The sequence below is a fragment of the Altererythrobacter sp. MTPC7 genome, assembly GCF_042851395.1.
In the GTDB taxonomy this organism is placed as follows: Bacteria; Pseudomonadota; Alphaproteobacteria; order Sphingomonadales; family Sphingomonadaceae; genus CAJXSN01.
Map to the genome: position 1 here is coordinate 112,125 of NZ_BTGS01000004.1, position 108,709 is coordinate 220,833.

Below are 108,709 nucleotides of genomic sequence, written 5' to 3' on the forward strand. Positions count from 1 at the left end.
CTTGCTGAGCGTCAGCCAGGCGCAGGCGGTGGTCGAGACGGCGATCGAGGAATGCGACCGCTTCTACCCGGCTTTCCAGTTCGTCCTGTGGGGGGACAAGGAGCCCGGCGATGCCCTGCGGGCGGCGATGGTCGACGCGGCGGGCGAGGCCTGAACGCGAATGTTCGGCAGCATCCTGATCTGCGGCTACGGCACCATGACTGGGGCAATGGTGGAGGGATGGCTTCGCGCCGGCATTCCGCCCGCCACATTCACGGTTTACCATCCCCGCGGGAAGGACGTGCCGGAAGGCATGGGCATGATGACTCAATGGCCGTCCACGCCCTTCGGCGCCGTATTGCTGGGGGTGAAGCCGGATGCGCTTGGCGTGGTGGCGCCGCATGTTCGGAAGGTGGCAGGCAGGGATACCGCCGTGCTGTCCGTGCTGGGCGGGGTCGATCTTGCCACGCTGAGGGCTGCGTTCCCGGCAGCCGGCAGTGTCGTTCGGTTCATGCCCAATCTCGCCTGCGCGATCAACAAATCGCCCAACGCCCTGATCGCGGAAGGGCTGGACGGGGCCGGTCGGGACAATGTCACGGCGCTCGCCGCCGCGCTTGGCACTGCGGAGTGGCTGGAGGACGAGGCGCAGTTCGACCTGGTCACGGCGCTCGCCGGATCGGGCCCGGGCTTCGCCTACCGCTTCATCGATGCGCTGGCGAAGGCCGGTCACCGTCTCGGCCTGGATGCAGGACAGGCGGAGCGGCTGGCGACCGCGATGGTGGAGGGCGCAGCCGCCCTTGCGGCAGGCTCGGACCGGTCGCCGGGGGAATTGGCACGGCGGGTCGCCAGTCCGGGCGGCATGACGCAGCGTGGTCTCGACGTACTGGACGAGGGGGACGCGCTCGTCCGCCTGCTGGAAAAGACGCTGGGCGCGACGCGCGACCGGGGCGCGGAACTGGCAGAGCAGGCGCGGGAAAAGGGTTAACGAGGCACCCTGGGAAATGGTCCGATTTCCCTTGAAACCCACTGGTTTTGTAACGATATTACCTGTGAACCGGCGGCTATCGTGCCTGCCCGGTGCAAGAGGAGCTTGAATAGCAATGGCAAATTGGAACGACCCCCGGCAGTCGCAGCAGGGCTTCGGCTCGGTGCCGCGCGCAGGAGGCGACGTTGCTTCGCGCACGACCTTCGACGCAGGCCTGCGCAGCTACATGCTGAAAATCTACAACTACATGGTGTCCGGCGTCCTGCTGACCGGCGTCGTCGCTCTGCTGACGGCGCAGTCCGGCCTCGCCTACTCCTTCGCCAGCGGTCCGCTGATGTGGATCGTGGCGCTGTCCCCGCTGGCCATCGTCTTCGCGATGAGCTTCGGCGCGAACAAGTTCTCGCGCACGACGCTGCAGGCGATGTTCTGGGGCTTCGCCTTCCTGATGGGCCTGTCCCTGTCGACAATCTTCCTCGTCTATACCGGCGGTTCCATCGCGGCGACGTTCTTCGCAACGGCCGGTGCCTTCGCCGGTCTCAGCCTGTTCGGCTACACCACGAAGAAAGACCTGTCTGGCTTCGGCACGTTCCTGATCATGGGCGTGGTCGGTCTAATCATCGCCAGCGTCATCAATATCTTCCTGGGCTCGAGCACGCTCGAACTGGCCATCAGCTTCCTCGGCGTGCTGATCTTCGCAGGCCTCACCGCCTACGATACGCAGCGGCTGAAGAACGACTACCAGCGCCTGCGCGGCACGGCATGGGAAGGAAAGTCGGTGATCCTGGGCGCGCTGAGCCTGTATCTCGACTTCATCAACATGTTCCTGTTCCTGCTGCGCTTCATGGGCGCAGCCCGCGAATAAACGAACTCGGCCCGTCGCTCGGGCGACTCGATCCATCGTGCCCGGGGTGCAATCCGCATCCCGGGCATTTTCTTTGCAGCCATAGCGGTTTATGGCTGTTCGCCCCGCAGCAAGGTTGTATCCTGCACCCTTGGCTAACGGAAACTCCTCAAAGGGCGCATTCATGGCAGGCACTACATTCGGTCCCATTCGCATTACGGCATCGGCAGCCATGCTGTCGGCGCTGGCAGCATGCGCGACGCCTCCGCCACCGCCGCCTCCGCCACCGCCGCCACCGGTGGTCGAATCCGTGCCCTATCGGCCGGTTCCGCCCAGCGGCGCGAGCTACGTGATGGATATCCCGCGCGTCGATCCGCTGACCGGCGTTCGCCAGTCGGTGAATGCGAACCTGACGGAAGACGAAACGGTGTGGCACGTGCGCTCCGGCTGGAACGTCGCCGCGCTCAATTGCACCGCCCCGCAATACCAGCCGATCCTCGATTCCTACGCCCGCTACATCAAGGATAGCGGCCCCGCGCTCAAACGCGTGAACGACCGGCTGGAGAAGGTCTATCGCGACCGCGCCGGCGACCGCCGCGGCGGTATAATGATGCGCGAATCGCAGATGACCTCGGTCTATAACTACTTCGCGCTGCCGCCCGTGCGCAGCCAGTTCTGCCGCACCATGCTGCAGATCGCGGAAGAAACGCAGGCCATGCCGGTGCAGGACGTCGCCGTCTTCTCGGCCGGCGCATTGCCCCGCATGGAAACCGCGTTCGAGAATTTCTTCCGCGAATACGAAGCCTATGAACAGGCATCGTCTGCCTGGGACGAGCAGTATGGTGCCCGTTACGGGGCATCGCAGCCGGGCTATGTCGCCGTGCAGCGGGCCCGCATGACCATGATCCCCGATGTGACGAGCGGCGTTTCGACGCTGGCCGTTCCGCCGTCCTCGGCAGGATCGGTTCCCGATCCCGACACCGGTGCCGACATTCCCGTGATCCGCGTCGACGAGGGGTTCACCTCCACCCCGGTGGTGGAACCGGTCCCGGGCGACGAGGGCTAAGCTTTCCCGCACGCGGTCGCTTCGGGCGCTAGGTTCGGCCCGGCGCCTGCATTGCGGCGCTGGCGCTCGGGCGCATAAGTCCCTATCTGCCAGCGCATGCATTTCCTCGACCAGGCCAAGATCCATCTCAAGTCCGGCGCGGGCGGCCCCGGGGCCGTCAGCTTCCGGCGCGAGAAATACGTCGAATTCGGCGGACCCGACGGCGGCAATGGCGGCAAGGGCGGCGATGTCGTGTTCGAAGCGGTGCAGGGCCTCAACACCCTGATCGACTTCCGCTATTCGCAGCATTTCAAGGCCCAGCGCGGCGGACACGGCATGGGCCGCGACCGGTATGGCAAGGGTGCGGACGACCTGGTGATCAAGGTGCCCGTGGGCACGCAGGTCCTGTCGGAAGACAAGGAAGAGATCCTCGCCGATTTCACCGAAGTCGGGCAGCGCGTCGTGATGCTGGAAGGCGGCATGGGCGGCCGCGGCAATGCCAGTTACAAGACCAGTACCAATCGCGCCCCGCGCCAGCACCAGCCCGGTGAGCCGAGCCAGGAAATGTCGGTCTGGCTGCGGCTGAAACTGCTGGCCGATGTGGGCCTGCTGGGCCTGCCCAATGCGGGCAAGTCGACCTTCATCAACGCCATCACCAATGCCAAGGCGAAGGTCGGCCACTACGCCTTCACTACGCTCGTCCCAAAGCTGGGCGTCGTCCATCACAAGGGCCGCGAATTCGTGCTGGCGGACATTCCCGGCCTGATCGAAGGTGCGGCCGACGGGGCCGGTATCGGCGACCGTTTCCTGGGCCATATCGAGCGGTGCCGCGTCCTCATCCACCTGATCGACATTGCCGGCGACGATCCTGCGCTGGCGATGAAGACGGTGCAGGAAGAACTCGCCGCCTATGGCGAGGGACTGACCGACAAGCCGCAGCTGATCGCGCTGAACAAGCTGGACCTGGCCGATGCCGAACTGGCGGAAGGCTTCGCGGCGGAACTGCTGGACGCTGGCGCGGACGAGGTTTTCGCCGTCTCCGGCGCGACGGGCGCGGGGATAGAGCCATTGCTGGACGCGGTGCTCGGCTACCTGCCGGACCGGACCTCCACCGAAACCAACGCTGCCGAGGTCGAAGATGACGAACAGTCGGCGGACTGGTCCCCGATCTAGGCGCGTGCCGATTGGTGCGAAACCGGACCCGAAACCGATGACCATCTCGTCCCTGCCAGACCTCGGAAACCCTGCGCTGTGCCCCGTTCTGGTGGTGAAGCTGGGTTCGGCCCTGCTTGTCGGAGAGGACGGCACGCTGCGGCGTGAATGGCTGTCCGGTCTGGCGGAAGAGCTGGCCGCATTGCAGCGCGGCGGGCAGAAAATCATCATCGTCAGTTCCGGCGCCATCGCGCTGGGCGCAGCACGGCTGGGCCTGGGCGGGCGAGGCCGGGCCAGCCTGTCGGGTGCGCAGGCCGCAGCGTCCGTCGGGCAGGTGGAACTGGCGGGTCTCTATGCCCAGGTCCTTGGGACGCAGGGACTGGTCGCGGCGCAGATGTTGCTGACGCTGGACGATTTGGAAGACCGCAAACGCTACCTCAACGCGTCCGCTACGTTCGATCGCCTGCTCGATCTTGGCGCCATTCCGGTCGTGAACGAGAATGACAGCGTCGCGACGGAGGAAATCCGATTTGGCGACAATGACCGGCTGGCCGCGCGCGTGGCGCAGGCAGCACGGGCGGATGCGGTGCTGCTGTTTTCCGATGTCGATGGCCTGTACGACCGGCCTCCGCAGGAAGAGGGCGCGCGGCTGGTCCGCAGAGTCGACACCATAGACGATGGCTTACGCGCCTCTGCCGGTCCTCCGCAAAGCGGTGTCGGAACGGGCGGCATGGCATCGAAGCTGGCCGCCGCCGAAATCGCCACCCGTGCAGGCATCGCGCTCGCTATCGCCAACGGCACGCATGACCGGCCGCTGGCGCGCGCACTGGATCGTGACATCGGCACGATCTTCACCGCGCAGGACGGTCCCGGTGCGCGCAAGGGATGGCTCGGCGGGCGCCTGGCGAAGTCGGGCGTGATCGAGGTCGATGCCGGCTGTGTAGAGGCGCTGCGGACAGGGGCCAGCGTCCTCGCCGCAGGGATTACGCAGGTGACCGGGGATTTCGCGCGCGGTGATTTCATTGCGGTGGCCGGTCCGGACGGGTCTGAAATCGCATTGGGCCTGAGCGAATATGACGCCGCGACCTGCCGGGCACTGGCCGGCAAGCGCGCGGAAGAGCAGGAGGATGTCCTCGGCCATGCACCGCGCAGCGCCGTCGTCCACCGCGATCACATGGTGATGCTGTGACGATAGCCATCACGGGCGGAACAGGCTTTGTCGGGCAGGCGCTGATCGACCTTGCGGAGCGGCGGAAGGTTGCGCTGCGTTCGCTCGCCCGGTCCGTGCCGAAGGACCGGCGCGGCGTCGACTGGGTCGAAGGCGATCTGGGCAACCGCGATGCACTGCGCCGGCTGCTGGCGCAGGCGGAAGCGGTGATCCACATTGCCGGGCAGGTTCGCGCCACCGATCCGGCCGAGTTCGAACAGGCGAATGTGGCGGGCACGCTCAACGTGGTCGAGGCGGCGATCGATGCCGGTGTCTCGCGGTTCGTCTTCGTGTCTTCGCTGGCTGCGCGCGAGCCGCAATTGTCGGCCTATGGCGCGTCCAAACTGCGGGCGGAACGGATCGTCAAGGCAAGCGGTCTCGACTGGACCATCGTGCGCCCTCCGGCCATTTACGGACCGCGCGATCGCGAGATGCTCGACCTGTTCGAGATGGCACGCTTGCGCGTCGTGCCGATGCCCAAGCGGGGAAGCGCGTCCATCGTCCACGTAGGCGATCTCGTCCGCTTGCTGCTGGAATTGCACGAGGGCGGGGAAGGCGTGACATCGCAGATGTTCGAACCCGACGATGGCCGGCCCGGCGGGTGGGAACACCGCGCGCTCGCCAAAGCCATCGGCGCTGCCGTCGGTACCAATCCGCTGGTCCCCCGCCTGCCAGCGCCGGTCATGCGATTGGCCGCCTGGATGGACAGCCTGCTGCGGCGCGGCGATGCCAAGCTGACACCCGACCGCGTGGGTTACATGATGCATCCCGACTGGGTTTCGGATCCCGCACGCCGTCCGCCCGAGGCCCTGTGGCGTCCGGTCATTCCGACGCCGGAGGGACTGGCCGCTACAGCCCTGTGGTATCGCCGTAACGAGTGGCTCTAGGCGCTTCGCGGTGAGCGCTGAACGCCGGGGTCAGAACGCGGGGTCGTAGCCCGGCGGCAGATCGTCCGGCGTTTCGTCGCTGCCGGGCAGGTGGATACCGCATTCGGTCTTGTCCCACCCCTTCCAGCGGCCCGAGCGCGGGTCCTCGCCGGCGGCGACCTTGTGCGTGCAGGGGGAACACCCGATCGAGGGATAGCCCTGAGCGACCAACGGATGACGGGGCAGGTCGTGTTCCTCGAACCAGCCGTCGATATCGTCCTGCGTCCAGTCGATCAGCGGATTGATCTTGAGCCGTCCGGCAGCGTCGCTGCTGTCGATCTCGAACCGGGGAAGCTCGGCCCGGGCGCTGTTCTGGAACGCCTTGCGGCCCGTAAAACTGGCGTCGTAGGCCTGCATGGCGGCGGCCAGCGGCTGCACCTTGCGCAGGTCGCAGCAGCCGTCGGGATCGTAGGACCAGCGAAGGCCGTTCTCGTCCTTCTTCGCCAGCGCATCGGCATCGGGTGTGAGGTTCACGAGATTGGTCAGGCCCAGCCGCTCCACCAGCGCGTCGCGGTAGGCAAGCGTTTCGGGGAAGTGCTTGCCCGTTTCCAGGAAGAGGACCGGGATATCGGGCCGGACCTGCGCGATCAGGTGCAGCAGCACGGCGCTCTCCGCGCCGAAACTGGACACGGCGGCGACTTCGCCCGCCAGATCACCGTCCAGTACCCCGGCCAGCATTTCCTGCGTGTCCGATCCGCGGAACATCCGGTTCAGGCGAATGGCGTCGGCATCGGTGAAGCGGGGGCCGGTGTCGATGCGGTCTATGGAGCGCACTTCATTCATGGCGCGGCGCGTTCGAGTGGCGGATCTGCGCAATGGTGCGCTGCGTGTCGGCGGCCGCCTGGTAGTGATGCGGCCAGCGCTCGAACGCGGCCTTGGCGTCCGCCTCGTCCAGCCGCGTATCGGGTGCGAAGCTGTCGAAGCCGCAGCGGCGCATATTGGAAAGCTGGTCGACCAGCACATCGCCCACGGCGCGGATTTCGCCCGTGTAGCCGGCTTCGCGAAGGGTGCGCGCAGCGGAATAGCCGCGCCCGTCGCCGAAGCTGGGGAAGTTCACCTCGACCAGCGCAATTCGCTCCAGATGCGGGAGGAGTTCCAGGACATCGTCACCCGGCTCGATCCGGACGGCGGCGGAATTGGACTGCTCCAGGAAAGCATCCACCGTCACCTGCGCGTGATCGACCGGCTCGTCGTCGCGGAAACGGAACTGGACGCCGTCGGGTCCGGTGCCGAGCGCATTCTGGCCGCCACCTTCGGCGGGAACCTGCGGATCAGCCATAAAGCGCCTCCTTGAAAGGGGCCATGCCGATACGGCGATAGGTATCGAGGAAGCGTTCCCCGTCCGCCTTCTCGCGCAAATAGACATCGGCTGCGGTTTCGACCGCGTCGACAATGCCGGCTTCGTCGAAACCGGGGCCGGTAATCTTGGCGAGGCTGACATCCTCCGCCTCGCTGCCGCCGAGCAGAAGCTGGTAATTCTCGACGCCTTTCTTGTCGACGCCGAGGATGCCGATATGGCCCGCATGGTGATGGCCGCAGGCATTGATGCAGCCCGAAATCTTCAGCTTCAGTTCGCCCAGCGCATCGCGTTTCCCGTTGGCGACGAAGCGTTCGGAAATCTTCTGCGCGATGGGGATCGAGCGGGCATTGGCGAGGCTGCAATAATCGAGGCCGGGGCAGGCGATAATATCGTCCACCTGGTCGAGATTGGGCTCGCCTAGGCCGGCTTCGTTCAGCTCGCTCCACAGGGCATGGAGGTCCGCGATCCTGACATGCGGCAGGACCACGTTCTGCGTGTGCATGACACGGCATTCGTCGAAGGAATAGCGCGTGGCGAGATCGGCCATCAGGTGCATCTGCGCTGCCGTGGCATCGCCCGGAATGCCGCCCACCGGCTTCAGGCTGATGACCGCGCTGACATAGCTGTCATGCTTGTGACGCACCGTGTTGCGTTCCACCCACAGGGCGAAGTCGGGGTCGGAGCGGTCGACGCTCTTGGGACCGTCCTCGAAAGCGGGATCGGCAAAGAAACCCCGGATCCGCTCCAGTTCGGCGAAAGGCGGTTCGACGCCGCTGTCCAGCAGGCGCGCGAATTCTTCCTCGACCTGGCGGGTATATTCCTCCGCGCCCAGTTCGTGGACGAGGATCTTGATCCGCGCCTTGTACTTGTTGTCGCGCCGGCCATGGCGGTTGTAGACGCGAAGGCACGCCTCGGCATAGGTGACGAGCTGGTCTAGCGGCACGAAGTCGCGGATGCATGGCGCGATCATCGGCGTGCGGCCCATGCCGCCACCGACATAGAAGGCCGCGCCAAGATTCCCGTCCTGCTCCACGATGTTGATCCCGATATCGTGCAGGCGCATCGCGGCACGGTCGGTGTCGCTGGCAATCACCGCGATCTTGAACTTGCGCGGCAGGTACATGAATTCCGGGTGGAAGCTCGACCATTGCCGCAGCAATTCGGCGTAAGGCCTTGGATCGACACGTTCGTCCGCCGCGGCTCCGGCGAAATGGTCGGAGCTGATATTGCGGATGCAATTGCCGCTCGTCTGGATGGCATGCATCTCGACCTTGGCCAGATCGGCCAGGATGTCGCCTGCATCTTCCAGCTTGATCCAGTTGTACTGGATGTTCTGGCGCGTGGTGAAATGGCCATAGCCGCGATCGTACCTGTCAGCGATATCGGCCAGCGCGTGCATCTGCGCGCCCGACAGCGTGCCGTAGGGAATGGCGACGCGCAGCATATAGGCGTGAAGCTGGAGATAGAGGCCGTTCATCAGCCGCAGCGGCTTGAACTGGTCTTCGCTCAGCTTGCCCGACAGGCGGCGTTCGCACTGGTCGCGGAACTCCGCGACGCGGGCATCGACCATTTGCTGGTCGTATTGGTCGTACTTGTACATCAGATCACCCAGTCGATGGCTTGGGGGTCGGCGGGTTTGAGAGTCAGGTCCGGGCGCACGGTCGGACCCAGCGCGCGCACGCGGTCCTTGATATGCGCGGGGCGGGGGGTGCCGTCTTCCAGCTCTGCCGCGATGGCATAGGGCACGTTGACGCGGCGGGCCGCTTCCTCGCGGGCGAGGATGGTTTCCGCCTCCTCCCCCGCATCGACCGCATTCTCGATATGGCGGGACCAGTCGCTGCCGTCCCACCAGACGACATCGCCGGTCTTCAAATCGTTTCCGGTCAGTATCTTCATGATGCCGCCTCCAGAGCATTCAGGGAAAGATGGGCGTCGCTGCGGGCGGTCACTTCGCCAATGACGATAAGCGCGGGGCTGACCACGCGCTCGCTCTCGACGAGATCGGGCAGGCCCGCCAGCAATCCGCGCAGGACACGCATTTCGGGGCGGGCACCGTTCTCGATCACCGCGACCGGCATGTCGGGGGCAAGGCCGTCTTCCATCAGCTTTTCAGCGATTTGCGGCGCGGTCTTCACACCCATATAGATGACCAGCGTGCGGCCCGACCCGGCGAGACCGACCCAGTCCTGGTCCTTCAGCCCCTTGCACTGGCCGGCAACGAAGCTGACGATGCTGGAGGCGTCGCGGTGGGTCAGCGCGATCTGCGCCGCAGCGGCCGCGCCGTTCGCGGCGCTGATGCCGGGGACGATTTCCACCGGCACGCCGCAGGCGCGCGCTGCCTCGGCTTCTTCCCCGCCGCGCCCGAAGACCAGCGGATCGCCGCCCTTCAACCGCACGACGTCGCGCCCCGCCTTGGCCTCGCGCACCAGCAGGGCGTTGATGTCGTCCTGCGGCAGGGTGTGCTTGCTGCGCTGTTTCGCGACGGAAACCAGCGTCGCATCTGCGCGGGCAAGGGCAAGGATCGAGCGATCCACCAGACCGTCATGCACGATCAGCGAAGCGCCCTCGATCAGGCGCGCTGCGCGCAGGGTCAGGAGATCGGGGTCGCCCGGGCCCGCGCCCACGAGATAGATAGTTCCGGTTTCTGCCATGGGGCGGGAGATGCGCCCGACAGGCCGTAGCCGCCAGCGAGAAACCGTGGCAGCGCAGGTAGCAGAAATTTTGAAAGCGGCTGTTTTAGCCGCGCAAGCTAGTCTTCGCCCGCCGCGCTCTGCCCGTTCTTTTCCGGCACTTTCCCGTCCTGTCCCACGCGCTGGGCCACAGCGGCGATCAACTGGTCGAACTGGTCGTTGCCGCGCAGGTTCAGGTCGCGCTGCGGGAAGGGGATCTCGATGTCGTGTTCCTGGAACAGGTCCCACAGGTTCTTCAGGACTTCGGATTTCACATTCCCGATGCCGTCTTCGGGATCGTTGATCCAGCAATGGATGATGAAATCGACGCTGCTGTCGCCATAGCCGTCGAGCCAGACGGTCGGCGGAGGGGTCTGCTGCACGCGCTTGCACGCCTTTGCCGCCTGCAGCATCAGTTCCTCGGCATGGTGGATGTCGGCTGCGTAGGAGATGCCGACGGGCACCTGCATCCGCACGTTCTTGCTGGAATAGGACCAGTTTTCGACCTGGTTGACCATCAGGTTCTCGTTCGGGATCAGGTATTCCTTCTGGTCCCGCGTGGTGATGGACACGGCGCGGATGCCTATCTTGCGGATCTGGCCGAAAGTGGATGCGCCCGCTTGGTCGGCCACGGCGATCACGTCGCCCGGCTTGATCGACTTGTCCATCAGCAAGATGATCCCGGCGATGAGGTTGCCGAAGGTCTTCTGCAGGCCGAAACCGATGGCGAGCCCGAACGCGCCGGAGAAAACGGCGAACGCGGTCAGGTCGATGCCCAGCAGGTCGATCCCGATCAGGATGGCGAGCGACCAGACCAGCAAGTTGATCAGCTTTTCCGCCAGCAGGCGGCGCGTCATGTCGAGATTGGAGAACCGGGACAGGAGGCTGTGCGCCCCCTTGCTCAAAATCCACGCGAAGATCGCGACGGCGCCCAGCGTCAGGATCACGATCAGGACGTCCCACAGCGAGATGCGCATATCCGCCACGCTGAGCGCGATGGAATCGAGCGTTTCCACGACTGAGCCGATGGTTTCGCTGCGCTGGGACACGGCTTCGGCGACTTCCTGCGACGCGGCAACCGCTTCGGCCGGTTCCGCTTCTGGCAAGGGAACGTCTTCCGGGACCGCTTCCGCGCTCAGCGGCTCGCCCGTCTCGGGATCGAGCAGGGTTTCGCCCGTTTCAGGGTCGACGAATTCCAGCGGCTGCTCCTTCGGCACGCCGGTCAGCTGCTCACCCGTTTCGGGATCGAGCAGCCGTTCGCCCGTTTCCGGATCGACCAGCGGAACCGCCGAGGGCGATGCATCGGGGGAGGGGATCGGATTGGGCGCGGAAGGGGTGGCGGTCATTCTTTGTCCATCGCGGCAAAGGCCTGATCGCAATCGGCAATCAGGTCGTCTGCATCTTCGAGACCGATGGATAGGCGAACGCCCAGCCACTCGCCAGCCCCCCATTCGGCCGGCGGCCATGTGCTGGATGTCCGGATGCTGGCCGGGTCGAAGGGCAGGGCAAGGCTTTCGTACCCGCCCCAGCTATAGCCGATGCCGAAATGTTCGAGACTGTCGACGAAGGCGGCGCGCTGACGCGCGGTGCGGTCTTTCAGGATGAAGCTGAACAGGCCGCACGCGCCGGTGAAGTCGCGCGCCCAGACCTCGTGCCCCGGCGACCCTTCGAGCGGCGGACAAAGGACGTGCGCTACCTCCGGCCTCCGGCGCAGCCAGGCAGCCAGTTCCAGCGCGGTCTTCGTGCTTTGCTTCAGCCGGACTTTCATCGTCCTGAGGCCACGCAGCGCGAGCGCGGCGTCGTCGGGCGAGACGACCTGGCCCATCGTCTGGGCACGGTGCTTGAGCTTGGGATAGAGCGCAGCCCCGGCGCTGGCCGATCCCATCAGCAGGTCGGAATGGCCGCCCACATGTTTCGTCAGGGACATGATCGAAATGTCGCATCCCCGCTCCAGCGCGGGAAAGCCCAGGGGGGAGGCCCAGGTATTGTCGATCACGGTGACGAGGCCCTGCTCGTGCGCGATGTCGGCGAGCGCGGGGACATCGCAGACTTCCATCGTCAGGCTGCCGGGGCATTCGAACAGGACCGCCTTCGTCCGTTCGCAGATGTGCTGCGCGAAACCATCGACGTCGAGCGGATCGAAGAACCGGTGTTCGATCCCGAAATCGGCCAGCAGTCCCGTCGCCATGGCGCGGCTGGGATCGTAGGCATTGTCCGTCACCAGCAGCACGTCGCCCGGGCGCAGGACGGCCAGCAGCGCTCCGGCAATGGCAGCGACGCCGCTGGGGTAGAGGACGGTGCCCGCCGCGCCCGGCTCGATTTCGGTCAGCGCCTCCGACAATGCCCACTGCGTCGGCGATCCATGGCGGCCGTAGAAGAACTGGCCGTCGCCGATGCGTCCACCGGCGAGTTTTCGCGCGCGGTCGTTTTCGAACAGGTGGGTGGAGCCGCGCCAGACGGGCGGGTTCACGACCGGCTTCGTCCATTCGGGGCGCCGCCCGCCTTCGACAAGCCGAGTCGCCACGGCTTTCCCGCCGCGCCTGCCGGTGCCGGTTTCGTCGCTGCTGGATTTGTCGTTGCTCAGTGTCCGAGTCCCTGTTCCTTGGGTGTGGCAGGATCCGCGCCCCATTCGGACCAGCTCCCGTCATACAATCCCGCCTGCCGCGCACCGATCAGGGCCAGCGCAAACATCAGGACCGATGCCGTAACGCCGCTGCCGCAGGTCGTCACCACCCGGCGGTCCGGGTCGATCTCGGCCTCGCGGAAGCGCTGCGCCAGCTCTGGCACGGGAAGAAAGGTTCCGTCGCCCCGGAAAAGCTGCGTGAAGGGTAGGTTCTTCGCGCCGGGAATATGTCCGCCGGGCAGGCCGTGGACCGTATCCGCGTTTTCCCCCCTGAACCGTGCCGCATCGCGCGCGTCGACGACCTGCTCTTCATGGAGGGCGAGGTTGTCCAGCATCTCCGCCTTGCTACGAATGCGCGCGCGATCGGGTGCCAGCGGGGGCGGCGTGCCCGGCGATGGTAGCGGCTGTGCCCCTTCTTCCAGAGGGCGTCCTTCCGCACGCCATTTCGCCAACCCCCCGTCGAGGACACAGGCGCCTCGAAGGCCGTGCAGGGTCAGCAGGTACCATGCGCGGCAGGCCGAATGGAGATCGCTGTCGTCATACAGCACGACCTGCATTTGCGGCCCTACGCCCAGCAGGGCCAGCCGTTCGCGCAGCTTCGGGGCATCGGGAATCTTGCCGGGAAGGCTGGATTGCGGATCGTGCAGCCCTGCAAGGTCCAGGAAACGCGCGCAGGGAATGTGGCCTTGCGCAAATTCTTGCCCTGCGTCGCGCCCTGCACCGGGTAGGTGGAGCGACGCATCGAGGATGGCGATGTCCGGGGCCGCGTCGCCTGCGCCATTCCGGCCAAGGGCCTGTGCCAGCCAGGGGGTCGTCACCAGCATATTCATGCCGTTGTTGCTAGCTGGCAGGACGCGCCGCGTCGAGATGCGCCGGGTCCGCGTGTCGGCAAAAGGGGGCGTAAGGTCAGCCCAGCGCGCGGCCCACGACATTGTCGTAAATCTGCGGCGCGGCCTGCGCAGGGAAGGGCGTGGGCTTGCCCCCGTGCTGCGCCGGCGGATGGCCGACCATGACGGTGGATGCCAGCGGCTTCGTCCCGTCGCCGGAGAAACGCAGCCGCAGCAGCGGGACATAGACGACCGAACCGCCCTGCCGGATGCCCTTCAGCGAATTGAGGTCGATGCGGACATTCGCCGCCACTTCGCGCCGTTCGCCCGGTTCGATCGTTCCCAGTGTCTCGATCTCGTCCAGTTCCGCCGCCGCGCTGGCGAGCTGCTGGCCAAGCGGCTCGCCATTGTTGGCGCCGATGAGATCGCCCTGCAGGACCGCATTGGTGATTGCCTTGCTGCCCCGGTTGGTCACGGCGACCCGGGCCGTCACGGTCAGGCCCATCATGCTGCGCTGCATGCGCACGACATGGGTTTCCAGCCCGAGCGGAGCGACCGAATTTCCCGCGCCGACAGGCGGCGCCACGGGGGCAGGGGTTGCGGTCCGCGCGGAAGCGGGCGGCGATGCGGTTTCGGGTCCTGCCATTTCGGCTGGCGGCGCTTCGGCAGAGGCCGTTTCGGGATTGGGCCGGGGTGTGGCCGCCTTCATCAGGCCGGGGGACGCCGTGCCGGCACCGCCCGCGATGGCGACCGGCTGCCGCCGCTTGTAGAATGCAAATCCGGCGACCGCTGCGATTGCCGCAACCAGGGCTGCGAGTACCCACCACCAATAGGCACCGCCGGTCGCAGCCTGCGCCGAAATCTCGCTCGATCCGGTGGGCGCAGGGGACAGGCCCGGTATGGCAGCGTCCGTATCGCTTTGCGAAGGCGGTGTTTCGCCCGAGGACGGGATCGGATCGGTCGCGGACTGTCCACTCGGCACCGGCTCGCTGGCTTGCGGTATCGGGGACGCTGTAGCCGGTTCGGTGCGGGAAGCAGTCGCGGTCGTGGCCTGCTCGCCTGCCTGCGAGGGCTGCGCTGCCTGGCGGGGCGCTGCCTGCCGGGGCTGGGTAGCAGAAGGGGCCTGCTGGCGCGGCGCGGGCGAGGGCGCTGCGGTCGCGGCCGTGCTCGGAACCGGGCGCGGAACGGGCGTAGCGGTGGCGGTCGGTGTGGGCGAGGGGCCGATGCGGCGCGGGCCGACCGGCACGATCCCGCTATCGTCGACCGGGCCCTGCACCTGCACGCCGGTCGTCGCGCTGGGCCGGGGAGTCGTCGTCTCCAGATCGAATTCGTTCGCCTGCTGGGCAAGCAGGGGGCTCGCGGCGAAAAACGCGATCAGGGGCAGGAGGCGGCGAACTGATATCATGGACTATGGCGGTCTGTTTTTATGAGAGCGGAACGAGGCCCCAAGCGGGGCGGCGCTGAATAGGCGCTGAAAGCGGCTGGTCCAACCGCCGTCTTGTTTCAGACGCGCGATAAGGGCACAGGCGCGGCATGAGCGACACACATTCGTCTTCGTCCGGCGCGCCGCAAGTAAAGCACCTGGGCCAGCAGAGCGCGCTGCCTGCCTCGCCCGAGGAAGCGCAACTCGACTATCCCGCCAATCCGCGCCCCGGCACGCTGTATCTCGTCCGGTTTGCCGCGCCGGAGTTCACGTCGCTGTGCCCGGTGACAGGCGCGCCCGATTTCGCGCACCTGGTCATCGATTATGCGCCCGGCGACACCATCGTCGAGAGCAAGAGCCTGAAGCTGTTTCTCGGCTCGTTCCGCAACCATAACGGCTTTCACGAGGACGTGACGGTCGGCATCGGCCAGCGGCTGGCGGACGAGATGAAGCCGAAATGGCTGCGCATCGGCGGATACTGGTATCCGCGTGGAGGCATCCCGATCGACGTCTTCTGGCAGACCGGCGCTCCGCCCGAAGGCCTGTGGGTCCCCGACCAGGGTGTGCAAGGCTATCGCGGACGGGGTTAAAAGGACGGGCGCCGGCATTTCCAGAACGGGCCGCAGGCCCGCAAGGCCACGCGGCCGCCCCGCAGTTGCTCGATGCGCAGTATCGAAACAGCACCGAGAACGAAGCCGCGGAGGCGGCTTCGCGAAAAAAAGAAAGAATGGTGCCGGCTAGAGGATTCGAACCCCTGGCCCCCTGATTACAAATCAGGTGCTCTACCAACTGAGCTAAGCCGGCCTATCCGTCTGTTCGCGCCTTTGCGTCAGATTACGCCGAAGGTCCAGCCTTCTGTTCGCGCCACCTCACGTGTCAGGCCCCCGGGCGTCCAGCGGGATGGATCGCCTGCAACCTTGCGCAGCCATGCCGCCGTCAGCAGCGCATCGCTGCTGTGGTCGTCGATGGCACCGCTCTGTCCCAGCCCCGGCGAACCGAGCATACCCAGGGCATCGTCCAACCCGGCATGGTCGCGGATCTTGGATCGGCTGGCGCTGCGTCCCGCCTCCATCGCGGCGAGGCTGGTGTAGATTTCGCAAATGACGGAGCCTGCTTGCCGGAGCGGGTCGATCGGCCAGACCGGGACCGTGCCTTGCAATCGGTGCAGCAAGCGCATGCCCGTCAGGCTGGACTTGCCGACCTGCGCCGCGCCGACGAGGTTGAAGTTGGAATAGGGCTTCAGTCCCATCGCTGCCTGCCGCTGCTCCGTGACCCGGAAGCGTCCGCGACCATGCGCCGCTCCGTCACAGCGGAACCGCGCGCCTTCCCGCCCGCCGTGCCGGCGGAAATAGGGCGCGAGATCGGCGTGGTCGGTGAAGGAACCGGCGGCGAGATGCGGCTCGTCCCCGCACAGCGTATCGATCATCGCCCAGAGCGATCGGGCATCCTGCGGGCTTGCGCCGTGCCCCGGAAAATAGGCCCCGCAATCGGCGAAGGGCAGTGCAATGCCGAGGTCCATGCCCACCAGCGTATCGGCGGGCAGGTCACGCAGGATGCCGAGCACCTCTGCCCGCGACCATTTCCGGCCCCGCTCCACCAGTACCGGCGCGCCGCCCGTCGCATCGGCAATTGCCAGCGCGATGCCTGCATGGCGCTCGCCCGCAGCGCCCGACCAGTCGATGGCGAGGAACTGGCGGAAACGGCTCAAGCCCGGTCGGCCCGCAGTCTGTCCCAATAGGCGATGCGCTCGGCAATCTTGCGCTCGAACCCGCGTTCCACCGGCGCGTAGTAGGTTTGCGGCTCCATCTCGTCCGGCCAGTAATTGTCGCCCGAAAACCCTTCCGCCGCATCGTGGTCGTAGGTGTACCCCTTGCCGTAGCCGACGTCCTTCATCAGCTTGGTCGGTGCGTTGACGATGTTCATCGGCGGCATCAGGCTGCCCGTCTCCTTGGCAGAGCGGAACGCGGCCTTCTGCGCCTTGTAGACGGCATTCGATTTGGGCGCGGTGGCGAGATAGAGGCAGGCCTGCACCAGCGCCAGCTCGCCCTCGGGACTGCCGAGAAACTCGTAAGCCTCGCGCGCCGCATTGCACTGGACCAGCGCATTGGGGTCGGCGAGGCCGATATCCTCCACTGCCATCCGGACCAGCCGCCGCGCGAGATACAGCGGCTCTTCGCCCGCCGTCAGCATCCGGGCGAGGTAATACAGCGCCGCCTGCGGATCGGACCCGCGCACCGCCTTGTGAAGCGCGGAAATCAGGTTGTAGTGCCCTTCGCGGTCCTTGTCGTAAACGGCGACGCGGCGCTGCAGGAAATTGCCCAGTTCGCCGGGGCCGAGCGGCTCCTCGATCTTCGCATTGTACAGCGTTTCCGCCTGGTTGAGCAGGAAGCGGCCGTCGCCGTCGGCGCTGGCGACCAGCGCCGCGCGGGCCTCTGCCGTTAGGGGCAGGGGGCCTTCCAGCTCTTCCGCCCGGCCCAGCAGCTTGCCCAGCGCCTCTGCATCCAGCCGGTGCAGGATCAGCACCTGTGCGCGGGACAGGAGCGCGGCGTTGAGTTCGAAGCTGGGATTTTCCGTCGTCGCCCCGACCAGCGTGACCGTGCCGCGCTCTACAAAGGGGAGGAAGCCGTCCTGCTGGGCCCGGTTGAAGCGGTGGATCTCGTCCACGAACAGCAGCGTGCGCTGGCCGGCCTCGGCCGCCTTGTCAGCGGCGGCGAAGGCTTTCTTCAGGTCGGCGACGCCGGTGAAGACCGCGCTGACCGCCTCGTATCGCATGCCGACGCTATCGGCGAGCAGGCGCGCGATACTGGTCTTGCCTGTGCCGGGCGGGCCCCACAGGACCAGGCTGGACAGGCGCCCGGCAGCGACCATCCGCCCGATCGCGCCCTCCGGACCTGTCACGTGTTCCTGCCCGATCACCTCGTCCAGCGCGCGCGGGCGCAGCCGGTCGGCAAGGGGTGCATCCTCGCGCAGGGTTTCGGGCGGTGAAGAGGGCGGGGCGTCGTCCCCGAACAGGTCGGCCATGACGGGCGATGTAGGGACTGCGCGCGCGATTTGCCAATTCCTGCCCGAAGGCGCATTCTCGCCTCAGGGTCCGACGGGTCGCGCAAGGGAAGGCCAATCATGACGACAAACGAAAACCAGAAAACTCCGTGGCACCTGTGGGTGATCGGGGTCGTGGCGCTCCTGTGGAACGCGGGCGGGGCGTTCGACTACGTGATGACGCAGACCCGCAACATGGAATATCTGTCCGGCGGGGCGGCCAATATCGGCGTGCCGGTGGACGTCATGGTCGGCTATTACACCTCGTTCCCGTCATGGGCGGATGCCTGCTGGGCCTTCGGCGTGTGGGGCGCCGTTGCCGGATCGCTGCTCCTGCTGCTGAGAAGCCGTTTCGCCTTCCACGCGTTCGTCGTGGCGCTGCTGGGCCTGATCGGAACGACGATCTACACCGTCTCCAGCGACGTTCCCGAAGGGCTGAGCAGCCCGTTCGCGTGGATCTTCACGGCCATCATCTTCACGGTGACCATCCTGCTGATTGTCTATGCGCGCCGAATGACCGCGAAGGGCGTGCTGCGCTGACAGGTCAGCTGCGCGCCTCTTCGGCAAGCCGCAGATAGGTGTCGGCCACCACCGAATTGATCGCATCCCAGCTGTAGTCCCGGGCGCGCAGTTCGCCTGCGTCGCCATGGGCGCGGCGAAGTGCATCGTCGGTGCAATAGGGGGCGAGGGCATCGGCATAGGCCGCAATGTCGCGCGGGCTGACGAGATGTCCCGAGACCCCGTCCTCAACCAGGCTGGATGCGCCGGTAGCGCGCGCGGCGACGACGGGAAGGCCGCTCGCCATCGCCTCCAGCGTGACATTGCCGAAGGTTTCGGTGATGGAGGGATTGAGGAAGATGTCGGCGCTCGCCAGTGCGCGGCCAAGGTCGCCGCCCGTCTGGAACCCTGCGAATATGCCGCCGGGCAGCGCTTTTTCGAACCATTCGCGGGCCGGGCCGTCGCCGATCACCAGCACCTTGTGCGGGACCTGGCGCTTGCGCAGTTCGATGATGGCATCGGCAAAGACGTCGAGCCCCTTTTCCATCACCAGCCGGCCGAGGAAGGCGATGGCGATATCGTCATCCTTCAGCCCCAGCGAACGGCGCCATTCGGGATCGCGGCGCGAAGGGTCGAAGACGGTCCGGTCCACCCCGCGCGTCCACAGGCCGATATCGTCGCCCATGCCCTGTTCGCCCAACTCGTCGATCATGCTCTGCGAAGGCGCGACCAGCGCGTCGCACCGGTTGTAGAACCGCCTGAGCATCGCGGTGATGGCGGGTTCCAGGAAGCCGACGCCGTAATATTGCGGATAGGTCTCGAACCGAGTGTGGACCGAGGCGAGGACCGGCACGCCGCGCTTGCGCGCCCAGCGCACGGCCGCATGGCCCGCCGGATCGGGGGACGAGACATGGATGATATTGGGCCGGAACGCGTCGAGATCCGCCTCCGCCTTCGCGCCGAGGCCGAGCGGCAGGCGGTATTCGCCGCGCCCCTTGACCGGCATCCGGACATTGGGAACGCCGACGAGATCGCCGGTTGCGGGGAAGTCCGGGTCCTTCACTTTGGGCGAATAGACCCGCAGCATCGCGCCCTGCCGCAGCAGGTATTCCGCCAGCCGGTTCAATGCCTGGTTCGCCCCGTCGCGGGTATAGTTGTAGTTCCCGCTGAACAGGGCGATGCGAAGGTCGGACACATCCATAGCGGCCCGCCATAGGGTCGCAGCCTCGGTTTGGCGAGAGGGTGCGGCATATCGTCATTGCCCGCCGGATTATCTCGGAACCCATCCCCCGTTTCGTCCGCTAGTCGATTGACACGATGTTGCACCGCACTATTGCGAGCAGCGGGCCACGCGGTCCCAACGCCGCGCGTGCTCTCTGCAAGGAGAGAATACATGACTGATACGAATACCGGGGCAGGCGCTCAGCCGGCCCTGAAGCCTGAACGTCCGCACTTTTCCTCCGGTCCCACGGTAAAATTCCCGGGCTGGTCCCTCGACAAGCTGAAAACCGAATCGCTCGGCCGCTCGCATCGCAGCGCCGTGGGCAAGGCGCGGCTGAAATATGCCATCGACCTGACCCGCGAATTGCTCGGCGTGCCCGACGACTATCTCGTCGGCATCATGCCGGCCTCCGATACCGGCGCGCTGGAATGCGCGATGTGGACCATGCTGGGCGCACGGCCCGCGACGGTCGCTGCGTGGGAAAGCTTCGGCAATGTCTGGATCCAGGATGCGGTCAAGCAGCTCAAGCTGCCGGACCTGCAGGTGCTGGACGCCGATTACGGCGAAATTCCCGACCTGACGCAGATCCCGCAGGGCAACGATGTCGTCTTCACCTGGAACGGCACGACCAGCGGCGCGAAAATCGCGAACACCGACTGGCTGGAGCCGGGCCGTGAAGGCATCACGATCAACGATGCCACCAGTGCCGTTTTCGCGCAGGAAATGGACTGGGCAAAGCTCGATGCAACGACGTTCTCGTGGCAGAAGGTCATGGGCAGCGAAGCGCAGCACGGGATGCTGATCCTCAGCCCCAAGGCGGTGGAGCGGATCGAAAGCTACGATCCTGCATGGCCGCTGCCCAAGCTGTTCCGCCTGAAGAAGGGCGACAAGATCAACCGCGCGATTTTCGAAGGCGCGACGATCAACACGCCCAGCCTGCTGGCGACGGAAGATTACATCGCGGCGCTGGAATGGGCGAAGTCCATCGGCGGGCGGCAGGCCATGTTCGACCGCGCCGACGCCAACGCGAAGATCGTCACCGACTGGATCGAGGCGACGCCCTGGCTGCGCAACATGGTGGACGACCCGGCAAAGCGGACCAACACCGGCGTCTGTTTCGTCTTCCAGGGCGACTGGTACGATGGTCTGTCGGACGAGGACAAGGCCGGCGTGGCCAAGAAGATCGCCGCCATGCTGGACGAACGCGATGTCGGTTACGACTTCAACGGATACCGCGACGCCCCGCCGTCCCTTCGCATCTGGTGCGGCGGCACGGTCGAGCAGGAGGACCTGAAGCGGCTCCTCCCGTGGATCGAGTGGGCTTACGAGAGCCTCGAGAACGGCTGACACGGCGGGCGGCCCTGCCAAGAGCAGGTGGGGCCGCCGCCTTCCCCCATTCCCGCCCCGGACCACGGTGTCCGGGCTGACGGAAGGAATATTCCCATGAGCAAACCTAAAGTCCTCATCTCCGACAAGATGGATCCCAATGCCGCGCGTATCTTCGAGGAACGCGGCTGCGACGTCGATGTCATCACCGGCGAAAGCCCGGAAGAACTCAAAGCCCGCATCGGCGAATATCACGGCCTCGCCATCCGGTCCTCGACCACGGTGACGCCGGAAATCCTCGATGCGGCGACCAATCTCAAGGTCATCGGCCGCGCAGGGATCGGGGTCGACAATGTCGATATTCCCTATGCCAGCGGCAAAGGCGTGGTCGTGATGAACACGCCGTTCGGCAACTCCATCACCACCGCGGAGCACGCCATTGCCATGATCATGGCGCTGGCACGGCAAATCCCGCAGGCCAACGAACGCACGCAGAAGGGCGAATGGCCAAAGAGCGCGTTCATGGGCGTGGAAGTCACCGGCAAGACGCTGGGCCTGATCGGGGCCGGTAATATCGGCTCCATCGTCGCGGCACGCGCCCAGGGCCTGAGGATGAAGGTCATTGCTTTCGATCCGTTCCTGACGGCTGAGCGCGCGGTCGAAATCGGCGTCGAGAAAGTCGATCTCGACACGCTGCTGGCGCGCGCCGATTTCATCACGCTGCACACGCCCCTGACCGACGAGACCCGCAATATCCTGTCGGCGGAAAACCTTGCGAAGACGAAGCAGGGCGTGCGGATCGTCAACTGCGCCCGCGGCGGCCTGATCGACGAAGCGGCATTGGCTGAAAAGCTGGAAAGCGGCCATGTCGCAGGCGCCGCGCTCGACGTGTTCGCGACCGAACCGGCGAAGGAAAGCCCCCTGTTCGGGATGGAGAATTTCATCTGCACCCCGCATCTGGGCGCCTCCACCACCGAAGCGCAGGTCAATGTCGCGCTGCAGGTGGCGGAGCAGATGGCCGATTACCTGGTCAATGGCGGCGTCACGAATGCGCTCAACATGCCCAGCCTCAGCGCAGAGGAAGCGCCCAAGCTGAAGCCTTACATGAAGCTTGCCGAAAATCTCGGCAGTCTTGTCGGGCAACTGGCGCATGGCAATCTGACCACGATCAGCATCGAGCGCGAAGGCGCAGCGGCGGAACTGTCGGGCAAGCCGATCGAAGGCGCTGTCCTTGCCGGCCTGATGCGGCAGTATTCCGACACGGTGAACATGGTCAACGCGCCCTATCTGGCGAAGGAGCGCGGGCTGGACGTGCGCTCCATCCGCCACCAGAAGGAAGGCGCCTACAACACGCTGATCCGCGTCACGGTGGCGACGGAGCAGGGCGACCGTTCGGTGGCCGGGACGTTGTTCGGCAGCATGGACAGCGGCGGCGCGCCGCGCCTGGTGGAAATGTTCGGCATCGGGATCGAGGCGGAACTGAGCGGCAATATGCTCTACATCGTGAACGACGACGCGCCCGGTTTCATCGGTCGCATCGGTACCCTGCTGGGCGAGAACGGCATCAATATCGGCACGTTCAATCTCGGCCGGCGCGAGGCGGGCGGCGAGGCCGTCCTTTTGCTGAGCGTCGACCAGCCGATCACGCAGGACGTGGTCAAGCAGGCCTGCGCCGTGGAAGGCGTGCGCCTGGTGAAGCCGCTGGCCTTCTGATCCGTCATCAGCACCTTTCCAGCGCCATTTTCACCGTTTGAGCGGGATGGCGCTGGAAACCGGAACGGGCTAGGGGCCTCGCCATGACGAAGACCGACGACCTGTTGCCCATCGGGCTGGAAGACCGCCTGCCTGCCGAAGCGCGGAGCCTGATAGAGGCTATGCGCTGCGCATTGGAGGCGATGGACAGTCACGGATACGACCGGGTCAGCCCGCCGCTGGTGGAATTCGAGCAGTCGCTCGCCGGGCGGATGGACGGACTGGGCACGCGCCGCCAGTTCCGCTTCGTCGATCCTGCCAGCCTGCGCACGCTGGCGCTGCGGTCGGACATCACGCCGCAGATCGGGCGCATTGCATCGACCGGCCTTGCCTCTGCCCCGCGGCCCCTGCGCCTGTGCTATGGCGGCGATGTCGCGACGATGGTGGCGGATCAGCTCGCCCCGGCTCGCCAGCGCACCCAGATGGGAGCGGAACTGATCGGCGCGGACACGATTGCTGCCGCCAGCGAAATCGTCTTGCTGGCGCTGGACGCTGTCGAGGCGACCGGGGCCACAGGGCTGTCGGTCGATTTCACGCTGCCCGACCTCGTGGATACGCTGAGCAAGGACGTCTTTCCGCTGGAGGCAGGCCGCGTCGATGCCGTCCGGCGGGAGCTCGATACCAAGGACGCAGGCGGCCTCGTCAGTGCAGGCGGCGGGGCCTACCTGCCGCTGATCCACGCGGCGGGCCCCTTCGCGGATGCCATCGACAAACTGAAGAACACCGATGCCGGCGGCGCGCTTGCCAGCCGTATCGAGGGGCTGGAAGCCATTGCTGCTTCTGTCGGGGACCGGGCCCGGATCACGCTGGACCCGACCGAGCGCCACGGGTTCGAATACCAGAGCTGGTTCGGCTTCACGCTCTATGCCGAGGGATCGCGCAAGGCGCTCGGCCGCGGCGGGACCTATCGCATCGGCGGAACGGGCGAGGCGGCCACCGGCTTCTCGCTCTATCTCGACGCACTGTTGTCCGCGCTGCCCGCTGCCGAGACGCGGCCGCTCGTCTTCCTCCCTGTGGACCACGACCGCGACGCGGCGCGCAAGGTTCGCAGCGAGGGTTGGCGAACCGTCGCGGCCCTGTCGGACGGCGACAATCCGCAAAAGCTCGGCTGCACCCACCGCCTGTCGGGCGATGAAGTGCAGCCGCTTTGAGGCTGGCCTTCTCGGGCCTTAGCTGAACTCGGCCGGGTCGGGACCCATACGGCCGTCGGCATCGTCGAGATCGTCGATCGCCTTCATCTGCGCATCGGTCAGTTCGAAATCGAGCGCCTTGAAATTGGCCTTGATGTGATCGGGCTGCGTCGATTTCGGGATCGGCACATTGCCGCATTGCAGGTGCCAGGCGATGACCACCGCGCTGACCGGCTGGCCGATGTCGTCCGCGATATCCTTGATCGGGCCGCGCTCCAGCGCTTCGCCCTGGCCGAGCGGCGACCAGCACTGGGTGATGATGCCCATGTCGTTATGAAGCTGGCGCAGTTCGCGCTGCTGGAAATTGGGGTGCACCTCGATCTGGTTGAGCGCCGGCGTGACGCCCGTTTCATCGACGATACGCTCCAGGTCTTCTTCCCGGAAGTTGGAAACGCCGATCGATTTCGCGCGGCCTTCGTCACGCAGTTCGATGAACGCTTTCCAGGTTTCGACGAACAGGTCCTTGTCTGGGCAGGGCCAGTGGATCAGCAGCATGTCGACATGATCGCGGTCCAGGCGCTGCAGGCATTTGTCGAATGCCTTCTTCGTCCGGTCGTAGCCCTGGCTGTCGTTCCAGATCTTGGTCTGCAGGAAGATGTCGGACCAGTCGCCGATGCCCTTGCCGACGCCCTTCTCGTTTCCGTATACGGCGGCGGTGTCGATCAGCCAGTACCCGGTCTCGATCGCGGTCTTCACCGCGTCCGGCGCATCCTCGTCCTCGATCTTGTAGGTCCCGAAGCCGAGCTGCGGGATTTGCCGGTCGTCGTTCATTGTCAGGGTGGGATAGTCTGTCATGTGGGTCTCCTTCATATGGCCTACCAACAGACGGGCCGCGCAAAATGTCCTGACTTTTGCGCGAAACGTCCGTTTCCTGTTGGCCTTCGCCGTGCCATAGGGCGCGGCATATCCGGGCAGACCTGCTGCCAGCACATTCGAAGGGTGATACGACTTGGCAAACGTAACCGTGATCGGCGCGCAGTGGGGCGACGAGGGCAAGGGCAAGATCGTCGACTGGTTGGCCAGCCGGGCCGACGCCGTCGTACGGTTCCAGGGCGGGCACAATGCCGGCCACACGCTGGTGGTGGGCGACACCACCTACAAGCTGTCCCTGCTGCCCAGCGGCATCGTCACGGGCACGCTGTCGATGATCGGCAATGGCGTGGTGCTGGACCCGTGGGCGCTGAAGGCGGAGGTCGAGAAGCTGGAAGGGCAGGGCGTCACCATCAACGACGACAATTTCGCCATCGCCGACAATTGCCCGCTCATCCTGCCGCTGCACCGCGACCTCGACGGCCTGCGCGAAGCGGCGGCGGGCAAGGGGAAGATCGGGACCACCGGCCGCGGCATCGGTCCGGCTTATGAAGACAAGGTCGGCCGCCGTGCGATCCGCGTGTGCGACTTGGCCCATCTGGACCAGCTCGACCCGCAACTCGACCGCCTCTGCGCGCATCACGATGCCCTGCGCGCCGGGTTCGACCAGCCGCCGGTCGACCGGGAGGCACTGAAGAAGGAACTGGCCGAAATCGCGCCCTTCGTCCTGCAATATGCGCAGCCGGTCTGGAAACGCCTGAAGAAGGTCCGCAAGGCAGGCGCCCGCGTCCTGTTCGAAGGCGCGCAGGGCGTGCTGCTGGATGTCGATCACGGGACCTATCCCTTCGTCACCAGCTCCAACACGGTCAGCGGCAGCGCGGCGGCCGGCAGCGGACTGGGGCCAAATGCCACCGGCTTCGTGCTGGGCATCGTGAAGGCCTATACCACGCGCGTCGGCAGCGGCCCGTTCCCGACCGAACTGGAGGACGCCATCGGCCAGACTTTGGGCGAACGGGGCCATGAATTTGGCACCGTCACCGGCCGCCAGCGCCGGGTCGGCTGGTTCGATGCCGTACTGGTGCGCCAGACCTGCGCTATCAGCGGCGTGACCGGCATCGCGCTGACCAAGATCGACGTGCTCGACGGGTTCGAGACGGTGAAGATATGCACCGGCTATCGCCTCAACAACACGATCATGGACTACCTGCCCAGCCATGCGGCAAGCCAGGAAGCGATCGAGCCGATCTACGAGGAAATGCCCGGCTGGCAGGAAAGCACGGCAGGCGCACGCAGCTGGGCGGACCTGCCCGCCAATGCGGTGAAATACGTCCAGCGTATCCAGGAACTGATCGAAACGCCGGTCGCGCTGGTATCGACCAGCCCGGAACGCGACGACACGATCCTGGTGCGCGATCCGTTCGAGGATTGATGCGCCGGCCGGGCGCCTCCACCCTCCTTCTTGCAGCGCTGCTGCCGGTCGGCGCCTGTGCGCCTGCGCCCGCACCGGCACCGCCTCTTGTGCCGGCGGCCGCACCGGCGGTGGAATATCTCCTCGTCGACAAGTCGGAGCGCACGCTGTGGGCCTATTCCCGCGGAAAAGTCGTGCGGACTTATACGGGTTTGCAATTCGGCGACGCGATGTTCGGGCACAAGCAGTTCGAGGGCGACGAGCGCACTCCGGAGGGGCGCTATGTCATCGATACGCGCAATCCGGACAGCCGCTATCACCTGTCGCTGCGTATCAGCTATCCGAACCCGCAGGACCGCGCCTATGCGGCATCGCTTGGGCGGGACCCGGGCGGTGACATATTCCTGCATGGCCAGCCCAACGGACTGGCTTCGGGTCGGATGCAGGGCGACTGGACCGATGGCTGCATCGCGTTGGCCAATCACGAGATTGCCGAACTTTACGAACTGGTCGAAGACGGGACCGTGATCGACATCCGCCCCTGAATTCTTGACATGAACTCTTTTTGTTCCTTAACTGTTCCTTCTATTCCGTAGGAGCCCTTATTCATGGCGCAGGCCGATTTTTCCTATGAACCGGCGGGTGATGTCTCCCGCCTGCCGCTTGCCACGACGATCCTGTGCGACCGCGACAGCAGGCGCGAGGCATGGTGCGATGATGCAGAGGCGGCGGGCCTTTCCGTCACGCGGCTGGGCGCCATCGTGGATTTCGCGGAAGGGGATATGCGGCCGTTCGGGGATGTGGTGCTGGCCGACTGCCCTCAGGCGAATGCACGAACCCTCGCGGCGCTGGCCCGGATCGACGAACGGGTTGCTGAAAGCGGTGCGGCCTTGCTGGTTTGCGTATCGCAGGGCTCGCTGGAGCCTGTCTTTGCGTGCCTGGCATCGTCACGCCCGCAGATCCTTGTCGATCCTTCGCATGGCGACCGGCTGCTGGCACTGGGGCGTGTGAAGATGGACGGGGCGGACAGCAGGGTGCGCGACCTGTCGGATGACGACCGCATCAACCTGCTGCGCCTGACCGAGCAGGTCAGCGAGATCGCGGAAAAGCTGGAACGGCTGGGCCAGCCGGGCCTGTCCGGTTCGGGCGGCGCATTCCGGTTCGAATCCCCTGCCGACGGCTATCGCGGCGAAGGCGATGCGGAGGCGTCACTGGTCCGCAAAGGGCGGCCGGCGCTCCCCGATCCGCGGCTGGTGCGCCAGATCATCCGCCAGCGGCAGGCGCGCGCCAAATTCTTCGACGGGGACCTGTTCGCCGACCCTGCGTGGGACATGCTGCTGGACCTGACCGCCGCCCGGGCGGAGCACACGCGCGTCGCTGTCACCTCGCTCTGCATCGCCAGCGGTGTGCCTGCGACCACGGCGCTGCGCTGGATCAGCCAGATGGTGGAGGGCGGCCTGCTCGAACGGGTGCACGACGATGCCGACAGGCGCCGCGCCTTCATTGCGCTGACCGACACGGCGGCAGAAGCGATGGCCCGTTACTTTTCGGAAGTCGGAGAGCTCGGCCGAGGTCTCTGACGACGCTTTGCCAGTTTGCGCCTCTCCCACCATTCCATGACGAAGAGATACGGAAAGATGACGAGCAGTGCGCCGCCGAGGAGGATCGGCACGGCGATCCAGCCGGGCCACACCGCGGCGCCCACGGCGACGTTTTCGTCAGGGTCACCGGGCAGGTACCGTATGAGTATGCGCGTGCCTTTCGAGGCTTCACCAGCCAGCGGACATCCACCTGGCCCGCCCTCGTAACTCTGGCCGTCGATCACGAATTCGTAGTCGAAAAGGCACTTCCCGACGCCGCCGGAAGACCGCGTAACTGTTGCTTCGGCGCTTTCACCTCGTGCCAATATATCTGCGCGCCGGTCGCGTTCTTTCATTCCGGCAATCACAATCGCCGAAAGCGGCACGCTTAGCAGGAGGAAGATCAAGCCAAGTGCGCTGGCACAGCCCCGCATCAGCGGTTGCCTGTCAGCCGCACGACGAGCATCGATCTATCGCTTTTCGGTACGATGGAGCCTTCGACGCGCTTGGCATCGGCGCGCGCGCGGGCTAGTATCGCTTGCGGCACGTCCGGGTCGTGCACCAGCAAATCGCAGGTTCCCAGAAGGCGGGCCTCGCGCAGAGTAAGGTCTTCGGGATCGTCGCTACGCAGGGCGATGTCGACTGTCCCGCCACGTGTCCCGGTCGCCGGATCGGCCAGCCACTCATCGACACGCCCGGCGCTGTCCGGGTCGAACGGGTCCAGCACGCCACCTTCGCCCAGCGCGCGGTCCACGGCCGTGCGGCGCGCATCGCCGTCGGCCCATGTTGCACGCATCGCATCGCGGGCATCGCGCAGGGCGGCGGCCAGCGGGCCGAGCGACTGGGGCAGCAATCGTTCCAGGCGCAGGCGCAGATGCTTGGCAAGGCCTGCCGATGCGCCCGACGTACTGACCGCAACCAGCACGGGTTCGCGGTCCAGGATGCTCGGCGTGGTGAAATCGCACAGTTCGGGACGGTCGGCGACATTCACCAGCAGCCCCTTGCGCTTCAGCCGCAATGCGGCGGCTTCCGCCTCGTGTTCGTCGTCCAGCGCGACGAAGGCGAGATGCGCGTGATGCGCTTCGGCCTCGCTGCAGGGGATGCCGCCGGCGCGTTCGACCAGCCGGGTCTTCGCCTCTCCCATCACGCCCTCGCTCAACACCACGACGCGCCTTCCGCGCACCCGGTGGAAGAGGGGGAGGGAGCCTATTCCAGCCATTCGGGAACCCGCTCCGCATCCATGATGGCGCCTGCGTCGATACGGTCGGCCACGACCGCATGACGATCGCCGTCGACCAGCACTTCGGCCACGAACCCGCGCGAGTTGTAGCTGCTGGCCATGGTCGCGCCATAGGCTCCGGCTGTGCGGAACACGGCCAGGTCGCCTGCCGACAGCGCGTCGCAATCGCGGCCCATGGCGAAGGTGTCGCCCGTCTCGCAGATCGGGCCGACGATGTTGGCCGTCATCTGCGAACCATCGGGAGTGACGGATGAAAATCCGTGATAGGCCCCATAGAGTGCGGGGCGGGCAAGGTCGTTCATCGCCGCATCCACGATGACGAACGGGTCGCGCACTCCGCGCTTCACCCGCACCACGCGGGTCAGCAGGACGCCGGCATTCCCGGCAATGACGCGGCCGGGTTCGAAGGTCAGGATGACGTCCCAGTCGGCGGTCACCCTCTTCACCATCTCGCCATAGGCGGCGGGGGAAGGCGGGTTTTCGCCCTCGCGGTAGGGGACGCCCAGGCCGCCGCCCAGGTCCACATGGGTAATCGTGTGCCCGGCCCCGCGCAGGTCCGCGACCAGTTGGCCGACCTTGGCGAAAGCCGTTTCCAGCGGGGTCAGGTCGAGCAACTGGCTGCCGATATGCAGGGCAACGCCCCGCAGGTTCAGGCCGTCCAGCGCCGACAATTCGTCGAAAGCCTCGCGTGCGCGGACCAGGGGGATGCCGAACTTGTTGTCCGCCTTGCCGGTCGAGATCTTGTCGTGGGTCCCGGCATCGACGTCGGGATTGATCCGCAACGCGGCCTGCGCGGTCAGGCCCATTCCACGCGCTACCTCTGCCAGCTCGCGGCCTTCTTCCAGCGATTCGATGTTGAACTGGCCGATCCGGCTGGTGAGGCCAAGCTGCAGTTCCGCCCGTGTCTTGCCCACGCCGGAGAACACGATCTTTTCCGGAGCCATTCCTGCCGCCAGCGCGCGGCGCAGTTCCCCGCCGGAGACGACATCCGCCCCGAACCCCTGCTGCTGCAGTACCTTCAGCACGGCGAGATTGGGGTTCGATTTCACGGCAAAGGCAATCAGCGGTTCGCCCTTGCCTGCGCCCGCCACGCTCTCCGAAAAGACCCGCGCGTGGCGTTCCAGCGTGGCGCGCGAATAGACGTAGACGGGCGTGCCGACATCCTCCGCAATGCGCGGCAAGGGTACGTTTTCGGCGTGCAGGACGCCGTCCTTCAGGGCAAAATGATCCACGGGAACTGGTCCTATTCGGGGGGCAGGTCGAAAGGATCGTCTTCGCGTTCCTCCGACCGGCGTCTGAGTTCGATGCTGCGTTCGGGTGCCGCCAGCGTATCGAGTTCGAGAAGGTCGTCCGCTTCGGGCTGCGCGCTGGCGCCATAGGGTGCGGGCGGCAGGTCCGCGGGCGGCACCGGCTCGAGCGCGGTTTTCTGTCCGCAGCCGGCCAGCAGCATGGCGGCCAGGGCGACGGGGTAAAGGCTGCGCAGACGCATCATTCCTCCATTCCCAGCGCCTGCCTGGCGCGGGCTACCTGGAGACGTACCTGTTCCGGCGCGGTTCCGCCATAGGATGCCCGCGCCGCGACCGAGGCATCGACCGACAGCGCATCGAACACCCGCTCGTCGATCCGCGCATCGATCGCCTTGAGCTGCTCCAGCGACAGCGCGTCGAGCGCCACGCCTTCCGATTCCGCCAGTTTCACCGCGGCGCCGGTGATGTGATGTGCCTCGCGGAACGGGATGTCGGCCTGCGTCACCAGCCAGTCGGCAAGGTCGGTCGCGGTGGCATAGCCCAGCTCTGCCGCGGCGCGCATCCGTTCGGCGGAGAACGCCGCGTCCGCCACCATGCCGGTCATCGCGGCAATCGACAGGTCGAGCAGGCCTGCCGCCTCGAACACCGGCGGTTTGTCGTCCTGCATGTCCTTGGAATAGGCGAGCGGCAGGCCTTTCATCGTGACCATCAGCGCGGTCGCGCAGCCGACAATGCGCCCGGCATGACCGCGCACCAGTTCGGCGGCGTCGGGGTTCTTCTTCTGCGGCATGATGCTGCTGCCGGTGCTGAGCGCATCGGGCAGGCGGACGAAGCCGAAGGGCTGGCTGGCCCAGATGACGAATTCCTCTGCCAGCCGCGACAGATGGAGCGAGCACTGTGCCGCCGCCATCAGGTAATCCAACGCGAAGTCGCGGTCGGACACGGCATCGAGACTGTTGGCCGTCGGATGGTCGAAGCCGAGCGCCGCCGCCGTCGCTTCGCGGTCGATGGGGAAACCCGTACCGGCCAGCGCGGCGCTGCCCAGCGGGCTTTCGTTCATCCGCGCCCGCGCATCGGCCAGCCGCGAACGGTCGCGCCGAACCATCTCGTAATAGGCCATCAGGTGATGGCCCAGGGTCACTGGCTGCGCGGTCTGCAAATGGGTGAAGCCGGGCATGATGCTGTCCGCATGTTCGCCCGCCCGCGTGACGAGTGCGCGCTGCAAGGCCTCGAGCCCTGCATCTGCGCGTTCCAGCGCCTCGCGGGTCCAGAGGCGGAAGTCGGTCGCGACCTGGTCGTTGCGGCTACGCGCGGTGTGGAGGCGCCCGGCAGCCGGTCCGACAAGCTCGGTCAGGCGGGCCTCCACCGTCATGTGGATGTCCTCCAGGTCCCAGTCCTCGGGCACGCCGTCGCGCTCGTACTCGGCTGCGACGTCGTCCAGCCCGCCGGAGATCGTGCGCGCATCGGCCTCGGTAACGATACCCTGCGCCGCCAGCATGGCGACGTGGGCTTTCGACGCTGCGATATCCTGCCGCCACAGGGCCTTGTCGAACGGGATCGAGGCATTGATTTCGCGCATGACCGCACTAGGTCCGCCAGCGAACCTGCCGCCCCACATCTGGTTGGAGCCTTCCGTGTCCCGGTTACCCATTACGCTTGTCGCCTGTGCCATTCTGCTGAGCGGGTGCGATAGGTCGCCCGCCACGCCGGTGCAAGGCGATGACGCGTTGGCGGCTGGCAAGGAGAGCTTGGATGGCGCGACCTCCTCCGCTGCGGGAGAGATCGACCGGTCCCGCGCGGGCGAGCCGGTGCCGGACATCACCCTGTCGGACCCGGCCGGCGAATCCCTCTCGCTGGGCGGCGGCACGGGCACGCCTATGCTGGTCAATCTGTGGGCGACCTGGTGCGCGCCGTGCATCAAGGAAATGCCGCTGCTGGACGAGCTTGCCGCCGACCTGGATGGCGAGGTTCAGGTCCTGACCATCAGCCAGGACCTGAACGGGGCGCAGGCGGTCGAGCCGTTCTTCGCACGGAACGACCTGCCCAACCTGCCGAAATGGCTCGACCCAGAAACCGGGTTCGCCTTCGCCATCGGTGCGGGCGGCCTGCCTGTCACTGTGCTGTACGATGCGGGCGGGCGCGAGGTGTGGCGGATCGCGGGCGATTACGACTGGTCTTCGGCAGAGGCACGCGGCGCCATCGACGAAGCGCTCTGAGCGGCGAACGCGTAGCGCATCCTCAACACCGTATTAACCTGTCGCGGCTAATGCTAACCCATGGAAATACTGCACGGAAAAGCCATCGAAGGCGGTCGCCCCCTCACCGAAGCCGAACTGGAAACGCTGGCGCGCGACCAGCTCGAGATTTTGCGCCAGAGCTTCTCTGCAAAACCGGCGCTGGCCAAGACGGACGACGTGCTGAGCCTGCGGCTGGCGGAGGAATTGCGGCTGGTCTCCCGGATGCTGGAGATGCTGGAAGGCCGCGTCTCGCCAGAAGCGGCAAAGCAGATCGACACCGCCGAGGATGCCATCGACGACATCGCCGACATCGTCGAGGCGGACGATCCGTGCGATGCGATGGCCACCGTGGACAGCGACCTTGCGCGCCGGATCACCCGCCGCTCGCTCGACGGTAGCGGGGGCCCATGCGATAATCGCCGCCCGTCGATCCTGAAAAAGCCGGACTGACTCCGGACTACCCCCGGACGCACCATCGAAGAAGAGGAAAATGGTGGGCGATGACAGGCTCGAACTGCCGACCCTCTCGGTGTAAACGAGATGCTCTACCAACTGAGCTAATCGCCCGCTCCGTTTCAGAAGCGCTGGCCCGTTGCCGGGGCAGACGCGCTATCTAGCGCCTTGGCGGACAGATTCAATTGCGAAGTTGGGCCTTTCGTCGCTAGGCGCGATTTTCATGGCCCATGCACGTCTTACAGTTCTCGCCACGGGGGGCACGATCGCCGGCATTGCCGGGTCCGCCCTAGCCCACGATTATCGCCCCGGGCAGATCGACATCGCCGAATATCTCTCGCGCGTGAAGGGGTTGGGTCTGGAGGCGGAGTTTTCCGGCCGGCAGATCGCCAATATCGGGTCGGAGGATATCGGACCGGCCGTCTGGACCCCGCTGCATTCCGCGATCCAAGACGCACTGGCCGATCCCGGCTGCACCGGCGTCATCGTGACGCACGGGACCGATACGCTGGAGGAGACCGCATTCCTTCTCGACCTGACGCTGCCCTGTGCCAAGCCGGTCGTGCTGGTAGGCGCGATGCGTCCGGCCGATGCGGTGGGGTATGACGGTCTCAGGAATTTCGCCAATGCGGCGCGCGTGGCCAGCGATCCGGATGCGTCGGGGCGCGGCGTCCTGGTGGTGATGGGCGACCGTGTCTTTGCCGCGCGCGACGTGCGCAAGGTCCGCACGCGCAGCACCGATGCCTTTCGCGGCTATCCGCGCGGATCTATCGGGCTGGTCACGCCCAGCGCGCTGGACTGGTTCGGTGCACCGTGGAGAGCGGGCGATGCGGCCCGGTTCGACTATGCAAGCGACCTGCCGCCAGTGGTGATCCTCTACGCCCATGCGGACATGGACCCGGACCTTGCCCGCCGTATCGTGGGGGACGACCAGCGCGGCATCGTCGTGGCGGGCGTGGGCGAGGGGAATCTGCCGGATACCGTGCGCAGCGTGCTGGTCGAACGGCGTCGGCAGGGCGTGGCCGTGGTGCGGGCAAGCCGGGTGGACGAGGGGCTGGTGGACCGGGAGCCGGAGGACGAACCCAACGGCTTCGTCGCGTCCCGCGCTCTCAATCCGCAAAAGGCGCGGATTCTGCTGCAATTGCTGCTCGCCAGCGGGGTAAGCGATCCTGCTGAAATGCAGGCTGCCTTCGACGAAAGATAAGGCGGTTGGCGCGCCCGCCGATGCGAGCGCGCCCCCGAAATCAGGAATTCGGCGTGACGAGGTATTTCTCGCCCGTCTTCATCTGCTTGTAGTCGAGGATGGCGTCCTTCGTCAGCATGCCTTCCAGGTCCACCTTCTCCTTGTAGCTGCTGGCAAAGGTGGTCGTCAGGTTGTCGAGTACGCGTTTGCGCATCCGGCCGACCGTTTCCATGCCGGCCGACTGAAGGAACGGCGTCAGCAGCCAGCCCGACAGCGTCCAGCCGAACCCATAGGACGGCGTCAGCGTCGTCGGCCCGAAATCGAGACGGCCATAGATGAACATCCGCTTCTGCTGGTTGGAACCGTAGCGCGAATATTCGGTCATCTTGCCGACGGCGACCTGCTCCATCGCCTTGAAGCAGTGATCGACCATCTTGCCGCCGCCGATGGGATCGAAGCCATAGAAGGCATCCGTATCGTCGATGGCGGATTTCAGCTGGTCCATGAAATCGTCGTCGGACGAGTTTACCACATGGGTCGCGCCCTGCGATTTCAGCAGCTCTGCCTGGTCGGCCTTGCGCACGATATTGACGAGGCCCATGCCGTCTTCGAGGCAGATGCGGTTCAGCATCTGGCCCAGGTTCGATGCGCCGACCGTGTGCAGGATCGCCTTTGCGCCGTCCATCTTCGCATTCTCGACGAAGCCCAGCGCGGTCATCGGGTTCACGAAGCTGGAGGCGCCGTCCTCTGCGCTGTGATCGCCCAGCGGCAGGCACATATTGGCATCGGCGATGGCGTACTGGCTGAAAGCCGTGCCCGGGACGCAGGCGACCCGCTGGCCCATCAGTGCCTTCGCCGCGTCGCTGTCGCCAGTGGCGACAACGGTGCCTGCGCCTTCGTTACCCGCGGGCAGGCGCTGGCCGTGGCGCGATTTCTGGCCCGAATTGAACGGTTCCGGCATCGTCGCGACAACCTTTCCCGGCGAATATTCGGCGTTCTCGAAATCGGCCGCGCCGGTCAGGATGGCAAGGTCGCTGGGATTGATCGGCGCCGCTTCCATTTTCACCAGGACCTGGTTGCCGGTGGGATCGGCGAATTCGCTCTGCGCGATTTCGAGCGTCAGCTTGCCGTCTTCGGTCAGCGTCGTGAAAAGCTGTTTGCCGGTGGTCGTCATTCGGGGGGTTCCTCTCTTCATGGATAAGTTGCACGCACGAAATACAGCCCGTGCGCAGGGGCATTCAAGCCAAGCTCCTGACGGTCGCGCGCTTCCAGTGCAAGCGCGACCTGCTCTTCCCGCCAGCGTCCCATGCCGACCAGTGCCAGGCATCCGACGATCGACCGGACCTGGTGGTGGAGGAAGCTGCGTGCCTCGACCTCGGTTACGACGTGGGACCCTTCGCGCCGGACGCTAATCCGGTCGATCGAACGCACGGGGCTGTCGGCCTGGCAATGGGCGGAGCGGAAAGTGGTGAAGTCGTGCACGCCGACGAGCGCCTGCGCGCTGCGATGCATCGCCTCGGCATCAAGCTGCGGCGCGACCTGCCATGCCCGGTCCTTCTCCAGCGTCAGCGGCGCGCGGCGATTGGCGATGCGGTATTCATAGGCCCGGCCCGAGCAGGAAAAGCGTGCATGCCAGTCTTCCGGCACGATCTCGCAGGCGGTGACGGCCACGGGATCGGGCCGAAGATGCGCGTTCAGCGCCTCCATCAGGCGGAACGGCGTCATGTCCTTGTCGATGTCGGCATGGCTGCGCATGGCGAGCGCATGGACGCCTGCATCGGTGCGGCCTGCGCTGAACAGCAGCGCCGTCTCTCCGGTGATGCGAAAGAGCGCGTCCTCGACCGCCTGCTGGACCGTGGGCGCGTCCTTCTGCCGCTGCAGCCCGGCAAAGGGCGTGCCGTCGAATTCGATGGTGAAGGCGAACCGGGTCAAGCGAGCACTTCGCCTGCGGCCACCGCGTTTCCGCGCAGGAATTCGTCCAGCGGCATGGCCGGTTTCCCGGCCCGTTGCAGGCGGACGGGGCGTAGCGCTCCCGTTTCGCAGGCGATGGCGAGCCGGTCGTCCAGCACTTCGCCGGCCTGTCCGCTACCCTCGGCCAGTTCGGCGCGCAGGACCTTGACCCGCTCGCCGTCCAGTTCGAACCACGCGCCGGGGAAGGGGGAGAGGCCGTGCACGTGCCGCACCAGTTCCTCCGCCGGGCGCGACCAGTCGATCCGCGCTTCCGCCTTGTCGATCTTGGGCGCGTAGGTCGCCTCGTCCTCGTCCTGCACCAGCGGGCGGTGATTGGCGAGTTCGCGCAAGGTTCCGACCATCAACTGCCCGCCCAGCTCCGCCAGTTCCTCGGTCAGTTCGCCGGTCGTCTTGTCCTCTATCGGCGTGCGGACCGTTGCCAGCATCGGTCCTGTATCCAGCCCCGCTTCCATCTGCATGATCGTGATGCCGGTCACCGGATCGCCCGCCATGATCGCGCGGTGGATCGGCGCCGCCCCGCGCCAGCGCGGCAGGATCGAGGCATGGACGTTGAGACAGCCATGCGCAGGCGCATCCAGGATCGCGCGGGGCAGGATCAGGCCATAGGCGGCGACCACCGCGACATCGGCCTCCAGCGCGGCAAAGCGTTCTTGCTCCTCCGCCAATTTGAGCGATGTGGGCGAGCGCACCTCGATGCCCAGCACCTCCGCTTCTTTCTGCACGGGCGAGGGCTGCAGCTTCTTGCCCCTGCCGGCAGGGCGTGGCGGCTGGGTGTAGACGCACACGATCTCGTGCGCGGCATGATGCAGGGCGCGCAGTGTCGGCACCGCGAAATCGGGCGTTCCCATGAAGACGATTTTCATATGCGGCGCATAATCCCGGGCCAGACCTTCCTGTTGCGAAGCCACGCCCCTATCTGTCACCCCATGGCATCGCAAGAGATCGAAACCCTCAGCAGCGCGCTGGCCCGTCTGCCCGGCCTCGGCCCGCGCAGTGCGCGCCGCGCCGTCCTGTGGCTGGTGAAGAACCGGGACAAGGCGCTGCCCCAATTGCAGGACGCGCTGGCTGCAGTGCGCGAAACACTGGTCGAATGCCCGGTCTGCGGCAATGTCGACACGCAGGCCCCGTGCGGCATCTGCGCCGATCCGCGCCGCGATGCGAAGGCGATCTGCGTGGTGGAGGACGTGTCCGACCTGTGGGCGCTGGACCGCGCGCGGCTGTTCACCGGGACCTATCACGTGCTGGGCGGCAAGCTGTCGGCGCTGGACGGGGTGCGGCCCGAAGATCTCGCCATCGACACGCTGATGGCGCGGGTGGAGGCGGGCGGGGTGGACGAGATCGTGCTCGCCATGAACGCCACGCTGGAAGGGCAGACGACGGCGCATTACCTGGCCGAGCGGCTGGAGGATTTCCCCGTCCGCGTGACGCAGCTTGCCCACGGCCTGCCGGTCGGCGGGGAACTCGATTATCTCGACGAGGGCACGCTGGCCCAGGCCTTGCGAGCAAGGCGCCCGGTCTGACCCTGAAATCAGGCTGACGCGCTGTCAGTCCGTGTGAATGATACGCGACGTCGCCGCGCCCTGCCGCAGCGGCTTGATCGCCTGGTATTCCGGCGAATTCCAGAAGGCATTGCGCGCTTCCACAGACGGGAATTCCAGAACGGCGAAATTGCCCTCGAGCGCGCGTCCCTCGATTACGCGTGCGGGAGAGAAGGGGCTCACGAGCACCCGTCCGCCATGGGTTTCCATCAGGGGCAGCACCTGCCGCAAATAGGCGGTGTAGCGCTCCGTATCGTGAGGCGCGATCTCGGAGACGACATAGGCCTTTGCCGGCTCGTCCCCGCTATCCTGCGCGGCTTCCCCGCCCTGCGCCTGCCCCTCGCTCGCCGCCGAAAATGCAAGGGCGAGGGCAAGCGCTGCTTGAAGAATCCATATGCGCATCGTATTTCCCGTCCATGGCTATCCGTGAAATTCTCGAAGTTCCCGACCCGCGGCTCAAGACCGTCTCTACCAATGTCGAACCGGACGAGTTCAACGACGAGCTCAAAACGCTGGTCGATGACATGTTCGAAACGATGTACGATGCGCCCGGAATCGGCCTCGCCGCCATCCAGGTGGGCGTGCCCAAGCGCGTGTTGGTGATCGACCTGCAGGAACCCGACATGGATGCAGAGCCGGAGGAATGCGGCCACGACCATGGTGACGGGCAGGGCGCGCACAAGCATTACCCGGTCAAGAAGGACCCGCGGGTCTTCGTGAACCCGGTCATCCTCGATCCCGACGAGGAACTGGGCACCTATCAGGAAGGCTGCCTCTCGGTCCCCGAAATCTATGCCGATGTCGACCGGCCCAAGACCTGCACCGTCCGGTACCAGGATTTGGAGGGCAAGGAGCATACCGAGAAACTCGACGGCCTGCTCGCCACCTGCATCCAGCACGAGATGGACCACCTCGAGGGTATCCTGTTCATCGACCACCTCAGCCGCCTCAAACGGCAGATGGCGCTCAAGAAACTGGACAAGCTGCGCAAGGCGGCGTGATTGTCTTGCGCTCGCGCCTCCGCGCGAGCGTCCTCGGTGCGGTTTCGACCCGTTCCGGATCGAGCACCTGCGGGCGGGCAGTCGCCCTTGCGGTCGACTAGTCGCCGACCGAACTTTGCGCCGAGTTTGAAGGCAGTCCGTAGCCCGGAACGAAAAAGCCCCGCTCACCGGCGGGGCTTTTTGTTTGTAGCCTGAGAACAGCCTCAGCTGTCGGAGCTATCCATTTCCTTGAGCGCCTTCTGCACGTCGGCGATCACTTCTTCGCACATTGTCGTGCAGCGCTTGCAATGCGCGTCGTCGTGCATCTTGCAGAGCTCGTGACACTGTTCGACCGCAACGATGGTGGCTGCGCCCTGCGCCTTGATCGCCTTCACGTTCCCGCCGGTGCGGCGGCTGCCCATGCGATAGAACGCGGTGCACGCATCCGACGCGTCGAGGCAGCGGCGGATGCATTCCGCGCGTTCGGACGCATTGTCTTCTGCGAGGCAGGCGTCGGCGCAGGAGTTCATGATGGCCGCGCCATACATGGCATGCTTCACCGCTTCGCCCAGCGCCTCGGTATAGTCTGCGCCTACGGCGGGATGGTCCTGGATCATTTCCTTGATCGACATTCGTTTATCTCCTTTGCAAGCTTGAGCGAACGGGGCCGGGGAATGTTCCGCGAATGCGCTTGGCGGTCGTATCCGTTCCAGCTATGTTCCAGCGCATGGAAACGACTGCAATCCTCATCGCCTTTACCGCGCTTGCCCTTGGCGGGCTGCTCGGCTGGATTTTCGGTTCGCGCCCAGTGAAGGACTGGCAGGCCCGGCATGCCGAGCGGGATGCGGAAGCGAAGGACCTGTCGGGCAAGCTGTCGGTGATGGCGCCCGAACTCGCCACCATGAGCGACCGCGCGGCGCGGGCCGATGCGCTGGCGGAGCAGCTCGACACGGCGCGCAGCGAGCGCGAGGAGCTGCGTTCGGAACTCGCGACGCTGAAGGCAAATGCTGCCAATTTCGACGAGCAGATGAAGTTGATGCGCGAGGCGCGCGAGGACATGCTCAAGGAATTCCAGAACACCGGCAATGCGGTGCTGGGCAAGGCGCAGGAAGCCTTCCTCGAACGCGCAGCCGAACGGCTGGGTCATTCGGAGAAATCGTCCGAGGAGAAGATCAAGGCGCTTCTCGAACCAGTGGGCGAGCGGTTGAAGAAATACGAGGAGCATGTCGGGTCGCTGGAGAAACAGCGGATCGATGCGTTCGGTTCGCTGCGCAGCCAGATCGAGCAGATGCGGCTGGGGCAGGAGGAGGTCCGGCGCGAGGCGCAGCGGCTGGGCAATTCGCTGACCAACGCGCCCAAGGCCCGCGGACGCTGGGGAGAGCAGCAATTGAAGAATCTGCTCGAACAGGTCGGGCTCGCGCAGCATACCGATTTCGAGCTGGAGCATTCGCTGGACACGGAGGAAGGCCGCCTGCGGCCCGACGCCATCGTCCGCATTCCCGGCGGCAAGGTGCTGGTAATCGACGCCAAGGTCTCGCTCAACGCCTACCAGCAGGCCTTCGAGGCGGATGACGATGCGGCGCGCGATGCCGCATTAGCCGACCATGTCCGCTCGATGAAGAACCACGTCCAGCAACTGGGTGCGAAAAGCTACCAGTCGCAATTCGACGAGGCCCCCGATTATGTCGTGATGTTCGTGCCGGGCGAGCATTTCGTGGCCGCTGCTCTGGAGCAAGATCCGACGCTTTGGGACTTCGCCTTCGAACGCCGCGTGCTGCTGGCAACGCCGACCAACCTCGTCGCCATCGCGCGCACCGTCGCGCAGGTCTGGCGGCAGGACACGATTGCGCGCGAAGCGATCGAAATCGGCAAGGCCGGGGCCGAGCTTTACGACCGCCTTGCCGTCGCCGCCGAGCACTTGAAACGCGTGGGCGGCGGGTTGGAAACCGCCGTTAACAATTACAACAAATTCGTCGGCAGCTTCGAACGCAACGTGCTCTCGTCAGGGCGTCGGCTTGCGGACAAGGGGATTGAGATCGGTAAGCGCGAGATAGAGGAAGTGCCAAAGGTAGAAGCCGCGCCGCGTTACACGGGCGAGGACCTGCTGGTCGACGATGGCAAGGAAACCGCGGAGTAGCGGACTGGAGTGGTATCCGGCTCTGGGGTAACGCTCCACTATGGAAAATAGCCAAACCTCGCACTGGATTGACGGTCGGTTCCCTTCGCCGCCTCCAAAGATTGCTGCTGCTATATTCCTTGGCTTTTTCGGTTTGGTCCTCGCGATCGTTTTTTTCCAGGGTTCGGAGTTGGGTGACCGCATCCCTTGGCCTTTGACGATCCTAAGTGCTGTAGTTGGATATTTGGTTGGTTTCTGGTGTGCTGCGGGAATGATTAGCGAGACCGATGAGGCTATCGGCGTGCGCAAAAGTCTCGGATTCTTCGTCCTGCCCGTATTATCTATCTTCTGCGGGACGTTGCTTATGCGGACGGTAATCCTCGGAACGGCTTCCATCGGGGTCGAGACGCCGACCAAAATGACCAAGTCGGTCGTGGTGGGCGTCCATTATACCCGATGGGCTTGGCTGCCGGATTATCTCGAGGCGGAATTGAGCAAGGACAGTCGTGAGTTTCAAGTGCCAGCCTCACCTCAACTGATGGGGATCGCTGGCGTTAGCCCCGGCAGTCCAAGGCTATGCGTATTGCTCCCCGTACAAACCGGTCGATGGGGGTATCGGCGTATTGTCGGTCCAAATGCGTTCGATGAGCCAGTTGGCATGAGCGCAGTCATCGATTGCGATTGAAAAGACGGCCGGCGCCAGTGGCTCCACTTGGTCAAAAACAATTTAGGGTTGAAGTTCTGCTTCAAGGATCGGGGGGGGGGGGGGCGGCGGGACAAACTATCGCGCGGCTTCCATCCTTCGCCTTGCGGTAAAGCCCTCGGACCAAACAGCAGCGGATCCTCCCCGCCGCACAGCATCTTTGCTGGTCGACAGTGCAAACGGGTTTGATTTGGGTCCGGCATGGGTCGGCGACGTGTGGCGGCCGGTGCTGCGTGGGCACCGTGGGTCTCTGCGAAACGGAACCGCCGAATAAGTCGTTCGTGGTTCAAGGGCCGATTTCGGTGTCCTACAGGACGCGCGATCGATAGGGCGGATGGCCTGCTCTTTCTCATCGCCAGCCTGCAGGACCGCGACTTTTCTTTTGTCCGCGCAGGAAGTGTCAACTTCGCAAACGGGACTAACTGTCCAAGATATAATGATTTTTCAGGAATATCGTCGCCGCGGCCCTGTCAACTTCGTCAACTTCATCCGCGTTCCAGCGAGTCCAGCACCTCGTATCCCAGCACGGCCGCCGCGACCGCTGCATTCAGGCTGTCTGCGCGGCCTTTCATCGGCATCGTCACCCGCAGGTCGCATTCCGCCTCGTAAGGCTCCGGCAGGCCCTGCGATTCGTTGCCGACCATGACGAAGCACGGCGACGCATAGGGGGCCCCGCGATAGGGCACGGCATCGCGCAGGGATGCCGCGACCAGCTGGCCTTCGCCCGCACGCAACCAGGGAAGGAAATCTTCCCACCGCGCCTGCACCAGTCCCTGAGTGAACACCGCGCCCATGCTGGCGCGCACGGCCTCCACGCTGAAGGGATCGGCGCAGTCGTCGATCAGGATCAGTCCGCCTGCGCCGATGGCATCGCCCGTCCGCAGCATGGTGCCGAGATTGCCCGGGTCGCGCAGCGCCTGCGCCACCAGCCAGATATCGGCGGAGGTGCGGTCAATCGCGTTCAGCGACGTATCCCACTCGGCCAGCACGCCCGCGACGCCTTGCGGATTGGACTTGCCGGTAATCTTGGACAGGATGTCGGGCGTGGTCTCGATCACCTCGCCGCCTGCCGCCGCGACAGACGCTTCGAGGTCCGCCAGCAGGGGATGCGGATCGCGCTGGGTGGAAAGGACCAGCATTTCCGGAACGTGACCCGCCTCGCGCGCATCGGTCAGCAGCCGCAGCCCCTCGGCCAGCAGCTTGCCCTCGCGCCTTCGATGCTTCTTCTCGCGCAGCGACCGGATGAATTTTACGGTGGGGTTCGAGAAGCCGGTGATCTGGCGGCGCTCGGCAGGGGCGGGCACGGACTATTCCTCGCCGAAGCCGTCTTCGACCAGCAGGCACACCTGCTCCAGCACGGTCTCGGCACTATCGCCCGCGACGACGACTTCGATCGTGTCGCCCTTCGCCGCGCCCAGCATCATCAGGCCGAGTATCGAGCCGCCCGATGCCTCGTTCCCGTCCTTGGCCACGCGGACATCGACGCCGTCCGGCAGCTCTGCCACCACGCCGACCAGCTTCGCACTTGCGCGCGCATGAAGGCCGCGCTGGTTGACGATGACGACCTGCCGCCGGAGGGGAGCATTCGCTTCGCTCATGACGCTTTCTTGGAAGGCGGAGCCTCGTCGTGGCCGAGAAATTCGCTCGCCACCGTGATGTAATTGCGGCCAGCCTCCTGCGCCGCGACGCAGGCCTCCTTCACGGTCATCGCCTTGCGCGCACCGGCAAGGCGGATCAGCATGGGCAGGTTGATGCCCGCGATCACTTCCACGCGGCCCGTGTCGAGCAGCGAAATGGCAAGGTTCGACGGTGTGCCGCCGAACAGGTCGGTCAGCACGATCGCGCCGCTGCCGGTATCGACCCGGCCGATGGCGTCGGCGATTTCCTGCCGCCGCTGCTCCACATCGTCGTCGGGACCGATGCAGATCGTCTCCACCGCGTCCTGCGGACCTACGACGTGTTCCATCGCTTCCACGAACTGCTCGGCCAAGTGGCCATGGGTTACCAGGATAAGTCCGATCATGGGGACGTGCGATTCACTCGTATTGCGGCCGGTCTGCAACGGAAGATGCGATGCTGTCAGCCCGGCGCCTGTTCCACCTGATCCGCGGCGCGCGACTGCATGTTCCGGTGGATGACCGTGGGCGAAAAACCCGCCTCGCGCAAGACCTGCGCCATCGTCTGGGCGGTATAGACACTGCGATGCCGCCCGCCGGTGCAGCCGAAGGCAATGTGCAGATAGGCGCGCCCTTGCGCCTCGTATCGCGGCAACAGGTCCAGCACGAGGTCGCTTATGCGGGCGAAACTTTCCGCGAAGGCAGGCTGCGCGGCGATGTAATCCGCCACCGGCCGGTCGAGACCCGTCTGTTCGCGCAGGTCCGCTTCCCAATGCGGATTGTCGAGGAACCGCATGTCGAAGACCAGGTCTGCAAGGGGCGGCATCCCCTTGGAAAATCCGAAGCTGCTGACCGTTACATGGAGCGATTGCGGGGTCGAACCTTCGAAGCGTTCGCGCACGGTCTGCTGCAGTTCGTTGGTCGCAAGATCGGTCGTGTCGATCAGGACGTCGGCCCAGCGCCTGAGCGGGGCGAGCAGTTCGCGTTCCGACAGGATGCCGTCGCGCGCGGAACGCCCCTGCGCCATGGGATGCCGACGACGCGTCTCGTTATAGCGGCGCTCCAGCTCGCCGCTTGCGCAATCGATGAACAGGGTCGCGATATCGAGATCGCTGCGTTCGGCCAGGCGTTTGACCTGCGCGATGATGTCGGCAGGCACGAAGCCGCGCGTTCGCGAATCGAACCCGATGGCGAGCGGGGGATGGTCGGCCCCGTCGTCCGCCTCGCTCACCAACCGGTCGAGCAGGCGGACGGGAAAGTTGTCGATGGCTTCCCAGCCGAGATCTTCCAGCACGTTGAGTGCCGTGGTCTTCCCGGCTCCGGACATGCCGGTGACCAGCAGGACGCGCTGCGGTCCTTGCGCGGGGAAAGAGGGCGACTCGTCTGCCATCAGGTCTGGGGCGTTCGCGTATTTGCGGGCCGAGGGGAAGGGGCAATCGACCAGCGCCCCCGTTCGACCACTGGCATACGGAACCGCCTATGCAAGTCCGTGCATCGCGAGCGCCTGCTCGATCCGCAAGGCCGACGTCCAGTCGGTTTGCCCAAGCTGCATGACCGGGATGGCTACGCCCAGCATCTCCCGCCGGGGCAATGTCTCGGGGTGCCGTTCGCCTTCCGTGCCCAGTTCCACCAGCAGGGAGACCGGGGCCTGTGTGACGGGAAAGGTAAGCAGGCCCACTCCGCGCAACTCCAGCAAGCCCTCGATATTGGGCGGGGGAGAAGCAAGCAGTGCATCCGCTTCGAGGCGCAGCGCTACACCATCGTCGCCGATCAATGTTGCGCCGCGGTCGATCAGGGCGAAGGCGAGCGAGGATTTTCCGCTGCCCGGTTTCCCCGTGATCACGACCGCACGCTGCCCGATGGCCACGGCGCTTGCCTGCATTAGCAAGGGATGCACCCCTGCATTATCGTCTCGCGTCGCCGGTTGGCGCTTCGGGGAGGAAGATGGTCAGGCATGCGCCCTGCTGACCATCCTCACGGTCGCTCACCTCCAGCGAACCGCCATGGGCCTCTGTAATGGTGCGTCCGATCGCCAGGCCAAGACCGCTGTGATTCCCGAAATCCTCTTCGTCCGGCCGCACGGAGTGGAAGCGCCGGAACACCTTCTCGCGCTCGGTGGCAGGGATACCGGGGCCCTGGTCGGCCACGGTCAAGGCGATGCAATCGTCCACGTGGGAGAGTGTAACCTCGATCACTCCGCCGGGAGGGGAGAAAGACACCGCGTTGTCGAGCAGGTTTTCCACGACGCGTTCCATCCGGATCGGAACCCCGCGAACGAAGCTGGGGCTGGCCGGCTTGGTCAGGATGATCTCGTGGCCGCGATTGAGTTCGCGGTCCTCGCGGGTGACTATGATGTTCTCTGCCAGTTCGGCCAAATCGAAGGTTTCGAACACGGCGCGCGAGATCTCGGCATCGACGCGGCTGGCGTCGGAAATTTCCGTCACCAGGCGATCTATGCGGCGAACATCGTGGCTCGCAATGTCGAGAAGCTGGCCCCGCAATTCCGCATCCTGCACCGTGGTCAGCGAATCGACCGCGCTGCGCAGGGAAGCGAGGGGGTTCTTGATCTCGTGCGCCACATCGGCGGCGAAATGCTCGGTCGCGTCGATACGCTGGCGAAGCGCCTCGGTCATATCGGAAACGGAGCGGGCAAGCAGGCCGATCTCGTCGCGCCGCTCTGGCAGGCGCGGGACTTCCACGTCGCGCTCGCGCCCGAGGCGGACCCTGCTGGCCGCGCGCGACAAAGTCTGGAGCGGCTTCACGATGGTCCGGGCAAGGAACAGCGACAGCAGGATCGAGGCCAGCAGGGTGAGGGCAACCCCGATGCCGAGCGTGGAGCGGGCGGCGCGCACCGATTCGGTGATGTCGATGGCATTGCGGGTCGTCAGCAGGGTCGCTCCGTTCAGGCCAAGGGGAGCCGCGGCGGTGATGACCGGCGTTCCGTCCGGCGCGTCGCGCAGCACGATCTGGCTGACACCCTGTTCCCGGGCGCGAACGAGCTCGGGCCAGGGTTCCGCCGTTGTGGCTTCGGGCTCGATATAGTCGGGGACCGGCTCCGCGCTGACCACGGTGTCCACCATCCGGTCGAGCCAGCGGGCGAAGCGCAGTCCGAATTCGTCGTCCGCCGGATCGTCCAGCGTGAAGCGCGGTTCGTCCAGCTCGAAACTGTCGGCCCACAGCAAGCCTTCCGAATCGAACATTCGCAGGCGCATGTCCTGTTCCTTGCCGATCTGGATCAGCAGCGCTTCCTGCCTTTCCCGCGTGGCGCCCGCCAGGGCCTCTGCGGTGATCTGCGCCTCTATTCGCGCCAGCTTGTACCGTTCGTCCAACAGCTGGGCGCGATACGAATCGAGATAGAAGATTCCCCCGCCCAGCAGGGCAAGCGGCAGGATGTTGACCGCCAGGATTCGCGCGGTCAGCGACACGCGGTCGAACAGGCTCATCCGGTCGAGGGCGCGGGACGGATCGACCGGGAGCCGCGATTTCAAGGAAGACTGAACGGGCGCCGTCTCAGCCATGGACGAGGCTACCCATCGGCGAAGCTGTAGCCTGCGCCGTAAAGCGTTTCGATCGCGGAGAATTCCGCATCGACCTTGCGGAATTTGCGCCGCATCCGCTTGATGTGGCTGTCCACCGTCCGGTCGTCGACGAAGATGTCGTCCGGATAGGCGGCATCCATCAACTGGTTGCGGCTCTTTATGACGCCGGGCCGCACGGCCAGCGCCATAAGGATCAGGAACTCGGTCACGGTCAGGGAAACGGGCTGGCCGTCCCATGTCACGTGATGGCGCGCCGGATCCATCGTCAGGCGGCCGCGCTGTATCGTCTCGCGCGTCTGCGGGGTTTCTTCCGGCGTGTCTGCCAGCGGACCGTCGGTCGCCCCGCTCCGGCGCAGGATGACGCGGATACGGGCAAGCAGGAGGCGCAGGCTGAACGGCTTTGCGATGTAATCGTCCGCGCCCATTTGCAGGCCCGCTTCCTCGTCCCGCTCGTCGTCCTTGCTGGTCAGGAAGATGACTGGCAGGCGCGAATGTTCGCGCAGGCGGCGCAGCAATTCCATCCCGTCCATGCGCGGCATCTTGATATCGAACACGGCGAGGTCTGGCGGGTTCTCGAGCAGGGCCTTGAGCGCGTTTTCTCCGTCGGAATAGACGCGGGTCGCGTAGCCTTCCGATTGCAGGGCGATAGACACGGTGGTCAGGATATTGCGATCATCGTCGACCAGCGCGATGACGCGGCCGCCGGCCGGCCCCCTCGTTTCCGGACCCGTCGGTTCCGCGCCGGTCATGCCGTTCGCACCGTTCGAATGTCCGCCGATGGTTTCGGGGAGGTCCTGCTCGTTTGCCATGATCAAGGAAGTAGCGACTGGCCGCCGCCAAGACAACGCATCACCGCATCTTCCCGGCGCGAAGTTTGCGCGCCGCGTTTGACCTCGCAGCTTCCTGTCCCTATGCGCTTTCCAAAGCGCCCGCGCATACCTATGCACACCGGCAGGCGCAGCCATGGTCCGGGCGTCAATCCGGCCACCTTCAGGTTCAGGAGACTTCGAGCGTGAGCGTGCCGCTTTCCCATTCACTCGCCGACCAGGGCATCGCGACCGATGCCACCATCCATGCCAACCTGACGTCGGAAGAACTGACGCAGGCCGCACTCGACAATGGCGAGGGCAAGCGTGCGAAGAACGGCCCGCTGGTCGTCGAAACGGGCAAGCACACCGGCCGCAGCGCGAAGGACAAGTTCATCGTCCGCAACGGCGAGACGGAAGACACGGTGTGGTGGGACAACAACGCCTCCATGCAGCCCGAGCATTTTGCCGCGCTGAAGGCCGATTTCATGGACGCCGTGGCGAAGCGCGACACGCTCTATGTCGCCGACCTGTTCGGCGGTTCGCAGCCGGAACACCGGGTGAAGGTGCGGGTGATCAACCAGTTCGCTTGGCACAACCAGTTCATCCGCACGCTGCTTTGCCGCCCGACCGAGGCGGAGCTGGACGGCTTCGTGCCGGAATACACGATCATCGACCTGCCCGATTTCAAGGCCGATCCGGAGCGTCACGGGACGCGCAGCGAAACGGTGATCGCGGTCAACCTGGAAGAGAAGCTCGTCCTGATCGGCGGCACGCAATATGCCGGCGAAATGAAGAAGAGCGTCTTCGGCATCCTCAACTACCTGCTGCCGCCCAAGGGCGTGATGCCGATGCATTGTTCGGCCAATATCGGACCCGACGGCAAGACGGCCGTGTTCTTCGGCCTTTCCGGTACCGGCAAGACGACCCTGTCGGCGGATGCCAGCCGCACGCTGATCGGCGATGACGAGCATGGCTGGTCCGACACCGCTGTCTTCAATTTCGAAGGCGGCTGCTACGCCAAGATGATCCGCCTCGATCCCGAGGCCGAGCCGGAAATCTACGCCACCACGCAGATGGAGGGCACGGTGCTCGAAAATGTGGTGATGGACGAAAACGGCGAGATCGACCTCGACGACAACTCGCTGGCCGAAAACACGCGCGGCGCCTATCCGCTCAGCAGCATCCCCAATACCAGCGAAGACAATATGGGCCCGCCGCCCAGCAACGTCATCATGCTGACGGCCGATGCGTTCGGCGTGCTGCCCCCGATCGCGCGGCTGACGCCCGACCAGGCAATGTACCACTTCCTGTCGGGCTACACCGCGAAGGTCGCCGGGACCGAAATCGGCGTGACCGAGCCGGAGGCGACGTTCAGCACCTGCTTCGGCGCACCCTTCATGCCGCGTCACCCGAGCGTCTACGGCAACCTCCTGAAGAAGCGCATCGCCGATGGCGGCGCGCAGTGCTGGCTGGTCAATACCGGCTGGACGGGCGGCAAGTACGGCACCGGCAACCGCATGCCGATCAAGGCGACCCGTGCGCTGCTGAACGCCGCGCTCGACGGCAGCCTGAACGATGCCGAGTTCCGCAAGGACCCCAATTTCGGCTTCGACGTGCCGGTCAGCGTGGAAGGCGTCGATGACGGCATCCTCGACCCGCGTTCGACCTGGTCCGATCCGGAAGAATACGACCGCACCGCGCAGAAGCTGGTGCAACTGTTCGTGGACAATTTCGAACCCTTCGCCGCTCATGTCGACGAAGGCGTTCGCAAGGCTGCGCCTGCCGCCGCCTGACACCGGCTTTACAGTTGGAGAGGGAAGGCCCCGCCGGTGTTCGAGCACCGGCGGGGCCTTTTTCTTGTGCAATCGGCCGTCGGCTCTAGATTGCGGACCGGGTCGCTTGAACCGAAGGAGGATAAGGTGGGAATTTTCGATACGATCATGGGTCAGATGGGCCAGCATGCCGACGTCGCCAACATGGCCGAAAAACTGGGCATCGACCCCGCCATGGCGGAAAAGGCCATCGCTGCGCTCGGGCAGGCGCATGGCGAGGAAGGCGACACGGTCGAAGGCGCCGCGGCCAAGACCGGCCTCGACCAGGACACGCTCAGCAATATCGTGGAGCAGATCGGCGGCGAGGGATCGCTCGGCCAGTATGCCGACACTTTGAAAGACAACCCCGCTGCCAGCGGCATCCTCGGGATGCTGGACCGGGATGGCGACGGCAATCCGCTCAATGACATCGCTGGGATGGCCGGCAAGTTCTTCGGAAAGAAATAGGCATCCGCCCGTTTCCAACCCCGACATTCACTTTTCGGGGAGAGACGGCATGAGCCTTGCACAGATCCTTCAGCAATCGGGCGTCATCGACAGCATGGCGGGCGAACTGGGTATCGATGAACAGACCGCGCGAGTCGGCGCAGGTGCGCTTCTTCCGGCCATCGTGGCCGGTATGGGGCGAACCTCCGCCGGGTCGTCCGGTCTTGGCGGGTTGGCAGGCGCCATCCTCGGCGGCGGCGGAGGCGGTATGCTGGACGCTGTTCTCGGCAAGGAGCCGACGCCGACGCGGAACGGCAACGACATCCTCGGCACGATCTTCGGCAACAAGGATGTGAGCCGTTCGGTCGCCGGCGAAGTCGCCAGCATGACCGGGATCGACGAAGGGGTCCTGAAAAAGATGCTGCCGATCCTCGCAATGGCCGTGGGCGGTTACATGGCAAAGCAGGCTACCGGTGCAACCGGCACCGGCGGTGTCGGCGGTAGCCTCGGCGGCGGAGCCGGTGGCGGGGCGCTCGGCGGAATACTCGGTTCGATTATCGGGAATCTTGCACGCCGCTAGGCAGCGCTTTTTTCCGGCGGGGGCGGGTTCGCCTCGGCCTCTTCCTGCTCGCGCCGCGCGAGATAGTTCCAGATTTCCGAAATCACGACCGACCCTTCGCCAACGGCACTGGCGACCCGCTTGACGGACCCCGCGCGCACGTCGCCAACGGCATAGATACCGTCGCAGGACGTCTCATACTGCGAAGAACGCCCGGCATTTTCGCCGGTCTGGACGAAACCGCGCTCGTCTACCTCGGCCAGCTCGCTCAGCCACTGTGTGTTGGGTGCCGCCCCGATCATGATGAAAAGAGCGGACGTCTCCATGTCCCGGTCTCCATCGGGCCCGCTGAGAGTGACGCCTTCCAGCCAGTCGTCGCCGCGCAAGGCGGTGACTTCGGTATTGTAATGAATCGTGATCCTGGGGTCCGCCTCCAGCCGCTGGCTGAGATAGCTCGACATCGACGCGGCAAGGGAGTCGCCGCGCACGACGATGTGCAAGTGCTTGGCCGTACGGCTGAGATGCATCGCTGCTTGCCCCGCCGAATTGCCGCCCCCGACCACCACGGCTTCCGTATTGCGGCAGAACCGGGCCTCCATCTCGGTCGCGGCATAGAAGACGCCGCCACCTTCCAGTTCCTCGAGCCTGTCCAGGGGCAGCCGGCGGTACTGGACGCCGGTGCTGACCAGCACGGCCTTCGCGCAGACGATGTCCCCATCGTCGAGGGACGCGCAGAACGTGCCGTCCGCCCGGCGCTCGAGCCCCTCGACCCGGCGCGGCATGGCAAAGCGCGTGCCGAATTTCAGCGCCTGTATCTGTCCGCGATAGACGAGGTCCGTGCCGCTGATCCCGGTGGGAAAGCCCATGAAGTTCTCGATCCGGCTCGACGTGCCTGCCTGCCCGCCGATCGCGGTGTCTTCGATGACGAGCGCGCAAAGCCCTTCGCTTCCGGCATACACGGCAGCCGCAACGCCGGCAGGCCCGCCGCCCACGATCAGGATGTCGTAAAGCGTCTCCCGGCACACATCGAGATCGAGATTGAGGCGCTGCGCGATCTTGCGCGGCGTCGGATCGTCCAAAATCTCGTCCTTGGCAAAGATGACCGACGGTTCGTGTCCCGCCAGATTGCAAACGCCCACGGTTTCCTCGTCCGACCCGTCCAGATCGAAGCTCTGGAAGGGGATGCGGTTGCGTGACAGGAATTGCTCGACATTGCGTACGGCACTGTCGCGGTCGGCGCCGATGATCTTGATCGAACTGTTGCGGGCCTCGAACTGGCGGCGCCTGCGCGCGGCGAACACCGTAATGACGTGATCCGACAATTCGGGCACGCGGCCCATCAACTCCAGCATTTCCAGGCGCGGCACCTCGATCGTGCGCGTTTCCTTCGCCGCGCGCATCGGCAGGAAGATCGCACCCGCATTGAGGAAGGAAAGCTCGCCCATGAACTGCGTCGGACCGAGCGAGGCGTCGATCATGCGTTCGCCCGAATAGGGATCGACAACCTCGATCTCACCTTCGACGACATAGACGAAGCGGTCCAGCACATCGCCGACCTTTGCCACCATGTCCCCGCGTGCATAGGTCACTTCCGTGCCGATATCGCAGATCATCGCGACATGCGCATCGGACAGCGGGACGCGCTTCAGCGTCTCAAGGTCTTCGCCGAAATTTTCCATGGGCGAAACGATACATCCGCCGCTGCGAAATAGCTACGGTCTGGCGCCGCGTTGCCGCCGGGCCGCGGCTTGTCAGTCGTCGCTCGCGACCTGCGCCGAAACGCTTCCGCCCATGATGTCGTAGGCCGCGTCGATCATTTCCGGGATATCGACGGGCTCGCCTTCGGTCCGGTTTTCGAGTTCGGCGATCACCATGGAAATTGCTTTTGCGCGCTTGCCGCCATGGGGGTCCGTCGCGATGGGTGCCAGGCTGAGCCCCGCCAGTTCGACCTTGCCTTCGCGGCCCTGCATGATGGCAGTCTGCAACCACAATCCCTGGTCGAAGGGGGCGAGGGCGGCGGCTTGTTCCAGAGCCGTGCGTGCCAGTTCGCTGGGGCTCTCGCCCCTGTCGGTATAGCTGCGGTAGTAGAAGATCAGCGGCAGGGGATGATCATTTTCCAGCGCATTGAGCGCCGAGAACGGCTGCATCGCATCGGCGTAGGCGGCGTCCATTGCATCGGCCTCGGCATCGCTTGCCAGCGCGAACATTGAATATCCCTTCTGGACATAGGCATTCTTGACCGCCGGGTTGTTGGCGATCGCCTTGTCTGCTGCCGCGATGGAGGCATCGTAATTGCCGGCATCATGCTCTGCTTCTGCCAGCGCGGACAACACCCAGGGGTCGCCCGGATAGGCTGCGGCGACCGCCTGTATCTCTGGCAGCAATTCCAGCGCTTCCTCCCTGTCGACCCCGCGCTGGGACTGGATGACCAGCGGCAACACTTCTGCGTGACCTTCGCTGACACGCCTGATGGCGACCGGCCCGATGGGCAGGGAACCGGGCTTCAGATTGTAGAACGAGGCCATCCGCTTCTTGCGCGATGCGTTCAGCTCGCTCTGCAGCACGTCGAGATCGCCGAACGCTTCCTCGGCGGCGCGGTAGGGGTTCGAGCCGCCTGCGAGCGCGCGCCAATAGGCCGATAATTGTCCTGCTCGTCCATCGGCAAAATTCAGATGGTGGTAGAGCGCCCAGGACCACGCGTAGAAACCGCCATTGTTGGGATTGGTGCGCGGGTCCAGCAATTCGCGGACGCTGTAATCGGCGGAATAGGCGAAATCGCCTGCGCGGTGATAGGCGGGTCGGTCGATATGGACGGAACCATCCTTCGGAAAACGGGCCGAGGCGAAGAATTCCGCCGACCCTTCGCGAAGCCAGGCGGGCATCGAAAAACGCGAGGCTCCGATCAGGAAATGGTGGGCGTATTCGTGCAGCAGAACCGTCATCGAGAAGCGCATCTCGCGGTGGCTGATACGAATATCCTGCACGAAGGCCCGGCTGGCCCCTGCGCGGGGGATGTAGAACCCGGCGATGTTCGCGCTGCTCTTGCCCGTTGCAAGCTTGGCGATTTTTCGCTGGTTACCGACAGCGAAGATGGTCACCCGGTTCGAAGGGCTTGGCGTCGCAATGTCGCGCCCGGTCAGGAATTCGAGCGCCGCGTGATAGCGTTCGAGCATGACCGTGAACTCTTCGACATCCTCTGCCTTGTCATCGGCATAGACGACGAAATGTTCGCTCGACGCTTCGTACCATTCGGCCCTTGCAGGCACGGCCAGAGTGAATGCAGCGATGAACGCGGCCAGAATACGCAAGATTGCCCCCGATATTTACTCGTTTGATGACAGGATACTGGAGGAAGACCGGTTTTTCCAGTGCAGAGGCTGGATCAGCTGCTGCGAGTATTATCGATATAGCGCCCGACATTCTTTGCCATCACGTCGAGCGGTGCATTGCCGCCCAGGATGACGGCGTCGTTAAACGCCTTCATGTCGTAGGCATCGCCGAGTTCCGCCTCCGCCCGTGCGCGCTGCGCCACGATCTGGCTGTGGCCCAGCTTGTACCCCGTGGCCTGTCCGGGCCAGCTGCAATAGCGGTCGACTTCGCTGGCGACTTCCTCTGCCTTGGAACCATTGCGCTGGACGAAGAAATCGACCGCGCGCTGCCGGCTCCAGCCCTTGGCATGCAGACCGGTATCGACGACCATGCGGCATGCCCGGAAGGCGAGCGATTGCAGATAGCCGAGGCGCCCGACCTTGAAATCGTCGTAAGCGCCCAGTTCGTCTGCCAGTTGCTCGCCGTAAAGCGCCCAGCCTTCGCTGAAGGGATTGAAGGCGAGGATGGACCGTATCAGCGGCAAGCGGTTGGAATATTCGCCCTCCCAGACATGGCCGGGGATCGTCTCGTGATAGGTCAGGTCGGCAAGGTCGTATTTGCGATGCAGGTCGGTGGTTCGCAAATTGATCCACATGCGACCCGGTATGGTCCCGTCCTTGCTGCCCGCCCCGCCATAGGCGCCGGGCGCCCCCGGTTCTTCTGCCAGCGGCAGGCGCTTCACTTCCAGATTGGGATCGACCAGCGTGTTGAAGGCGCGCGGCATCTGGCCGCGGATCCAGTCGATCCGCTCCTCGATGAACGCCATGATCTCGGCCCTACCGGGATCGCCTTGCGCAAACTGGTAGCGCGGGTCACGGGAAAGGCCCTGCATCCGCTCTCCCACAGTGCCGGTGGTGTATCCGATTTCGCGCAGGATGGGATCCATGCGGGCGTGGAGTTCTTCCAGTTCGGCCAGTCCCTGGCGGTGAATGTCATCTGCCGACAGGCGCGTCGTGGTGCTGGAGCGCAGGGCCCACGCGTACCATTCCTCGCCATGGGGGCGTTCGCGCATGCCGGGATCGCCGGTCGCCTCCCGCGCTTCGATCCGCAGTTCGGCAAGCTGGCTTTCCAGCGCCTCTGACACCGGTCCGCGGACCAGGGTCTCTGCATCGTCGGCGTAGCGTTCCGGCAGCCCGTTCTCGCGAAGGTTCATCCGCATCTGCGCGGCGAACAATTCCCCCGAAACGGCATCACTAAGCGTCCGGCTCAATTGCGAATCCGCTTTTTCCAGCAGGAAATCGGGCGGCACGACACCGAGGCCCCGAGCGGCCTCCATTCGCTGCCGCTCTCCGTCCAGAACGGACGGTAGCTGCTCCAGCCGCGCGAGATAGGCATCGGCATCCTGCGCCGTCTTCAGCGGGTGGGTCGAATCCATGAAGCGCGGCATGTCGAGATAGGTCCCGACATTCTGGATCACGACATAGGGGGCGGTTCGCCAGCTGCCGACAGGTGTGTCGCCATAGGGAAGGGCGAACCCGTCGAGCGCCAGCTCGTATCCGCTTTCCACGACTTCCAGATTCGTGCGCTCCTCCGCGCCCAGGCTTTCCTTCGGGAACGCGCGGATGGTCGCAAGGTCGGCTCGCAGCGTATCGGCAAAGGCCTGCTGCCCGGCCGGCGACTGGTCCTCCAACCGGCTCCTGAGCCCGGCATACTGGCCGGTATCGACGCCGAGCACGGTCGCGCGCTCCGGCTCGTGCTTCAGCAAATTGTAGCCCACCTGTTCGAGCAGCGCCTTGGCCATGGCATCGCCGCTACCCGCGAGCGGCGCTGTATCAGCCGCGACCGTGCTCCGCGTACAGGCGGGAATTGCGGCAAGCGTGACAGCGGCGCCAAGGCCGGAAAGGGCTTGGCGCCGCGTGATGTCATATGTTTTCCGGTTCATGCTGCGCAGGGTGGCCCCGCAGTATGTCCCGTGTCAATCGACTGAAGGATCAGTCGAGAAACTCTGCCGGAACCTTGCCGCCATTGCGCGACAGTTCCTGCATCGTCTTGCGGTGCAGCCAGATATTGTCTTCCGCGCTGCCCGAATAATCCTCGCGTCCGAGCTCCGTGGCGAGCGCCTTGCGGTTTTCGTAGCTCGGGTCGACGCCGATCAGCTTCAGCAGGTCGACGATGGAAGTGCGCCAGTTCAGCCGGTCGGCACCCGGCATGGAATCGAGGCGATTTTCCACATTCACCACATCGACGCGGGCCGATGTCTGGGCAGGGGTGCTGGGCGTGGCAGCGGGACGCGGTGGCGCCGTGGTGGGCGTAGTGGGCGCAGTCTCCGCCTTCTTGTCGTCATCGCCGAAGATCGCGTTCTTGATCGAACTGAAAATACCCATAAACATTCTCCCTGAAAGAGCCTTGCGGCGGATTGCCGCGCGTTCCTCTAATCAGCGTTTCGAATGCCGGTTCGTTCCGCGACAGGCGGCCGGGAAAAGCGTATTCAATTTCAGGAGATGTCCCGTGGCCAGCGTATTCTTGTCGATTGCCATGCTGGGTGTCTTTGCGCTTGTCGTCGGTGCGGTTCTTCTGTGGCGTCGCGGGGTCCGGAAGCAGGCGGGACTGATGATCGTGGCGGCGCTCGTGCTGCTTGCAAACGTCCTGATCTGGACCGTCCCCGCAGGCGATGGCATTTCGCCGGCGGACCGCGCGGCGGGCGAGCGCGCTTTGCCGGATGATGCGGCGCCGGACGCCTGAACGCCGGGCCGCACCTTCCGTCACGATATCCCCGTCCGGCTCAGTCCGGGATTTGCCAGCGAACGGCGCTGGTAAACGAACCCGCAGTCTTATGCCCGGACGTATCGCGAGCGGCCTCGAAGCGGGCCCTGCGGGTGGCGAGATCGCAGGTCGCCTCGTCGAGCGCAGCGTGACCGGTGGACCTGGTAATCGTGCATCCGGTCACGCGGCCGTTGGCCGCAACGTCGAGGCGGAAGCCGGCGGTGCCTTCGTAACCGCGCCTGATCCAGCTGCTGCGGTAATCCTGCGTCGTGATCCATTGCGACTGGTCGTTGCTCGGCCGCGTGGCGACCGCGTCGAATGTCGGCGAAGGCGTCGGTGCGGGGGCGAATGAAGGCGCAGGCTGCGGAATGGGTGCCGGTGCGGGGGCCGGGATGGGCGCGGGCCGGGGCAGGGGCATGATATTGGTGGAACTGACATCGGGCCGCGGTGCGGGAATATTGATGGGCGCATCCGGCACGTAGCGTTCAGGCTCGGGCAGAGCCGGGGTCTCGTCGCGCGGCTGCGGTTTTTCACGCGGCGGGGGAGGCGGCAGCGGAATGTCGTCGACAATCAGTGGCTTGTCGTCAGCCTGCGGTACGAAATTCGTGGCCAGCCCGGTGACCAGCGCCAGCCCGATGGCTGCATGGACGATGACCACACCGCTGATTGCCGTGGTTTGCCGGGCCGAAGTGGGTTGGTTGACGTAGGACATTGCGCTCTCCTCTCGCTTACTGACGGCCGGCGGGTTCTTCCCGCTTCTGACACCCAAGAAACTGAATGTTACAACATTACAATTTTGAGGCAACAGGAATTGCGTTTTATAAGAGGACCTTGGCAATGATTGTCAGTGTACCTTGAAGCTCGCAAAAAAAAGGCGGCCCCGTGGAGGGCCGCCTTTCATGCCGTCGCGGCAATGACTGCGCTTCAGCGCGTCACTTGATCGGGCAGGACGGATCCAGCCGGAAATCGAGATAATTGTCGACCGACGCCATCAGTTCGGCCTGTTCGTTCTCGAAGAAGTGGTTTGCGCGCGGGATTTCCTCGTGATGGATCGTGATGTGCTTCTGGGTGCGCAGCTTCTCGACCAGTTTGCCGACCGCAGGCGGCGGAACGACGGTGTCCTGCGCGCCATGCACGAAGATGCCGCTGGCGGGGCAGGGCGCAAGGAACGAAAAATCGTACATGCTTGCCGGTGCGGCAATCGACAGGAAGCCGCGAATCTCCGGGCGGCGCATCAGCAATTGCATTCCGATGAGCGCGCCGAAACTGACGCCGGCGACCCATGTCACCTGCGCTTCTTCATGGATCGACTGCACCCAGTCGAGAGCGGCAGCGGCGTCGGACAATTCGCCTATGCCGTTGTCGAAACTGCCCTGGCTGCGACCGACGCCGCGGAAATTGAAACGCAAGGTCGCAAAGCCGCGATCGACGAACGTCTTGTACAGGCGCTGCGTGATCTGTTCGTTCATGGTGCCGCCGCCCTCGGGGTGCGGATGCAGGATCATGGCAACAGGGGCGCGCGGACGCGGCGGGGGAGAGAAACGGCCTTCGAGACGGCCTTCGGGGCCGGGAAAGATCACTGACGGCATGGATGCAAATACCTAGTCTGGAATTAAGCCCGCAAGTAACGCACGCTGGTGACGCAAGGGGGACGGGCGCTATATAGGGACAAAACGCCATTTCGCAATTGCGCTAACCATAGGCAGCCGTCGTCATTTCCGATCGTATCTATCTCGACCATGCCGCAACCAGTCCCCTGCGTCCCGAAGCGCGAAAGGCGGTCGAGGACGGGCTGGGGAAATGGGCCAATCCCTCCAGTCCCCATGCGGAAGGGCGCAGCGCGCGGCGCCTGCTGGAAGATGCGCGGGACCGGACGAAGGCAGCGCTCGGCTGGCAGGGCGAGTGCATTTTTACCAGCGGCGCCAGCGAGGCGGCCGCCCTTGCGGTGGTCCGTGCCAAGACCGGCGCGCGCCTCGTCAGCGTGGTGGAACACGATTGCATCCTGCAGGCGGCCCCTGACGCAGAACAGCTTCCGGTAAGCGGCGATGGCGCCGTCGACATCGATAATCTTGCCGAGGCCGTCCAGCGGGAGAAGCCGCTGGTTGCGGTCCAGCAGGTCAATTCCGAGACCGGCAACGCACAGGACCTGAGCGAAATCTCGCGCATCGTGGGGGAGGCGGGCGGCCTGCTGCTGGCCGATTGCGCGCAGGGCGCGGGCAAATTCACGCTGCCGCCATGCGACATGGCGATCGTGTCCGCGCACAAGTTCGGCGGTCCCGTCGGCATCGGAGCCTTGCTGGTGAAGGACTACGCCATGCTCGAGCCGAGCGGCGGGCACGAGCGCGGCTATCGCCGGGGAACGGAGAACCTACCCGGTGCGCTCGGGATGGCTGGCGCGCTGGAGGTTGCTGGCGAGCCCTACGTTGCGGCAGACGTGCTGGAACCCCTGGAACGGTTCGCCAGGGACTGCGTGGCGGCGGGCGGGACCATGCTTTCGCAGGCCCTGTCCGATCCCACGCCCTATATTCGGGCCATTGCGATGCCGGGGATGAGCGCTACGGCGCAGGTCATGCGGTTCGACATGGCGGATATTGCCGTGTCGCAGGGCAGTGCCTGCTCTTCCGGCACGATGAAGACGAGCCGCGTGCTGGAGGCGATGCAGGTCGACCCAGGGGTCGCCGCCAACACCATCCGCGTCAGTTTCGGCTGGAACACCACGCGCGCCGACGTGGAACGCTTCTGCGAGGTATGGCTTGATCTGGCAAAGGGCTGACAGATCCGGCCCCTTCGTGACCACGCCCCCTACGACAACGCCCTGAACGACCGGACACCGCATGATATACCTTGATTACCAGGCAACGACGCCGCTCGCGCCCGAAGCGCGCGACGCCATGCTGCGCTGGCTGGACGGGCCGGACGGCGCAGGCTTCGGCAATCCCCACAGTCCGCACCGGATGGGACGGCAGGCGGCAGCCGCCATCGAACTCGCCCGCGACCGTGTGGCGGCGCTGTTCCCGGCGGGCGGGAAGGTGATCTTCACCAGCGGCGCGACCGAGGCGGTCAATCTGGCGATGAGAGGCACACGGTCGCACCGGAGCGGCAGCGATGGTGGCGAGGGCGCGATATCCGTCTCCGCGATCGAGCATGCGGCCGTGCTCGACACTGCGAAATCGCTCGGCAGGTGTCACGAGCTCAATGTCGCGAAGAACGGGCAGTGCAATACGAAGCAGGACCTGCCGGCCGACACGCGGCTGGTCGCCGTGATGCAGGTGAATAACGAGATCGGGACGATCCAGCCCACGGTCGACTGGCATCGCAAGGCGAAGGAGAGCAACGCCCTTTATCTGTGCGATGTGGTGCAGGCCTTCGGTAAGATGGAAGTTACAGGCGCCGACATGATCGCGGTCAGCGCGCACAAGCTGCACGGGCCCAAGGGGATCGGTGCGCTCTGGATACGAAACGGGTTGGAGCTGGACGAGGTACAGACCGGTGGCGGCCAGGAAAGCGGCCTTCGTTCCGGCACGTTGAGCCCGGCACTGTGCGCCGGTTTCGGCGCGGCAGCGCACGAGGCAAAGGAGCGCATGTCCGCCGACATGGACCACGTGGAGAAGCTGTGGACTCGGGCGCGCGACCTGTTCGATGGCTGGGACATCAATGGCAGCGAGGAAGCAAGGTACCGCGGCAACCTCAATATCCGGCGCAAGGGGTTGGACGTGAACCGCTTGATGTCGGAATGCCGCACGGTAATGTTCTCGGCAGGTTCCGCCTGTGCCAGCGGTTCGGGCCGTCCGAGCCATGTGCTCAAGGCTATCGGCCTGTCGGACAAGCAGGCGAAAAATTCGATACGCCTCGGTTTCGGCCGATATACGACGATGGACGATCTCGAAGCTGCGGCGAAGCAGATCAACGATGCGGCACGCTCGCAAGGGGTATTGCAATGAAGGTGACGTTCGAAACCCCGCAGGGCGAGCTAGTCGAGGCCGAAGCGGCCGAAGGCGATGTGCTGCTCACGGTGGCGCAGGATGCAGGAATGCCGCTGGAGGGAACCTGCGAAGGCCAGATGGCCTGCTCGACCTGTCATGTCATCGTGGAGAGGGACTGGTTCGCGGCCCTGCCCGATGCCAGCGAGGAAGAGGAGGACATGCTGGACCTGGCCTACGGCGTGCGCCCGACCAGCCGCCTGGCCTGCCAGATCGTGCTGGAAGAGGAGCTGGACGGGCTGACCGTCGCAATCCCAGCAGAAGCGCGGGACATGAGCGAAGGCTGAGCGGCATCCGCGCGTAAGCGCTTGTTATCCACTATCGACATTCATGCTGAATTCCCGCTCGCGTACGATGTAAACGGGTGAAGGTTCTCCGGATGATGCGGCATCCAAACGGGCTGCCGTCGCCAGCATATGCTCGCGCAGACGGCAGTGCATTTCCCACCCGCATTTCGGATCGCTTGCGCGGGCCATGAAACGAACCTTCATCGCCTGTGCATTCTGCCCGACGACTTCGCAAACGGCATCGTCGGGATCGATCACGTCCTTGTCGCTTTCGACGAATTCGCGGAATGGCGCGCGCAGTGCCTCGACGTCCGCACGGTTGTCCAGTTCCAGCTCGACATGGACCATCAGGCTGGGATCGCGCTTGGTCCAGTTTTCGAAACTGTTGCCGGTGAAGTCGCTCAATGGAGCGATGACTCGTCGCTCGTCCCACGTGCGAAGCCGCAGGTGGGTAAAGCCGATCTTTTCGACATAGCACCATTGCCCGCCGTAATAGATCGCATCGCCTATCCTCGCGGTCTGGGCGAACGCGATCTGGATGCTCGCCATGATGTCGCCCAAAATCTTCCGCGCGGCGAAAACCAGAACGAGGCCAAACACACCGGCCGAAGCGATGATGGAAAAGCCCAGCGTACTCGACAGGTTGCTCGCCACCAGCAGGAAGCCCACGGCCGCCAGGAGCAGAAGCGCGGTAACGATACGCCGGATTGCGCTCATTTTCGTGTAGAAATTGCGGTCTTCGTTATTGTCCGGCGATTCCAGCTGATCCGTCCTGCGGTCGGTCGCGAAATCGAAAAGGGCCTCGATCACGGCGAGCGTGATGCCCAGGACCGCTGCAATGACAAGCGTGAGCTGCAGCGGATCCAGAAGATCCTTCACCGGTCCCGACAAACGCAGGAAGGCGGTGCGTACGATCGCGAAGGTGCCAGCGAAAGCAAGCAATGTCGCAGGTATGTGAATGGCGCGCAGCACGCCGTTCACCATCGTGTCTTCGCTCGCACGGCGGCGCCAGCGCCTGATCGCCAGGTATGTCAGCGCGGCTGCAAAGGCCGATACCAGCAGGATCAGGGGCACGGCGATCACTTCCCACCAAGCGAGGGTCCAGAAAGCCTGCTTGCGTAGCGGCGCGGGCAAGGCGCGCTCGAAGTTCGTCGGTCCGAGCTGCTTGTATAGCGCAGGGACGTTGGCCACGGTCTGGCGGCTGAATACCCAGACCGGCTCCCCGCCCGGTGCACGAACGCGGGCAATACGGATGGGCACGGTTCGGTCGGCCAGTTCGAGGCTGTTCAGGGTGAGTGATCGGCGCGCGGTACCGGCCATCGGGTCCTTGCTACTGGTTTCGGTATCGACAGCGTCGGGGCGATCGGGAAGGCTGGCCCATTCGATCGTCATCGACCGATGGAGCAGATCGTAAAGCTGTGCAGACAGTTCCTCCGCCGATCGGCCATTTGCGCGGGTATCGACACTCGCGAGGTCGAGTGCCGCAGACGCGCGCGTCCAGTCATTCTGCTGTCCCGCTTCCATAAAGCTTTCTAGCGGCCCCATCGGCGTACTGAGATCGAGGGGTGTGACGCCGGGCGCGGTCGCATTGTCGAGCTTCTCGACTTCATAGACGAACGCCTCCGATCCCTGTGCCACTTCCCGCTCGCTCTGTGCGAGAGCCGGGATAGCGCCGAGCGCGAGGCCGAAGATGATGAAAAAACGGGCGATGCTTTGCGATAGGAACCCCATGCCGGACCCAATGACCGATACGGCCAAAAGGTCCGGCGGGGGTACGGGAGTTTCTTCCCGTGATGTTTAAGAAGTGGAGGCGAAGCGGCGATTGACCTTCCTGCCCGCCCACACGAACCCCGCTACGGGCGCGATGATGGCGCCCAGCACGATCATGATTGCCAGCACCCAGCCCATGATACTGCCGAGCGAGCCGAGTGTCGCCTGGACCGGTTTCAGGAAATCACTGGTGACGGGCGCGCCGGTTTCGTAGCGGACCGTTACTTTGCTGTAGGCGACGCGGCCTTCCATTTGCTTCAGCCAGCTGCGAGCCTGATCGATTTCCTGGTTCACCTGCGCCACGCTGCGCTCTGCCTCGACCAGTTCATCGATCGATCCGCGCCGGGTTCGCAGGACCTCGCTCAAGCGGTCGCGAAGCGCCTCGCGGGTCCGGAGCCGCGCTTCGGTATCCACGATCTGCTTGCTCAGCTCTTCGGCTGCAATTTCCGCCGAGACGAGTTCGGCGCCTGCGTCTTCCGCCTCGTCTTCCAGCAGGGCGCCGAAGGCCCGGGCCTGCCGCGCTGCGACCCGCATTTCCAGGATGCCGCGAACATCTTCGGCTTCCTCACCCGTCTTGCTCATCCCGGTAATCTGGCAGCTTGCCGGGCCTTGTTGTTCGCAGAGATTGGCGTGGGTCCGTTGGAGCGGGCCGATGTCTTCGGCCGGCAGCGCCCAGCCGTAGTCGTAATCGTAGGCGAGCTGGGGGAGGTTTTCCGGGACGGGTTCCAGCTCGGGCAGGGACGTATCGGTCATTTCCGCCCCGGTCATCTCAGGCCCGGTCTCGGCGGCGATGTCGGCCGCGCTATCCGCCTCTGCCTGCATCGTAGCAATTTCGGACCGATCGGTTGTCGCCGCAACGTCACGCCCCGGACCCTGGTCACACCCCGAGAGCATGACGGCCATCACCGCCGCCCCTGCCAGGAGGAATTTCTGTCCGTTATGCATGTGCCTCATTTTAGCCTCCTTCTCGCCATTATTGCGCCATAATTTGGACACATTCGGGAAAAGAAGGCAAGTCAAAAAGAAAACGGGCCCCTCAGCATTTCGCGGAGAAGCCCGTCTTTCTTAAGTTTTTCGAGTGGGTTAGGCGTTTTCTTCGACGCGCTCCTGGACCCTCGCAATCAGGGCATCGGAGAAGGCCGGAATGTCGTCCGGATTGCGGCTGGTGATGAGATTGCCATCCTGTGCGACTTCCGAGTCGACCACATTTGCGCCGGCATTTTTGAGGTCGGTCCGAACCGACGGCCAGCTGGTCACGGTCTTGCCCTTCACGATGTCTGCTTCGACGAGTAGCCAAGGTGCGTGACAGATTGCGGCGATCGGCTTGCCCGCCATGTCGAAATCCTTGACCAGCGCGACCGCGCGCTCGTTGATGCGCAGGACGTCCGGGTTGATCTGGCCACCGGGCAGCAGCAGCGCATCGTACCCTTCGCAATTGCTGATCTCGTCAAGAGTCGTGTCGACCTTGACGCTGTCGCCCCAGTCATCCTTGTCCCAACCCTTGATTTCACCGGATTCGAGGCTGACGACGGTCGTTTCGATCCCGGCGTTTTCGAGATTGGCCTTCGGCTTCATCAGTTCGGACTGTTCGAAACCGTCCGTGGCGAGAATGAGAACACGTTTTGTCATGAGGGTACTCCTTGATTTGCTGTTACCCGATCAATCGACGGGGACAGTGCGCGGTTCCCTGCTGACAGGCGAAGCGTGGCGGTGATAGGGCAGGGCGTATGGCAGCTTCAGACGTTACCGATAAAGAGCCCGATCCGTTCGACGCGATCGTCGATGCGCCGTTCGATTCCGCGCTGGAAGAACGCTATCTCGTCTATGCGCTCAGCACGATTACCGCGCGGTCCCTGCCCGATCTGCGCGACGGCCTGAAACCGGTTCATCGCAGGCTGCTATGGGCGATGCGTCAATTGAAGCTCAATCCGACCGATGCATTCAAGAAGAGCGCCCGCGTGGTCGGCGATGTCATCGGCAAGTATCACCCGCATGGCGATGCGTCGGTCTATGATGCCATGGTCCGCCTCGCGCAGGATTTCGCCCTGCGGTACCCGCTGGTGGAGGGGCAGGGCAATTTCGGGAATATCGACGGCGATAATGCCGCCGCCTACCGCTATACCGAAGCGCGCCTGACCCGGACGGCCCTGCGCCTGATGGAAGGGCTGGACGAGGGTACGGTCGATTTCATCCCGACCTACAATAACGAGGATGAAGAGCCGGAAATCTTCCCTGGCCTGTTCCCGAACCTGCTGGCGAACGGGGCGAGCGGTATCGCGGTCGGCATGGCGACCAATATTCCCAGCCACAATGTCGCCGAAGTGGTCGATGCGACGCTGGAATTGATCGACAATCCGCATGTCGAGCATGCACGCCTGATGGAACTGTTTCAGGGCCCGGACTTCGCCACCGGGGGCATCGTGCCCGAAAGCGCGGAAACGATCAGCGCGGCCTATGAAACGGGCCGCGGGTCCTTCCGGGTTCGGGGCCGGTTCCACGCGGCAGAGGCGGAAAAGGCGGACGATGCCGAGGCCGGTATCGAGCGGCTGGGCGGCGGCCAGTGGCAGCTCGTCATCAGTGAAATCCCCTATCAGGTGGCCAAGGGCAAGCTGATCGAGCAGATCGCGCAGGCGATTGCCGACCGCAAACTGCCGATCCTCGACGATGTCCGCGACGAAAGCGACGAACAGATCCGCATCGTGCTTGTCCCGCGCAGCCGGAATGTCGATCCCGAATTGCTGAAGGAAAGCCTGTACAAGCTGACCGACCTCGAAGTGCGCTTCGGCCTCAACCTCAACGTGCTTGATGCGACGCGCACGCCAATGGTGATGGGCCTGAAGGAATTGCTGGGCAATTGGGTCGCCAGCCAGATCGATATCCTGCAGCGCCGCAGCCAGCACCGCCTCGACCAGATCGCGCGGCGGCTGGAACTGGTCGAAGGCTACATCATCGCCTTCCTCAATCTGGACCGGGTGATCGAGATCATCCGGACCGAGGACGAGCCAAAGGCCGTCATGATGAAAGAATTCAGCCTGACGGATCGGCAGGCCGAAGCGATCCTGAACATGCGGCTTCGGTCCCTTCGCAAGCTGGAAGAGATGCAGCTGCGGCAGGAAAAGGACGACCTTCTCGCCGAGAAAGACGAGCTGGAAAAGCTGCTCGGCAGTCCGGCCCGCCAGCGCACGCGGCTCAAGAAAGACCTGAAGGCGCTGCGCAAGGAATATGGCGAAGATACCGCTCTGGGTGCGCGCCGGACGACTATCGCCGAGGCTGCTCCGGCGGTCGAGTTCAGCATGGACGCCATGATCGAGAAGGAGCCGATCACGGTCATCCTGTCGAAACGCGGCTGGATCCGCGCGGCGAAGGGCCATGTCGACCTGGCCCAGGAATTCAAGTTCAAGGAAGGCGACGAACTGGCCTTCATCGCCCACGCCCAGACGACGGACAAGCTGTTGCTGGCGACCGACAACGGACGTTTCTTCACCCTCGGCGCGGACAAGCTTCCGGGCGCGCGCGGTTTCGGCGAACCGGTCCAGTCGACACTCGATATCGATGCAGAGGCGAAGATCGCCGCGCTGATTGTTCACGCGAAGGACAAGCGCGTTCTGCTCGCCGCCGACACGGGCAAGGGCTTCGCTGCCGAGACATCCGAACTGCTCGCAGAAACGCGCAAGGGCAGGCAGGTCGTCAATCTGAAAGGCGATGCGAAGCTGGTCGTGGTGCGTCCGATCGATCCCGCTCACAATCATGTCGCGGCCGTGGGCGAGAACCGCAAGCTGGTCGTCTTCAACCTTGAAGAACTGCCGGTCATGGCGCGCGGGCAGGGCGTCAAATTGCAGAACTACCGCGATGGCGGACTGTCCGATGCGACAACCTTCGTGCTGGAGGACGGGCTTAGCTGGCAGATGGGCGGCAAGGGCGATCGGACACGGACCGAAACCGACATCTGGCAATGGAAGGTTGCGCGCGGCGGGGCCGGGCGGATGCCGCCGCAGGGCTTCCCGAAGGACAACAAATTTACCTGATCGCTATTCCGCTGTCAGGGCGGCAAGGATGTCCTCGACCCGTGCGCGGCCGGGAAAATCCTCTTCGATCCACTGCGCCTCTACGGCCTGCAGCAATCGCGCGACACCAGGCCCCGTGGCGAGGCCGCGTTCCACGATCTCTCCGCCTTTCAGGGGCAAGCGCGGCGGCTCCCATCCGCTCAGGGTATCAAGGGGTGCCCCGGCCAGCAGGACGCGGTCCCGCGCGCATTCCATGCTGTTTTCATAGGCCAGCGCACGCGCGCGGAGCGGATCGCTGGTCTTGCGCCGTGCGACGCAGCACAGATGGGCCCGCTGCTTGCGTGACAGCCGCAGCCGCGCGGCAACGCTTTCCGCGACGGTCTCTATCGCGGGGAGGAGCGCGGACAGGCGGCGCAGGCCGGATTGCTCGACAGCGAGCGTCTGTTCGTGAGCGACGAGAGCATCGAGCACCGCCACCGTGCCCGCCGTGCTTTCCGGCAGTACGACCTGCAGTACACCGCGTTCGTGCATCCGGCGGATGGTGGCGGACGGGTCCGGTAGGGTCAGGATCGACAGCAATTCGCCTGCAACGCGCTCCCGGCTGAGGCCTTTCATCGTGTCCGCCAGTTCGGCGCAGGCGTCCTCTGCCTCTTCATCCAGTTCCGATCCGAAGCGGGCCTGGAAGCGGTAATATCGCAGGATGCGCAGATGATCCTCGCGTATGCGTTCGCGCGCATCGCCGATGAACCGGACCCGGCGATCGGCCAGATCACGCAGCCCGCCGAAATAATCCGAGATTTCCAGAGTTTCGGGATTGGCGAACAGGGCGTTGATCGTGAAATCGCGGCGGGCCGCATCCTCGCGCCATTCCCTTGCGAACGCGACGGTCGCGCGCCTGCCGTCGGTGGCAACATCGCGGCGCAGCGTCGTCACCTCCACCGGGCCGCCGGGAAGGACGGCAGTGACCGTGCCATGGTCGATCCCGGTCGGCACGGTCCGGATACCGGCATCGGCCAGCAGCCGCATGACCTGGTCGGGATGGAAGGTCGTCGCCGCGTCGACATCGTTGACCTCGGCGCCCAGCAGGGTGTCCCGCACTGCGCCGCCGACCCAGCGAATATTGTCGTTTCCCAACGCGCGCACCAGCGCAGCGAGATCGCTGCGCCGTGTCCACTCAGCTTCGGGCAGGAAGTCAGCCATCGAACAGCTCCGTCAGGCGCATCCGGCGCGAAAGGTTCGAAATGATGGCTGCCGTGACGCCCCAGATCCGGTAACCTTCATATTCCATCTCGTAATAGGTGCGTTGCGCACCCTTCCACATCACGGTGTTGGAGGCGTAGTTGGAGCGGTCGAACAGCGTGTCGAGGGGTATTTCGAACCAGCTTTCGACCTCGCCCGGATTGGGCACCAGCGGCAGGTCGGGCGGTACGACGCCCAGCACCGGCGTCACTTCGAAGCCGGTTCCGGTGACGTAGACATCGCTCGACCCGATGACGCGGACACGGGCAGGCGGCAGGGCGAGTTCTTCGTCCGCTTCGCGCAAGGCGGCCTCTACCGGCGTTTCCCCGGCGTCGATCTTTCCGCCGGGGAAGGCGACCTGTCCTGGATGGCTGCGCAAGTCGCGCGGGCGGCGGGTCAGGATGACGCCGGGCCGCGGACGCTCGGTCACGGGAACGAGCACGGCGGCGAGGCGCGTGTCGTCGTCGGCGAAATCCTCGTCGGTCAGCAGGCCGTCCAGTTCCTCGCCATGGCCATCGTCGAAAATGCGCTTCAGGCGGTCGAACAGGTCACTCATGCACCCGCTTTATCCGGAAGGAGTGAAAACGTCTCCCCCCCGCTGGACACTTTCCAGTCGTCACCTTCTGCAAGGGCGATTTCCGCCAATTGCTCGTAAGTCGAGCGGTTGAGCCGCGCCTCGGTGCCCCGGCGCACGCCGACGTAAAGGGCAGGGGCGTCAGTGTCTCCGCGCGCGATGATGGGATGGTCCGGCCCGGCGATCACCAGTTCGTCCGTGTTCAGCCGAATGGCGAGGGCGCCGTCCCTTTGCGCGACATCGGTCGCGACGAAGGCCGCGTCCTCTACCTCTATGCTCAGCTTCTCGAACGGAGAGACCAGATAATGCGCCCCGTTGCCGTCGCGGATCAGCAGCCCGGAGAAGGCACGGACCATGGCCTGCCGCCGGATCTCGCCGCCATCGTGATACCATTTCCCGTCCGCGGCTATCCGCATCAGGCTGTCGCCTTCCTTCTGCGGTGCCCAGCCTTCCACGGGCGGCAATTTACGCGCAGCGACCTGCTCCGCGATTTCCGAAAGGGTCAGGCTGGCGAGTTCGGGAGGGGGTTCGTAAGGCATGGTAAGGGGCGAACGCACCAGATAGCGGAATTTTCCCGGCCAGCGCGCGGGCCGGCTCTATTCAGCGGCAGGCTTCCACGCCTCCAGCATGCCTTCCGCCGGCAGGATTGCGGGGTTGGGCGTGCGGACCAGCAACCGGGCCGGATCGAACGGGCCGGGACAATGCCAGCCCGCCGTATGCGCCGCCGTGAAATCCCAGCGCCCGTAATAGTCGGGATCGCCGATCATGACCTGCGGTAGGACAGGGCTCGAGCCGGCACTTGCATCGAGCGCGCCCAGTGCTGCGCCCATTAGTGCCTTGCCGAATCCCTCACCCTGCAAGGCTGGCATGACGGCGACGGGGCCGACCATGATAAGCGGATGCCGCCGCCCATCGGGATCGATCAGGGCGACGGGCCAGAGCTGGATCGAACCGGCGAGATAGTCATCGTCGTCCAGCGCGGCGAAGCTCAGCCCCTCCAGCCACTGCGTCCCTTCGCGAATGCGGTAGGCCGTTCGCGCATGGCGGCCCTCCCCGAAGCTTTCATCGAGCAGGGTTTCGACCAGCGAGGGGTCGACGGAGGACAGGGGAACGAGCGTTGCCATAGCTGGCGTGCGCTAGGGCCCGATGTCCTCCGCGTCGAGCGCAATCCGCCTATTCCGCCACCAAGCGCAAATGCGCCTGTCGGCTGTTATCAATTGGCCGGAGCCAGCTTGCGCAGCCGTGCGTTCTCACCATCTTCGAGGACGTAAAGAGCCCCGTCTGGCCCTTGCACGATCTCGCGCAGCCTTTCGCCCAGATCCCAGCGATTGGCTTCGCGGCCTGTCCTGCTGTCGATCCCGCCCATGGCGACCCGCACGATCGACATGGTCTTGAGATTGGCGATCAGTGCGTCGCCTTTCCAAGCGGGGAACATGTCACCGGTGTAGAACAGGAAATCGCCCGGCGCGATGACCGGGGTCCAGTTGACCACCGGACCGGCGAGGTCGGGACGGGCGTCGTTGTCGGGTATCGGCGTTCCGTCGTAATTGTCGCCATCCGACACCAGCGGCCATCCGTAATTCCTGCCCGGATCGATCAGGTTCAATTCGTCACCGCCCGCCGGGCCATGCTCCAGGTTCCAGAGCTGACCGTTCGGGTCGAAATCGATGCCCAGAGTGTTCCGGTGGCCGTAGCTCCAGATCTCGTCCGACGGGCTGCCCTGGTCGGCGAAGGGATTGCCGGCGGCAGGCGAGCCATCGAGATTGAGCCGAAGAATGGCCCCCAGATTGTTCGAAAGATCCTGCGCAGGCGTTTTCTTCTGACGGTCGCCGCTGGCGAGGACGAGATACTCCCCATCCGGACTGAAGGTAATGCGGTGCGAGTAATGCCCGCGGCCGCTCACTTTAGGCGTCTGACGCCAGATGACGTTCAGCCCTTCGACCGAGCACGCGTCGGCCTCCTCGCACAACAGCATGCCGCGACCTAGCGCAGCGCCGCGTGTGTCGCCGTCCCCGGCTTCGGCCCATGTCAGGTAGATCGTGCGGCGGTCCATGTCAGACGCACTTTCCGACGGCAGGAACGCGACATCGCCAAGGCCGCCCTGTCCGCCATAGTCTACTTCAGGCAGGCCATCGACCGTGACCATCTCGCGCGTAGCGGTGTCGACGATCTTCGCCGAGCCTCCCTTTTCGGTAATGAACAGCATCGAGGTGCCGGGAATGAAGTCCGCCGCCCATGGCTCGTCGAAGCGGCCCATATCCGTGATCGCGAACGGGCCGACCGTTTCGTCTATCGCTGCGGCCACACTCTGCGCCGAAGATGTCGATTGCGGCGCGACGGAGCTATCCCCGCCTGCCGATGCCTCGCAGCTTGCGAGCGCGAAGGCGAAGGGAGATAGGGCGACGGCGAGAAGGGTTTTGTTCGTGGTCATGATATCTGCAACGCCTCACGATTGTGCCGGGTCCCGCCCGGCGGATTTCAGCGCCGACGGGCCGCTGGTCGCCGGTGTCGACGAGGCGGGCCGCGGGCCGCTGGCCGGACCGGTTGTGGCGGGGGCGGTGATGCTGTGCAAGTCCCCCCCTGAAGGACTGGACGATTCCAAGAAGCTGACGGCGCGCCGCCGCGCTGCCCTGGACGAGCAAATCCGGGCGAAGTGCTCCTGGTCGGTTGCAGTAATCTCTCCCGCTGCGATCGACAGGCTCAACATCTTCGCCGCCACCATGCTCGCCATGTCTCTCGCGGTCGAGCGGCTGGAGAAAGTGCTGGGCAAACCCGTCGGGCAGGCTCTGATCGACGGCAACATGACCCCGCAGGGACGGACGGCGGAGTGGCGCTGGCCAGCGCGCGCAATCGTCGGCGGTGACGGGCTGGAGCCGTCGATCGGTGCAGCCAGCATCGTCGCCAAGGAATGGCGCGACCGCCTGATGATCGAGGCCGCGGCCGCATTTCCGCATTACGGGTGGGAAAGAAACAAGGGATACGGAACCGCAGAGCACCTTCATGCGCTGCGCACACACGGGGTCACACCGCTGCATCGCCGCAGCTTCGCACCCGTAGCACAGCAGGAGTTGCCCGTATGAACGGTTTCACATTCGACGATATTCCCGACCAGTCGGGCAAGACAGCGCTGGTGACCGGCGCGAATACGGGGCTGGGTTACGCCATCGCCGAAGCGCTGGCGCGCAAGGGAGCTGAGGTAATCCTCGCCTGCCGCGATAGCGGGAAAGCGGACGACGCCATGGAGCGGATCGCCGGGAAGGCGCCGGACGCGAAAACCCGGTTCCTGGAACTCGACCTGTCCGATCTCGGCTCCGTGCGCAGTGCGGCCAACACTGCTAAGAAGGAGAAGCGGATCGACCTGCTGATTAACAATGCGGGGATCATGATGCCCCCGCTCAGCCTTGCGATGGGTGTCGAATCGCAATTCGCGGTCAATCACCTCGGGCATTTCGCACTGACCGGCCTGTTGCTGGACAAGCTGGCAGAAGACGGCGGTGCGCGCATCGTCAACCAATCCAGCATCGCGCACAAGGGCGCGAAAATAGACTTCGAAAATCTGGACGGTAGCAACGGGTACCAGCGCCAGGCGTTCTACGGACAAAGCAAGCTGGCGAACCTGCTGTTTACCTTCGAACTCGACCGCCGGTTGAGAGCGGCCAAATCCAAGGTGAAGGCCTATGCAAGCCATCCCGGCATCGCGGGCACGGACCTTATGCGGAACATGGGGCCGCTGTCGATCCTGAGCAAGGTGATCGGCACCGTGCTGAACGACCCGCACGATGGCGCACTGCCAGCGTTGCAGGCGGCAACATCACCGGATGTGGAGCGCGGGGGTTACTACGGACCGTACGGCCTTGCCGAGATGAGCGGCAGGTCCTCCGGCCGGGCGATCGCGACACGCACGGCGCGCGATCCGTTGCTGGCGGCGCGATTGTGGGAAAAATCCATCGAACTGACCGATGTCGATCCGGGCCTCGACCCCGACATCATCGAGAACTGAGAGACCTTACTTGGCCACATCCATATTGCTGATCGTTGCCGGCCTCATCGGGCTGGCCCTGGGGGGTGAATTGCTGGTGCGCGGTGCCGTCGGCATTGCCAAGGCTATGGGCCTGTCCAACCTGCTGACTGGCGTCATCATCGTTGGCATGGCGACTTCGATGCCCGAACTGGTCACCAGCGTCGAAGCGGCGCGGGCCGGCTCACCCGAGATCGCCTGGGGCAATATCGTCGGGTCGAACATCTCGAACACGCTGCTGATTCTCGGCGCGACCGCATTGGTCGCGCCAATCGTACTGACCGGCCTGGGGCGCCGCGACGCCGCCGTGGCGCTGGGGGCGACCGCGATCCTGGTGGGACTGGCGTTCTGGCAGTCCGGCGCGCTCTGGATCGGTGCGGCGCTGCTTGCCTTGCTGGTGATCTATATCGTCTGGCGGTTGAATCATCCCCGCATCGCGGACGACGAGGAAGACCTCACCATCCCGAAACTGCCGATTGCCATCGTCCTGTTCGTGGCCGGCCTCGCCGCACTGGTCTTCGGCGGTGGCTGGCTGGTCGACGGGGCGATAGCAGTCGCCACGGTTGCCGGCGTCAGCGAGACGGTGATCGGACTGACGGTCGTGGCCATCGGCACTTCGCTGCCGGAACTCGCCGCATCGGTCGCGGCGGCGTTCCGCGGGAAACCCGGCCTCGCGATCGGGAATGTCGTAGGCAGCAATATCTACAACATCTTGCTGATCGGCGGGGCTACGATGCTGATGGCCCCGGTGGCTCTGCCGCGCGAAATCCTCGGAACCCAGAGCGCGATCCTGCTGGCGTCCGCCGTAGCACTGTGGGCCTTGCTGTGGGCCGGCAAGACGATCGGACGCGTGTTGGGCGGCGTGCTGCTGGCCGCGTTCACAGCCTACGTCATCGTCACACTGCTCTAAACGTCCTATCGAACAGGCAGGCGCAACAGCGTTAACGCGCTGGCGCGAGTCTTTTGCGCCACACCCCATCATGGTGAGTCCGGCGAAAGTGCGCGGACTCAATATCTTGTGCCGGACACCTTCTGCTCCCCCGAGCTTACGCCAAATTAACCATCTCCGTTTATAAATGCTCCCTTGACGCGGAGTCCGCTTGGACTCACCCTGTGGATAACTTGACGGGGAAGGTAATATCATGGGGGCCGACATGGTGGTTCTGGAAACCACGAAGCAGCGCAGTGCGAAAAAGGCGAAGCCGGTTACGGCCGCGAAGGAAACGCTGCCGCTGGGGCAGATCCTGGACGGTGACTGTGTCGAGCGGCTGCGCGAATTGCCCGATGCCAGCGTCGATCTCGTCTTTGCCGACCCACCTTACAATCTCCAACTGGGCGGCGATCTCAACCGGCCGGATGGCAGCCATGTCGATGCCGTGACCGATCACTGGGACCAGTTCGACAGCTTCAAGCTTTACGACGACTTTACAAAGGCATGGCTGACGGAGTGTAAGCGCATCCTGAAGCCCGACGGCGCCATGTGGGTCATCGGCAGCTATCACAATATCTACCGGGTCGGCACGATCCTGCAGGACCTCGGCTTCTGGATCCTGAACGACATCGTCTGGCGCAAGACCAATCCGATGCCCAATTTCCGCGGCACGCGCTTTACGAACGCGCATGAAACCCTGCTGTGGTGCAGCCAGGGCGAGAAGGCGAAATACCAGTTCAACTACCGCGCGATGAAGACGCTGAACGACGAGCTTCAGATGCGCAGCGACTGGGTGCTGCCGATCTGTTCGGGTGGGGAGCGCCTGAAGGACCGGCACGGCCACAAGGCGCACCCGACGCAAAAGCCCGAGGCGTTGCTCTACCGCGTCCTGCTCGCCACGACCGAGCGCGGCGATGTGGTGGTCGACCCGTTCTTCGGCACCGGCACGACCGGCGCGGTGGCAAAGAGGCTTGGCCGCGAATGGATCGGCTGCGAGCGGGAAGAAGCCTACCGCGAGACCGCGACGGCCCGCATAGCGAAGGAACTACCGCTCGACGAAAGCGCGCTCACCACGGTGAAGGCAGGACGAGCCGCGCCCAAGGTTGCATTCGGCGCCCTGGTCGAAAGCGGTATGCTGAAACCGGGGACGAAGGTTTTCGACAAGAAACGCCGATGGGAAGCGACGGTGCGGGCCGACGGTTCGCTCGTCCATGCAAAGCAGGTCGGATCGATCCATGGCCTCGGCAAGGAATTGCAGAATGCGCCCAGCTGCAATGGCTGGACCTTCTGGCATTACGAGGACGAAGGCCTGATCAAGCCGATCGACGCCGTGCGGCAGCTATACCTGCTCAGCATTGAGGACTGACGCAGGTAAGGTTCTCTACCATTCCTCGCGCACCAGGCGGTCGCTGGCGACGCCGTGCGCTTTCAGCAACGTGCTGACGTCTTCCTCCATCGGCGGTGGGCCGCACAGATAGAAAAGTCCGTCCAGGTCGAGGTCGACCTGGTCGAGATACTCGGCATCGACCCTGCCGTGATAGGTGCCTTCTGTATCCTCGTCGCTCAGCAGCAGGTCGAGCCTCAGGCCCGGCATCCGTTCCAGTTCCTCGCGCAGGATGATGTCTTTCTCGCACGAATTGGAGAAGATCAAGCGATAGCCATCGAGCGTCCCGTCCTTCGCCTGCCGGGCGCGCAGGATGGAAAGGAACGGCGTTAGCCCCGCGCCGCCCGCGATGATGGTGCCGGGCCCCTTGTCCTCGATCGCGCCCCACGGGTCCTCGAGAACGACTTTCTCGCCGCCTTCCATCTGCCCGATCTGTTCGGTCACCCCGTCATGCAAGGGGTAGGACTTGATGGTGAATTGCAGGTGCTCGGCTTGCGGAAGCGAGGTGAAGGTGAAGGGGCGTTTCTCATCGCGCCAGCCGTCGCGGTCGAGTGCGAAATCGGTCGCCTGTCCGGGCTTGAAATCGTATCCGTCCGGCCGGTCGAAGGTCAGCTCGTTCACATTATGCGTGACGGCGCGTATGCTTTTCAAAGTAAGATGGTGGGGCATGGCGTTTCCTCGGGGCTTTCGTGCGCGCCGGGCGCGTATGGGACTTGTCATGGGGAATGAGCAGCCGGTCGCGGCGGTTCCCCGTCGCGGCGAACTTCCGGAAAGCGCCTCGCCGCCATGTTGCGCGCGGCGGGCTTTGCCGTAAGACCGTTCGCCATGCCGCAGCACGCCTCCCGCTCCGTCTATATCCGCCCGATCGGATTTGCGCTCGGTCCCCAGAGCGAGGAGGGCGATACGGTCCGGCTCGCAGGCGGGATGATCTATGCGCATCGCTTCGCGGTGATCGTCCGGGAGAACGGATCGGTTACCGAGCGCCGAACCTGCTCGCCCGCCATGATGCCAGACACACTGGAGCGCCTGCCGGAAGACCTTGCGGCCGAAGCCGCGCTGCAGTGGTCCAACCTGACGCTCGCGCATCCGCCGCTGGAACTGGGGGAGCGCACGATCCGGCTCGACCAGCCGCAGGTTATGGGCATCCTCAATGTCACACCCGACAGCTTCAGCGATGGCGGCGCCTTCCTGGACGACCCGGAGGTGGGAAGGGCCCATGCGGCGCAAATGCTGGAAGCCGGGGCGGCGCTGATCGACATCGGCGGGGAAAGCACGCGGCCGGGCGCGCAGGCCGTGCTGGAACAGGACGAGATCGCGCGCATTCTTCCCGCGGTCGAATACACGGCCACGATGGGCGGCGCGGTCAGCATCGATACAAGACGTGCCGAGGTAATGCAGGCGGCGCTGGATGCAGGAGCGTCACTGGTCAACGATGTATCGGCCCTGCGCTACGATCCGCGCGCACCGGAACTGGTCGCAGCGCGCGGCTGTCCGGTCGTGTTGATGCATGCAGGGGACGGCACCGACCTGCACCAGAAAGCAGGGGAGAGTGCGGTATTCAATGTGTTCGACGCCCTTCGCACCATTCGGGACGACGCGGTGGCCGCAGGCATCGCGCCCGAGCGGATCGTGCTCGACCCCGGTATCGGTTTCGGCAAGCAGGTGGCGGACAATCTGGCGTTGATAAACGCGCTGCCGCTGTTCCATGCTCTGGGTCATCCCCTGTTGCTGGGGGCCAGTCGCAAGCGGATGATCGGCGCGCTCAGCCACGAAGCGCCGGTCGAAAAACGCCTCGGCGGCAGCATCGCGCTGGCGCTTGCAGGGATGAATGCCGGCGTCCAGATGTTGCGCGTTCACGATGTCGCGGAGACGGTGCAGGCGCGCAATGTCTGGCGCGGCCTGCGCGATGCGGCCCTGACCGATTTCGCCGATCTGCCCGCCTGATTTTGGTGCGGATGACAGGCGGTCGCAATCCCGTCATAGAAGAAGGCCAAGGGCCTGTGCCTGCACCACGATGACAAAACGACTGCACGAGGATTTACCGATGATCGCCCGCAAGACCCTGCTCGCCGCCGCCCTTCCGTTGATGGCAGGCGCGCTTGCGCACGCCCCGCTTGCCGCGCAGGACGGCGATGTCACGGTCGGGCCCGGCGCCTTCCTCGAAGGATATTACACGGCACTGAAATCGCGCGTGGAAATGCCCGTGGCCCCTCCGGGCGCGCCCCTGCCGTCGACGGCCGCCACGATAGAACGAATCGCCTTCGGCAGCTGCAACCACCAGTCGCGCAGCCAGCATATGTGGGCGCAGATCGAGGCGACGAACCCCGACCTGTTCCTGCTGATCGGCGACAATGTCTATGGCGATACCAACTGGTCGGGCGATGCCGCGCTGACGACGCTTCGCGATGCCTATGCCGCGCAGTCCGACCATCCCGAATTCCAGCAGTTCCGGGCCCGGGTCCCGATGATGACGTCGTGGGACGACCATGACTTCGGCTTCAACGATGGCGGCGCGGCTTTCGCCTTTCGCGGCTTCGCGGAGGACATCTACGAAACCTATTGGGGCAGTTCGGCGGAAGTGCGTGCGCGCCCCGGTGTGTATGAGAGCCGGATGTTCGGGCATGGCGATCGCCGGGTCCAGCTGATCATGCTGGATACGCGCTATTTCCGGTCCGAGTTCGAGCGGATGCCCTACACGGAAGAGCGCCCGCCGCTTGGCCCCTACCAGCCCAGCAATGACGAGAGCCTGACCATGCTGGGCGACGCGCAGTGGGCCTGGCTCCAGCAGGAACTGGCACGGCCGGCGGACCTGCGGATCGTCGTGTCGTCGATCCAGGTCCTGACCGATGCGCATGATTACGAAAGCTGGGAGCAATTGCCGCTCGAGCGCGCGCGGCTTTACGAGATGCTGAGCGCGCGGGCGGACAGCGAATTGCTGCTGCTGTCGGGCGACCGGCACGCAGGCGGCATTTACCGTTCCGGGCTTGGCGAAGGCGGCGATCCGCTGTGGGAACTGACCAGCTCTTCGCTCAACCTCGCATTCGGCACGACGCCGCAGAACACGGCACGCGAGCCCGATCCGCTGCGGGTGACGGACTTCATTGCGGAGGAAAATTTCGGCCTCGTCGAAATCGACTGGGCGGCGGAGAAGGTCACGCTGTCGCTGCGCGGGGCCGAGGGCGAGATCCGGGCGCAGCAGGACGTGTTCTGGAATGCGCAGACAGCCCCGGCCATGCGCTCGCCGGACATGATCCCGGGCGCTCAGGATGCGCCGCAGGGCGATTGATTTTCGGTCTGATCGCCTAGAGGGAGTAGCCGCCGTCGGTCACCATCACCTCGCCGGTGATGTTGGCGGCGGCGCCCGACAGCAGGAAGCCGATCTGCGCTGCCAGCTCGTCCGGCGTGGCGAAACGGCCGCGAGGCGTGCCGATGGCCATCGCCTTCAGCGTGGCGTCGCGCCCGTTTTGCTTCACCGCGGCCTGGAACTGCGGAGAGCCGTTCCAGATCGCCGTGTCGACCCCGCCCGGGGCAACGGCATTCACGCGGATACCGTCTGCGGCCCCTTCGAGTGCCGCAATGCGGGCCATATGGGCGACGCCCGCTTTCGCCACGCCATAGGCGCCGATGCCGGCCACTGCCTTCAGGCCGGTGACGGACGCAACGACTACGGCCGATCCGCCGCCACGCCGCTTCATCGCGCGCATGGCATAGCTTAGGGTCAGGAATGCACCGTCCAGATTGACCGTCATGACGCGGCGCCATTCCTCCAGCGTCTGATCGGCGACCGTGCCGGCCCCGCCGACACCGGCATTGACGATGGCAAGGTCGATTTCCGGATGGTTTTCGTCCAGCCGCTGCCAGAGCGCCTCGTCGGCAACGCTGCCGACGATAAGGTCCGTCTCGCAGGACAGGTCGAGCGCATTCAGCGCATCGCCATCCGTGTCGATCAGGACGAGGCGCCCTGCGCCCCCCGCATCGAGCCAGCGCGCGCATGCCGCACCGATACCCGAGGCGGCTCCGGTGACGAGCGCGGTCTGTCCTGTGAAATCGTGTCCGTTTGTCATGCAGGCGGCGCTAGAGCCGCGCTGCAGCCGTGTCGAGAGAGGCTACACGGAAAAAGGCCGGGCGGGGCCGGTGAAACCGCTCAGCCTGGTGTCCGGGCGGTGTCGCTGCCTTCGCTGCCCGGTGCCCGCCCGATACGCTGCATCAGGGCAGCGAGCGTATTGCCGATCCATTGCTCGTCGACTTCGGAGAAGGGCGCGTGGATGGGCCGCTCCTGCGCGACCGGATAGGGGCTGCGTTCGATTGCGCCGATCGAGATGACGGCATGGCCGCGGTCGAGGGCGACACCCAGACCGGCCACCCGCTTGCCATGTACCTTGATCACGAAGCGCTTGGCCTCTGCCGTGCCGCCTTCCTCGTTGATCTCGATATCGGTCCGGTCCTCGACCGACCCGCGCACCAGTTCCACCAGGCGCGCCAGCTTGGGAGCTTCGTCGCGGGTCCAGCGGAACCGCTCGAACTGCTCGGCATCGATCTTGCCGGACAGGGCGTCGCAGGCTTCCTTGAAGCTGGAATGGGTCATGTCGCTCACCGGTATTCTCCGCAGGTTCGCGTGGCAGGCAGGGGCAGAAACCTAAGCGGCATTGTCGATGCCGAGATCGCTCAGCTTGCGGTAGAGCGTCGAGCGCCCGATCCCGAGCCGGCGGGCGACTTCGGTCATCCGCCCGCGATAATGACCGATGGCGAGGCGGATGACATCGGCCTCGATTTCCTCGAGCGGGCGCAGATTGCCGTCTTCGGTATAAAGCATCACGCCGATGGCTTCGTGCAGGGGCGCGGCGTTTTCGTCGATCTCGCCGACCAGTTCGGACAGTTGCGGGAAATCGCCGGCGGTCAGCGATTCGCCCTCGCAGAACACGGCAGCGCGGAACAGGACGGTCTGCAACTGCCGGACATTGCCCGGCCAGTCATAGGCGCACAGCAGCGACAGGGCGCTGTCGGCAAGCGAGAGATGCCTCAGTCCCGGCTGTTCCCCGATGCGGACCAGGAAATGGCGGGCCAGTGCGCCGATATCGCCGGCCCTCTCGCGCAGCGGCGGCAGGACGATGCGCGTGCCCGTGATCGCCTGCAACAGGGCCGCGTCGAAATTGCCGGTCGTGACCAGGTCGTCCAGCGGGAGGTCGCTGGCGGAGAGGATGCGCACGTCCACCTTGAAGCCGTGGGTGGCGCCGACGGGTCGCACGATGCCCTCGGTAATGACCGAGGCGAGCCGGCCCTGCAGGTCTTTCCCCAGCCGGTCGATCTCGTCGAGGATCAGCGTTCCGCCATCGCAGAACTGGATGGCCCCGATCTGCCGGTCGAACGCGCCGGGAAAGGCGCCGGGTTCGTGGCCGAACAATGCGGATTCTATCGAATTGGCCGGAACGCCGCCGACATTCAGCAGGCGATACGGCGCCTTGGCACGCGGGCTGGCAGCCAGCATCGCACGCAGCAGCATTTCCTTGCCCGTGCCCCGCTCGCCTTCGATCAGGACATGGCCGTGGCCGCGTGCCGTCTTTGCCGCGCGGGCGAGGGAGGTGCGGAATTCGGGCGCGGTTCCGATCATCGAATCGAAGTCGAGCTCGGCGTCGATCTTCTCCGTCAGGGGCTGCAATTCGTCGCGCGGCGCTTCCTTGCGGGTGGAGCTACGAAGCGCCGTCATCAGGCGATCGGGCGCGACCGGCTTGATCAGGTAGTCGGTGGCGCCCGCGCGCATCGCTTCCACGGCCAGCAGGGGGCTGGCGCTGGTGGTCAGCATCAGGATCGGCAGCGCAGGACGCCGGGCCTTCAGTTCCTCTATCAGCGAACAGGCGTCGTCGCCCGGCACCCATTGGTCGAGGATGATGGCGGACAATTGCATGCCCTCGCGCGTGCCGAGCGTGGCAATCGCGGTCTCGCTGTCCTTCACGACGAGCGTACGCCAGCCCTCGCGCGCGGCGAGTGCCGTCACGAGGCGGCTTTGCGCCGGCTCGTCGTCGATCAGCATCAGCAGGCGGGTGTCGTCCTCGGCCATCGTTCCCCAAAACCGTCCCAGTGCGGTACAGAAAGGGCGTGATAGGTCGGCGGGGTAAAGTTCGTGTTAAGGCTGAAAAGAAGGTGTGCCGATCTTGCCGTTCGCAGGGGAAGGGCAGCGGGCGGGACTTGCAGCGCGCGGGGGGTGGATATAGGACTTCGCGCAACAGAGTTTTTCGCCGCACAGGCAATTTATCATTGGAGATCATTCCCATGGCATCGAACGACATGAATGCTGCCAACAGCACCTATTCCAGCTTCATCGCATCGCTGAAGTGGATCCTCCCGCTGATCGCGGTGATCACGTTTCTCGTCGTTGTTATGATCGCAAGCTGATCCGTTGAGGATCGCTGTCCTGAAAGAGCGTGAGGCGGGGGAAACCCGCGTTGCGCTGACGCCCGAAACCGCGAAGAAATTCATCGCGCTCGGGGCTGAAGTCGCGGTCGAGCGTGGGGCGGGCGAGACTGCCTCCATTCCGGACAGCGAGTATGAAAACGCCGGGGCGTCGATCACGGACGCCGCGCAGGCGGTGACCGGAGCGGGGATCGTGCTGGGCATCCGCGCGCCCGATCCGCTTGCGCTTGCGGGCGCGAAGGACGGTGCGATGGTGGCTGCCACCTTCGACCCCTTCCAGCAGCGTGACCGCGTGGAGGCTTACGCAAAGGCCGGTTTCGAGGCGCTGTCGATGGAATTCATGCCGCGCATTACCCGCGCGCAGAGCATGGATGTCCTGTCCAGCCAGTCCAACCTCTCTGGCTACAAGGCGGTCATGGCGGCGGCGAACCAGTATGGTCGCGCCTTCCCCATGATGATGACCGCTGCCGGCACGGTGCAGGCGGCGAAGGTCTTCGTGATGGGCGTGGGCGTTGCCGGCTTGCAGGCGATCGCCACGGCGAAGCGTCTGGGCGCGCAGGTCAGCGCGACCGATGTCCGCTCCGCAACGAAAGAGCAGATCCAGTCGCTCGGCGCGAAACCCGTCTTCGTCGAGGATGTCGCCGGTATCGAGGGCGAGGGTTCGGGCGGCTATGCCACCGAGATGAGCGAGGAATACCAACAGGCGCAGGCGAAACTGGTGTCCGAGCATATCGCGAAGCAGGACATCGTCATCACCACCGCATTGATCCCCGGGCGCGAGGCGCCGAGGCTGATCTCCGACGAACAGATTGCGACGATGAAGCCCGGCAGCGTGATCTACGACCTTGCCGTGGCGCAGGGCGGCAATGTCGAGGGCAGCAAGGCCGATGAATTGGTGACGCGTCACGGGGTCACCCTCATGGGCTATTCGAACACGCCCGCGTATCTCGCCCCCGATGCGTCCGCATTGTTCGCGCGCAACCTGTTCAATTTCCTGTCCGCCTTCTGGGACAAGGACGCCGGGACGGTCGAACTGGACGAGGAAATCGGCGACGCAGTGCGCCTGACGAAGCATGGCAAGATCGTTCACGAAAGGTTGCAATCATGAACCGTGCAGCTTGGCTCATTCTGCTGGGCATTGGTCTGGTCCTGTTGTTCGTCCTCGGCTTGAATGCCGGTTACTTCGCAGGCACCCAGCTTTCGAATGGCGAAAACATTGAAGCGAGCGAGGGATGACCATGCGCCTCGGAATCGCCGCAGCCATTACTGGATCGCTGGCGCTGGCCGGGTGCGACGGTATGCAACCGGGGGCAAGCAGCTACGATACCCGCGCGGCTTCGGCCGGCTCGGATTTCCGATATGGCGCGCGCGAAGTGGTTGCCGGGCTGCAGCCTGTCTGTCCCTACACGGTAGAGGACGACCGGCTGGCGCAATACGACCCGGTCCGCGCGCGGATGGAAGCGCTGGAAGAGCGGATTGCGGGCACGGCGCTGGAAGTCGACCTGGCGGTCGTTCGTTCGGACTACGCCCATTTCTGGCAGGTCAATACGGCCGAATGCGGCGAACCGGACGGCGAGACCGTAGAAGAACAGATCGCCGCCGAGATTGCGAAAATCGTCGCCGGGCTCGACCGCATGGAAGCCGCGGCGGGCGTCACTTGACCTGCATGGCGCCGAGAGAGGCACGGATTGCCGCCGGGGTGTTGGCGGCGGCCATGCTCATGCTGGCATCGCAGCCTGCCGCTGCCCGCTCGGCGCACGGCGCAGCCGATGCGGGTGAAGAGCGATCCGCAGCCTGGGCGGGCGAGTGGAGCGTGGATTTGCGGTTATCGCTCGACGACCCGCCTTACGCGCAGCCGATGACCCTTGTCTCGACTGGCGACGGGGACGTGGAAGGCTCGTTCTACGGCTCTCCGATAGAGGCCGGCCGCGCTGGCGAGGCGAAAGGCCGCACCTGCCTGTCCTTCCGCACCAGCGATGACAGCGGCCCCTATTTCCACGCCGCTTGCCTGGAAGGCGAAAAGATGACCGGGCAGAGCTGGAGCACGGGGCGCGGCTTCGTCCTCCCCTGGACCGCGACGCGCATAGCAGAGAAGGACTGACCTTGGACTTCATTTCGATCCTGTCGATTTTCGTGCTGGCGTGTTTCGTCGGCTATTACGTGGTCTGGTCGGTCACGCCCGCGCTGCACACGCCGCTGATGGCGGTGACCAATGCGATCTCGAGCGTGATTATCGTCGGCGCGCTCATTGCGGCGGCGGCAGCGGATGTGCCGGGGGCGAAGTGGCTGGGGCTGCTCGGCATCGTGCTGGCATCCGTGAATATTTTCGGAGGGTTCGCGGTGACGGCGCGAATGCTGGCGATGTACAAGAAGAAGGAGAAGAAGTGATGCTTCAAACCCTTCTTCGCCTGCTTCCACTCAGCGTTGCGGTCTCTGCATCTCCGGCTTTTGCGACCGAATGTGCGCCCGATCTGTCCCACGCTGCCTGTCTCGAATACATGAATGCCTATGGCGATTCCGGTCTGCCCTCAGTGGCCGAGGCTGCCGCTCACGGGCCGGTGAACCCGTGGGTCGCGCTCGCCTATCTCGTGTCGGGCGTGTTCTTCATTCTCGCGCTGCGCGGCCTGTCCTCGCCCGCGACGAGCCGGACAGGCAACCGCTTCGGCATGATCGGCATGCTGATTGCGGTGGTGACGACGCTGGTGACGCATGACATCGCCAACATCGTCGAGATCCTGATTGCCATCGCGCTCGGCGGCGTCATCGGCATCACCATCGCCCGTCGCATTGCCATGACATCGATGCCCGAGCTGGTCGCGGCCTTCCACTCGCTGGTTGGCCTTGCCGCAGTTCTGGTCGGCTGGGCGGCCTATCTCAATCCGGGAGCATTCGGCCTGCTGACCGACACCGGCATCGGGGCGGTCTCAAAGGTCGAAATGGGTCTCGGCATCGCCATCGGAGCGATCACCTTCTCCGGCTCGGTCATCGCCTTCCTGAAACTGTCGGGCCGCATGAGCGGTTCGCCGATCCTCTTGCCCGCGCGCCATGTGATCAACCTCGGCACGCTGGCGGCGATCATCGTGCTGACCGCGCTGTTCGCCATGGCCGGACCTGCCGAGACCATGCCGCTCATCATCGCGCTGACGGTGCTGGCCTTCGCCATCGGCTTCCTGCTGATCATCCCCATCGGCGGGGCGGACATGCCGGTCGTGGTCTCGATGCTGAACAGCTATTCGGGCTGGGCCGCCGCCGCGATGGGCTTCACGCTGGGCAATACGGCGATGATCATCACCGGTGCGCTGGTCGGCAGCTCCGGCGCGATCCTCAGCTACATCATGTGCCGCGCGATGAACCGCAGCTTCATCAGCGTGATCGCTGGGGGCTTCGGCGCGGACGATTCCGGTGGAGCGGGGGGAGAAGCGCGCGAGCAGCGCCCCTACAAGCAGGGCAGCGCGGCCGACGCGGCTTTCATGCTCGAACAGGCGGAAAAGGTCATCATCATCCCCGGCTACGGCATGGCGGTGGCGCAGGCGCAGCACGCCTTGCGCGAAATGGCCGACATGCTGGAAGAAAAGGGCGTGGAGGTGAAATACGCCATCCACCCCGTCGCCGGGCGCATGCCGGGGCATATGAACGTGCTGCTCGCAGAAGCGCAGGTGCCTTACGAGAACGTGTTCGAGCTGGAGGACATCAATAGCGAATTCGCGCAGGCCGACGTCGCCTTCATCATCGGTGCTAACGACGTCGTGAACCCGGCGGCCAAGACCGACAAGTCCAGCCCCATCTATGGCATGCCCGTGTTCGACGTGGACAAGGCCAAGCAGGTCTTCTTCATCAAGCGGAGCATGGGCGGCGTGGGCTATGCCGGCGTCGACAACGACGTGTTCTACATGGACCAGACCATGATGCTGCTGTCCGATGCCAAGAAGATGGTCGAGGAAATCGTGAAGGCGATGGATTGACCCGCGCCCTGCTGGTCGCCGGTGCCGCGCTGCTCCTGACAGGCTGCATCGACCGGATCGCCGAGAGCCGGGTCGAAAGCGCGCTGGTGAAAAACGGCGTCGGCGATGGCACGGCGTCCTGCATGGCCGCGCGCATGGTAGACCGGCTGACCATCGACCAGCTTCGCAAGCTGCAAGGCCTCGCCCCGCAAAATGGGGAGGCCCGGCGACCCACCGGCGTGCGCGATTTCCTGGCCCGGGTGCGGCGCGTGGGCGATGCGGAAGTGATTGCCGTAACCGGCTCCTCTGCCGCCCTGTGCGCCAGTGGCATTGCCCGCGAGGCAGGCGGAGGAGTGGCCTAGGTGAAGAAGCTGGCTCTCACCCTGCTGGGCCTCGTCGCCATCGCCGCGCTCGCTTTCCTGCTGCTGCACGTGCCCGACACCGATCCGGCGGAGATGCGCGCGAAATATGGCGGAGAGCCTTCGCGTTTCGTGGAAATGCCGGATGGAAACACTTTCCATATCCGGGACGAGGGGCCGCGCGGCGGATTGCCTATCGTCCTGCTCCATGGCTCGAATGCCGACCTCCATACGTGGGAGCCTTGGGCGCGAACGCTGTCAGGCGATTACCGCGTCATCCGGTTCGACCAGATCGGCCACGGACTGACCGGCGCGAGCGTAGACGGTGAATACACGCCCGATGCCTTTGCCGCCGATGTCGAGATGATTGCCGATGCGCTCGGCCTCGAGCGGTTCGTGCTGGCAGGCAATTCGATGGGCGGCGGGGTTGCGATGACCTATGCGTTGCAGCATCCCGAACGCCTTGCCGGACTGGTGCTGGTGGATGCCAGCGGCGCCCCTGTAGAGCGAGACAGTGGCGGCAACCTCGCCTTCACGCTGGCGCGTATCCCCGGCGTCGGCGCAGTACTCAGCCAGTTCCTGCCACGTTCGCTGGTCGAGCGAAGCCTGTCGCAGAGCGTATCCAACCAGGAGGTCGTCACGCCCGAGGCTGTCGATCGCTATTGGGAACTGGCGCGCTATCCCGGCACGAGGGCGGCGACCCGCGCCCGCTTCGCGGCACGGCGCGAACCCTTTGCCGCGGCCGATGTCGCTGCGCTGCAACTGCCCGTGCTGGTGATGTGGGGGAAGGAGGATGCGCTCATCCCCTATGACGCGGCCGGATGGTTCATGCGGCACCTGCCCGACGCCTCGCTGGCGGCGTACGACGATATCGGTCACCTCCCGATGGAGGAAGCGCCGGACCGATCGGCGAGCGATCTGCGTGCATGGCTCTCCTCGTCGATTTCTTCGCCGCAACCCCCTGCCGATCCCGCCCCGGCGGTTGACAGCGCGAACTGATCCGGCAAGCGAGAGGCGATATTGCGTCCGGCCCCGACCGGCGCTTGTCGTCCTTTGTCTGGAGTGATTTCGCGTGCGTAAACTGGGCCTGATCGGCGGGATGAGCTGGGTCTCGACCGGTCTCTATTACAAGTGGATAAACAAGGGCATCCAGCGACGGGCAGCGCCGATGGCCAGCGCGCCCCTGCTGATCGAAAGCCTCGATTTCAGCCAGCTGCACGGGCTCAAGGAAGAATCGGACTGGGACCGCGCAGGCGAGGTCTTGGTGGACAGCGCGAAACGGCTGGAAGATGCCGGCGCAGGTGCGCTGATCATCGGCGCCAATTCGATGCACCGGCTGTATGACCGGGTGGCCGAGGCGGTCGACATCACCATCCTGCACATAGCCGATTGCGTCGGGGACAAGATGGTGGAGCAGGGGGCGACCAATGCCGCCTCGCTGATCGGGACACGCAACGTCATGACCGAAAGCTTCTATCGCCAGCGGCTGGTGGCGAAGGGCATCGACCTGTTGCCGCCGGACATGGCCCATGTCGACGAGGTGGACCGCATCATCTACGAAGAACTGATGGCCGGACAGGCGAAGCGCTCGTCCGAACGGTTCTTCCGCACGCTGATCACGCGATTGCAGCAGGACGGGGCGAAAGCGGTCGTGTCGGCCTGCACCGAACTCGACATGGTGATCGACGTCGATGCCAATGTGCTGCCGATCTACGATTCCGCGCGGATTCACTGCGAGGCGGCGGTCGACTGGATCATGGCGGACGAGGCGTAGAGGACGAACGGGGCCCGACAGCGGGCCTTCTGCCGCTGCAATCCGGCGGCTGGGCGGATGTTGCCCGATTGTTCCCGTTGTCGCCAATGCCGCGCCCTCGTATCGGCTTGAGCGATGTCGCGTTCTCCCCTTGCCGCCGATCCTGAAACCTCGCGCGGGCGCGAGTTTGCCACCAGCGGTGACGAGACCCGCGGTCCGCGCAGCGCGTTCCAGCGCGACCGCGACCGCATCATCCATTCGATCGCGTTCCGCCGGCTGCGCGGCAAGACGCAGGTCTTCGTTGCCCCCGATGGCGATCACTATCGCACCCGCCTGACCCACAGCCTGGAAGTCGCGCAGATCGGCCGGACCATCGCCCGCGCACTGGGCCTGGACGAGGACCTGACCGAGGCGCTGTGCCTGGCGCACGATATCGGACATCCGCCCTTCGGCCATGCAGGGGAAAAGGCGTTGAACGCCTCTGTCGAGCGCCATGGCGGGTTCGACCACAACGCGCAGACGCTGCGCACCCTGATGCGGCTGGAAAGCCCCTATTGCACCCATGTCGGGCTGAACCTGTCGTGGGAGACGCTGGAAGGCCTGGCAAAGCACAACGGGCCGGTGTCCGATCCCCATTGGGCGCTGGCCGCGCTCGACCGGGACTATTCGCTGGAACTCGGCGGCTGGCCCTCGCTCGAAGCGCAGGTCGCGGCGGTGGCGGACGATATTGCCTACGACAATCACGATATCGACGACGGACTGCGGGCGGGCTTCCTGAAGCTGGAGGACCTGCTGGAACTCGATTTCGTGGCCGAACTGTGGGACGCGGTCGTTCGCCGCCATCCCGATGCGCGGCAGGAAACACGGCTGCGGGAACTGGTGCGCGACCAGATCGGGGTGATGGTCAATGATGTGATCGCCACGGCCTCTGCCCGCATGGCCGGACTGACCTCGCGCGGGGACATTGCCACCCATGACGGGCCGGTTGCCGGGTTCTCGGACGCCATGTTCGAGCGCGAGCGGCGGCTCAAGGCCTTCATGTACGAACGGCTCTATCTGCACCGCGACCAGGTCGAGACGGCAGAGAAGGCGCGCAGCGTCATCCTGAAACTGTATGCCGCCTATGATCAGGACCCTGCCCTGATGGGCGGGCGCTGGACCGCAACGATGCCGTCGACGGAGCCCGGTCGCAGCCGCCATATCGTCGATTACATTGCCGGAATGACGGACAGCTACGCCATCGCTCGCCATGCCGCGATCTACGGGACCACGCCGGAAGGTCTCAGCAATGTCTGATCACGATCCTGCCGCGCCCACCCGCATCGTGCTGGTCGGGGCGACGGGCCTGGTGGGCCGGGCCGTCATGGAAGCGTGCGTCGGCCGCGAGGATGTGCGCCTTGTCGCCATCTCCCGCCGCGAGGCCCCGATGCCCGACGGCGCGCGGATGGAGATGTTCGTGGCCGATCCGGCCGAATGGGGCGATGTCCTGAAGAAAGTCCGGGCGGAGGTCCTGGTGAGCGCGCTGGGCACCACGATCCGCAAGGTCGGCGGCGACAAGGACGAATTTTACGCCGTCGATCATGACCTGGTGCTGCAAACCGCGCGGGCCGCGCATGATACGGGTCTGGAACGGATGGTCAGCGTCAGTTCGGTCGGGGCGGATGCGTTCTCCGACAATTTCTACCTCAAAACTAAGGGCGAGACGGAAAAGGCGCTGGCCAAGGTCGGCTTTCGCCGGCTGGACATCCTGCGCCCGGGGCTCCTTCGCGGAACGCGCAAGGCGGACCTTCGCCCGCTTGAAGGGCTGGGGCGTATCGCGAGCCCGGTGGCCGATCTGGTCCTGCGCCGGAAATACGAAAAATACCGCTCGATCCACGCCTCGACCATGGCGCACGCCGTGCTTGCGCTGGCCAAACGGCGGACTCAGGGCAAGTTCGTGCATGAACACGAAGGCTTGCAGCGCGCGGCCAAGATGCTGCCCGAACTGGGGGGGGACGAGTAACGCTCGCCGAGGCCCGGCGAGGCAGATACGAAAACGCCCGCCGGATCAGGGGCGGGCGTTTCGTTGCGTTCCGGTGGGCCGGATCAGATGGCGCGGTCGCCTGCTTCACCGACGGATTCGATGTCCTGGCCGGCACCCTTGACCGTGTTACAGGCCGTTGCGGTGAGAGCCATCGAAGCGATGCCAGCGGCGAGAAGTACCTTGCGAACCATTGAATATTCCTTTCATCAAACAAACGTCGATGCATCCGAACGGACTGCTGCGCAAAGCACGGCTTCTCGTACGCCCACCTGATAGATGCCCAGATAGAATGCCGATGATCCCCGATTGGTTCCACAAGCTGATATTCGTGAGCGATGCCGCGCGCGTCGCGCTGGCAGGCGGCGCTTTCCTGCTGCTGGCGGTGTTCGCCATGCTGGCGGAGAGATGGCGCAATGCCCGCACCCGGATAGACCGGATCGGCTGGGTGCCGTGGACGGGCATCTTCCTGTTTTCCGCCGTGATCGGCGGCGGCCTTCTGGCGCTGGCTATCCCCGCCCTGATGGGGGCCGGCTGAACGGCGTCAGAGACACGCTTCCAGATACGCCTGGTCGAACCCGAACTGGCGCGCCTTTTCCAGCGTATAGGGCCTGAGGCCGCTCGCACGGAATTCGCCGATGATCTTGCCGTCCTCGCTCTCGTCGAGATATTCGAACTTGAAGAGCTCCTGCGTCACGATCACGTCGCCTTCCATGCCGATGACTTCCGTGATCCCGGTGGTCCGGCGCGAACCGTCGCGCAGGCGTTTCACCTGCACGATCAGGTCGACGGATTCGGCGATCTGGCGGCTGATGGCTTCCTTCGGAATCTTGATGTCGCCCATCAGGATCATGTTTTCCATACGGCCGAGGCATTCGCGCGCCGAGTTGGCGTGAAGCGTACACATTGAGCCGTCATGGCCGGTGTTCATGGCCGCGAGAAGGTCGAAACATTCCGCGCCGCGAATCTCACCCAGGATGATGCGGTCGGGACGCATACGCAGGGCGTTCTTCACCAGGTCGCCGATGGTGATGGCGCCTTGCCCTTCCAGGTTCGGCGGGCGCGTTTCCAGCGGCAGCCAGTGCGGCTGCTGCAGGCGGAGTTCGGCCGCATCCTCGATGGTCAGGACGCGCTCGCCCGGGTCGATCATCTTCGACAGGGCGTTGAGCATGGTGGTCTTACCCGAACCCGTACCGCCCGAAATGACGATGTTCATGCGGCAGGCGCCCGCGATTTTCAGCGCGGTACACATCTTGTCGCTCATGGAACCGAATTCCTTGAGCATGTCGAGGGTGATCGGTTTCTCGGAGAACTTACGAATGGAAATCGCGGTGCCGCGCAGGCTGAGCGGGGGCACGATCACGTTCACACGGCTGCCGTCCTTGAGGCGAGCGTCGGCCAGCGGCGTCGTCTGGTCGACGCGGCGTCCCACCTGGTTCACGATGCGTTGGGCGATCTGGAACAAATGCTGTTCGTCGCGGAACCGGATCGGGGCGATGACCAGCTTGCCCTTCTTCTCGATATAGGTCTGGTCCGGACCGTTGACCATGATGTCCGACACGTCGGGATCGTTCAGCAGCTCTTCCAGCGGACCGAAGCCCAACAGTTCGTCGATCAGCACCTTTTCCAGCGCGAACTGCTCGCGCCGGTTCAGCGTGACCTTCAGTTCGGCCAGCACTTCCATGATGATCGGGCGGAATTCTTCCGACAGTTCTTCCTTGGAAAGCGTGGCGGCCGCTTCGGGATCGACGCGTTCGAGCAGGCGGGGGAGCACCTGCTCCTTGATCTTGTGGACGCTGGCTTCGAAGCCGCCGATTTCCTGCTGTTCGTGGATCGCGTTGGCGCGGTCCGCGAGGCGGGTCATCGCGTCGTCCTTGTTCGGCTGTCCAGTGGACGCGCCCGGCACATCCGCCCCGGTGTCGCCGGGCAAGGGCGGGAACTGTTCTCCGCCGGGAGGGGGCGCCTGTTCGGCCGGTTTCGCATTGCCGCCACCCTTCATGGGCCGCGCGACGCCAAAAGACGAACGACCACCCGCTGGCCCGTTCCTGCGTCCGAATGCACTCATTTCCATCGTCCCCCGGATAAATCCGCTAAGCTTGATCCGGCCTCACATGCGTATGGCGAAGGAGGCCTTTCTGGAATTGGTGAATAGGATGGAAACCTTATTTTTTTCCTAAATGGCGCGGCGGCTATGGTCCGCGTACCTGTGCTGGACTAGGCGCTGCGCATGATCCGGACCCCCCGATGAGAGATAACGAACGCACGGGACTGATGCTGGCGGCGGCAGGTTTTGCCACGCTGTCGGTCGGCGATGCAGTGATCAAGACGATGGCGGGCGAATGGCCGCCGCTGGCGGTTGCCGCCTTGCGGTTCTCGCTCGGCGCGATCGGGCTGTCCGTATTGCTGTTCGTGAAGGAAGGGGCGGGTGCATTTCGTCCGAAGAATCCCTGGTTGCAAGCGGGAAGGGGGTTCTGCCTTGCCGCGGCCAGCCTGTGCTTCTTCAGCGCGGTCTTCGTGATGCCGCTTGCCTCGGCCATGGCGCTGGCCTTTGTCGCGCCGGTCCTGACCGCCGTTTTCAGCGCGATTTTCCTGAAAGAGGCGATCCGTTTGCCAGTTGTCGCAGCCAGCGTCATCGCGCTGTGCGGCGTTGCGCTGGTCCTGCGCCCGAATGTCGCGGCGCTCGGGCCGGCAGCGTTCCTGCCGCTGGCCTCTGCGCTGTTTTTCAGCCTGATGATCGTCGCCAACCGGGCAGCCGGCGGGCAGGGCAGCGCGCTCTCGATGCAGGCGTTCATGGCGCTCGTCGCAGCGCCGCTGCTGGTCGTGGCGGCGTATGCCGGGCATGTGAGCGGAATCGAGAGCCTGCGCGTCGATTTGCCGGACTGGAGCGTTATCGCGCGCTGCCTGATTGTCGCGGTCACTGCCAGCACGGCGCACTGGCTGGTTTTTCTCGGCACCGAAAGGGCCGGTGCATCCACCATTGCGCCGACCACCTATCTCCAGATGCTGGTCGCGATCACGCTGGGCTGGTGGTGGTTCGGCGACGTGCCCGACGCGGTGACGCTGGCAGGCGGCGCGGTCATCATCTGTGCAGGCCTTATCCTGTGGCGCAGCACGCCTTCCGGGGCGGCACCGAAGGTAAGCGTTGCGAAAGGGACCGCGCGATAGTGCAATGGTAGGAATTTACAGCTAACAGGCTGCCAACCTTACCCAACTCAAGACCAGCAGGAAGATTTTAGCCGATGTGTGGAATTATCGGGATTGCGGGCGCGGCGCCCGTTGCGGACCGGTTGGTCGATGGCCTGAAGCGGATGGAATATCGCGGCTATGACAGCGCCGGGATCTGCACCCTGCATGACGGCGACCTTATCCGCCGCCGGGCGGAGGGAAAGCTCGCCAACCTGGTGGAGGAACTGGCAGGCAATCCCGCGCCCGGCCATGTCGGCATCGCCCATACCCGCTGGGCCACGCATGGCGCGCCCACGGCGGCCAACGCGCATCCCCATGCGACCGATCACGTCGCGCTGGTCCACAACGGCATCATCGAAAATTTCCGCGCCCTGCGCGAGGAATTGCAGGCCGACGGACGGACGCTGGAAAGCGATACCGACAGCGAAGTCGTCGCGCATCTCGTGTCTCGCGAGGTGGAGAACGGTGCGTCCCCGCAGGATGCCGTACAGACCGTCCTGCCGCGCCTTCGCGGTGCCTTCGCGCTGGCCATCGCGTTCCGGGACCATCCCGACCTCTTGATCGGCGCGCGGCTGGGTTCCCCGCTGGTCGTCGGCTATGGCGAGGGTGAGATGTATCTGGGGTCCGACGCGCTGGCGCTCGCCCCGCTGACGCAAGAGATCAGCTATCTCGAGGAAGGTGACTGGGTCGCCATCACCCGCGATACCGCGCAGGTCTTCGACGGCGAGAATGCGCCGGTCGAGCGTCCTATCGTGGCATCCGGTGCATCGGCCGCGGCGGTCGAGAAGGGCAATTACCGCCACTTCATGCAGAAAGAGATTTTCGAGCAGCCGACCGTCGTCGCCCAGACGCTGGCCAGCTATGTCCGGCAGAGCGACGACAGCGTTGCCCTGCCGCAGATCGATTTCGATCTGTCGAGCGTGAAGCGCATCACCATCGTCGCCTGCGGCACTTCCTATTACGCAGGCATGGTCGCGAAATACTGGTTCGAACAGTTCGCCCGCGTTCCGGTCGATGTCGATGTGGCGTCCGAGTTCCGGTACCGGGAACCGGTGCTGGAAGAGGGCGGCCTGTCGCTGTTCATCTCGCAGAGCGGGGAGACGGCCGACACGCTGGCGGCGCTTCGCCATTGCAAGCAGGCCGGCCAGACCATTGCCGCAGTCGTCAACGTGCCGACCAGCTCCATGGCGCGAGAGGCGGACCTGCTGCTGCCGACCCATGCCGGCCCGGAAATCGGTGTCGCCAGCACCAAGGCGTTCGCCTGCCAGCTGGCGGTTTTGGCTGGGCTTGCAGCCCATCTGGCGGTGAAGAACGGCCACATGACGCGCGCAGAAGAGGAAGAGGTGGTCCATCACCTGCTGGAAGCGCCCGCCTGCCTCAATGCCGCGCTGGACCATGACGAGGATATTGCCGGCATGGCGCACCTCATCGCGCCTGCGCGGGACGTGCTCTATCTGGGCCGCGGACCGGACTATCCGATGGCCATGGAAGGCGCGCTGAAACTGAAGGAAATCAGCTACATCCACGCAGAGGGATATGCGTCGGGCGAGATGAAGCACGGCCCCATCGCGCTGATCGACGAGCATGTGCCCGTCATCGTCCTTGCCCCCAGCGGGCCGCTGTTCGAGAAGACCGTGTCGAACATGCAGGAAGTGCGCGCCCGCGGCGGGCAGATCGTGCTGATCTCGGACGAGGAAGGCCTGGCCGAAGCAGGCGAGGGATGCCTGGCGACGATCCAGATGCCGAAGGTGCATCCGCTGATTGCGCCGCTGGTCTACGCGGTGCCGGTCCAGTTGCTGGCCTATCACGTGGCCGTGGCGAAGGGGACGGATGTCGACCAGCCGCGCAATCTCGCCAAATCGGTGACGGTGGAGTAATCGTTTCGGAGGGCGAATTGGGGGTCTATCCTTAACTGCCCCCTAACCTTTGTGGGTTAGCGGCGGACGGGTGACCGCCTCCGCTCCAAACCGCCGGCCCTTGCCGAAAAAACTGCCGCTCGCGAGCCTGCTGGGCCTGCGTGAGGAGGGCGATCTCGACTGGCCCCGGCTGCGGGCGATCCAGCACTCCGTGCCGGCATCGAAAATCGTGCTTCGCATGGCGAGCCATGCCACGCTTGCCCTTGTCACGGCGACCATCCTCTACCCCATCGTGCCGATCGCGATCCTGATTGGCTGGATTGCGTTCATAGCCGCGTCGCTGGGCCTGATGTTCCAGGCCGACATGGACTTGAAGGCGAAACCGGGTCGCACGCTCAGCAAGGGGGCTGCCGCGCGTCACTTGCGCGGCACGATCTCCGCCGCTTTGGCCTGGAGCCTTGCCAGCCCATTGGCGCTGTATTTCGGTACGCCGGCCGATGTGCTCGCAGTCTGGGCCGTTATCGCTGCCGTCATTACCGGGATTACCATCACGCTGGGCACGGCGCCCATGGGCGCGATCCTGTTCTCCGTCATCGTGATGGTGCCGGGCGCCGCGTCGCTGCTCGCGGCGGGGTATCTCTCTGCGGCATTTGCAGCAGGCGTCATGCTGCCCATCGCGTGCTGGGGCTTCATCGTGCGCGCCGACACGTTCCTGCGCGGCAGCCTTGCCGAAGACGGCATGAACGAGCGGTCGGAAGTCGTGTCTCTGCTGCTGCGCGAATTCGAGGAAAACGAGGCTGACTGGCTGTGGCAGATCGATACCTCGCGGCGCATTCGCTCCGCCTCCCCGCGCTTCGCGTTTGCGCTGGGGCTGGATTCTGCCGATGTCGAGGGCAAGCCGTTTCTCGAACTCATCTCGGGCGAGCATTGGGAAACCGGCCAGTTTCCTACCAGCCTCCATGATCTCGCCGAACGCCTGAAGCGCCGCGAAAGCTTCTCTGCGTTGCTGGTCAAGGTCACGATCAACGGCAAGAACCGCTGGTGGGAGCTGTCGGGCACGCCGATGCTCGATAACCACGGCAAGCACGTGGGCTTCCGCGGCGTCGGGTCCGACGTAACCGAACAGCGCGAATCGACCGAGAAGATCGCCTACCTGGCGCGCTACGACACGCTGACCAAGCTGCCGAACCGCCTGATGCTGAACGAATCGCTGGGCGATGCGATGCGCTATGCCCGCCAGTGGCGTTCGCGCTGCGCGTTCCTGATGATCGACCTCGACCGGTTCAAGCAGGTCAACGATTCGCTCGGTCACCAGGTCGGCGACCGGTTGCTGGAAAAGGTCGCCGAACGGCTGAAGGAAATCTGCGGCGAGAACGAGATCTGCGGCCGGTTGGGCGGTGACGAATTCGCCATCGTCATCCGCGAGGCGTCCGACCCCGCCGTGGTGTCGAAAGTCGCCAACAAAATCATCTCGCGCCTGTCGGAGCCCTATGCCGTCGATAACCATACGCTTTATGTCGGGGCGAGCGTGGGTTCCGCCGTGGCCCCGCGCGACGGCAAGTCGGTCGAGGAACTGATGCGCAATGCCGACCTCGCGCTCTACCGGTCCAAGGACGAGGGCGGCGGCGAGCACTTCACCTACGAGCCCGCCCTGCATGCATCGGCAGAGGAACGCCGCCAACTGGAGTTCTCGCTACGCAAGGCGCTGGAGCGGAACGAATTGCTGCTGCATTACCAGCCGGTGGTGAATGCAGGGTCGGAAGACCTCGTCAGTTTCGAAGCGCTGGTGCGCTGGAACAGCCGGGACCACGGTTTCGTCAGCCCGGCCAAATTCATCCCGCTGGCAGAGGAAACTCGCCTGATCGTGCCGATCGGCACCTGGGTCCTGCAGCAGGCCTGCATGGAAGCGGCCAAGTGGCCATCGCATGTCCGGGTCAACATCAACGTCTCGCCGGAACAGCTGCTGGAGCCTGATTTCCCGAACACGGTCGTCCAGGCCCTGTCCCGCGCCAATCTCGACCCTCAAAGGCTCGAGATCGAGGTCACGGAAAGCATCTTCCTGCGCGATGCCAGTGTCGCCCGCGCCGCGCTGGAACAGGTGATGGCGCTGGGCTGCCAGATCGCGCTCGACGATTTCGGGACGGGCTATTCCTCGCTCGGCTATATCAGGGAACTGCGCTTCTCGACGATCAAGGTCGATCGCACCTTCGTGCAGGGCGCAGCACAGGGCGCCCGCGAGAGCGAGGCCATCATCCGCGCCGTCGTCGCCATGGCGCAGAGCCTCGACATGACGACCACGGCGGAAGGCGTGGAAACGGCCGGTGAGGCGGAGATGATCCGCAACATGGGCTGCACCAAGATCCAGGGATACTATTTCGGTCGTCCGATGCCGGTGGACGAAGTGCATTCCGTGCTACGTCACCAGCAGCAGATGAGGGCCTAGGCCAGAATCGACCGGGCGCGTCCTGAAACCACGCTCTCGGATCAGGCTCTCAAATCAGGCGGGGGCGAGGGCGTCCAGCACGCTTTCGAAAATGACGCGACCGTCGGTCAGGCCGTGGGCATCCTCCACCGCGCGTTCGGGGTGTGGCATCATGCCCAGCACGTTGCCGGCCTCGTTCAGAACGCCGGCAATGCCGCGCTGCGAGCCGTTGACGTTGTCGGCATAGCGGAAGGCCACGCGGCCTTCGCCCTCAAGCCGGTCGAGCACGGCGTCGTCGGCGAAATAATTGCCGTCATGATGCGCCACCGGGATAGTGATCGTCTGCCCGGCATCGAAGCGCGCGGTGAACAGCGACTGCGCGTTTTCGACCGTCAGCACGGCATCGCGGCAGATGAATGTCTGCTGCTTGTTCCGCATCAGGGCACCCGGCAGCAGCCGCGCCTCGGTCAGGACCTGGAACCCGTTGCACACACCCAGTACCGGCACACCGCGGCCCGCCGCCGCCACGATCTCGCGCATGATCGGGCTGTTCGCCGCCATGGCACCGGAACGCAGGTAATCGCCGTAGGAAAAACCGCCGGGCAGGGCGATGAAATCGAGGTCGGCAGGCAGTTCGCTGTCGCCATGCCAGATACGCTGCGGCGCGGTTCCGGTGACCAGTTCGATGCCCACCGCCATGTCGCGGTCGCAATTGGAACCGGGGAAGGTAACGACAGCGCTCTTCATCGGATCAGCCCACCTTCTCGATGCGGTAATCCTCGATCACCGTATTGGCGAGGAGCTGCTCGCACATCTTTTCCAGCTGCTCGTCTCCGGTTGAGTCCGCCACGTCGAGTTCGATCGTGCGGCCGATGCGGACATTGTCGACGCCGGAAAAGCCGAGACCTTCCAGCGCGTGATGCACGGCGCGCCCCTGCGGATCGAGGACACCGGGCTTCAGGCTGACATGGACGCGAACTTTCATGGGGCTTCGATCCTGCTGTGACGGGGGGCGATTCTGTATCGCCGCCCTATACCGTGATGCAGCCTGCACGCAATCGGCGCAGGCGTGCTTATCACTGTGATGCGTCTGCGAAGCCTTCCGGCAGCACGGTGATGACGACCGCGTCCCCGGCGCCGAGATAGCGCGCTGCCAGAGCCTGCACCGCCTGCGGGGTAAAGGCATTGTAGCGGTCCCGCGCGGCCAGGAAGCGCGTGATCCTGTCCGGCTCGCTCTGGGCCCGGGCGACATAGCTCATCCAGCCGGAATTGCTTTTCAGGGCATTGTCGAAATTCTCCAGAATGGGCTGGCGCGCCCGCTGGAGCAGATCGTCCGAAACAGGCTCCGTTCGCAGGCGTTCGACCGTTGTCTCGATCGCGGCGCGGGCCGCGTCCAGCCGCTCTACATCGATGCCTGCCGCGACCGTGAACGTGCCGTAACCATCGTAATAGCGCGCCGGATTGCTGGTGACGCGCGGAGAATAGGCATCGCCGAGACGCTCTCGCAGCTCTTCCGTGATTTCGAGGTCGAGTACCGCGCGCAGCAGTGCCAGCCCGACAGTAGTGTCGGGATCGGAGGCATCGGTGGTGGGCCATGTGAAGGAAATGAGCCCCTGATCCGCCTCTCCGGTATGGGTCAGTACGCGGTCGCTGCGATCGGAGGTGAAGCTGCGCTCCCGCGCTCCGGGAGGCGTTGTGAAATCGGCCTCTCGCACGGGCAGGGCGCCCAGCGTCTGCGCGACCAGGCGGATGGCGGCGTCTTCGTCCACATCGCCCACCAGTGCGATTTCCAGTGCCCCGCGGGCAAGCCGGTCACCGATGGCCGCCTGCAGCCCTTCAAGTTCCAGCGCGCGATAGGTCGCCTCGTCCTTCAGGGTGAAGCGGGGATCGTTGTCCGACAGGATGCGACCTTCCTTCGCCTGCAGGGCGCTTTGCGGCGTGGCCCTCAGCCGGGCGAAGTAATCCTGCAGCGAATTGCGATACCGCACCAGGGCTTCCGTGCGGTAGCCGGGATCGGTGAGGTAAGCCGCGATCAGTTGCAGCTGGACCTCTAGGTCGCGCGGCGTCGTCGTGACCTGCCCGTTGAAGCTGTCCGGCGCGGCGCTGAAACGGAAGGCTGCATTGCGACCGGCAAGGACCGTAGCCAGTTCGTCGGCCGACAATTTGCCCAGCCCGGCGCTGGGGAGCAAGGCAGCAAGGGCGATGGCACTGGGGTCCTCGCGCGTCTCGAGCCAGTCCCCGCCATCCAGCGTATAGCGCACGCGGACCCGGTCATCTTCCAGCTTAGTCCGCTTCAGGTTCAGGCGGACGCCGTTGTCGAACACGATCCGCCGGATGCCGAGTTCTTCGCCCAGCGTGTCGGACACGACCGTGCCCGGTTCCCCGAAATCGGTATAGGGGAAAGCATCGAATGCACTGCTGGCGGGCGGGTCCACGGGCATGGCTACAGCGGTGTTCCAGACCTCGCGCAAAGCCTGTTCGCCGCCTTCCGGCACGCTCCTGCCCTGATACCTGATCAGCGGTTCGTCCAGGGCGATGACATCGCCGCGCAGGGCCCGGATGACCGCTTCGGGCGTAAGGTCCGCCACGGCCTGTTCGAACAGGGCGAGCTGCGTCTCGGGAGAGACGGGTACGAACTCGTCGCGGGCGAGGGCGACGGCGGCGTTCACATAGGCGGCGTGGTTGCGGGTCGCAGCGCCGGCGACGTCGTTTTCCAGCGCGGTCCGGCGGCGCGCGACCTGCTCCGCGATTTCCGCTTCGGTCACGCCGTGCTGCATGATCCGCGCATATTCCTGCGCCGCGGCCCTCATGCCGCGCTGCCAGTCCCCTTCGAGAGCGGCGACGGTGAGCGAGGTCTGGCGACCGGCTTCGAAGATGTCGGACGTGCGGAACGAAGCGCCGCGGAAGGGCGGTTCTTCCGACAGGGTCAGGCGGCGAAGGCGGCGGTTGACGATCGCATAACCGACGGACCGGATGACCGCCTCGCGCCGGTTTTCCGCCGTATCCGGCCGGTCGATCCACGGTCCCAGACGCGCCACCGCGATCTGCGCATCGAGCGCGGGATCGGTGTAGATCTCGCTCGCGCCCCTGTAATCCGGTTGCACCGGCCCGGCGGAAGATTGCGGTATGTCCGGTGCGGCCTGCCAGTCGGCAAAGCCTGCGCGGATCTTTTGCTCGACCGCCCTTGCGTCGAAATCACCCACCACGACCAGCGTCGTATTGGCGGGGATGTAGGTTCGCTGCCAGAACGCCTTCAGGTCGGCCGCCGTCGCGGTGTCGACATCTTCCCGGTCGACCAGCGGGTAGCGGTTCGACAGCATGGAGCCGGGGACGAAGAAATCGATCTGGTCGGCGGCGGCGATGGCGGCGTAATTCGTCCGGTCGCGGCGTTCCGCGATCAGGACACCGCGTTCGCGTTCCACCGCGCCTTCGTCGAACAGCAGTTCGCTCGCCGTTTCGCGCATCAGGAACAGCGCAATGTCGAGCAGTTCCTCGTCCGCGCGCGGCAGGTCGAGCATGTACTGGGTGAAATGAAACGCGGTCGCGGCGTTGGTGTCCGCACCGAAGGCCAGGCCGAGGCGTTCCAGCAGCTTTACCATTTCCCCTTCGGGAACATTGGTGCTGCCGTTGAAGGCCATGTGCTCGACATAATGGGCCAGCCCGCGTTCGTTATCCCGCTCGTCCAGCCGGCCCGCCTCGATCTCCATGCGGACCAGCGCCGTGCCTTCCGGCGTTGCATTGCTGCGGATGACGTAACGCATCCCATTGCCCAATTGCCCGAAGACATAGCCGTCTTCCGGCTCCAGGTCGCTGTCCGCAAAGGCCCAGCGCGGCATCGGCTTGGTCGCTTCGGACGGTGCCTGCGCCGCAAGAGGCGCGGCAAGGGGAATGGCAAGGAGGGATAGACCGGCAAACGCGCCGAGAATGGGAAATCGCATGAGCGCATTAATGCCCGTCCGTCGGTGGACCGGCAATGAATATCGCTATTTCTTGGGCTTGGCAGGCGAACCGCGCATCCGGCCGCGATGGGCTTCCATGTCGAAGACCTCGCCCGGGCCGTCATTTTCGCCGTTCAGCAGGCCGAGGCGGCGGGCGACTTCCTGGTAGGCCTCTTCCTCTCCGCCCAGATCGCGGCGGAAGCGGTCCTTGTCCAGCTTCTCGCCCGTCTTCATGTCCCACAGGCGGCAGCCGTCGGGGCTGATCTCGTCGGCCAGGATCACGCGGCTGTAATCGCCATCGAAGATGCGGCCGAATTCCAGCTTGAAATCGACGAGGCGGATGTCGATCCCGGCGAACATCCCGGCCATGAAGTCGTTGATGCGGATCGCCATGCTGGCGATATCCTGCATTTCCTCCGGGCTGGCCCAGTTGAAACAGGCGATGTGCTCTTCCGACACCAGCGGATCGCCCAGCGCATCGTCCTTGTAATAATATTCGATCAGCGTGTGGGGTAGCGGATCGCCTTCGGTCAGGCCCAGCCGCTTGCAGATCGATCCGGCTGCCACGTTACGCAGGACGACCTCGATCGGAATGATCTCGACCTGCCGCACCAATTGCTCGCGCATGTTCAGGCGGCGGATGAAGTGCGTGGGGATGCCGATATGCCCGAGGCGGGTGAAGACGTGTTCGCTGATGCGATTGTTGATCACGCCCTTGCCGTTGATCGTGCCCTTCTTCTCCGCGTTGAAGGCGGTGGCGTCATCCTTGAAATACTGGATGATCGTGCCGGGTTCCGGACCTTCGTAAAGGACCTTGGCCTTGCCTTCGTAGATCTTGCGGCGGCGGGTCATGGGCACACCCTCGAATAAGGGGGAGAAGTGGTGCCCAGGGGCGGAGTCGAACCACCGACACGGCGATTTTCAATCGCCTGCTCTACCACTGAGCTACCCGGGCCTTCGCGTCGTGCCGGTTCCCTGTCGGGAAGCCCGGCGAGCGAGTGAAGCGCGCCTATGGCGAAGGCGCGTTGTCTTTGCAAGGGGGTTTCAATCGTCCTGCCCGCGAAATTCGGCAGCGATCTCGTCCGGCAGGGCGGGACGGCCGGGTACGGCGTACCCGTCGCCGAACCACTGGGCCAGGTCTCGGTCGCGGCAACGCTGGGAACAGAAGGGCGCATGCTCTTCATCCCGCGGCTTCTTGCAGATCGGGCAGGGGCGGGTTTTCGTCATCGGGAAACCAGTTGGGATTGCCCCGCTTCCAGTGCAAGGGTGGGATTGCTCTCGACCCTGACCGCCCGCCCGGTACGGCGGCGCAAGGCATCGAGCCATGGCTCTTCCAGCTTCGCGGCAATGGCAGGATGGCAGGTCATCAGCAGGTCGCCCGCGCCTTCCAGCATTTCCGCATTTCGCAGCAGCAGGCGAGCCGCGGCAGCGCGGCGTGCATTATGGATGCGCTGGAGAATCGAGGGCCGCTCCAGCCGAGCGACGATCTGGACGAACCCGAAACCGTTCATCGCCGTACGCTCGTGCGGCCAGTCTTCCAGCCGGGCTGCCAGCGCGCCGTCGACCGCCTTGCGGTCCGCCTTGGCCTGCAGCGTGGGGAAATCGATCCCGATATTACCGCCCATGTCGAATCGGCGAAGCGCACCCGCAATCGCCGGCACGGCCGCCTGCGACAGGGCGAGCGGGGAGCCGGGGCCGTCGATATCGACCAGCGTCATCGCGGCGGTGTCGAAGAAGGCAAGTTCGCCGCCATCGAATGGGACGCTTCCGGACCATGCCTCCAGCCACAGGTCTTCCCATGTGCCTGAGGGAAAGCGCTGGACGATACGGGCATCGGGAAGGTTTTGGGCGAGGGTCGGGGCGGGGCGAATGTCTTCGTCTGTCGGAACGGCGCGGGCCATTTTCCTGCGGTCCCTCTCGGCCAGTGCAGGCCGGGTGACGCGGTACCGCGAGGTTGCGCCTTCGCTGGCGGAAGGGGGCAGGCGGTCAGCCAGTGCCTCCTGCCCGGAAGCAAAGCGTATCGTGCCCCGCCGCGATCCGGCCATGCGGTGGACCAGCACGGCATCGGCGACCTCGCCCGCCAGAAGCGTGCCGGGCCATTCCATCCGGGCGGCGATGACCTGGCCGCCGTCCAGCAGGATCGCCCGCGTTTCCGCGATGCCCTGCTCGATCAGCCAGTCAGCCAAGTTCGAATCCCGCCGCCTTCAGCAAGGCGCGCGTTTCGAACAGCGGGAGGCCCACGACGCCCGAATGGCTGCCCTGTATCCAGGAAATAAGTCCTTCGGCAGCGCCCTGAATGGCGTAGCCGCCGGCCTTGCCGTCCCATTCCCCGCTCTCGAGATAGGCGGCGATTTCGTCCGCGGATAGCCGCTTGAACTTGACCTGCGTGACGCTCAGCTTTTCGCGCAGCGCGCCGCCGGGTGCGGCAAGGGCGATGGCGGAAAGGACCGTGTGCCGCCTGCCCGACAGCAGTTCGAGGCAGCGGCGCGCGGTATCCTCGTCCTCCGCCTTGGGCAGGATGCGGCGACCGGCGGCCACCACGGTGTCGCCCGCCAGTACGAAGCCTTGGTCTGTGGCGGCAGCCAGTGCCTTTTCCCGGGCCATGCGCACGGCATAATCGCGCGGCAGCTCGCCATCATGCGGCGTCTCGTCGATGTCTGCAGGGGCGATCGCGTCCGGCGTCACGTCCAGCCGCGCGAGCAGTTCGCGCCGCCTGGGGCTGGCGGAGGCAAGGATCAGGCGGGGAGGAGAGCCCATTACGGGGCCTCGTCAATCGTTACAGGGGTGGCGGGCGGAAACCTTACGCGCCCGGTCCCGGACCCTGGCTCGCATTCTGGCCCGGACCGACGCGACCCGGCATGAAGCGGTAGGTGATACGCCCCTTGGTCAGGTCGTAGGGCGTCAGTTCGACAAGCACTTCATCGCCGACCAGCACGCGGATGCGGTTCTTGCGCATCTTGCCGGCGGTATGACCGATGATCTTGTGACCGTTTTCGAGCTCGACCCGGAACATCGCATTGGGCAGCAGTTCCACCACCTTGCCACGCATTTCGAGGAGTTCTTCTTTGGCCATGTACTTTCGTCAATCCTGATACTTGGTCGCCATCAACGGCAACGGGAAGCGCGCCCATAGCGGCAGGGCGGGCAAAAGGGAAGGCGAAAGGACCGCCTGTCCGCGAGGGAGATAGGGCGCGGACGCCCGATTTCAACGGTTTGGCGCAGGGCCCTAGTGCAGGGAACCGCGCGGGAAGGCGAGGCAGGCGAGGCCGCGCGGGGCGAAGGGCTTCCAATCCCCCTCTGCCTGGGCCAGCCGATCGGCGATGGCGTAGACGGCGCTGGGGTTGACGCCGAGGCCGCAATGGCTGGCGACGACTTCGATATTCTCGTTCTGGAAACCGTCTTCCTGCACCGACCCGCGCCAGTGCACGACACCGTCCGTCCGGGTGAGGATGGAGGTGGTGGGAACCGGCGGCGCTTCCGCCAGACGCGCGAAATTGCCTTCCTGCATCGGTTCCGGCTCCGCACCGTTCAGGTATTCGAACAGGCGGCGCGCATTGGTATGCCCGCGATCGTCGGAAATCGGGCTGCCGAGCGAGATGACCTGACGAACCATGTCGGGCGCCAGCTTCGCCAGTTCACGGGCGAACACGCCGCCAAGGCTCCAGCCGATGATCGAAACCGGGCGGCCTGTGTCTTCGTGGATTTCGGTCAGACAGGCCATCATCGCCTCGACGCGGGCATTGTCGACCCGGACATTGCGCCCGAGATTCCAGCCGCGCGCATCATAGCCCAGATCGCCGAGCAGGGAACGGAGCGGCCGCGTGGAGGCATCGCCGGCCATGAAACCCGGCAGCACCAGCACGCCGTGCCCGTCGCCCTTCGGCAGGGCCCGCATGAGCGGGCGCAGCGCATAGAAGCTGGCGAGCTCGCTCATGGCGCGGGCAGGCTCGGCGAGAGCGAGGAGGGGGGAAGGCGGATGGGCGGCTTTCGCGCTGCCGCGCGGTGCTGAGCCTGCTGTGGTGGCGTTCATGATGTGCTGCGTCCCTTCTTGCTCTGGGTGCCGGTCTTCTTTCGGGTGGTGTTTTTCCCGGCGGTGCGCTTTGTTTTGCCCGGTGCGGCTGTCTTGCGAGCCGGGCGCTTCTTCTCCCCGGCAGACTTCTCATTGGTGGCTTGGCCGGTCGCAGGGCCGGTGGAGGCGTCTTGCGCGGCGTCCCGCAATTCGTGGAAACTTTCCTCGATGCAGGCGATGTAAAAGTCCGGATCGGGCAAGAGTTCCCGGCACGCGGTGAAACAGATCGTCGCCTCGTCGACATAGGACTGCACCGTATGGGCCACGCCCATGCCGTCCGTCAGGCAGATAAGACCCATCTGGCTCTCCAGCCGCGCACCGCACGAATAGATCGGCACGGGCGGGCCCGGGACATTGGTGACGACGGTGGAGAAAGGCTGCTTGACCCGTTCTGACAGGCCAAGCTGCGTATACAGCCGCGCGCCCAGCGACATGTAGAGCGCGGGGCTGACCTTGCTCACCTCGGTCATGTTGCGTGCGCCTAGGGCATTGGTCATCGCTTTCGAATTGACCGTGTGTTCATGGACATATTCCAGCCGGCGGACCGGTTCGGCGATATGTGTGCCGAGCGGCGCGATCATCGCAGCGACCTGGTTGCCCATATCCCCTTTCTCGTCCTTCTCGCGCACGGATATCGGCGCCATTGCCGTCATCGTTCGCTTCGGCAGGTCGTCCTTCGCCGTCAGGTATTTGTGCAGCCCGCCGCCGATGATGGCGAGGAAGACATCGTTGACCTTGCAACCGGGCGACAGCGCGCGGATCGCCTTGATATCGGCGAGCGGGACGCTGACGCCCTGGACCACCCTGTGCGGGGAAATCTTGCGGTTGAAGCGGGTGCGCGGGGCAACGAGGTCGGTCGTGACCCTGAAATCTTTCGCCGCCAGCCCCTTGATCGCCTTGGCCAGCCCGGGCGCGGCGCGGGCGGCAACGTCGATCTGCTTCATCGGATTGGTCAGCGCGTTGAAATAGCTCTTGCCCAGCAATTCGGCGGCATTCGGTATCTTTTCCGGCTGCCACGTATCGGGCTCGCTCGGCGGCGGGGCAGCCGGGTCCAGCGTGTGCATGGCTTCCAGCAGGTCGACACCGCTCATTCCGTCGATCGCCGCGTGGTGCACTTTCGTGACCATGGCGTAGCTGCCCTTCGGCACGCCTTCCACGTTCTCCAGCCCTTCGACGACCGTGAACTCCCATGGCGGCCGGGTGAGGTCGAGCGGGCGGGCGAAGATGCGCGCCGCCTGGATGCACAATTGCCGCCAGTCGCCCGGTTTCGGCAGGGCGAGGTGGCGTACGTGGTATTCGAGATCGAAATCGGGATCTTCGACCCAGTACGGATAGTCGAGATCGAAGGGCACGCGCACCAGTCGCTGGCGAATGGTGCGGGACAGCTGCATGCGGCTTTCGAAGAAGGCGAGGATATCCTTGAACCGGACGAAGCCGCCCGGCGCCGTTTCCGGATTGTAGATGAGTATCGAGCCGATATGCATCGGCGAATTGCGCGTTTCCAGCGCGACGAAGCTAGCATCCATGCCTTGTAGCTGGCGCAACGATCTCTCCCCCACGGAACCGGCCCGCCCCGGTTTGTCCGGGGTCATCGCCGTTTGCCCTGCGATTTTTAACCGCAGGAAATCATGGCGTAACACGCAAAAGACTTTCGTCAAGTTGCGCTCATTTCCGCTAACGCGAACGTAAAGTGCGCGTCGGTTCGCCTGCGACAATCCGTGACAAAATACCGCCTTGCTAGCCGACCGTGCCTCGGCCAGCAGGTGCAGCGGGCGGGGCGACGATAGCGAAAGGCTGGCGAATGCCGCGTAATACCCTGATTTCCATGCTTCCCCTGCTTGCCATTGCGTCGGCTTCCATGCCCGCCATGGCACAGGACACAGGCGACACGGCGTCGGTCGATCCCGAGACCGGCGAGATCGTCGTCGTGGCGCCGCGCCTTCGCGGGCAGGTCGATACCGATGTGCCGCCGCTGCTGGAACTGGATGAGGAAGATATCGAGGCGTATGGCGTCGGCTCGATCGAGGAACTGGTCGAGGCGCTGGAACCTGCATCGGGATCGTCCCGCGGGCGCGGCGGTGGCCGCCCGGTCTTCCTGGTCAACGGTATCCGCATCGGGTCCTTCCGCGAGTTTCGCAGCTATCCCCCCGAAGCCATTCGCAAGGTCGAGGTCCTGCCCGAAGAAGTCGCCCAGCGTTTCGGCTTTCCGCCCGATCGCCGGGTCATCAATTTCATCCTCAAGCCCGATTTCCAGAGCCGCGAGATCGAGGCGGAGCTGGAGGCACCGGACCGGGGCGGTTACGTCCAGACCGAACAGGAATTCACCTGGCTGCGAATTTCACCGGACGGGCGTCTGAACTTCAATCTGGAGCATAACGACAGTGGCTTGCTGACCGAGGCGGAGCGCGACATCGTGCAGACCGCCGCCAGCATTCCGGGCGTCCCGACCGATCCCGACCCCGCCGCGGCGCGCAGTCTCGTCGCCGATTCCCGCAGTTTCGAAGCGACTGCGAACTGGGCTGCGGCGCTGGTGGAAAGCGGCACGTCGCTGACGCTGTCGACCGGATACGAGCATTCCGACAGCCTCAGCCTGTCGGGCCTCGACAGCGCATTGCTGGTGGCTCCCGACGGGACCAGCGTGCTTCGCACCTTCGATGCGGATAATCCGCTGACGCGCGAGACGAACAGCGATACCATCACCCTTGCCGGAAGCTATGCAAGGGCGCTGGGAGACTGGCAATTGACGGCTACGCTCGATTCCAGCGTTTCGGACAGCCGCACGCGGATCGACCGCGCTGCCGATACCTCGGCGCTGGAAGCTGCTGCACTAGCAGGCGCTTTCGACATAACGGGCGATCTGCCGCCGCTCGGCGAGGCCGGTTTCGATACGGCGCGGACCCGCAATTATGCCGGCGCGACAAAGGCGACCCTGCGGGGCCGCCCCGTCCTGCTGCCGGCAGGCGAACTGGGCGTGACGCTGGATGCGGGCTACGACTGGTCGCGCATCGAAAGCAGCGATACCCGCAGCCTGTCCGATGCACAGCTGACGCGCGGCACCGTGTCTGGCGGCGTGAACGTGAACGTACCGATCGCCAGCCGCCGTGAAGGCTTCCTGGAGGATGTCGGCGAACTTTCCGCAAACTTCCAGGCGCGCGCCGACCACCTGTCCGACTTCGGCACGCTGTTCGACTGGAGCGCGGGTCTCAACTGGCAACCGCTCGATCGCCTGTCCTTCTCGGCCACCTATGTGAATAGCGAGGCCGCGCCCAGCCTGTCGCAACTGGGCGATCCGCAGACGGTCACGCTGAACGTGCCCGTTTTCGACCTCGCGCGCGGCGACACGTCGCTGGTGACGGTGACGGACGGAGGCAATCCTTTGCTGCCGGCAGAAAGCCAGTCCGACTGGAAGCTGAGCGCGAACTGGGAATTGCCGACGAAAGCCGACTTGCGGCTGAATGTCGATTACATCGACAACACGTCCCGCAATGTCGCCAGCAGTTTCCCGTCGCTGACACCGGCATCGGAGGCGGCATTTCCGGGCCGCGTGACGCGCGCGGCGGACGGTACGCTGGTGGCGCTGGACACGCGCCCCGTCACCTTTGCCGAAACGCGCGCGAGGCGGCTGGTCTTCGGCCTGACCATGCGCGGCCAGATCGGGGCGGAGGAAGAGCGGGGGGGCGGTTCCGGACGCGGCGGACGCGGCGGCGGTCCGCCTGCCGCAGCCTCGCCCGCAGCCGGTGGCACCGGTGAGCGCGGCGGCGGAATGGACGACGGGCGTTTCGCCCGGTTGCAGGAAAGGTTCTGCGGCCTTCCCGAAGGACAGGCGCCCAATCTCGACGGATTGTCGGACCGCTTCCTGCAGCGCCTCCGGGCGGAGGACGGCACGGTCGATCCCGCCCGGGTGGCCGACGCGCAGGAGCGTATCTGTTCCGCCGACGGTCCGCCTGCGCGCGGTGCAGAGTTCGCCCAGTTGCGCGAGCGTTTCTGCGCCGCGCCGGAAGGGACGATTCCCGACCTCACGGGGTTGCCGGAAAAACTGCTCGAACGCCTGCGCGGCGAAGATGGGGAGATCGACCCGGAGCGCGTGGCGCAGGCCCGTGAACGCTTCTGCGGCGAGGATGGCGAGACACCGCGTGCATCCGGCGGAGGCGGCGGCAACGCTTCCGCACCTGCCATCGGACTGCCGGGCCGCGGCGACGGCCCGCGCCGCCCGCGCTATTTTCTCAATCTCAGCCATTCGGTCGAAC

General features: G+C 65.0%; 113 protein-coding genes and 3 tRNA genes (1 of these 116 running past the window's edge). 53 read left to right on the forward strand and 63 right to left on the reverse strand.

What is annotated here, in order from left to right; genetic code table 11:
- The 7 genes from ACGHJ7_RS04940 to ACGHJ7_RS04970 form a co-directional block, all read left to right on the forward strand.
- Nucleotides 1-154: the 3' portion of a YbjN domain-containing protein gene (locus ACGHJ7_RS04940; RefSeq protein ID WP_390474992.1), read on the forward strand. 350 nt of this gene lie to the left of the window's left edge; 154 of the gene's 504 nt are visible here — the last part of the coding sequence; its start codon lies off the left edge, out of view; its stop codon occupies nucleotides 152-154.
- Nucleotides 155-160: 6 nt separating this feature from the next.
- Nucleotides 161-964, forward strand: coding sequence for a pyrroline-5-carboxylate reductase family protein (locus tag ACGHJ7_RS04945; protein ID WP_390474994.1), 804 nt, complete (start codon nucleotides 161-163; stop codon nucleotides 962-964).
- Between the two features lie 115 nt (nucleotides 965-1,079).
- The gene (locus tag ACGHJ7_RS04950) at nucleotides 1,080-1,826 is read left to right on the forward strand and encodes a Bax inhibitor-1/YccA family protein (protein ID WP_390474995.1); all 747 of its coding nucleotides are present in this window, start codon (nucleotides 1,080-1,082) and stop codon (nucleotides 1,824-1,826) included.
- Between the two features lie 163 nt (nucleotides 1,827-1,989).
- A complete protein-coding gene (locus ACGHJ7_RS04955; protein ID WP_390474997.1) occupies nucleotides 1,990-2,871 on the forward strand; it encodes a hypothetical protein in 882 nt (293 codons plus the stop codon).
- A gap of 96 nt (nucleotides 2,872-2,967) precedes the next feature.
- Complete coding sequence (gene obgE / locus ACGHJ7_RS04960) at nucleotides 2,968-4,023, forward strand: GTPase ObgE (protein WP_390474998.1); 1,056 nt, start codon at nucleotides 2,968-2,970, stop codon at nucleotides 4,021-4,023.
- Nucleotides 4,024-4,060: 37 nt separating this feature from the next.
- Nucleotides 4,061-5,191, forward strand: coding sequence for a glutamate 5-kinase (gene proB / locus ACGHJ7_RS04965; protein ID WP_390475000.1), 1,131 nt, complete (start codon nucleotides 4,061-4,063; stop codon nucleotides 5,189-5,191).
- Nucleotides 5,188-6,096 carry an NAD-dependent epimerase/dehydratase family protein gene (locus ACGHJ7_RS04970; protein WP_390475003.1) on the forward strand — a complete coding sequence of 303 codons (909 nt, stop codon included), beginning with the start codon at nucleotides 5,188-5,190 and terminating at the stop codon, nucleotides 6,094-6,096. Before proB ends, ACGHJ7_RS04970 begins: the two co-directional genes overlap by 4 nt.
- A 30-nt stretch (nucleotides 6,097-6,126) precedes the next feature.
- Here the strand turns inward: ACGHJ7_RS04970 and ACGHJ7_RS04975 are convergent, their stop codons facing one another.
- The 9 genes from ACGHJ7_RS04975 to ACGHJ7_RS05015 all read right to left on the reverse strand — a co-directional run bounded on the left by ACGHJ7_RS04975 (nucleotide 6,127) and on the right by ACGHJ7_RS05015 (nucleotide 14,959).
- Nucleotides 6,127-6,918 (reverse strand): phosphoadenylyl-sulfate reductase, encoded by a 792-nt coding sequence (locus tag ACGHJ7_RS04975; RefSeq protein WP_390475005.1) that lies wholly within the window; start codon nucleotides 6,916-6,918, stop codon nucleotides 6,127-6,129.
- Nucleotides 6,911-7,414 carry a DUF934 domain-containing protein gene (locus tag ACGHJ7_RS04980; RefSeq protein WP_390475007.1) on the reverse strand — a complete coding sequence of 168 codons (504 nt, stop codon included), beginning with the start codon at nucleotides 7,412-7,414 and terminating at the stop codon, nucleotides 6,911-6,913. Before ACGHJ7_RS04980 ends, ACGHJ7_RS04975 begins: the two co-directional genes overlap by 8 nt.
- Nucleotides 7,407-9,035: a nitrite/sulfite reductase gene (locus ACGHJ7_RS04985; protein WP_390475008.1), complete on the reverse strand. Its 1,629-nt coding sequence runs from the start codon at nucleotides 9,033-9,035 to the stop codon at nucleotides 7,407-7,409. The genes ACGHJ7_RS04980 and ACGHJ7_RS04985 overlap by 8 nt, the downstream gene beginning before the upstream one ends.
- Nucleotides 9,035-9,331, reverse strand: coding sequence for a DUF2849 domain-containing protein (locus ACGHJ7_RS04990; RefSeq protein WP_390475011.1), 297 nt, complete (start codon nucleotides 9,329-9,331; stop codon nucleotides 9,035-9,037). The genes ACGHJ7_RS04985 and ACGHJ7_RS04990 overlap by 1 nt, the downstream gene beginning before the upstream one ends.
- Entirely contained in the window at nucleotides 9,328-10,086 is a 759-nt protein-coding gene (gene cobA / locus ACGHJ7_RS04995) for a uroporphyrinogen-III C-methyltransferase (RefSeq protein ID WP_390475013.1), read from the reverse strand. Before cobA ends, ACGHJ7_RS04990 begins: the two co-directional genes overlap by 4 nt.
- A gap of 98 nt (nucleotides 10,087-10,184) precedes the next feature.
- Nucleotides 10,185-11,450 carry a mechanosensitive ion channel family protein gene (locus tag ACGHJ7_RS05000; protein ID WP_390475015.1) on the reverse strand — a complete coding sequence of 422 codons (1,266 nt, stop codon included), beginning with the start codon at nucleotides 11,448-11,450 and terminating at the stop codon, nucleotides 10,185-10,187.
- On the reverse strand, nucleotides 11,447-12,733 hold the full coding sequence (gene metC / locus ACGHJ7_RS05005) for a cystathionine beta-lyase (protein ID WP_390475017.1): 1,287 nt from the start codon (nucleotides 12,731-12,733) through the stop codon (nucleotides 11,447-11,449). Before metC ends, ACGHJ7_RS05000 begins: the two co-directional genes overlap by 4 nt.
- Nucleotides 12,685-13,557, reverse strand: a complete 873-nt coding sequence (locus ACGHJ7_RS05010; protein WP_390475019.1) for a sulfurtransferase — start codon at nucleotides 13,555-13,557, stop codon at nucleotides 12,685-12,687. The genes metC and ACGHJ7_RS05010 overlap by 49 nt, the downstream gene beginning before the upstream one ends.
- Before the next feature lie 76 nt (nucleotides 13,558-13,633).
- On the reverse strand, nucleotides 13,634-14,959 hold the full coding sequence (locus ACGHJ7_RS05015) for a hypothetical protein (RefSeq protein WP_390475020.1): 1,326 nt from the start codon (nucleotides 14,957-14,959) through the stop codon (nucleotides 13,634-13,636).
- A gap of 128 nt (nucleotides 14,960-15,087) precedes the next feature.
- Here ACGHJ7_RS05015 and queF point away from each other — a divergent pair, with 128 nt between their 5' ends.
- Nucleotides 15,088-15,567 (forward strand): preQ(1) synthase, encoded by a 480-nt coding sequence (queF, locus tag ACGHJ7_RS05020; RefSeq protein WP_390475022.1) that lies wholly within the window; start codon nucleotides 15,088-15,090, stop codon nucleotides 15,565-15,567.
- 138 nt (nucleotides 15,568-15,705) lie between these two features.
- Here queF and ACGHJ7_RS05025 read toward each other — a convergent pair.
- The 3 genes from ACGHJ7_RS05025 to ACGHJ7_RS05035 all read right to left on the reverse strand — a co-directional run bounded on the left by ACGHJ7_RS05025 (nucleotide 15,706) and on the right by ACGHJ7_RS05035 (nucleotide 17,998).
- Nucleotides 15,706-15,781, reverse strand: a tRNA-Thr gene (locus tag ACGHJ7_RS05025).
- 25 nt (nucleotides 15,782-15,806) lie between these two features.
- Nucleotides 15,807-16,685 (reverse strand): hypothetical protein, encoded by an 879-nt coding sequence (locus ACGHJ7_RS05030; RefSeq protein ID WP_390475024.1) that lies wholly within the window; start codon nucleotides 16,683-16,685, stop codon nucleotides 15,807-15,809.
- On the reverse strand, nucleotides 16,682-17,998 hold the full coding sequence (locus ACGHJ7_RS05035) for a replication-associated recombination protein A (RefSeq protein ID WP_390475026.1): 1,317 nt from the start codon (nucleotides 17,996-17,998) through the stop codon (nucleotides 16,682-16,684). The genes ACGHJ7_RS05030 and ACGHJ7_RS05035 overlap by 4 nt, the downstream gene beginning before the upstream one ends.
- Before the next feature lie 99 nt (nucleotides 17,999-18,097).
- On the opposite strand from ACGHJ7_RS05035, the gene ACGHJ7_RS05040 reads away from it, so the two are divergent.
- Nucleotides 18,098-18,556 carry a hypothetical protein gene (locus tag ACGHJ7_RS05040; protein ID WP_390475027.1) on the forward strand — a complete coding sequence of 153 codons (459 nt, stop codon included), beginning with the start codon at nucleotides 18,098-18,100 and terminating at the stop codon, nucleotides 18,554-18,556.
- Nucleotides 18,557-18,560: 4 nt separating this feature from the next.
- Here the strand turns inward: ACGHJ7_RS05040 and ACGHJ7_RS05045 are convergent, their stop codons facing one another.
- On the reverse strand, nucleotides 18,561-19,715 hold the full coding sequence (locus ACGHJ7_RS05045; protein ID WP_390475029.1) for a glycosyltransferase family 4 protein: 1,155 nt from the start codon (nucleotides 19,713-19,715) through the stop codon (nucleotides 18,561-18,563).
- A 192-nt stretch (nucleotides 19,716-19,907) separates the two neighbouring features.
- On the opposite strand from ACGHJ7_RS05045, the gene ACGHJ7_RS05050 reads away from it, so the two are divergent.
- From ACGHJ7_RS05050 to ACGHJ7_RS05060, 3 genes are all read left to right on the forward strand, one after another.
- Nucleotides 19,908-21,083 (forward strand): phosphoserine transaminase, encoded by a 1,176-nt coding sequence (locus ACGHJ7_RS05050; protein WP_390475031.1) that lies wholly within the window; start codon nucleotides 19,908-19,910, stop codon nucleotides 21,081-21,083.
- Between the two features lie 96 nt (nucleotides 21,084-21,179).
- Nucleotides 21,180-22,775 carry a phosphoglycerate dehydrogenase gene (gene serA, locus ACGHJ7_RS05055; RefSeq protein WP_390475033.1) on the forward strand — a complete coding sequence of 532 codons (1,596 nt, stop codon included), beginning with the start codon at nucleotides 21,180-21,182 and terminating at the stop codon, nucleotides 22,773-22,775.
- A gap of 83 nt (nucleotides 22,776-22,858) precedes the next feature.
- Nucleotides 22,859-23,965 (forward strand): ATP phosphoribosyltransferase regulatory subunit, encoded by a 1,107-nt coding sequence (locus ACGHJ7_RS05060; RefSeq protein ID WP_390475035.1) that lies wholly within the window; start codon nucleotides 22,859-22,861, stop codon nucleotides 23,963-23,965.
- Between the two features lie 18 nt (nucleotides 23,966-23,983).
- On the opposite strand, the gene ACGHJ7_RS05065 is transcribed toward ACGHJ7_RS05060, so the two are convergent.
- Nucleotides 23,984-24,799, reverse strand: coding sequence for an aldo/keto reductase (locus tag ACGHJ7_RS05065; protein ID WP_390475037.1), 816 nt, complete (start codon nucleotides 24,797-24,799; stop codon nucleotides 23,984-23,986).
- A 154-nt stretch (nucleotides 24,800-24,953) separates the two neighbouring features.
- On the opposite strand from ACGHJ7_RS05065, the gene ACGHJ7_RS05070 reads away from it, so the two are divergent.
- The 3 genes from ACGHJ7_RS05070 to ACGHJ7_RS05080 all read left to right on the forward strand — a co-directional run bounded on the left by ACGHJ7_RS05070 (nucleotide 24,954) and on the right by ACGHJ7_RS05080 (nucleotide 27,802).
- Complete coding sequence (locus tag ACGHJ7_RS05070) at nucleotides 24,954-26,243, forward strand: adenylosuccinate synthase (protein ID WP_390475039.1); 1,290 nt, start codon at nucleotides 24,954-24,956, stop codon at nucleotides 26,241-26,243.
- A complete protein-coding gene (locus ACGHJ7_RS05075) occupies nucleotides 26,243-26,767 on the forward strand; it encodes a murein L,D-transpeptidase family protein (RefSeq protein ID WP_390475041.1) in 525 nt (174 codons plus the stop codon). The genes ACGHJ7_RS05070 and ACGHJ7_RS05075 overlap by 1 nt, the downstream gene beginning before the upstream one ends.
- 63 nt (nucleotides 26,768-26,830) lie before the next feature.
- Nucleotides 26,831-27,802: a winged helix DNA-binding protein gene (locus ACGHJ7_RS05080; protein ID WP_390475043.1), complete on the forward strand. Its 972-nt coding sequence runs from the start codon at nucleotides 26,831-26,833 to the stop codon at nucleotides 27,800-27,802.
- On the opposite strand, the gene ACGHJ7_RS05085 is transcribed toward ACGHJ7_RS05080, so the two are convergent.
- Genes ACGHJ7_RS05085 through argH form a run of 5 tightly spaced genes read right to left on the reverse strand, consistent with a single transcriptional unit; the run spans nucleotide 27,763 to nucleotide 31,907 of the window.
- Complete coding sequence (locus tag ACGHJ7_RS05085; RefSeq protein WP_390475045.1) at nucleotides 27,763-28,209, reverse strand: DUF3592 domain-containing protein; 447 nt, start codon at nucleotides 28,207-28,209, stop codon at nucleotides 27,763-27,765. The two genes, ACGHJ7_RS05080 and ACGHJ7_RS05085, sit on opposite strands and share 40 nt — an antisense overlap.
- Before the next feature lie 26 nt (nucleotides 28,210-28,235).
- A complete protein-coding gene (locus ACGHJ7_RS05090; protein WP_390475047.1) occupies nucleotides 28,236-29,021 on the reverse strand; it encodes an NAD(P)-dependent oxidoreductase in 786 nt (261 codons plus the stop codon).
- Nucleotides 29,009-30,274 (reverse strand): diaminopimelate decarboxylase, encoded by a 1,266-nt coding sequence (gene lysA, locus ACGHJ7_RS05095; RefSeq protein WP_390475049.1) that lies wholly within the window; start codon nucleotides 30,272-30,274, stop codon nucleotides 29,009-29,011. Before lysA ends, ACGHJ7_RS05090 begins: the two co-directional genes overlap by 13 nt.
- A gap of 11 nt (nucleotides 30,275-30,285) precedes the next feature.
- A complete protein-coding gene (locus ACGHJ7_RS05100; protein WP_390475051.1) occupies nucleotides 30,286-30,534 on the reverse strand; it encodes a lipoprotein in 249 nt (82 codons plus the stop codon).
- A complete protein-coding gene (gene argH / locus ACGHJ7_RS05105) occupies nucleotides 30,531-31,907 on the reverse strand; it encodes an argininosuccinate lyase (RefSeq protein ID WP_390475198.1) in 1,377 nt (458 codons plus the stop codon). Before argH ends, ACGHJ7_RS05100 begins: the two co-directional genes overlap by 4 nt.
- Before the next feature lie 16 nt (nucleotides 31,908-31,923).
- Between argH and ACGHJ7_RS05110 the strand changes: the two genes are divergently transcribed.
- A complete protein-coding gene (locus tag ACGHJ7_RS05110; protein WP_390475053.1) occupies nucleotides 31,924-32,505 on the forward strand; it encodes a TlpA family protein disulfide reductase in 582 nt (193 codons plus the stop codon).
- 60 nt (nucleotides 32,506-32,565) lie between these two features.
- The gene (locus ACGHJ7_RS05115; protein ID WP_390475055.1) at nucleotides 32,566-32,976 is read left to right on the forward strand and encodes a hypothetical protein; all 411 of its coding nucleotides are present in this window, start codon (nucleotides 32,566-32,568) and stop codon (nucleotides 32,974-32,976) included.
- Nucleotides 32,977-33,017: 41 nt separating this feature from the next.
- Here the strand turns inward: ACGHJ7_RS05115 and ACGHJ7_RS05120 are convergent.
- A tRNA-Val gene (locus ACGHJ7_RS05120) sits at nucleotides 33,018-33,093 on the reverse strand.
- A gap of 109 nt (nucleotides 33,094-33,202) precedes the next feature.
- On the opposite strand from ACGHJ7_RS05120, the gene ACGHJ7_RS05125 reads away from it, so the two are divergent.
- Nucleotides 33,203-34,183, forward strand: a complete 981-nt coding sequence (locus tag ACGHJ7_RS05125) for an asparaginase (RefSeq protein ID WP_390475057.1) — start codon at nucleotides 33,203-33,205, stop codon at nucleotides 34,181-34,183.
- Between the two features lie 40 nt (nucleotides 34,184-34,223).
- Here the strand turns inward: ACGHJ7_RS05125 and ACGHJ7_RS05130 are convergent, their stop codons facing one another.
- From ACGHJ7_RS05130 to fmt, 3 genes are read right to left on the reverse strand one after another with little or no spacing between them, the layout of a single operon-like run.
- The gene (locus ACGHJ7_RS05130) at nucleotides 34,224-35,336 is read right to left on the reverse strand and encodes a zinc-binding dehydrogenase (RefSeq protein WP_390475058.1); all 1,113 of its coding nucleotides are present in this window, start codon (nucleotides 35,334-35,336) and stop codon (nucleotides 34,224-34,226) included.
- 17 nt (nucleotides 35,337-35,353) lie between these two features.
- A complete protein-coding gene (gene truA / locus ACGHJ7_RS05135; protein WP_390475060.1) occupies nucleotides 35,354-36,094 on the reverse strand; it encodes a tRNA pseudouridine(38-40) synthase TruA in 741 nt (246 codons plus the stop codon).
- Nucleotides 36,091-36,996 (reverse strand): methionyl-tRNA formyltransferase, encoded by a 906-nt coding sequence (fmt, locus tag ACGHJ7_RS05140; protein WP_390475200.1) that lies wholly within the window; start codon nucleotides 36,994-36,996, stop codon nucleotides 36,091-36,093. The genes truA and fmt overlap by 4 nt, the downstream gene beginning before the upstream one ends.
- Before the next feature lie 63 nt (nucleotides 36,997-37,059).
- Here fmt and recR point away from each other — a divergent pair, with 63 nt between their 5' ends.
- A complete protein-coding gene (gene recR, locus ACGHJ7_RS05145; RefSeq protein ID WP_390475062.1) occupies nucleotides 37,060-37,653 on the forward strand; it encodes a recombination mediator RecR in 594 nt (197 codons plus the stop codon).
- Between the two features lie 24 nt (nucleotides 37,654-37,677).
- Here recR and ACGHJ7_RS05150 read toward each other — a convergent pair whose 3' ends face one another.
- Nucleotides 37,678-38,073: a DUF1330 domain-containing protein gene (locus ACGHJ7_RS05150; RefSeq protein WP_390475063.1), complete on the reverse strand. Its 396-nt coding sequence runs from the start codon at nucleotides 38,071-38,073 to the stop codon at nucleotides 37,678-37,680.
- A gap of 14 nt (nucleotides 38,074-38,087) precedes the next feature.
- Here ACGHJ7_RS05150 and def point away from each other — a divergent pair, with 14 nt between their 5' ends.
- On the forward strand, nucleotides 38,088-38,672 hold the full coding sequence (def, locus tag ACGHJ7_RS05155; protein ID WP_390475064.1) for a peptide deformylase: 585 nt from the start codon (nucleotides 38,088-38,090) through the stop codon (nucleotides 38,670-38,672).
- A 203-nt stretch (nucleotides 38,673-38,875) separates the two neighbouring features.
- On the opposite strand, the gene ACGHJ7_RS05160 is transcribed toward def, so the two are convergent.
- The gene (locus tag ACGHJ7_RS05160; RefSeq protein WP_390475066.1) at nucleotides 38,876-39,283 is read right to left on the reverse strand and encodes a four-helix bundle copper-binding protein; all 408 of its coding nucleotides are present in this window, start codon (nucleotides 39,281-39,283) and stop codon (nucleotides 38,876-38,878) included.
- A gap of 95 nt (nucleotides 39,284-39,378) precedes the next feature.
- Here ACGHJ7_RS05160 and rmuC point away from each other — a divergent pair, with 95 nt between their 5' ends.
- Both rmuC and ACGHJ7_RS05170 read left to right on the forward strand, forming a co-directional pair.
- Complete coding sequence (gene rmuC / locus ACGHJ7_RS05165; protein ID WP_390475068.1) at nucleotides 39,379-40,788, forward strand: DNA recombination protein RmuC; 1,410 nt, start codon at nucleotides 39,379-39,381, stop codon at nucleotides 40,786-40,788.
- 40 nt (nucleotides 40,789-40,828) lie between these two features.
- Nucleotides 40,829-41,452 carry a hypothetical protein gene (locus ACGHJ7_RS05170; protein WP_390475070.1) on the forward strand — a complete coding sequence of 208 codons (624 nt, stop codon included), beginning with the start codon at nucleotides 40,829-40,831 and terminating at the stop codon, nucleotides 41,450-41,452.
- A 503-nt stretch (nucleotides 41,453-41,955) separates the two neighbouring features.
- Here ACGHJ7_RS05170 and ACGHJ7_RS05175 read toward each other — a convergent pair.
- The 7 genes from ACGHJ7_RS05175 to ACGHJ7_RS05205 form a co-directional block, all read right to left on the reverse strand.
- Nucleotides 41,956-42,774, reverse strand: a complete 819-nt coding sequence (locus ACGHJ7_RS05175) for a TrmH family RNA methyltransferase (RefSeq protein ID WP_390475071.1) — start codon at nucleotides 42,772-42,774, stop codon at nucleotides 41,956-41,958.
- Nucleotides 42,775-42,777: 3 nt separating this feature from the next.
- Nucleotides 42,778-43,068: an HPr family phosphocarrier protein gene (locus ACGHJ7_RS05180; RefSeq protein ID WP_390475073.1), complete on the reverse strand. Its 291-nt coding sequence runs from the start codon at nucleotides 43,066-43,068 to the stop codon at nucleotides 42,778-42,780.
- A complete protein-coding gene (locus tag ACGHJ7_RS05185) occupies nucleotides 43,065-43,493 on the reverse strand; it encodes a PTS sugar transporter subunit IIA (protein ID WP_390475075.1) in 429 nt (142 codons plus the stop codon). Before ACGHJ7_RS05185 ends, ACGHJ7_RS05180 begins: the two co-directional genes overlap by 4 nt.
- A gap of 56 nt (nucleotides 43,494-43,549) precedes the next feature.
- The gene (rapZ, locus tag ACGHJ7_RS05190; RefSeq protein WP_390475077.1) at nucleotides 43,550-44,476 is read right to left on the reverse strand and encodes an RNase adapter RapZ; all 927 of its coding nucleotides are present in this window, start codon (nucleotides 44,474-44,476) and stop codon (nucleotides 43,550-43,552) included.
- 87 nt (nucleotides 44,477-44,563) lie between these two features.
- Nucleotides 44,564-44,953, reverse strand: a complete 390-nt coding sequence (locus ACGHJ7_RS05195) for an HPr kinase/phosphorylase (protein WP_390475079.1) — start codon at nucleotides 44,951-44,953, stop codon at nucleotides 44,564-44,566.
- Nucleotides 44,954-44,990: 37 nt separating this feature from the next.
- Nucleotides 44,991-46,529 (reverse strand): ATP-binding protein, encoded by a 1,539-nt coding sequence (locus ACGHJ7_RS05200; RefSeq protein WP_390475202.1) that lies wholly within the window; start codon nucleotides 46,527-46,529, stop codon nucleotides 44,991-44,993.
- Between the two features lie 83 nt (nucleotides 46,530-46,612).
- Nucleotides 46,613-47,374, reverse strand: a complete 762-nt coding sequence (locus ACGHJ7_RS05205) for a response regulator transcription factor (protein ID WP_390475204.1) — start codon at nucleotides 47,372-47,374, stop codon at nucleotides 46,613-46,615.
- 263 nt (nucleotides 47,375-47,637) lie between these two features.
- On the opposite strand from ACGHJ7_RS05205, the gene ACGHJ7_RS05210 reads away from it, so the two are divergent.
- The 3 genes from ACGHJ7_RS05210 (at nucleotide 47,638) to ACGHJ7_RS05220 (ending at nucleotide 50,272) form a co-directional block, all read left to right on the forward strand.
- Nucleotides 47,638-49,227, forward strand: coding sequence for a phosphoenolpyruvate carboxykinase (locus tag ACGHJ7_RS05210; RefSeq protein WP_390475081.1), 1,590 nt, complete (start codon nucleotides 47,638-47,640; stop codon nucleotides 49,225-49,227).
- Between the two features lie 126 nt (nucleotides 49,228-49,353).
- Complete coding sequence (locus tag ACGHJ7_RS05215) at nucleotides 49,354-49,713, forward strand: hypothetical protein (protein ID WP_390475082.1); 360 nt, start codon at nucleotides 49,354-49,356, stop codon at nucleotides 49,711-49,713.
- A 49-nt stretch (nucleotides 49,714-49,762) separates the two neighbouring features.
- The gene (locus ACGHJ7_RS05220) at nucleotides 49,763-50,272 is read left to right on the forward strand and encodes a DUF937 domain-containing protein (RefSeq protein ID WP_390475083.1); all 510 of its coding nucleotides are present in this window, start codon (nucleotides 49,763-49,765) and stop codon (nucleotides 50,270-50,272) included.
- On the opposite strand, the gene ACGHJ7_RS05225 is transcribed toward ACGHJ7_RS05220, so the two are convergent.
- The 4 genes from ACGHJ7_RS05225 to ACGHJ7_RS05240 form a co-directional block, all read right to left on the reverse strand.
- Nucleotides 50,269-51,930, reverse strand: coding sequence for an FAD-dependent oxidoreductase (locus ACGHJ7_RS05225; RefSeq protein WP_390475084.1), 1,662 nt, complete (start codon nucleotides 51,928-51,930; stop codon nucleotides 50,269-50,271). The genes ACGHJ7_RS05220 and ACGHJ7_RS05225 overlap by 4 nt on opposite strands.
- Before the next feature lie 72 nt (nucleotides 51,931-52,002).
- A complete protein-coding gene (locus ACGHJ7_RS05230) occupies nucleotides 52,003-53,559 on the reverse strand; it encodes a hypothetical protein (RefSeq protein ID WP_390475086.1) in 1,557 nt (518 codons plus the stop codon).
- Nucleotides 53,560-53,633: 74 nt separating this feature from the next.
- Nucleotides 53,634-55,502 carry a DUF885 domain-containing protein gene (locus ACGHJ7_RS05235; protein WP_390475088.1) on the reverse strand — a complete coding sequence of 623 codons (1,869 nt, stop codon included), beginning with the start codon at nucleotides 55,500-55,502 and terminating at the stop codon, nucleotides 53,634-53,636.
- Nucleotides 55,503-55,551: 49 nt separating this feature from the next.
- Entirely contained in the window at nucleotides 55,552-55,944 is a 393-nt protein-coding gene (locus tag ACGHJ7_RS05240) for a DUF3597 domain-containing protein (protein WP_390475089.1), read from the reverse strand.
- A 124-nt stretch (nucleotides 55,945-56,068) separates the two neighbouring features.
- On the opposite strand from ACGHJ7_RS05240, the gene ACGHJ7_RS05245 reads away from it, so the two are divergent.
- Complete coding sequence (locus ACGHJ7_RS05245) at nucleotides 56,069-56,302, forward strand: hypothetical protein (RefSeq protein WP_390475091.1); 234 nt, start codon at nucleotides 56,069-56,071, stop codon at nucleotides 56,300-56,302.
- Between the two features lie 40 nt (nucleotides 56,303-56,342).
- Here ACGHJ7_RS05245 and ACGHJ7_RS05250 read toward each other — a convergent pair whose 3' ends face one another.
- Nucleotides 56,343-57,035, reverse strand: a complete 693-nt coding sequence (locus ACGHJ7_RS05250; RefSeq protein WP_390475093.1) for a TonB family protein — start codon at nucleotides 57,033-57,035, stop codon at nucleotides 56,343-56,345.
- Between the two features lie 220 nt (nucleotides 57,036-57,255).
- Entirely contained in the window at nucleotides 57,256-57,912 is a 657-nt protein-coding gene (locus tag ACGHJ7_RS05255) for an alpha/beta hydrolase (protein WP_390475095.1), read from the reverse strand.
- Between the two features lie 137 nt (nucleotides 57,913-58,049).
- Here ACGHJ7_RS05255 and ACGHJ7_RS05260 point away from each other — a divergent pair, with 137 nt between their 5' ends.
- The 3 genes from ACGHJ7_RS05260 to ACGHJ7_RS05270 all read left to right on the forward strand — a co-directional run bounded on the left by ACGHJ7_RS05260 (nucleotide 58,050) and on the right by ACGHJ7_RS05270 (nucleotide 60,590).
- On the forward strand, nucleotides 58,050-59,096 hold the full coding sequence (locus tag ACGHJ7_RS05260; protein WP_390475206.1) for a cysteine desulfurase family protein: 1,047 nt from the start codon (nucleotides 58,050-58,052) through the stop codon (nucleotides 59,094-59,096).
- Between the two features lie 61 nt (nucleotides 59,097-59,157).
- Entirely contained in the window at nucleotides 59,158-60,264 is a 1,107-nt protein-coding gene (locus ACGHJ7_RS05265; RefSeq protein WP_390475097.1) for a cysteine desulfurase family protein, read from the forward strand.
- Nucleotides 60,261-60,590, forward strand: a complete 330-nt coding sequence (locus ACGHJ7_RS05270; RefSeq protein ID WP_390475099.1) for a 2Fe-2S iron-sulfur cluster-binding protein — start codon at nucleotides 60,261-60,263, stop codon at nucleotides 60,588-60,590. Before ACGHJ7_RS05265 ends, ACGHJ7_RS05270 begins: the two co-directional genes overlap by 4 nt.
- A 24-nt stretch (nucleotides 60,591-60,614) precedes the next feature.
- On the opposite strand, the gene ACGHJ7_RS05275 is transcribed toward ACGHJ7_RS05270, so the two are convergent.
- The 3 genes from ACGHJ7_RS05275 to ACGHJ7_RS05285 form a co-directional block, all read right to left on the reverse strand.
- Complete coding sequence (locus ACGHJ7_RS05275; RefSeq protein WP_390475101.1) at nucleotides 60,615-62,321, reverse strand: mechanosensitive ion channel family protein; 1,707 nt, start codon at nucleotides 62,319-62,321, stop codon at nucleotides 60,615-60,617.
- 66 nt (nucleotides 62,322-62,387) lie between these two features.
- Nucleotides 62,388-63,314 carry a DUF4349 domain-containing protein gene (locus tag ACGHJ7_RS05280; RefSeq protein WP_390475103.1) on the reverse strand — a complete coding sequence of 309 codons (927 nt, stop codon included), beginning with the start codon at nucleotides 63,312-63,314 and terminating at the stop codon, nucleotides 62,388-62,390.
- A gap of 129 nt (nucleotides 63,315-63,443) precedes the next feature.
- Nucleotides 63,444-63,989 (reverse strand): type 1 glutamine amidotransferase domain-containing protein, encoded by a 546-nt coding sequence (locus ACGHJ7_RS05285; protein WP_390475105.1) that lies wholly within the window; start codon nucleotides 63,987-63,989, stop codon nucleotides 63,444-63,446.
- Nucleotides 63,990-64,087: 98 nt separating this feature from the next.
- Here ACGHJ7_RS05285 and parC point away from each other — a divergent pair, with 98 nt between their 5' ends.
- Entirely contained in the window at nucleotides 64,088-66,385 is a 2,298-nt protein-coding gene (parC, locus tag ACGHJ7_RS05290) for a DNA topoisomerase IV subunit A (protein WP_390475107.1), read from the forward strand.
- A 3-nt stretch (nucleotides 66,386-66,388) separates the two neighbouring features.
- Here the strand turns inward: parC and ACGHJ7_RS05295 are convergent, their stop codons facing one another.
- From ACGHJ7_RS05295 to ACGHJ7_RS05315, 5 genes are all read right to left on the reverse strand, one after another.
- Nucleotides 66,389-67,564 (reverse strand): CCA tRNA nucleotidyltransferase, encoded by a 1,176-nt coding sequence (locus ACGHJ7_RS05295; protein WP_390475109.1) that lies wholly within the window; start codon nucleotides 67,562-67,564, stop codon nucleotides 66,389-66,391.
- A complete protein-coding gene (locus tag ACGHJ7_RS05300; RefSeq protein WP_390475111.1) occupies nucleotides 67,557-68,159 on the reverse strand; it encodes a CoA pyrophosphatase in 603 nt (200 codons plus the stop codon). Before ACGHJ7_RS05300 ends, ACGHJ7_RS05295 begins: the two co-directional genes overlap by 8 nt.
- Nucleotides 68,156-68,716, reverse strand: a complete 561-nt coding sequence (locus ACGHJ7_RS05305; protein WP_390475208.1) for a DUF1285 domain-containing protein — start codon at nucleotides 68,714-68,716, stop codon at nucleotides 68,156-68,158. Before ACGHJ7_RS05305 ends, ACGHJ7_RS05300 begins: the two co-directional genes overlap by 4 nt.
- Nucleotides 68,717-68,773: 57 nt before the next feature.
- Nucleotides 68,774-69,301, reverse strand: a complete 528-nt coding sequence (locus ACGHJ7_RS05310) for a GNAT family N-acetyltransferase (RefSeq protein ID WP_390475113.1) — start codon at nucleotides 69,299-69,301, stop codon at nucleotides 68,774-68,776.
- 89 nt (nucleotides 69,302-69,390) lie between these two features.
- The gene (locus ACGHJ7_RS05315) at nucleotides 69,391-70,608 is read right to left on the reverse strand and encodes a PQQ-dependent sugar dehydrogenase (RefSeq protein WP_390475115.1); all 1,218 of its coding nucleotides are present in this window, start codon (nucleotides 70,606-70,608) and stop codon (nucleotides 69,391-69,393) included.
- Between ACGHJ7_RS05315 and ACGHJ7_RS05320 the strand changes: the two genes are divergently transcribed.
- From ACGHJ7_RS05320 to ACGHJ7_RS05335, 4 genes are all read left to right on the forward strand, one after another.
- Nucleotides 70,607-71,257: a ribonuclease HII gene (locus tag ACGHJ7_RS05320; protein ID WP_390475117.1), complete on the forward strand. Its 651-nt coding sequence runs from the start codon at nucleotides 70,607-70,609 to the stop codon at nucleotides 71,255-71,257. The two genes, ACGHJ7_RS05315 and ACGHJ7_RS05320, sit on opposite strands and share 2 nt — an antisense overlap.
- Nucleotides 71,254-72,177, forward strand: a complete 924-nt coding sequence (locus tag ACGHJ7_RS05325; protein WP_390475119.1) for an oxidoreductase — start codon at nucleotides 71,254-71,256, stop codon at nucleotides 72,175-72,177. The genes ACGHJ7_RS05320 and ACGHJ7_RS05325 overlap by 4 nt, the downstream gene beginning before the upstream one ends.
- A 10-nt stretch (nucleotides 72,178-72,187) precedes the next feature.
- Nucleotides 72,188-73,105, forward strand: a complete 918-nt coding sequence (locus ACGHJ7_RS05330) for a calcium/sodium antiporter (protein WP_390475121.1) — start codon at nucleotides 72,188-72,190, stop codon at nucleotides 73,103-73,105.
- Between the two features lie 244 nt (nucleotides 73,106-73,349).
- Nucleotides 73,350-74,492 carry a site-specific DNA-methyltransferase gene (locus ACGHJ7_RS05335; RefSeq protein ID WP_390475210.1) on the forward strand — a complete coding sequence of 381 codons (1,143 nt, stop codon included), beginning with the start codon at nucleotides 73,350-73,352 and terminating at the stop codon, nucleotides 74,490-74,492.
- Between the two features lie 15 nt (nucleotides 74,493-74,507).
- Here the strand turns inward: ACGHJ7_RS05335 and ACGHJ7_RS05340 are convergent, their stop codons facing one another.
- Complete coding sequence (locus ACGHJ7_RS05340) at nucleotides 74,508-75,179, reverse strand: flavodoxin reductase (protein WP_390475123.1); 672 nt, start codon at nucleotides 75,177-75,179, stop codon at nucleotides 74,508-74,510.
- Nucleotides 75,180-75,335: 156 nt separating this feature from the next.
- On the opposite strand from ACGHJ7_RS05340, the gene folP reads away from it, so the two are divergent.
- Nucleotides 75,336-76,454: a dihydropteroate synthase gene (gene folP / locus ACGHJ7_RS05345; RefSeq protein ID WP_390475125.1), complete on the forward strand. Its 1,119-nt coding sequence runs from the start codon at nucleotides 75,336-75,338 to the stop codon at nucleotides 76,452-76,454.
- 70 nt (nucleotides 76,455-76,524) lie between these two features.
- Complete coding sequence (locus tag ACGHJ7_RS05350) at nucleotides 76,525-77,796, forward strand: alkaline phosphatase D family protein (protein WP_390475127.1); 1,272 nt, start codon at nucleotides 76,525-76,527, stop codon at nucleotides 77,794-77,796.
- A gap of 16 nt (nucleotides 77,797-77,812) precedes the next feature.
- Here the strand turns inward: ACGHJ7_RS05350 and ACGHJ7_RS05355 are convergent, their stop codons facing one another.
- The 3 genes from ACGHJ7_RS05355 to ACGHJ7_RS05365 all read right to left on the reverse strand — a co-directional run bounded on the left by ACGHJ7_RS05355 (nucleotide 77,813) and on the right by ACGHJ7_RS05365 (nucleotide 80,565).
- Nucleotides 77,813-78,574 (reverse strand): SDR family NAD(P)-dependent oxidoreductase, encoded by a 762-nt coding sequence (locus ACGHJ7_RS05355; protein ID WP_390475129.1) that lies wholly within the window; start codon nucleotides 78,572-78,574, stop codon nucleotides 77,813-77,815.
- Nucleotides 78,575-78,654: 80 nt separating this feature from the next.
- A complete protein-coding gene (locus ACGHJ7_RS05360; RefSeq protein WP_390475131.1) occupies nucleotides 78,655-79,104 on the reverse strand; it encodes a hypothetical protein in 450 nt (149 codons plus the stop codon).
- Nucleotides 79,105-79,146: 42 nt separating this feature from the next.
- Complete coding sequence (locus ACGHJ7_RS05365; protein ID WP_390475134.1) at nucleotides 79,147-80,565, reverse strand: sigma-54-dependent transcriptional regulator; 1,419 nt, start codon at nucleotides 80,563-80,565, stop codon at nucleotides 79,147-79,149.
- Nucleotides 80,566-80,777: 212 nt separating this feature from the next.
- On the opposite strand from ACGHJ7_RS05365, the gene ACGHJ7_RS05370 reads away from it, so the two are divergent.
- The 12 genes from ACGHJ7_RS05370 to ACGHJ7_RS05425 all read left to right on the forward strand — a co-directional run bounded on the left by ACGHJ7_RS05370 (nucleotide 80,778) and on the right by ACGHJ7_RS05425 (nucleotide 88,973).
- Nucleotides 80,778-80,900: a hypothetical protein gene (locus tag ACGHJ7_RS05370; RefSeq protein WP_390475136.1), complete on the forward strand. Its 123-nt coding sequence runs from the start codon at nucleotides 80,778-80,780 to the stop codon at nucleotides 80,898-80,900.
- Between the two features lie 4 nt (nucleotides 80,901-80,904).
- Nucleotides 80,905-82,026 (forward strand): NAD(P) transhydrogenase subunit alpha, encoded by a 1,122-nt coding sequence (locus ACGHJ7_RS05375; RefSeq protein ID WP_390475138.1) that lies wholly within the window; start codon nucleotides 80,905-80,907, stop codon nucleotides 82,024-82,026.
- Entirely contained in the window at nucleotides 82,023-82,154 is a 132-nt protein-coding gene (locus tag ACGHJ7_RS05380) for a hypothetical protein (protein ID WP_390475140.1), read from the forward strand. The genes ACGHJ7_RS05375 and ACGHJ7_RS05380 overlap by 4 nt, the downstream gene beginning before the upstream one ends.
- Nucleotides 82,151-82,579: a hypothetical protein gene (locus ACGHJ7_RS05385; protein WP_390475142.1), complete on the forward strand. Its 429-nt coding sequence runs from the start codon at nucleotides 82,151-82,153 to the stop codon at nucleotides 82,577-82,579. The genes ACGHJ7_RS05380 and ACGHJ7_RS05385 overlap by 4 nt, the downstream gene beginning before the upstream one ends.
- A 5-nt stretch (nucleotides 82,580-82,584) precedes the next feature.
- On the forward strand, nucleotides 82,585-83,019 hold the full coding sequence (locus tag ACGHJ7_RS05390; RefSeq protein WP_390475144.1) for a hypothetical protein: 435 nt from the start codon (nucleotides 82,585-82,587) through the stop codon (nucleotides 83,017-83,019).
- 2 nt (nucleotides 83,020-83,021) lie between these two features.
- Nucleotides 83,022-83,306 carry an NAD(P) transhydrogenase subunit alpha gene (locus tag ACGHJ7_RS05395; protein ID WP_006833497.1) on the forward strand — a complete coding sequence of 95 codons (285 nt, stop codon included), beginning with the start codon at nucleotides 83,022-83,024 and terminating at the stop codon, nucleotides 83,304-83,306.
- A gap of 110 nt (nucleotides 83,307-83,416) precedes the next feature.
- Nucleotides 83,417-84,880: an NAD(P)(+) transhydrogenase (Re/Si-specific) subunit beta gene (locus ACGHJ7_RS05400; protein WP_390475212.1), complete on the forward strand. Its 1,464-nt coding sequence runs from the start codon at nucleotides 83,417-83,419 to the stop codon at nucleotides 84,878-84,880.
- Entirely contained in the window at nucleotides 84,877-85,221 is a 345-nt protein-coding gene (locus ACGHJ7_RS05405; RefSeq protein ID WP_390475147.1) for a hypothetical protein, read from the forward strand. Before ACGHJ7_RS05400 ends, ACGHJ7_RS05405 begins: the two co-directional genes overlap by 4 nt.
- Nucleotides 85,222-86,217, forward strand: a complete 996-nt coding sequence (locus ACGHJ7_RS05410; RefSeq protein WP_390475149.1) for an alpha/beta fold hydrolase — start codon at nucleotides 85,222-85,224, stop codon at nucleotides 86,215-86,217.
- Nucleotides 86,218-86,290: 73 nt separating this feature from the next.
- On the forward strand, nucleotides 86,291-86,992 hold the full coding sequence (locus ACGHJ7_RS05415; RefSeq protein ID WP_390475151.1) for an aspartate/glutamate racemase family protein: 702 nt from the start codon (nucleotides 86,291-86,293) through the stop codon (nucleotides 86,990-86,992).
- Nucleotides 86,993-87,106: 114 nt separating this feature from the next.
- A complete protein-coding gene (locus ACGHJ7_RS05420; protein ID WP_390475153.1) occupies nucleotides 87,107-88,267 on the forward strand; it encodes a deoxyguanosinetriphosphate triphosphohydrolase in 1,161 nt (386 codons plus the stop codon).
- Nucleotides 88,260-88,973 carry an NAD(P)H-binding protein gene (locus tag ACGHJ7_RS05425; RefSeq protein ID WP_390475155.1) on the forward strand — a complete coding sequence of 238 codons (714 nt, stop codon included), beginning with the start codon at nucleotides 88,260-88,262 and terminating at the stop codon, nucleotides 88,971-88,973. Before ACGHJ7_RS05420 ends, ACGHJ7_RS05425 begins: the two co-directional genes overlap by 8 nt.
- Before the next feature lie 83 nt (nucleotides 88,974-89,056).
- On the opposite strand, the gene ACGHJ7_RS05430 is transcribed toward ACGHJ7_RS05425, so the two are convergent.
- A complete protein-coding gene (locus ACGHJ7_RS05430) occupies nucleotides 89,057-89,185 on the reverse strand; it encodes an entericidin A/B family lipoprotein (protein ID WP_390475157.1) in 129 nt (42 codons plus the stop codon).
- A gap of 98 nt (nucleotides 89,186-89,283) precedes the next feature.
- On the opposite strand from ACGHJ7_RS05430, the gene ACGHJ7_RS05435 reads away from it, so the two are divergent.
- Complete coding sequence (locus ACGHJ7_RS05435) at nucleotides 89,284-89,529, forward strand: hypothetical protein (RefSeq protein WP_390475159.1); 246 nt, start codon at nucleotides 89,284-89,286, stop codon at nucleotides 89,527-89,529.
- Nucleotides 89,530-89,535: 6 nt separating this feature from the next.
- On the opposite strand, the gene ACGHJ7_RS05440 is transcribed toward ACGHJ7_RS05435, so the two are convergent.
- Nucleotides 89,536-91,056: a CpaF family protein gene (locus tag ACGHJ7_RS05440; protein WP_390475161.1), complete on the reverse strand. Its 1,521-nt coding sequence runs from the start codon at nucleotides 91,054-91,056 to the stop codon at nucleotides 89,536-89,538.
- Between the two features lie 179 nt (nucleotides 91,057-91,235).
- Between ACGHJ7_RS05440 and ACGHJ7_RS05445 the strand changes: the two genes are divergently transcribed.
- The 3 genes from ACGHJ7_RS05445 (at nucleotide 91,236) to ACGHJ7_RS05455 (ending at nucleotide 96,476) form a co-directional block, all read left to right on the forward strand.
- A complete protein-coding gene (locus ACGHJ7_RS05445; RefSeq protein ID WP_390475163.1) occupies nucleotides 91,236-92,156 on the forward strand; it encodes a DMT family transporter in 921 nt (306 codons plus the stop codon).
- A 74-nt stretch (nucleotides 92,157-92,230) separates the two neighbouring features.
- Nucleotides 92,231-94,054, forward strand: coding sequence for a glutamine--fructose-6-phosphate transaminase (isomerizing) (gene glmS / locus ACGHJ7_RS05450; RefSeq protein WP_390475165.1), 1,824 nt, complete (start codon nucleotides 92,231-92,233; stop codon nucleotides 94,052-94,054).
- Nucleotides 94,055-94,154: 100 nt separating this feature from the next.
- Nucleotides 94,155-96,476 carry a putative bifunctional diguanylate cyclase/phosphodiesterase gene (locus ACGHJ7_RS05455; protein ID WP_390475167.1) on the forward strand — a complete coding sequence of 774 codons (2,322 nt, stop codon included), beginning with the start codon at nucleotides 94,155-94,157 and terminating at the stop codon, nucleotides 96,474-96,476.
- Nucleotides 96,477-96,530: 54 nt separating this feature from the next.
- Here ACGHJ7_RS05455 and purQ read toward each other — a convergent pair whose 3' ends face one another.
- From purQ to ACGHJ7_RS05510, 11 genes are all read right to left on the reverse strand, one after another.
- Nucleotides 96,531-97,202, reverse strand: coding sequence for a phosphoribosylformylglycinamidine synthase subunit PurQ (gene purQ, locus ACGHJ7_RS05460; protein ID WP_390475169.1), 672 nt, complete (start codon nucleotides 97,200-97,202; stop codon nucleotides 96,531-96,533).
- Between the two features lie 4 nt (nucleotides 97,203-97,206).
- Nucleotides 97,207-97,440: a phosphoribosylformylglycinamidine synthase subunit PurS gene (purS, locus tag ACGHJ7_RS05465; protein WP_390475171.1), complete on the reverse strand. Its 234-nt coding sequence runs from the start codon at nucleotides 97,438-97,440 to the stop codon at nucleotides 97,207-97,209.
- Between the two features lie 91 nt (nucleotides 97,441-97,531).
- Entirely contained in the window at nucleotides 97,532-100,393 is a 2,862-nt protein-coding gene (locus ACGHJ7_RS05470) for a M16 family metallopeptidase (protein WP_390475173.1), read from the reverse strand.
- A gap of 45 nt (nucleotides 100,394-100,438) precedes the next feature.
- The gene (gene purC, locus ACGHJ7_RS05475; RefSeq protein WP_390475176.1) at nucleotides 100,439-101,245 is read right to left on the reverse strand and encodes a phosphoribosylaminoimidazolesuccinocarboxamide synthase; all 807 of its coding nucleotides are present in this window, start codon (nucleotides 101,243-101,245) and stop codon (nucleotides 100,439-100,441) included.
- Between the two features lie 28 nt (nucleotides 101,246-101,273).
- Nucleotides 101,274-101,348, reverse strand: a tRNA-Phe gene (locus ACGHJ7_RS05480).
- 89 nt (nucleotides 101,349-101,437) lie between these two features.
- On the reverse strand, nucleotides 101,438-101,620 hold the full coding sequence (locus tag ACGHJ7_RS05485) for a DNA gyrase inhibitor YacG (protein ID WP_390475178.1): 183 nt from the start codon (nucleotides 101,618-101,620) through the stop codon (nucleotides 101,438-101,440).
- A complete protein-coding gene (locus ACGHJ7_RS05490) occupies nucleotides 101,617-102,579 on the reverse strand; it encodes a ribonuclease (RefSeq protein ID WP_390475180.1) in 963 nt (320 codons plus the stop codon). The genes ACGHJ7_RS05485 and ACGHJ7_RS05490 overlap by 4 nt, the downstream gene beginning before the upstream one ends.
- On the reverse strand, nucleotides 102,572-103,150 hold the full coding sequence (locus ACGHJ7_RS05495; protein WP_390475182.1) for a Maf family protein: 579 nt from the start codon (nucleotides 103,148-103,150) through the stop codon (nucleotides 102,572-102,574). Before ACGHJ7_RS05495 ends, ACGHJ7_RS05490 begins: the two co-directional genes overlap by 8 nt.
- A gap of 43 nt (nucleotides 103,151-103,193) precedes the next feature.
- On the reverse strand, nucleotides 103,194-103,466 hold the full coding sequence (gene infA / locus ACGHJ7_RS05500) for a translation initiation factor IF-1 (RefSeq protein ID WP_390475184.1): 273 nt from the start codon (nucleotides 103,464-103,466) through the stop codon (nucleotides 103,194-103,196).
- Between the two features lie 153 nt (nucleotides 103,467-103,619).
- Nucleotides 103,620-104,423, reverse strand: coding sequence for an esterase/lipase family protein (locus ACGHJ7_RS05505; protein WP_390475186.1), 804 nt, complete (start codon nucleotides 104,421-104,423; stop codon nucleotides 103,620-103,622).
- A complete protein-coding gene (locus ACGHJ7_RS05510) occupies nucleotides 104,420-106,006 on the reverse strand; it encodes a wax ester/triacylglycerol synthase family O-acyltransferase (protein WP_390475188.1) in 1,587 nt (528 codons plus the stop codon). The genes ACGHJ7_RS05505 and ACGHJ7_RS05510 overlap by 4 nt, the downstream gene beginning before the upstream one ends.
- A gap of 257 nt (nucleotides 106,007-106,263) precedes the next feature.
- Here ACGHJ7_RS05510 and ACGHJ7_RS05515 point away from each other — a divergent pair.
- On the forward strand, nucleotides 106,264-108,709 hold a 2,446-nt coding region (locus tag ACGHJ7_RS05515), incomplete at its 3' end, for a TonB-dependent receptor domain-containing protein (RefSeq protein WP_390475190.1).

Coding starts and splice junctions, on each gene's coding strand:
- ACGHJ7_RS04945 (WP_390474994.1), top strand. CDS start 161: ATGTTCGGCAGCATCCTGATCTGCGGCTACGGCACCATGACTGGGGCA.
- ACGHJ7_RS04950 (WP_390474995.1), top strand. CDS start 1,080: ATGGCAAATTGGAACGACCCCCGGCAGTCGCAGCAGGGCTTCGGCTCG.
- ACGHJ7_RS04955 (WP_390474997.1), top strand. CDS start 1,990: ATGGCAGGCACTACATTCGGTCCCATTCGCATTACGGCATCGGCAGCC.
- obgE (WP_390474998.1), top strand. CDS start 2,968: ATGCATTTCCTCGACCAGGCCAAGATCCATCTCAAGTCCGGCGCGGGC.
- proB (WP_390475000.1), top strand. CDS start 4,061: ATGACCATCTCGTCCCTGCCAGACCTCGGAAACCCTGCGCTGTGCCCC.
- ACGHJ7_RS04975 (WP_390475005.1), bottom strand. CDS start 6,918: ATGAATGAAGTGCGCTCCATAGACCGCATCGACACCGGCCCCCGCTTC.
- ACGHJ7_RS04980 (WP_390475007.1), bottom strand. CDS start 7,414: ATGGCTGATCCGCAGGTTCCCGCCGAAGGTGGCGGCCAGAATGCGCTC.
- ACGHJ7_RS04985 (WP_390475008.1), bottom strand. CDS start 9,035: ATGTACAAGTACGACCAATACGACCAGCAAATGGTCGATGCCCGCGTC.
- ACGHJ7_RS04990 (WP_390475011.1), bottom strand. CDS start 9,331: ATGAAGATACTGACCGGAAACGATTTGAAGACCGGCGATGTCGTCTGG.
- cobA (WP_390475013.1), bottom strand. CDS start 10,086: ATGGCAGAAACCGGAACTATCTATCTCGTGGGCGCGGGCCCGGGCGAC.
- ACGHJ7_RS05000 (WP_390475015.1), bottom strand. CDS start 11,450: ATGACCGCCACCCCTTCCGCGCCCAATCCGATCCCCTCCCCCGATGCA.
- metC (WP_390475017.1), bottom strand. CDS start 12,733: ATGGGGCGCGGATCCTGCCACACCCAAGGAACAGGGACTCGGACACTG.
- ACGHJ7_RS05010 (WP_390475019.1), bottom strand. CDS start 13,557: ATGAATATGCTGGTGACGACCCCCTGGCTGGCACAGGCCCTTGGCCGG.
- ACGHJ7_RS05015 (WP_390475020.1), bottom strand. CDS start 14,959: ATGATATCAGTTCGCCGCCTCCTGCCCCTGATCGCGTTTTTCGCCGCG.
- queF (WP_390475022.1), top strand. CDS start 15,088: ATGAGCGACACACATTCGTCTTCGTCCGGCGCGCCGCAAGTAAAGCAC.
- ACGHJ7_RS05035 (WP_390475026.1), bottom strand. CDS start 17,998: ATGGCCGACCTGTTCGGGGACGACGCCCCGCCCTCTTCACCGCCCGAA.
- ACGHJ7_RS05040 (WP_390475027.1), top strand. CDS start 18,098: ATGACGACAAACGAAAACCAGAAAACTCCGTGGCACCTGTGGGTGATC.
- ACGHJ7_RS05045 (WP_390475029.1), bottom strand. CDS start 19,715: ATGGATGTGTCCGACCTTCGCATCGCCCTGTTCAGCGGGAACTACAAC.
- ACGHJ7_RS05050 (WP_390475031.1), top strand. CDS start 19,908: ATGACTGATACGAATACCGGGGCAGGCGCTCAGCCGGCCCTGAAGCCT.
- serA (WP_390475033.1), top strand. CDS start 21,180: ATGAGCAAACCTAAAGTCCTCATCTCCGACAAGATGGATCCCAATGCC.
- ACGHJ7_RS05060 (WP_390475035.1), top strand. CDS start 22,859: ATGACGAAGACCGACGACCTGTTGCCCATCGGGCTGGAAGACCGCCTG.
- ACGHJ7_RS05065 (WP_390475037.1), bottom strand. CDS start 24,799: ATGACAGACTATCCCACCCTGACAATGAACGACGACCGGCAAATCCCG.
- ACGHJ7_RS05075 (WP_390475041.1), top strand. CDS start 26,243: ATGCGCCGGCCGGGCGCCTCCACCCTCCTTCTTGCAGCGCTGCTGCCG.
- ACGHJ7_RS05080 (WP_390475043.1), top strand. CDS start 26,831: ATGGCGCAGGCCGATTTTTCCTATGAACCGGCGGGTGATGTCTCCCGC.
- ACGHJ7_RS05090 (WP_390475047.1), bottom strand. CDS start 29,021: ATGGCTGGAATAGGCTCCCTCCCCCTCTTCCACCGGGTGCGCGGAAGG.
- ACGHJ7_RS05100 (WP_390475051.1), bottom strand. CDS start 30,534: ATGATGCGTCTGCGCAGCCTTTACCCCGTCGCCCTGGCCGCCATGCTG.
- argH (WP_390475198.1), bottom strand. CDS start 31,907: ATGTGGGGCGGCAGGTTCGCTGGCGGACCTAGTGCGGTCATGCGCGAA.
- ACGHJ7_RS05115 (WP_390475055.1), top strand. CDS start 32,566: ATGGAAATACTGCACGGAAAAGCCATCGAAGGCGGTCGCCCCCTCACC.
- ACGHJ7_RS05125 (WP_390475057.1), top strand. CDS start 33,203: ATGGCCCATGCACGTCTTACAGTTCTCGCCACGGGGGGCACGATCGCC.
- ACGHJ7_RS05130 (WP_390475058.1), bottom strand. CDS start 35,336: ATGACGACCACCGGCAAACAGCTTTTCACGACGCTGACCGAAGACGGC.
- fmt (WP_390475200.1), bottom strand. CDS start 36,996: ATGAAAATCGTCTTCATGGGAACGCCCGATTTCGCGGTGCCGACACTG.
- recR (WP_390475062.1), top strand. CDS start 37,060: ATGGCATCGCAAGAGATCGAAACCCTCAGCAGCGCGCTGGCCCGTCTG.
- ACGHJ7_RS05150 (WP_390475063.1), bottom strand. CDS start 38,073: ATGCGCATATGGATTCTTCAAGCAGCGCTTGCCCTCGCCCTTGCATTT.
- def (WP_390475064.1), top strand. CDS start 38,088: ATGGCTATCCGTGAAATTCTCGAAGTTCCCGACCCGCGGCTCAAGACC.
- ACGHJ7_RS05160 (WP_390475066.1), bottom strand. CDS start 39,283: ATGTCGATCAAGGAAATGATCCAGGACCATCCCGCCGTAGGCGCAGAC.
- rmuC (WP_390475068.1), top strand. CDS start 39,379: ATGGAAACGACTGCAATCCTCATCGCCTTTACCGCGCTTGCCCTTGGC.
- ACGHJ7_RS05170 (WP_390475070.1), top strand. CDS start 40,829: ATGGAAAATAGCCAAACCTCGCACTGGATTGACGGTCGGTTCCCTTCG.
- ACGHJ7_RS05180 (WP_390475073.1), bottom strand. CDS start 43,068: ATGAGCGAAGCGAATGCTCCCCTCCGGCGGCAGGTCGTCATCGTCAAC.
- ACGHJ7_RS05185 (WP_390475075.1), bottom strand. CDS start 43,493: ATGATCGGACTTATCCTGGTAACCCATGGCCACTTGGCCGAGCAGTTC.
- rapZ (WP_390475077.1), bottom strand. CDS start 44,476: ATGGCAGACGAGTCGCCCTCTTTCCCCGCGCAAGGACCGCAGCGCGTC.
- ACGHJ7_RS05200 (WP_390475202.1), bottom strand. CDS start 46,529: ATGAGCCTGTTCGACCGCGTGTCGCTGACCGCGCGAATCCTGGCGGTC.
- ACGHJ7_RS05205 (WP_390475204.1), bottom strand. CDS start 47,374: ATGACCGGCGCGGAACCGACGGGTCCGGAAACGAGGGGGCCGGCCGGC.
- ACGHJ7_RS05220 (WP_390475083.1), top strand. CDS start 49,763: ATGAGCCTTGCACAGATCCTTCAGCAATCGGGCGTCATCGACAGCATG.
- ACGHJ7_RS05225 (WP_390475084.1), bottom strand. CDS start 51,930: ATGGAAAATTTCGGCGAAGACCTTGAGACGCTGAAGCGCGTCCCGCTG.
- ACGHJ7_RS05235 (WP_390475088.1), bottom strand. CDS start 55,502: ATGAACCGGAAAACATATGACATCACGCGGCGCCAAGCCCTTTCCGGC.
- ACGHJ7_RS05240 (WP_390475089.1), bottom strand. CDS start 55,944: ATGGGTATTTTCAGTTCGATCAAGAACGCGATCTTCGGCGATGACGAC.
- ACGHJ7_RS05250 (WP_390475093.1), bottom strand. CDS start 57,035: ATGTCCTACGTCAACCAACCCACTTCGGCCCGGCAAACCACGGCAATC.
- ACGHJ7_RS05255 (WP_390475095.1), bottom strand. CDS start 57,912: ATGCCGTCAGTGATCTTTCCCGGCCCCGAAGGCCGTCTCGAAGGCCGT.
- ACGHJ7_RS05265 (WP_390475097.1), top strand. CDS start 59,158: ATGATATACCTTGATTACCAGGCAACGACGCCGCTCGCGCCCGAAGCG.
- ACGHJ7_RS05270 (WP_390475099.1), top strand. CDS start 60,261: ATGAAGGTGACGTTCGAAACCCCGCAGGGCGAGCTAGTCGAGGCCGAA.
- ACGHJ7_RS05275 (WP_390475101.1), bottom strand. CDS start 62,321: ATGGGGTTCCTATCGCAAAGCATCGCCCGTTTTTTCATCATCTTCGGC.
- ACGHJ7_RS05280 (WP_390475103.1), bottom strand. CDS start 63,314: ATGAGGCACATGCATAACGGACAGAAATTCCTCCTGGCAGGGGCGGCG.
- ACGHJ7_RS05285 (WP_390475105.1), bottom strand. CDS start 63,989: ATGACAAAACGTGTTCTCATTCTCGCCACGGACGGTTTCGAACAGTCC.
- parC (WP_390475107.1), top strand. CDS start 64,088: ATGGCAGCTTCAGACGTTACCGATAAAGAGCCCGATCCGTTCGACGCG.
- ACGHJ7_RS05295 (WP_390475109.1), bottom strand. CDS start 67,564: ATGGCTGACTTCCTGCCCGAAGCTGAGTGGACACGGCGCAGCGATCTC.
- ACGHJ7_RS05300 (WP_390475111.1), bottom strand. CDS start 68,159: ATGAGTGACCTGTTCGACCGCCTGAAGCGCATTTTCGACGATGGCCAT.
- ACGHJ7_RS05305 (WP_390475208.1), bottom strand. CDS start 68,716: ATGCCTTACGAACCCCCTCCCGAACTCGCCAGCCTGACCCTTTCGGAA.
- ACGHJ7_RS05310 (WP_390475113.1), bottom strand. CDS start 69,301: ATGGCAACGCTCGTTCCCCTGTCCTCCGTCGACCCCTCGCTGGTCGAA.
- ACGHJ7_RS05320 (WP_390475117.1), top strand. CDS start 70,607: ATGATATCTGCAACGCCTCACGATTGTGCCGGGTCCCGCCCGGCGGAT.
- ACGHJ7_RS05315 (WP_390475115.1), bottom strand. CDS start 70,608: ATGACCACGAACAAAACCCTTCTCGCCGTCGCCCTATCTCCCTTCGCC.
- ACGHJ7_RS05325 (WP_390475119.1), top strand. CDS start 71,254: ATGAACGGTTTCACATTCGACGATATTCCCGACCAGTCGGGCAAGACA.
- ACGHJ7_RS05335 (WP_390475210.1), top strand. CDS start 73,350: ATGGTGGTTCTGGAAACCACGAAGCAGCGCAGTGCGAAAAAGGCGAAG.
- ACGHJ7_RS05340 (WP_390475123.1), bottom strand. CDS start 75,179: ATGCCCCACCATCTTACTTTGAAAAGCATACGCGCCGTCACGCATAAT.
- folP (WP_390475125.1), top strand. CDS start 75,336: ATGCCGCAGCACGCCTCCCGCTCCGTCTATATCCGCCCGATCGGATTT.
- ACGHJ7_RS05350 (WP_390475127.1), top strand. CDS start 76,525: ATGACAAAACGACTGCACGAGGATTTACCGATGATCGCCCGCAAGACC.
- ACGHJ7_RS05355 (WP_390475129.1), bottom strand. CDS start 78,574: ATGACAAACGGACACGATTTCACAGGACAGACCGCGCTCGTCACCGGA.
- ACGHJ7_RS05365 (WP_390475134.1), bottom strand. CDS start 80,565: ATGGCCGAGGACGACACCCGCCTGCTGATGCTGATCGACGACGAGCCG.
- ACGHJ7_RS05370 (WP_390475136.1), top strand. CDS start 80,778: ATGGCATCGAACGACATGAATGCTGCCAACAGCACCTATTCCAGCTTC.
- ACGHJ7_RS05380 (WP_390475140.1), top strand. CDS start 82,023: ATGAACCGTGCAGCTTGGCTCATTCTGCTGGGCATTGGTCTGGTCCTG.
- ACGHJ7_RS05385 (WP_390475142.1), top strand. CDS start 82,151: ATGACCATGCGCCTCGGAATCGCCGCAGCCATTACTGGATCGCTGGCG.
- ACGHJ7_RS05390 (WP_390475144.1), top strand. CDS start 82,585: ATGGCGCCGAGAGAGGCACGGATTGCCGCCGGGGTGTTGGCGGCGGCC.
- ACGHJ7_RS05400 (WP_390475212.1), top strand. CDS start 83,417: ATGAATGCCTATGGCGATTCCGGTCTGCCCTCAGTGGCCGAGGCTGCC.
- ACGHJ7_RS05420 (WP_390475153.1), top strand. CDS start 87,107: ATGTCGCGTTCTCCCCTTGCCGCCGATCCTGAAACCTCGCGCGGGCGC.
- ACGHJ7_RS05425 (WP_390475155.1), top strand. CDS start 88,260: ATGTCTGATCACGATCCTGCCGCGCCCACCCGCATCGTGCTGGTCGGG.
- ACGHJ7_RS05430 (WP_390475157.1), bottom strand. CDS start 89,185: ATGGTTCGCAAGGTACTTCTCGCCGCTGGCATCGCTTCGATGGCTCTC.
- ACGHJ7_RS05435 (WP_390475159.1), top strand. CDS start 89,284: ATGCCGATGATCCCCGATTGGTTCCACAAGCTGATATTCGTGAGCGAT.
- ACGHJ7_RS05440 (WP_390475161.1), bottom strand. CDS start 91,056: ATGAGTGCATTCGGACGCAGGAACGGGCCAGCGGGTGGTCGTTCGTCT.
- ACGHJ7_RS05445 (WP_390475163.1), top strand. CDS start 91,236: ATGAGAGATAACGAACGCACGGGACTGATGCTGGCGGCGGCAGGTTTT.
- glmS (WP_390475165.1), top strand. CDS start 92,231: ATGTGTGGAATTATCGGGATTGCGGGCGCGGCGCCCGTTGCGGACCGG.
- purQ (WP_390475169.1), bottom strand. CDS start 97,202: ATGAAGAGCGCTGTCGTTACCTTCCCCGGTTCCAATTGCGACCGCGAC.
- purS (WP_390475171.1), bottom strand. CDS start 97,440: ATGAAAGTTCGCGTCCATGTCAGCCTGAAGCCCGGTGTCCTCGATCCG.
- ACGHJ7_RS05470 (WP_390475173.1), bottom strand. CDS start 100,393: ATGCGATTTCCCATTCTCGGCGCGTTTGCCGGTCTATCCCTCCTTGCC.
- purC (WP_390475176.1), bottom strand. CDS start 101,245: ATGACCCGCCGCCGCAAGATCTACGAAGGCAAGGCCAAGGTCCTTTAC.
- ACGHJ7_RS05485 (WP_390475178.1), bottom strand. CDS start 101,620: ATGACGAAAACCCGCCCCTGCCCGATCTGCAAGAAGCCGCGGGATGAA.
- ACGHJ7_RS05495 (WP_390475182.1), bottom strand. CDS start 103,150: ATGGGCTCTCCTCCCCGCCTGATCCTTGCCTCCGCCAGCCCCAGGCGG.
- infA (WP_390475184.1), bottom strand. CDS start 103,466: ATGGCCAAAGAAGAACTCCTCGAAATGCGTGGCAAGGTGGTGGAACTG.
- ACGHJ7_RS05505 (WP_390475186.1), bottom strand. CDS start 104,423: ATGAACGCCACCACAGCAGGCTCAGCACCGCGCGGCAGCGCGAAAGCC.